The sequence below is a fragment of the Novosphingobium barchaimii LL02 genome (assembly GCF_001046635.1).
Classification (GTDB): domain Bacteria; phylum Pseudomonadota; class Alphaproteobacteria; order Sphingomonadales; family Sphingomonadaceae; genus Novosphingobium; species Novosphingobium barchaimii.
Window position 1 is genome coordinate 467805 of sequence record NZ_KQ130452.1, and the last position, 110673, is coordinate 578477.

The window sequence follows — 110673 nt, forward strand, 5'->3', positions numbered from 1 at the left end:
GGCGAGGCTATCCCTTGCCGCGTCGGGGATGCATGGTGCCCGGTGATCGACCTTGAAACGGGCGCCATTGCTGGATGGCCCGAGAACACCCTTGCTCGCATCCACTACAAGGTTTGCGATGCGGGCCGGTACGCCTTGCTCGACAATGATGGGCAGGAAGTCGCCGTCAAGGATGGCTATGTCCCCGGCATCATGTCGCCAGGCGGTCAGGGATACGGCGACTACATCATCATGAATGTCGGGCCGACCGGAGTTATCGAGAATTGGGATAGCCGCGACATTGAGGAATTTGAAGGGGCTGGGGAATGACCCACGCCCCGCACCAGAGCAGCGGCGAAAACATCGCCCGCGCAATCCGCGATGAAACTGACCGCTGGCACTGCCTGACTGGCGGCGTCGATCTGGAGGACGTTATCGTTCGTGACGACGATGACGGCGAGCCGGTAGAGGTGTCCCGGCACCCCCAAGGCGACGGCCAGATGTATTTCATCGACACTATGGACCGAGCGGTTGCGCATGTCGTCATGGATATGCTGGGCATCAAGGTTCGCGGCACCACGCCATCTGGCTCGGCCAACCTCGAAAGCATTGCGGGCGCCGTGGGGGATTCGGCTATCCGTAGCCTGCAAATTCGCAGCCCGCTCAACCGCGCGATCTATCAGGCCATTCGCAAGCACAACGTCAGCAACATGTGCGACGAAGACGGACACCCGTATCCGCTGGTAGACCTGATGTCGAACCCGGCGCCATCTGACATTGGCACTGGCGAGGATGAGATGATCGCGCTGGCCGATGAGGTTTGCTCGGCTGTCGAGGCAATCCAGACCGACCCCACCACCGCCACCAAGACCCTCCACGCCCTCGGCCTGCTGACCGATGCTGATGTGGGGCGGATTGGGAATACTTTGGCGGCGCGGGAGAGGGGGCGTCAGGGAGGGCAGGGAGCATGAAACCCAACCAGCTAGAACTGCGCGTAGACCCGGCAGACGGGCGCATATTCGCGGTCCACATCCAGCGCGGGAAGCCAGTGCGCAAGATCAAGGACCTTACGGACGAGATCAGCCTGTGCCTGTGCGCCGACCTGAGCGCCGACAACGTGAGCAAGGTTGTGGAGCGGTCGATCCAGTTCTCAGACGGCATGGTCTGCGAGATTTCCGTCCGCATGACCTCGCCGCCCGACCAGGAACTACGGACCCGCCTTGACCGCGAGTATGCGGATGGGCTGGGCAATGGGGTGGAGGTTTTGGCAGCATGACCCACGAACGCCGCGGAAAATCCGACGAGTGGTTCACGCCAAAGTACGTCTTCGACGCGCTCGGCTGCACCTTCGATCTCGATGTTGCTCACCCGCGCGATCATACTCACACCAGCGTACCGGCCCGGAGCTTCCTGTACGAAGCCGCGCTCGATAGCGATTGGTCGGGCTTCATCTGGATGAACCCGCCTTTCGGCAACGGCGACCGAGCCAAGCTTGTCTGGATGAATCGCTTTTTCGATCACGGTAACGGCATTGCCCTGACGCCCGATCGCACCAGCGCGCCTTGGTTCCAGCGGTGCTGGCAGCGGGCCGATATGGTGATGTTCGTATCGCCTAAGATAAAATTTGTCGCGCCGGATGGGTCGCTTGGCGAACAGCCGGGCAATGGAACGGTTTTGTGGGCTTCGGGGAAGACCGGCATCAATGCGCTGATCACCGCACAAGCTCGCGGACTGGGCTCGATCGCCAGGCCTATATCACAGGTGGCAGCATGACCGACAAGCAAACCCTGCTCGCCCTGGCTGCGAGGTGTGAGGCTGCAACGTGCGCAGATTACGCGCTGGATCTGGAAATCGCGGAATACGGCTACCAGAACGATGCCCTGTTCGGCGTGAACTACGATCCGCGACTGTGGATGGAGCGCAATTGCTGGGAGCCGACTGCCTCGTTGGATGCGGCGATGACGCTGGTGCCCATCGAATGCTACTGGCAGGCCGGCCATGATGGCGAGGGGCGCGATCCCTCCATGTTCGCTGCCCGCGTGTTCGACCCCATGATCATGAAGCGACCAGCGACTGCAGTTGCAGAGACCCCATCCCTCGCCCTCTGCGCCGCCTGCCTCCGCGCCCGAGCAGGAGCCATGCCATGACGGAGCAAGAACGCCTCGCAGGGTGGGAGGGCATGGACAGCGCGCCCAAGGATGGCAGCTACATTCTGGCGATCGTAGCCGAGAACGACAGCCGCCACCTTGGCTATATGGCCGGGCGTATGTTTGTGATCCGGCATGAAGGCCGCCTTGACGACTACGATCTGGGCTGGGCCGTTTTCCCCGGTTTCGGCGGCGCGCCCGATCGCTACTTCCGATGCTGGCAACCAGCCCCTCCCCCGCCACCCGCCGTTGTAGGGGAGGGGGGATGACCAGACTTCTCACCGCAGAACAGGTCTGCCAGCAATTCGGCATACCATCGACCCGCACGCTTCGCACGATGCGACAGAAGGGGCTTACCGCAGTCCGCTTGGGTAAGGCCTTCCTGTTCGACGAATCGGACGTCACCAAGTTCATTGAGAAACAGAAAACATGCCAAGACCCAACCGAGGGCCGCGTCTCCATTGGCTCCCAGATCGATCGACCTTCTACATTCTCTGGTACGAGCGTGGGAAGAAGTGCGTTCGGTCAACTGGCACGGCAGACCGCCGCGAAGCTGAAGCAGCCCTCGCGAAATTCATCGGGGCAAGTCATCAGCATCTCGGGCCGCGAGAACCCGGGCAAATAGGCGTGGCTGAGGCGCTCTCATTTTATCTGGAGCATCGGGCGCCGAAAGCTGCCGACCCCACGCGGATCGCCTACGCTGTCGAAGCCTTGCTGCCGTTTTGGGAGCACAACATGCTCGACCAGATAACGCCGCTGACATGCGAGGCTTACGGGCGTCACCGGGGCATGGCCCCCGGCACCGTGCGGCGCGAGCTGGCGACGATCACGGCGGCGCAGAATTTCCTATTCAGGGAGGGCAAGTTGACCCGCGTGGTGGCCGTTCCGCTTCCTGGCAAGCCCGATCCGAAAGACCGCTGGCTGACTGTCAGCGAGGCTGCGCTTTTGTTGAATGAGGCTCGCCAAGGTGGCCGCGATACCCGGCTTTACCTCCCGCTGTTCGTGCTGATCGCCCTTTATACCGGAGCGCGCAAAGAGGCGATCCTGTCGCTGAAATGGCCGCAGGTGGACTTGAAGGCAAAGCGCATCGCATTCTCTGTGCCGGGCCGCGCAAAGACGAAGAAGCGCCGGCCAACACTGCCTATCCCGCGCCGCCTGCTGACGTTCCTTCATCTGGCGTGGCGCAGGCGGTCGAGCGATATCGGACCCGTCATCCACATCGACGGCAGGCCGATCCTGCGAATCGACAAAGGGTTCCGGGCTGCTGTCGTCCGCACCGGCCTGAAAGACGTGACACCGCATACCCTGCGGCACACGCGCGGGACCTGGCTGGCGCAGAACGGGGTGCCCATGTGGGACATTGCTGGGTGGCTCGGACAAGACCCTGAGACGACGGCGCGCATCTACGCGCACCACTCACCAGACTTCATGGACAAGGCCCTTGAGGCCGCAGATCGGAGGCGATGATGCTGTTACCGTTTAGTTTCCGCAACCAACGTCGATTCACGTCATGTTCCGCCATTTACGACTTGCAAGAACCGCAGAAATGCGCGATTCTCAATTCGCCGTCAGTCTTCGGGAGGCAGGGGCCGGAGGTTCGAATCCTCTTTCCCCGACCATTTATTCGCAAACGGCGCGTCGCAAGATGCGCCGTTTGTCGTTTCAGGCCGGTGCAAGATAGCTCTGGACGACGGGAGAGAAGCGGCTTTCCCTTCCGCCCGCGCGCGGATAAGTTTCCGCGCATGACGACCACCATAGTCCATGCCGACAGCCTTGCCGCCACTGAAGAGCCGCACTGGGAGCGCCAGTACCTGAACCTCATGCACCGTATCTGGACGCAGGGCGACGAACGGGTCGACCGTACCGGCATCGGCACACGGTCGCTGTTCGGCGAAACGATCCGTTTCGACCTATCGGGCGGGGCGATGCCGCTGCTGACGACCAAGCGTGTCTACTGGAAGACCGCGACGCGCGAGATGCTGTGGTTCCTCACCGGTGACACTAATATCCGCGCTCTTTGCGCGCAGGGCGTGGAAATCTGGACCGACTGGCCGCTGGACCGCTATCGCCGCGAGACGGGCGACCAGATCGAGCGGAAGGATTTCTCCGCGCGAATCGTCGCCGATGAGGCGTTCGCGCGCCAATGGGGCGATCTTGGCCCGGTCTACGGTAAACAGTGGGTCGACTGGCCAACCTATGAACCGGCAGGCGAGGGCCTGTTCCGGCGCGGGCAGGGGGTCAATCAGGTCACTCAGGTGGTCGAGAGCCTGAAGACTAATCCGGGCAGCCGCCGCCACATTATCGAAGGCTGGAACGTCGCCGAACTGGACGCGATGGCGCTGCCGCCGTGCCACAAGACTTATCAGTTCCATGTTTCGCGAGGCCGGCTTTCGTGCCTGCTCTATCAGCGCAGCTGCGACCTTGGCCTGGGTTTTGCGTTCAACATGTGGTCGCTGGCGCTGCTGACCCGCATGGTCGCGCAGCAATGCAACCTTGAGCCCGGTGAGGCCGTTTGGACAGGCGGTGATGTCCACTTGTACCTCAACCATGCGTCGCTGGTCGAAGAACAGCTCGCGCGCGAACCTTACGGGGATGCCCATATGGCCATCCTGCGCCGCCCCGATTCGATGTTCGACTATCGAATTGAGGACTTCGAAGTCACCGGATATGCGCCTCAATCGCATATCGCCGCGCCGGTTGCAGTGTGAATTGACATTACCGAAACTTGAAATAATATGACCGAACCGTAGAATTTTGATACTCAAGGTTCTCGCGGCCGCACACTGGCGGGAGAGCATGATAATGGCCGAAGGCCCCGTTGAAAAAGGTATCGCGCGCGGCAATCTGCCGCCGCTGGAACTCTATGTTCCCGAGCCGAAATACCGGCCCGGCGACGTCGTCGATTATTCCCACCTGCCGGTGCCCCCCGCCGGTTTGCTGGCCCGTCCCGACGAGACCTGCCCTGCCAGCGAGACATGGCCGCTCACCCTCGACATGGTTCGCGTGCTGGACGATGACGATCATGCGGTGGGCGCGTGGAATCCCGGCCTCGATCCCGAGACCCTGCGCCGGATGCTGCGCACGATGGCGCTGACCCGTGCCTTCGATGACCGGCTCTATCGCAGCCAGCGGCAGGGCAAGACCAGCTTCTACATGAAGTGCACCGGCGAGGAGGCGATTTCGGTTGCCTGTGCGATGGCGCTGGCCGGCGATGACATGGTGTTCCCCAGCTATCGCCAGCAGGGGATCCTGATCTCGCGCGGCTATCCGCTGGTGGACATGGTCAACCAGATTTACTCGAACCGGGCCGACCCCCTGAAGGGGCGCCAGTTGCCGATCATGTATTCGGCCAAGGATTACGGGTTCTTCTCCATCTCCGGCAACCTTGCCACCCAGTTCCCGCAGGCCGTGGGCTGGGCGATGGCCAGCGCGATCAAGGGTGATACCCGCATAGCGACGGCTTTCATCGGCGAAGGATCCAGCGCGGAAGGAGATTTCCACGCGGCCATGACTTTCGCGGCGGTCTACAACGCGCCGGTCGTACTCCACGTCGTCAACAACCAGTGGGCGATCTCCAGCTTCTCCGGCTTCGCCGGCGCCGAGCGCACCACGTTTGCTGCGCGCGCGACCGGCTACGGCATTGCCGGCCTGCGGGTCGACGGCAACGATGCGCTGGCGGTCTATGCGGCGATGGAGTGGGCCGCCAACCGCGCCCGCGCCAATCAGGGCCCGACCCTGATCGAACACTTCACGTACCGTGCCGAGGGCCACTCCACCTCGGACGATCCATCCGCTTACCGCTCAGCGCAGGAGCGTGAGGAATGGCCGCTGGGCGATCCGATCATGCGCCTCAAGAAGCACCTGATCGCCCTTGGCGAATGGTCAGAGGAGCAGCAGGAAGCGATGGACCGCGAACTGGTCGAACAGGTCAAGGTCGCCACCAAGGAAGCCGAGAAGAACGGCATCCTCGGCCACGGCATGCACCACCCGTTCCACACCATGTTCGAGGACGTCTTCGAGGAACTGCCCTGGCACCTTGAGGAACAGGCCGCGCAGGCCATGCGCGAACGCGGCATAAAGTGGCCGGAATGGAAGGAGCGGGACGATGCCTGAGGAAACGATCTCCAAGGACAATCCCTTGACCGACACCGGAGCCGGGGCACCTGGGCGCCAGATGAACATGATCGAGGCGATCAACGACGCCCTCGACATCATGATGGCCCGGGATCCAGACATCGTCATTCTGGGCGAGGACGTGGGCTATTTCGGCGGCGTTTTCCGCGCGACCGCGGGCCTGCAGAAGAAGTTCGGCCGCAACCGGGTGTTCGATGCGCCGATCAACGAATGCGGCATCATCGGCGCGGCGGTGGGCATGGCCGCCTATGGCCTGCGTCCGGTGCCCGAAATCCAGTTCGCCGACTACATCTACCCCGGCCTCGACCAACTCGTTTCTGAGGCGGCGCGTATGCGCTACCGCTCGGCGGGGGAGTTCACCTCTCCGATCACGATCCGCTCGCCCTTCGGCGGCGGCATCTTCGGCGGGCAGACCCATAGCCAGAGCCCCGAGGCGATGTTCACTCACGTCGCCGGCCTGAAAACGATCATCCCGGCCACGCCCCACGACGCCAAGGGCCTGCTGATTGCCGCGATCGAAGACAATGACCCGGTCATGTTCTTCGAACCCAAGCGCATCTACAACGGCCCCTTCGGCGGCGACTACGACAAGCCGTCGCGCACCTGGAAGGGTCATCCCGGCGGCGAAGTGCCCGAGGGGTATTACAAGATCCCGCTCGGCAAGGCGCGTATCGTGCGCGAGGGCGAGGCGCTGACGGTGCTGTGCTACGGCACGATGGTCCACGTCGCCGAAGCGGTGCTGGCCGACAAGGGCGTCGATGCCGAAATCATCGACCTGCGCAGCCTCGTTCCGCTGGACATAGAGACTGTGGAAAAGTCTGTGCAGAAGACGGGCAAATGTCTGGTGATACACGAGGCGACCCGCACCTCCGGCTTCGGCGCCGAACTTGTTACGCTCGTTCAGGAGCGGTGCTTCTACCATCTCGAAGCGCCGGTGGAGCGCGTGACCGGGTTCGACACGCCTTATCCGCACAGCCTCGAGTGGGCCTATTTTCCTGGTCCCGTTCGCATTGGCGAAGCGGTCGACCGTCTGATGAAGGACTGATCCGATGGGACGTTATGTTTTCACGCTTCCCGATATCGGGGAAGGCATTGCCGAAGCCGAAATCGTCGCCTGGCACGTCAAGGTCGGCGATACCGTCGAGGAAGACGGCCGTCTTGCCGACATGATGACGGACAAGGCCACCGTCGAAATGGAAAGCCCGGTTTCCGGCGTGGTCGTCGAAGTGGCAGGAGACGCGGGCGACGTGATCGCCATAGGTTCGGCGCTGGTGGTGATCGAGGTTGAGGGTCTGGGCCAGGAGGGCGCTCATGCGCCGGCCCCGAAGGCTGCCGCGGTCGAGAAACGGATCGAGGCAGAGACGCCCGATGCAGGTGATGTCGACAGGGTCGTGGCTGCGGCGCCGGAGCCGGAGCCGGAGCCGGAGCCGGAGCCAAAGCCAAAGCATACCCCCGCTCAGGTTGAGCCTGTAGAAGCTCACACGTCCACCCCGGCGGCCAGAGTTCTCGCAAGCCCCGCCGTCCGCCAGCGCGCGAAAGACCTCGGCATAGACCTTGCTGAAGTCCGCCCGGCGGAAGACGGCCGCTTGCGTCACGCCGATCTCGACGCGTTCCTCTCGTACAACGCCAGCGGCGGTTTCCAGCCCGCCGGCCTCAAGGGCAAGGACGAGCAGGTCCGCGTCATCGGCCTGCGCCGGCGAATCGCCGAGAACATGGCGGCGTCCAAGCGCAACATCCCCCACTTCGCCTATGTCGAGGAATTCGACGTAACGGCGCTGGAGGAAACCCGCGCGCAGCTAAATGCCGGGCGCGCAGATCGCCCCAAGCTGACGATGCTGCCGTTCCTGATCTCGGCGATCTGCAAGCTGCTGCCCAAGTACCCCATGCTCAACGCGCATTATGATGATGAGGCGGGCGTTGTGGCGCGCTACGGATCGGTGCATCTGGGTATCGCGGCGCAGACGCCGGGCGGCCTGATGGTGCCGGTGATCCGTGATGCGCAGAGCCGCAACCTGTGGCAGCTTGCTGCCGAAATCACCCGGCTTGCGCAGGCTGCGCGTGACGGGTCTGCCAAGTCGTCCGAGCTTTCCGGTTCCACGATCACCGTCACCTCGCTCGGCCCGATGGGCGGCGTGGCGACGACGCCGGTTATCAACCGCCCGGAAGTCGCCATCATCGGCCCCAACCGCATCGTCGAGCGGCCGATGTTCGTGAAAGACGCCAATGGCGTCGAGCGTATCGAGAAGCGCAAGATCATGAACATCTCGATGAGCGGCGACCACCGTGTGGTCGACGGCTGGGACGCTGCAAGCTTCGCGCAGGACCTCAAAAAGCTGATCGAGGCGCCTGCGCTCATCCTCGCAGGGTAAAAGGGGCAGGACGTCGACCGGGATGCGTGCGGATGACTGCCGTATTGCTCCCGGCTCCTGTGCTGATCGAACGCGTGCTGTCCGGATCTGACTGCGAGCTGCACGATGCCTGCCACCTCTCGCGGGGAGCAATCCATTAGCCGGGATGCGCGTGTCGACGACTACATCGCCAATACGGCCGGATTAGCGCGCTTTCGTACATGCCCCGGCGAATCGGAGGTCGCGCAGAAGCTGCTGATGACGCAGGGCCGAGTCGAGACTGCGGGCGGCTCGAAAACCGGAAGCGCCTGGCAGGCCCAGGGCAGCAATCGCCATGCCGGATGATTTCGCTGCGGTTCCGCGAGCGCATGATGTCTTCGATGCCTTCCCCCCAAGGCGCAGCAGCGGGACTGTCTCGAATGGATGAGCGAGCAGGCGCATGGCGCAGTTCGCTGCATGGCTGCAAGGGGACGAAGCGCATCTTGAAGTACGAGAAGCGCTGATCTTCATCGCATGAACTCAGCCCGGGCAAGCAGGCGGCGTACTCGCTTAATCGGGGTTTACTCTGCCCGAAAGGCGCTCGTTCGGGGCCTGTTTGCGGGGCCGGCGAAAAAAGTCAAAAAGGCTCTGGCTAGGCGGTTGACAGCCCCCGGTGGCTGGCCTAGTGGCGGCGCTCCCAAGCGGACGCAACCGCCGCAAAGTACGCGGGTGTAGCTCAGTTGGTTAGAGTGCCGGCCTGTCACGCCGGAGGTCGCGGGTTCGAGCCCCGTCACTCGCGCCACTTGGGATCCTTCTTGCATGAGAAGGATATGTTCCATGCCTGTGACAAGGCAGGGAATTTTCCGGGAAGCCGGAAGTATATTCTAGGCCGAGTTGTTCTTGGTCTTTTTCATCGCTGCGCGGGTGTAGCTCAGTTGGTTAGAGTGCCGGCCTGTCACGCCGGAGGTCGCGGGTTCGAGCCCCGTCACTCGCGCCACTTCTCTTCAAGGGAGGTGGTAACCGCACAGGATGAAGACGAGGCCGGGCTTAGTCCCGGCCTTTTTCGTTTCAGCACAATCAGGACAAGTCCGGCGCGGCCCGTGCGAAGCCGCGGCTACTTCGCTGCGGAGTCCACCGGTGCGGTCCAGCGACCGGTTTCCATCCACATCAGGTATCGCCGCAAGGGCATGATCCACACGATCCCGAGCACCACATAGACGGGTGTCTGAGCCAGCGCATTCCACCCACCGATCAGCGGCGGGACAAGGCTGGCTACGGCGATTCCATAGACCATCAGCGCCAGAACCAGCGCAAGGACGCCGAATGGTATCCGCCAGGTCGGGGTTTCGCGCATCAGTTTCGCTCCAGCGGCTGCACTTGGTAGATTCGCGTGGGCGTGACCACGGCGGCCAGGGCGCGGTCGTGGCTCTCTACAGGAAGCTCGTCAGCGATTTGGCAGTCCCACGCAAGGCCGATGGCCGTTACCTGCGGGTGCGCCGCAAGCCAGCGGTCGTAATGGCCGCCGCCTTGTCCCAGACGGTGCCCGCTGGTGGTGAACGCCAGCAGCGGCACCACGACGAGGTCGGGGATTGCTGCTTCGCTATCCTTGCCCGGTTGCAATGCGCGCCAAGGGCCTGCTTCGAGCTGGCTTTCATCCCAGGGGTTTGCCCAGATGCGAAACTCCATCGGGCTGCCGCGCGAAGCGAACCAGGGCAGGGCGACCTGCCGGCCGTTCTCGGCCAGCCATCGCGCCCAGCCGAGCGCGGAGGCCTCGGAGCCGGCAGGGTGATAGACGCCCACGGTCGCGCCTTCGGCGATTATCTCCACCAGAGGAGCTGGCGGCCTGCTCAGCATGAGAGCGCGCAGACCTGCCGGCAACGCATCGACATGCTCGGCCCGGGCCTGGCGATAGGTCCGCCTGAGGGCGGCCTTCCTGTCAGCGAACTGGATAGGGCCAGAAGAAATGGGGGGTGACGGGTCCACCATGGGTCGTTTCCTAGAAATCCTCTGACGCGTTTGACGTCAGGTGGGAACCATGTGCATCGGACCAGGATCCGGGCAGGGACAGCCCCCAAAGGATTTGCTTATAGCCTCAGGGATGTTCGAACGGCACGTGCCGGGCAGATCCCGTCACGCACCTATCTAGGCGCTCGCGGCGTCACTCTCAAGGAGGGATGCAAGATTTTCGACATGCGATGCGATCCTGCCGAGCCTTTCGGTGAAATCGGGCGAGATTTCGGCCGTTTTTGGGCGCTTTCGCAGTTCGTCGAGTTCGTCGGCCATCATCAATGCGGCGAAAAGCAGCATCCGCGTCTCGGTCTGCCCCTCGGCGCCGGAGGCCGCCGCCTTGTCGTCGATCAAGCGGCCCAGGCGGGTGACATGCGTTTCCTCGCCGTCCGCGCAGGCCAGTGTGAAACTGCGGCCGCCGATCGATAGGGTGACGTTACCCATGTTACCGGGTGCCTTTACTTGCGAGCAGGTCGTCAAGCCCGGCCAGCGACTGGGCGACGCAGGCCTTCAGATCGTTGTGACGGCGGCGTAGGTCCGCGTCCTCACCGGCCTTGATGTGGTGTGCGGCGCTCTCGATACGCGCCAGTGCTTGCTCGATCCGGTCGAGCGCCAGCAGGGCAGGAGCCTCGTTCATGCAGTCTCGCTGGTCGCATAGTGGTCAACTGGCAAGCACTTGCGCGGTGTTGTTCACAATCTTGTCACTTGCATCGGCTCGATTGGTGCCTGACATGCGACAGGCCGACCATGACATGCGTTTATTATGCGGGGAGGGGGTGGAATTGGCCCAGGCCCTTTGGAATTGGGGCGGTAAACTTGACGCGCCGCCGCCTCTCCCTAAAGGGGATCGCAAGTTACGAATCGTCCCATAAACTTCGCCTACCCGGAGCAGATCCATGACCCTTTCTTCCGACCGTCTCGCGCCGATGGCCAACGCCATCAGGGCACTGTCGATGGATGCGGTCCAGGCTGCCAACAGCGGCCACCCGGGTATGCCGATGGGCATGGCCGACGTCGCCACCGTGTTGTTCGCGAAGTTCCTCAAGTTCGATCCGGCTGCCCCCAAGTGGGCGGACCGCGACCGCTTCGTGCTGTCGGCCGGTCACGGCTCGATGCTTATCTACTCGCTGCTGCACCTCACCGGCTATGCCAGCCCCACGCTGGATGATATCCGCAACTTCCGCCAGATGGGTTCGGTCTGTGCCGGTCACCCTGAGAACTTCCTGATCGAAGGCGTGGAATGCACCACTGGCCCGCTGGGCCAGGGTGTGGCGATGGCCGTCGGCATGGCGATGGCAGAGCGGCACCTCAACGCCACGTTTGGCGACGATCTGGTTGATCACAACACCTGGGTGATTGCCGGCGACGGCTGCCTGATGGAAGGCATCAACCACGAAGCTATCGGCCTCGCCGGTACGCTGAAGCTGGGCCGTCTCAAGGTTTTGTGGGACAACAACAAGATCACCATCGACGGCGACACCTCGCTGTCGACCACCGAAGACATTGCCGCCCGCTACCGCGCTTCGGGCTGGGACGTGTTCGACTGTGACGGCCACGATTTCGCCGATATCGAGCGCGCGCTGGCCGAAGCCGCCGCCTCGGACAAGCCGAGCCTCGTTTCCTGCCGCACGCTGATCGGCAAGGGCGCGCCTAACAAGCAGGGCGGCCACGACGTCCACGGCTCGCCGCTGGGCACCGCCGAGATCGAGGCTGCGCGCGAATACCTTGGCTGGACTTCCGCTCCGTTTGAAATCCCCGCCGAGATCGCCGGTGACTGGCACCTGATTGGCAAGCGCGGCACAGCCGTCCGGGCCGACTGGGAAGCGCGTCTCGCAGTGAACGACCAAGCCGCCGAATTTACCCGCCGCATGACTGGCGAACTGCCCGAAATGGACGGCATCCGCGCCGCGCTGGCCGAATGGGTTGCCGGCGATTCCAACGTCGCCACCCGCAAGGCTTCGGAAAACTGGCTCAACGTGCTGGCGCCGGCGATCCCGGAAATGGTCGGCGGTTCGGCCGATCTCACCGGTTCGAACAACACCAAGGCCAAGTGCCAGGACCCGTTCACGCCGACCGACTATGCGGGCCGCTACGTCTATTACGGCATCCGCGAATTCGGCATGGCTGCCGCGATGAACGGCATGGCACTGCACGGCGGCGTGATCCCTTACGGCGGCACCTTCCTGATCTTCTCGGACTACTGCCGCAATGCGATCCGTCTCTCGGCGCTGCAGCAGACCCGCGCGATCTATGTGCTGACCCATGACAGCATCGGCCTTGGCGAAGACGGCCCGACCCACCAGCCGGTCGAGCATGTGATGTCGATGCGCCTGATCCCCAACCTCTACGTGTTCCGCCCGGCAGATGCCGTGGAAACCGCAGAGTGCTGGACCATCGCCCTGGAATCCAGGGAAACGCCTTCGGTTCTCGCGCTGACCCGCCAGAACCTGCCGCAGCTTCGCACTTCGGGCGATATGCTGTCGGCGCGCGGTGCCTACACGCTGCGCAGCGCCGAAGGAGACCGCAAGGTCATCCTCATCGCGACCGGCTCGGAAGTCGAACTGGCGGTCAAGGTTCAGGGCGAACTGCATGCACAGGGCATCGGCGCCGATGTCGTCTCGATGCCTTGCATGGAATTGTTCGCGGCCCAGGACGAAGCCTATCAGCGCGAAGTCCTGCCCAACGATCCCTCCGTTCTGCGCGTCTCGATCGAGGCGGGCATCACGCAGGGCTGGGAACGCTACACTGCCTTCAGCCGCAATGGCGGCCTGAACATTGGCCTGGACCGCTTCGGCGCGTCCGCACCCGCCAAGGTTCTGTTCGAGCGCTTTGGCTTCACCGCCGAAGCCATCGTGCCCAAGATTCTGGAAAAGCTCAGCACCTAAGAGGAGATTAGGATTATGGCGATCAAGGTTGCGATCAACGGTTTCGGACGTATCGGGCGCAATGTCGCCCGCGCCATTCTCGAGCGTACCGACCATGACCTCGAACTGGTGTCGATCAACGATCTCGCCAGCGCCAAGGCCAACGCTCTCCTGTTCAAGCGCGACAGCGTCCACGGTGCGTTTGCGGGCACCGTCGACGTTGACGGCGACGACCTGATCGTCAACGGCAAGCGTATCAAGGTGACCGCGGAACGCGATCCCGCGAACCTGCCGCATGCCGCCAATGGCATCGACATCGCGCTGGAATGCACCGGCTTCTTCGCCGACAAGGCAAGCGCTTCGAAGCACATCGAAGCAGGCGCCAAGCGCGTGCTGATCTCGGCTCCTGCAAAGGGCGCGGATCTCACCGTCGTTTACGGCGTGAACCACGACAAGCTGACCGCCGACCACCTGGTCGTCTCGAATGCGTCGTGCACGACCAACTGCCTGGCCCCCTTCGCCAAGGTCCTGCACGAAGCCATCGGCATCGAGCGCGGCCTGATGACGACGATCCACTCGTATACCAACGACCAGAAGATCCTCGATCAGATCCACTCCGACCCGCGCCGTTCGCGCGCGGCAGCGATGAACATGATCCCGACCAGCACCGGCGCCGCCGTTGCCGTAGGCCTCGTGCTCCCGGACCTGGCCGGCAAGCTCGACGGTTCGTCGATCCGCGTTCCGACCCCGAACGTCTCGGTCGTTGACCTGACGTTCGTGCCGAGCCGCGACACCACGCTCGAGGAAGTGAACTCGCTTCTGAAGGCCGCTGCCGAAGGCGAACTGAAGGGCGTTCTCGGGTACACGGACGAACCGCTGGTTTCGATCGACTTCAACCATGACGCGCACTCCTCGACCATCGACAGCCTTGAGACTTCGGTCCTCGAAGGCAAGCTGGTGCGCGTGCTTTCGTGGTACGACAACGAGTGGGGCTTCTCCAACCGCATGGTCGACACGGCCGGCGTAATGGGCGGTCTGCTCTAAGACTTGATGGGGACGGGTCGCCTTATCGGCATCGCGCGACGGGCAAGGCCCCGAGCGCCGATGGAGGAATTGCGGTCCGTCGCCGTAACTGCCGCCGCGGGAGTCCAGGGAGACTTTCGCGGCGCGGTGCGTCCGGGCAAGAAGCCGCGCCGGCAGATTTCCCTGATGGAGATCGAAAGCTGGCGCGCGGCGCTGGGTGACCTGGAGATTTGCGGGGGGCTGTTCGGGTTCGATGAGCCGGCGTGGCATGCGCGGCGGGCGAACCTGTTGGTCGAGGGACTGCGGTGCCCGCGGGAAACCGGCTATGTCCTGGCGATCGGCCGCACTCTGCGCATCGAAGTCACGATGGAATGCGATCCGTGCAGCCGCATGGAGGAAGTGGCACAGGGCCTCAAGCATGCGCTTCTGCCGGACTGGCGGGGCGGCGTACTGGGCACCGTGCTGGATGACGGCGAGATCGCCGTGGGCGACGAGATAAGGATCGAGAGATGAGCGCTTTCAAGACCCTGGACGATCTTGGTGACGTAAATGGCAAGGTCGCGCTTGTGCGCGTCGACCTCAACCTGCCTATGCAAGACGGCGCCGTTACCGACGACACCCGCATCCGCGCCGCGCTGCCTACGATCCTCGAACTGTCGGGCAAGGGCGCCAAGGTTCTGCTGCTCGCGCACTTCGGGCGCCCCAAGGGCGAACGCTCGTCCACCATGTCGCTGTCGATGGTGGTTGGTGCGGTCGAGAAGGTGCTTGGCAAGGAAGTGATGTTCGTGCCCGAGATTACCGGGCCGGTGGTTGCACAGTCGGTAGGCATCCTGCGTGCCGGCGACATCGCCATCCTCGAAAACACGCGCTTCTGGAAGGGCGAGGAAAAGAACGACCCCGAACTGGCTCAGGCGATCGCCGCCAACGCCGACTTCTACGTCAACGATGCGTTCTCCGCCGCCCACCGTGCCCACGCCACTACCGAGGGCCTTGCCCGCGTGCTGCCCGCGTATGCCGGCCGTTCGATGCAGGCGGAACTCGAAGCGCTCGACAAGGCGCTAGGCAATCCCGAGAAGCCTGTTGCGGCCGTTGTCGGCGGCGCCAAGGTTTCCTCCAAGCTCGAAGTGCTCAAGCACCTCGTCACTATGGTCGATCACCTCATCATCGGCGGTGGCATGGCCAACACCTTCCTCGCCGCCAAGGGCGTGGACGTGGGCAAGTCGCTTTGCGAGCACGACCTGACGGATACCGCCAACGAAATCCTAGCCACGGCTGATGCCTCGGGTTGCACTGTGCACCTTCCGTACGATGTGGTCGTCTCGAAGGAATTCGCGGCGAACCCGCCGTCACTGCGCACCTGCAACGTGCATGAAGTCGAAGCTGACGAGATGATTCTCGACGCCGGCCCTGCCGCTGCTGAAACGCTTGGCGACGTGCTCAAGAACTGCCGCACCCTGGTGTGGAATGGCCCGCTCGGCGCCTTCGAGATGGCGCCTTTCGATGCCGCCACCGTGGCGCTGGCCAAGACCGCTGCGGCGCTGACGGCTGAGGGGTCGCTGGTTTCGGTTGCTGGCGGCGGCGATACCGTCGCGGCGCTCAACCACGCGGGTGCGGCTCAGGACTTCACCTATATCTCAACAGCAGGCGGCGCCTTCCTCGAATGGATGGAAGGCAAGGAACTGCCCGGCGTGGCAGTACTTTCAGCCTGATTGGCTTGCTTCGTCATTCCCGCCTACGCGGGAATGACAAGTTGTTGGTTTGAGACCTGTGCGAATGGCACGAAGAGAAGGCGAGAAAGACCTCAGTATGTGCCCGCATGACCCAGTCTGACCATGCGGGCACCGCGCCCTGGCAAGGGCGGCATATCACGCTTGACGGGATGCGCGGGATCGCCGCGCTCGCCGTGGCGCTGTTCCACTACAACATTTCGCAGGCCCCGCACGGCTATGTCGCGGTGGACTTTTTCTTTGCGCTGTCGGGCTTTGTGCTGTGCAAGACCTACTTGCCGCGGTGGCAGGCGGGGCTGACGACCTGGGCTTTCATGAAGCAGCGGGTGATCCGGCTCTATCCTCTGTTCTTCGTTGGCATCGTCGTCACCACGTTTTCCGCGATTTCGAACCATTTCACCGGGCAGGGCAATTTCTACAGCTACGAGATGATGGCGCAGGCGCTGCCGTTCAACCTGCTGATGCTGCCCTCGCCGGTGACGAACACGCTGTTCCCGCTCAACGTGCCGGCATGGTCGCTGTTCTTCGAACTGGTGGCGAACCTGGGCCTTGTGCTGCTGCTGTTCCGGCTGCCCCGGATCGGACTGCTGGCGCTGACGATGGCGGCGGCGTGGTGGTTTGCGCTGGCGGTACTGAAGAACGACGGGGGCAACCTCGGCGCGGTGTGGCACCAGCTTGGCATCTCTATGGTGCGCACGACCATGTCGTTCACTGCCGGCGTGCTGCTGGCGCGCTTCCCGATCCCGGAATTCCGCCCCGCCGGGTGGATGGGCCTCGCCTGTCTCGCTGCGATCGCGGCGATGCTGATGCTCGATATCGGCGCGGTTCCCGATGCGTATTACGACCTTGCCTGCAGCATCGTCGTCTCGCCGCTGCTGGTCTGGCTCGGCGCGCGCTGTGAGCCGCCCCGCGTCTTGGCGCCGATTGCCTGGTTTTTGGGTGAGGTGTCCTACGCGGTTTACGCGGTCCACTGGGCGCTGATGGAGCCGCTGCGCTACTTCAAGGATGATCTTGGCTACGACCCGGTGCTGATGGGGGTGGTCTACCTTGCGTGCTGCGTGGCGCTGGGCTGGGCTGGGGTGCGCTGGGTCGATGCGCCGATGCGCCGGAAGATCGGCGCCATGCTGCGCGAAAGAGCGAGCCGCGCTCCGTCGCTGAAGGGGAGCGCCGCGACGAACTAAACCCCCATAAACCCGTGCCGCAGTTGCGAAATAAGGGGTCGCAGCGTAGGCTAGAATTCAAGTGCTGAACAACTCAGGAGGAGAAACCATGCAGTATTCAGACATGACCGCCAAGATGGCAGACGGCGACGGATTTATCGCCGCGCTTGACCAAAGTGGCGGTTCCACCCCCAAGGCCCTCGCGGGTTACGGGATTCAGGAAGGTGCATGGTCGAACGAGGAGGAGATGTTCGGCCTGATCCACGAAATGCGCGCGCGGATCATTTCATCGCCCGTCTTCACCGGTGAAAAGGTCATCGGTGCCATCCTGTTCGAGCGGACCATGGACGGTCTCGTCGACGGCGTACCGACCCCGCAGGCGCTGCTCGCCAAGGGCATCGTGCCTTTCATCAAGATCGACAAGGGTCTTGAGGACGAAGTTGATGGCTGTCAGCTTATGAAGCCCAACCCCACCCTCGACGGACTGCTTTCGCGTTCGAAGAAGCTGGGCGTGTTCGGCACCAAGGAGCGTTCGGTCATCAATTCGGCCAATCAGGCTGGTATCGCTGCCGTGGTCAAGCAGCAGTTCGAGATCGGCCTGCAGGTGCTCAGCCACGAGATGATGCCGATCATCGAGCCGGAAGTGAACATCAAGAGCGACACGCGCGCCGAGTGCGACACGATCCTGCGCGATGAAATCCTGAAGAACCTGGACGCGCTGCCCGAGGGCAAGACGGTCATGCTCAAGCTCTCGCTGCCGGTGGTGCCGGGCACGTTCGATGCACTGGTCGAGCATCCGAAGGTGCTGCGCGTCGTCGCGCTGTCGGGCGGTTTTGCGCGCCCTGAGGCCTGCGTGGAACTGGCGAAGAACAAGGGCATCATCGCCAGCTTCAGCCGCGCGCTGCTGTCGGACCTGCGCTCGCAGATGAGCGATGCCGAGTTCAACGCTTCGCTTGGTGAAGCCATCGACGCGATCTACGCTGGCTCGACCCAGAAGGCGCAAGCGGCAGCCGCCGTCTGATCTTCGCATCGGTCTGAAAAAGGAAAAGGCGGTGCCGGGGGGCGCCGCCTTTTCTTTGGGTTTCAGTAACCGCCCATGAAGCGGAAACCGAAGCGGTAATCGGAAGATCTGATCGCGCCGTTGTTTGCCGCGCCGGCAACCTTGTCTGGCCTTACCTGGACAAGTTCGAGAGTGCCGTCGGCTATGGTGATCGGCTTGCCCGAAGTGATTTCGATCTCGCCGCCGCGCCCGCTGTCGATCCGCAGGCGCAAGCGAAGCTGTCCGCCCCAGACGCAGCGCGCGTTCATCGGGCAACGGCTGTCTTCCAGTACAGCCAGTGGAGTCACGCGTGGGCCGTCCACCGTCACAGTCTGGCCTAACGCGGCGAAGGTCAGCGGGGCGCCGGTTTCGGCAGCCGGCAATTCGGACGGATAGGGCTGCGAGGGCGGTTGAGCCGGGGTTGGCGCCAAAGGCTGGGCCATCGGCACGGGCTCGGGATAATTGCCTGGCCCGTTTTGGGGATAGCTTGCCGGCGCTGCCTGCGGATAAGCCTTGGGCATCCGCGAGGGGTCGGCGGCGGGGATCACGGTGCAGCCTGCAAGCGCGATGGCGAAGATGGCAGCGGTGACCACGGAGCGGAGCATGGCCGGAGACTTCAGACGCGCCGGAAAGTTACCTGACCGGGAAGAGCGAAAGTTCGGGGCGCGGGTTTTCATGGCGGCCAAGCAACACGATCGCGCCTGAATGGTTCCCGAACACGTATGGTTGCCAAGTGGCGATGTCGCCAGAACGCTTGGCGCAGGGGCTATGCAACGCTAGAGCGCGCAGATGACCGATGAAATCCCTCGCGAACCTACGCAGCTTTACCTGATCTCGCCGCTCGATGTCGGCGGGGCCTTTGCCGACCGGCTTGCCCGCGCGCTCGATGCCGGGCCGGTCGCGGCATTCCAGTTTCGCGTCAAGAACGTGGACCAGCACGAAGCCGCGCGTCTGGGCGAGCCGCTGCGCCGCATCTGCGCCGACCGCGACGTGGCCTTCATCGCCAACGATTCGGTCGCTCTTGCCAAGCGACTTGGCGCTGATGGGGTGCATCTAGGCCAGGACGACGATTCGATCGAGGAAGCTCGGGGCGCACTGGGGCGCGATGCGCAGATCGGTGTGACCTGCCACGACAGCCGCCACTTCGCTATGGAAGCCGGTGATGCCGGGGCCGACTACGTGGCATTTGGGGCATTCTACCCGACCACGACAAAGGAAACCAAACATACCGCCGGGCTGGATCTGCTGGAATGGTGGCAGGGCATCTTCGAGATTCCCTGCGTTGCCATCGGTGGGATCACGCCTGAAAACTGCGTGCCGCTGGTGCGTGCGGGCGCGGATTTTCTCGCCGTGTCAGGCGCGGTGTGGAACGGCGACGAAGAAGCCTCCGTGCGCGCCTTCAACGCAGCGATCGCGGGCGAGTTCTGAGTTTCGGGGCTCGGTGACGGCTCCATCCCGAACTGGCGCGGCAGATCACCGGTTCCGGATCGCGGTCCTAACCCGGCCTGTATTCACCGAAGACGTCAAGGAGGCGATGACCCTGGGCGGCACTTCGCGGCCTGCTTTGGCGCAGTGTCCGTCCTTATTGGCGCCGGCAGTCGGAATGGCCTCGCCGCCTTCGAGCTTGGGGGTGCGGGCGGTATCAGTGACCGCCTTTGCCATGAAGAAGGGATGCCAGGTCCCGTTCTCGGCATCCGCCAGCCTCAGGTCATGAAGCTGAATAAATGCGCAGCGTCAGCGAGATCAAATGGCTCGTCTATGTCTTTCGCAAGGCCATCAGTGATGATCGTCACTGCGCTGAGGCCCAGCGATTGCGCGGCATTACGGTGTAGTGAGGCGCTGTCGGTGCCGTAATGGAAGCGGAAGCCTGCCGCCTGGGGCAAGGGGAGCGAAAGCGCATTGGTGCCGCTTCCGTGCCGGTCGGGGGCGATGCCGACGATGCCAAGTGGAAGCTCTGCGAGCCGCGCGATGTCATTTGGCGTGATGCAGGGCAGGTCGGCGGCGATCACGATCAACCGTGAGGGCGCATCGGGCTTTCGCGCTATAACCGTTAGGGCGTGACCCAGTGCTGCATTCAGCCCGCCGCCCGGCTCCTCGATCCGATCGAGGTTTACGCTCACGCCCGAACGCTGCGGCCCTACGACTACAGTGCGCTCGACCGTCTCATTCGCTACCTGCACCACATGTTCGAACATCGCCTCGACCAGCTTGTCGCGTTGCTCCGCGCACAACTGACCTGCGAGGCGAGTCTTGCCTTGTCCTCGCGCCTTGACAGGGATCAGTGCCCAGATTGTGGCTGACAAGGCGTTCACGAGGTCGCGGATGCCTCGGTAAGACTGATGAAGCGGATGTCGGCGCTGTCGGCCTCGTTCATATTGATGAGGATAGAGGCCAGTGCCTCAGCCGCCACCACATCGTCCGGTGCGGAGCCATGGTGAAACGCCGTAACCTGCGTCTTCTTGGCCAAGCGGGAGCCGATAGTAATGTCGTGTCCGGCGGTTACCAGGCTTCCGGGGAGGCCCCTGCCGAGTGCGCCTGCGCCGTCGATCATTGCGATTGTTGCCATGTCGACTATCTCCCCCGCGAATTTTCGAACCCTGTGATTGTCGTTGCCAGCGGCGGACGTAAGGTGCGGTTTAGGAGAACACGATGAATACCGCAATTCCAGAACTTACCGTGCGGCCGCTGGCCGGATTACCCATGTTCGCTGCTGGGCAGTCCATTGCGCAAGCTATTTGCAGTGCTCTGTCGGCATCGGGGGACGGCTTGCGCAGCGGCGATATTTGCGTGATTGCGCAGAAGATCGTCTCCAAGAGCGAAGGGCGCACCGTAAATCTTGCCGCTTTGGCACTGGGCTCGGCGGCGCGGGATCTAGCCGCGCGTACCGGGCGGGAGGCGGCCATGGCGCAGGCGATCCTGGATGAGAGCGCCGAGATCATGCGTCCGCACCCCGCCGCGATCATCGCGCGGCACAAAACGGGGCATGTCCTCGCCAATGCCGGGATCGACGCCAGCAATGTCGAAGGAGGAGACGCCGGGACGGTGCTGCTCTGGCCGGTCGATCCCGATGCCTCGGCGCGGGCGATCCGCTGCGAATTGCAGGAAGCCACCGGCGTGCAGGTGGCCGTCGTCATCGCGGATTCCATGGGCCGGGCATGGCGGATCGGCACGGTGGGTACCGCGATCGGCTGCGCGGGGCTTACCGTGCTGGAGGACCGGCGGGGTAGAGCGGTGGACCTCTATGGCCGCGCCTTGCAGGCGACGGTGATCGCGGTGGCTGACTCGGTTGCCGCAATGGCGGCGCTGGCGATGGGCGAGGGCGATGAAGGCACCCCCGTCGCTCTGGTGCGCGGAGCGGCGCGGTGGACCTGCGAGGAAGACGGGCCCGGCGCGGCCTCGGGGCTGCGGCCGATCGAACAGGATATGTTTCGATGAATAAAAAGCACGTTCTGGCGCTTTCGGGCGGGGTTGGGGGCGCCAAGCTGGCAGCAGGTCTCGCGGCGGTGCTCAGCCCCGAAGACCTCACGATTGTGGTCAACACCGGCGATGATTTCGAGCATCTGGGTCTGACGATCTGTCCGGACATCGATTCTGTCACTTATGCGCTTGCGGGTCTCAACGACACCGTGCGCGGCTGGGGCGTACAGGATGAAACGTGGCAGACGATGGCCATGCTGCGCGGCCTTGGCGAGGCGGACTGGTTCAACCTTGGCGACCGCGACATGGGTATGCACATCGCCCGTTCATGGCGGCTGCGCGAGGGCGAAACGCTTTCGCAGGTTACGGCCCGTCTGACGCGCAACCTCGGTATCACGCAAGCGGTAGTTCCCATGAGCGACGCGCCTTTGCGCACGCAGGTCGGCACCGCCGAAGGGTGGCTCGACTTCCAACGCTACTTCGTGGCCGAGCAGTGCCGACCGGTCGCCACAGGGGTGCGTTTCGTCGGCGCGCCGGGGGCGGCGCCGTCTCCCGCCTTTGCAGAAGCGCTGGCGCGCGAAGACCTTGGCGCGATCATTATTTGCCCCTCGAATCCGTACCTCAGCGTCGATCCGATCCTTAGCGTGGACGGAGTGCGAGTGGCTTTGGCGCAGCGGCGGGTGCCGCTGGTCGCAGTGTCGCCACTGGTCGGTGGAACCTCGCTCAAGGGGCCGCTTGCCAAGCTGCTGGGAGAGCTTGGCAAGCCGGTCAGCAATGCTTCAATCGCCGATCACTACGGTGATCTTCTCGACCATCTGGTGATCGATGCGGGCGACGGCGCCGATGAGGGAGGCTTGCGAGCGCGGGGCCTTTGCGTCACCGTGACGCCAACAATCATGCGCGGGGCCGAGGATCGGGAGCGGCTTGCGCGCGTAGCACTGACCGCAGCCCGTATAAAAACAGGATAGCCATCCCACGGCTTGAGGCGCCCTACACCGAGGAGGAGGTGCTGATATTGCGCCCGCGTGGGAATGCCGCTTGTCGAGCGGCCGACGGTCTACCCGCGCTTCATCGCCCAAGACGGCTGGCTGCCCCCTCCGCGATTCGCCGCGCCGTGCTGCGGGGGGGGGGGGCTTTTCGCATGGCCAATTGGCGGAAATGCGCAGCAAAGCGTGGGCAGCAACCTGTGGCAGAGGACAACGCTTTGCAAAGATGTGGTTGCAGAAGATGGGCTTATTTTCGGGTATATCCCGTCACATCGCACGGATATTCTGCCACATCGGTTCGGGCATCCAGGTATATTCGATGTAGTGCCCGAACACCTTGCGGGCATCGAGGTACAGGAACTTCAGCCCGCCCTCCGGCTCTCGGGTAACGTCGCGCTCCATCGCTATGGGGAAATCCTGGGCATCGACGCGGGAGCGGAATTCCTCCCAGTCGGGGACGCGGAAGCAGATGTGATGGAAGCGCAAGGGGCCGCCGTTGGAGAGGCAGTTGGCGTAGATGCCCACTTCGTCGATCTCGTTTTCGATCAGTTCGTACTGCAGTTCGCCGATCCAGATGAAGCAGATCCGGCCCTTCTGCCGCTTCGGGCCGGAAGCAGTCAGCACCGTCTGGTCGACGGGGATGATCACCGGCTCCTTCGTCATGCCGCGGCCCCGCAGCAGGTCTATCCCCGCCTCGATATTGTCGCAAATGTAGGCGTTCTGGTAATGGATGCCTTCGAGCATTCAGCCCTCCCGCGCGATGTCGTAGCGGGAGAGGTAGCGCTCGAACATCGGTTCCAGCTCCGCCTTGGTCAGGCCGTACTGGGCCAGCTTGTATTCGTGGCGGCCGAACTTGTCCTGCGGATTGTCGTCCACCCACTTCTGCACCCCGGCTTCGGCGCCTGCGGTCCATTCGTCGCCCAGCCGGGCATAGACCTTCTTCGTCGCGCCTACCGGGTCTGCCACGAGATCGGAGTAGTGGACGTCGATGATCTTGTCCTCGCCGAACTTGTCGCGGAAATCCATGATGCGGTTGGCGTGTTCGGCTGCCTGCCAGGGGTAGTCCGCCTTGAGCCATTCGGCGTCGATGCGGCCCATGTGCGCCTGATGGCTCAGCGAGATGATCGAGCACAGCGAGCCGGTGGCGGTGAAGGGATCGCGGTGGGTCCAGATCACACGGGCGTCGGGATAGACCTTGAAGATGGTCTCAAGCCACAGCGCATGGCTGGGTTTCTTGACGTTCCAGACGCCGCCGGTGTGGTGTTGCAACACCTGCAGGAATTTCTTGTGGTAGTCATAGGCGCTGGTCATGTCGCACGAGAAGAGGAAGTCCTTGTAGGCGGGCAGCTTGCCCTTGGACTCGATCATCAGCGTCTTGAAATCGTGGGCCATGAAGAACACGCATTCGTTGGGATAGACGGCCGAGCCGCGATAATACTTGGCCATCCCGGGATTGGCTTCCAGCGCGGCCTTCTCCTGCGCCAGGCGGTCCACTGCGCGCGGATCGGTGGTAAGCAGCGCGTCGGAGGCGACCGGCGGCACGGGATCGTCGATCTCCCACGTCAGCGGCGAGCGGCGCGCAGGGTCGGCGGCCAGCAGGTTCGACATCAGCGTGGTGCCTGTGCGCGGCACGCCCATGACGAAGACGGGCCGCTCAACCGGGCGGTTCAGCACTTCGGGATTGTCGCGAAGGTACTGCGATACCTTCAGGCGGCCGCGCAGGTAGTGGAGCGTGTCGTTTCGCGCGCGGGCGATGCCGCCTTCGCTCATCCAGCCTTTGGCGATGCCTTCGTTGAAAGAGGCGGTGAAGGCGTCCAGCCCCTCGCGATAGGTATCGCTGTCGAAGGCGTCGATGCCGGTTTCGGCCATCGCCTGTTCGATGAGCGCATCGGCCACGAGTTGCTCGGTTACGGTGCTTGCCATGTGGTTGTCCTCTTCCCGGCGCGGCCGCTTGGGCAGCCGTTCATGGGCCAAGGATAGCGCGCCGGAGCCAAGGCTTGGCAATGCACATGGCCCGCCAGATCGGGACGTTATGTAGAGTTCGGGTCAAGACCCGACGCCATCACGCCAGCACCCGCCCTTGCCGCTGGCGAAAGCTGCTGGGGCTGGCCCCTACCGAGCGGCGAAACGCGAAAGTGAAGCTGGAGGGTGAGGCGAAGCCCATCGAAAAGGCGATGGTTTTCACGCTTTCGCCTTGCATCAGCAGGCGCTTGGCGGCTTCCATGCGGCGCTGTTCGACATAGTCGCCGATCGAGCAGGCGCGGCTGACCCTGAAACCCCGCGTCAACTGGCGGACGGACAGCGCGCAGAGCGCCGCCAGTTCCTCCAGCCCCGGCGCGCTGACATCGTCGGCAAGGCGCTCGTCGATCAGCCGCAGGCGCCAGCCGGAAAGGCCGCCCGTCACCGGTCGCTCCGCCACTTCGATGCAGTGACGGCCAAGTTCGATGGCCAGTTCGCACCCCAGGAATCCCAGCATCCTGTGTGCCGCAAGGCCGGGGTGGCGCACTTCGGCGGTGATGCGAAACAGCAGCGCCCGCATTTGCGCGCTGGAGATATCGAGCGCGGCGGCAAGGTGCGGATCGTCCCAGGTCAGTTCGCGCCCGACCAGTTCGTGAACCAGTCCGGCACCAATGGTGCAGATCAGCGAGGCCTGCCGTCCGCTGCCGCCCTTGACGAACAGTTCCTCACCAGGGGGCAGCACGAAGATGTCGCCCAGCCGTTCCAGCCGGTGCGGGCCCCAGCGGCGGCGATAGCCTCCGCGCGATTGGAGCGGGCGGGGGGTGAGGCACATGTTGACGTGGTAGCCCTTGCCCACGGCATGGCGGCTGTCGGTCGGTTCGGGGATGTCGAAGCGCACGATCTCGGCGCGCACGCCCTCCGTTTCGAGATGCGCGTCGATACACATCGTCGGGCGCACAGCCTCTGTTGCGATCATGCCTCCAGCCTCCCTCGGCGCGCGCCCGGTGAATGTGTCCCGGACGCCATCTTAGGGCCGGAACTCTATGCCCCCCGCGCTTGCCGGACAAGCTGCCGACGCGGAACATCGCGGCCACGAAAGCCCGGCGACAAAGCCGCGCGACTGGGATCGAGGGATAATTTGATGGCGACAGGCCTTTTCGACTGCACGGGCAAAGTGACGGTAGTGACCGGAGGCAATGGCGGCATCGGCTTCGGGTTTGCCATGGGCGTCGCCAAAATGGGCGGCGACGTGGCGATCTGGGCTCGCAACGCCGAGAAAAGCGCGAATGCGAAGGCGGAGCTTGAAGCTGCGGGCGCGGGGCGGGTGATCGCCTATCAGGTGGACGTTTCCGAGGAAGCGAACATCGTGGCGGGCTTCGTTCAGGTCATCGCGGATTTTGGCCGGGTAGACTGCGTTTTCGCCAATTCGGGGGCGTCTCCGCGCTACAACTCGGTTTTCGATATGCCGACGGAGCATTGGTACGAATTTCAGAAGACGGCGCTGCACGGCGCGTTCTTCACCCTGCGCGAAGGCGCTCGGCTGATGAAGGAGCGCGTGGAAGCGGGCGACCAAACCGGCGGCTCGCTTGTCGCCTGCGGTTCGCTCTCGCTGTTCCAGGGACTGCCGGGGAAGATGGAGTATGCCTCGTCCAAGGCGGCGGTGGCGGCGGCGATCCGCTGTTTGGCGGTCGAACTCGCGCCGCTGGGCATCCGCGCGAACGTGGTCGCCCCGGGGCTGGTCATGACGCCGATGATGGGCCAGGGGCCCCGCGCCGATGCCGTGGCCCAGCACTTCGCGCCGACGATCCCGATGAAGCGCACCGGCCGCCCGGCCGATTTCGAGGGCATCGGTGCCTACCTGTGCTCGGACGCCAGCAGTTTCATGACGGGCGAAACGATTGCGATCGACGGTGGCTACATGGTGCGGCCGTAATCGCCCCGATTGACCAGAACGTGAGAGGAGAGAAGCGATGAAGCGGCTGAACATTCACGGTGTCGGCGACGTCCGCCTCGATACATATGAACGGCCCGAGGCAGGTCCCAACGACGTGGTCGTGCGCATGAAGTCGGTCGGCATCTGCGGCAGCGACCTGTCCTATATCAAGATGGGCGGAATGCCCGCCGAGCCGGGCGGGCAGACCGCGCTGGGCCATGAAGGCGCGGGCGAAGTGCTTCAGGTCGGCTCTGGCGTCAGCGGCATTGCCGTGGGCGATGCGGTGATCGTCAATCCGATGATGACGCCCAGCAACATCGGCTCGGGCGGGCCGGAAGGCGCCTTTACCGAGGAACTGCTGGTGCGCGAGGCGCAGCTTGGCACATCAATCCTGCCGATCCCGGAAGGCGTCGATTTCGACGTAGCGGCGATGTGCGAGCCGCTGGCCGTCGCCATGCACGGCGTCAACCGCGCAGAAGTAAAGCCGGGCGACAAGGTGGTGGTGTTCGGCTGCGGTCCGATCGGCCTTGGCATGTTGCTTTGGCTGAAGGACCGCGGCGTGGACGAGGTGGTGGCGCTGGACCTCTCGGAGGAGCGGCTGGAACGTGCCCGCGCCATCGGCGTCCAGGCCGCGCTGGACCCGAGCAAGGTGGACCTGCGCGCGGAACTGGCGAGGCTGCACGGGGAAGTGCCCAGCTTCAACCGCGTGGGCGTGGGCACCGACGCCTTCATCGATGCGGCAGGCGCGCCGCACATCCTGGCGCAGGTCATCATGATGGCCAAGTTCCACGCCCGGCTGGTGATAACGGCGGCCTACATGAAGCCCATCGAATTTCCGGTCGGCCGCATGCTGACCAGCGAGATGACCATCACCACGGCGGTCGGCTATCCCACCGAAATGCCCGAGGTGATCGCTGCGATGCCGCGCCTCAAGGACCAGATCGCGGCCATGATAAGCCACAAGCTGCCATTCGGCGAAGTGCTGCACGGGCTGGAAATCGCCGCCACGCCGCAGTCGGCGAAAGTCATGATACAGTTCGAGGAAGCCTGACATGAACGCAACCAGGGAATCCGCCCCGAAGCTGGCCGACCTCGTCCGTTCGGGAGACGAGCAGGCGGAGGCTATTGCCGTCACCGATTTCATCTTCCAGGCCAACGACATCTCCAACGCCTATCTCGTCACCACCGGCGAGGGCGACGTGATGATCAACACCGGCTTCATGGATAACGCCGAGCGTACACGGCGACTGCTGGCCCCGCACCGCAAGGGGCCGCTGGCCTTCGTGATAATCACGCAAAGCCACGCCGATCATTACGGCGGCCTGCCCGAATTCGTGGAAGAGGGCACGCAGGTCATCGGCGGTCCCGGCTTCAACGAAGCGCTGGCGGACATGAACGGGCTGCAATCGTTCTTCGGGCCCAGGAGCAGGAAGCTCTGGGGTTCCACCCTGAAGCGCGGCTCCGCGCCCAAGGCGCCGCCGCATGTCGAGCCGGATATCCTCGTCGAGCGCCGCCTGACGGTGGAGGTGGGGGATCGTACCTTCGAGCTGATCTCCACCCCTGAAGGCGAAACGGTCGATGCGCTTACCGTGTGGATGCCGAAGGAGAAAATCGCCTTTACCGGCAATGTCTTCGGGCCGGTGTGGCTTTCGATGCCGTTTCTCAACACCCTGCGCGGCGACAAGCCGCGACTGGTGCGCAATTACCTGAAGTCGCTGGAGATGGTGCGTGCGCTCGGAGCCGAGATCGTCGTTACCGGCCACGGCGAGGCGATCCGGGGCAAGGAGCGCATCCGCGCCGACCTCGACAAGCTGCACGCCGCCGTCAGCCATGTGCGCGACTTTACGCTGGAAGGCATGAAGGCGGGCAAGGACGTGCACACCCTGATGCGCGAATTCGCGTGGCCGGAAGGGCTGCAGATCGGCGAATTCCACGGCAAGGGCAGCTGGGCGGTCAAGTCCATCTGGCGCGAATATGCGGGCTGGCTGCACTACGAGGACGGCACCACGGCGCTTTACGGCGTGCCGCGCAGCAGCGTCGATGCCGACCTCGCCGAGCTGGCGGGCGGCGCGGCGAAACTGGCCCAGCGCGCGCAGGCAAAGCTGGACGGCGGCGCGGCGCTGGAGGCGGTTCACCTGACCGACATCGCCCTCAATGCGGAGCCGGACAACGCGGAGGCGCTCAAGGTCCGCAAGGCCGCGCATGAAGCGCTGCTTGCGGCCAGCGGGGGCAAGAACCTCTCGGAGACGATGTGGCTGCGTTCCGAGATCGCCGCCATGGAGGCAAAGCTGGCGGAATGAATGTGCCCCGCCGCGGACATCGTCTGGGGGATGGTTCGGCAAACAACCCGCTGAGGCTCCCATCGGGTTGTGAGTGCCATCTATAGTCGGTGCAACGATACGAATGGGAGCGGATTGAATGAGCACGCCCGATATTCTGGACCTTGGCGGGCAGGTCGCCGTCGTCACCGGCGCGGGACAGAACGCGGGGCGCGGTATCGCGCTCGAACTGGCGCGGCACAATGCCGGGGGCATTGCCGTCAACGACTTCGTGCCCGAGCGGGCCGAGGCGGTGGCCGAGGAAATCCGGGCGACTGGCGTTCCCGCGCTGGCGGTGCCGTTCGACGTGGGCGATCTCGATGCGATCAAGGCGGCGAACGCGGCGATCACGGACAAGCTGGGGGCCGCGACGATCCTGGTGAACAACGCGGGCATGGCCGGGCCGGGCGGTTCGCTGCGTCGGGCGCTGAACTTCTGGGAAGAAGATCCGGCCGCCTGGGACCGTTACCTGCGCACCAATCTATACGGCGTCTACAATGCCTGCTTCGCCTTGATCCCGAACATGGTCGCGGCCAGGCGCGGGCGGATCGTCACCATCGTGTCGGATTCCGGCCGCGTGGGCGAGCCGAAGCTGGCGGTCTACGCCTCGGCCAAGGCGGGCGCGCAGGGCTTTGTGCGCTCGATCGCCAAGGAATTGGGGCGCTATAATGTAACCTCGAACGCGGTGTCGCTGTCCTCGCTGATGCCTGACATGCCCGAGGAGAAGCTGGCCGAAGTGATGGCCAGCGATCACGCCAAGGCGCAGTTGGCGCATTATACCATTCGCCGTTACGGCAAGTCCGCCGATGTCGCTGGACTGGTGGCTTTCCTGTGCTCGGACGCGGCGGGATGGATCACGGGGCAGACCTATCCGCTCAACGGCGGCTATGCGCCTTCGATGTAAGGATAGCGCTGTTCTGGCACTCGATCCGGCACGGCGCCATGATCAGAATACTCAGGCCGTCACTTCGCGCGTCTCGCCGTCCAGCCACTGGCGCACCACGAGATAGCGCCCATGCAGCGCCCCGCGATCCTGAATGCCGAAGCCGAGCAGGGTGCCTTCGCAGCCTTCGGCGGCGGGGAGCCACTTCACTTGTTCCAGACCGATGCGCACACCTTCGCGCGACAGGTCGGTAGCGCGGGCGAGCCCCTCGGCGACGAGGCGGCCAAGGTCATGGCCTTTGGCGACGGCAAGTGCCTGCTGGCGCGGTGCGCCAAGCTGAGACATCTGCGCCTGCAGGGTGGTGTTCGTGTCCGAATGCATGTCGATGTAGAACCAGCCGTCGCAGTCGTGCGCGAACGTACCGTGATACCCGCGCAGGCCAGCGGTATTCATGATGTTCGGCCCTGGCCAAGCACAGGCCGAGAGCGCCTTTGCCACCGCCGGCGCGGAGACGCCAAGGCCGAGGTAGACCACGCCGTCCGGCGCGCCTTCCAGCAGAGCGTCGACCAGCGCGGCGGCATCGTCGGCCAGGGGGGACATGCCCTCCTTCGCGACGATCTCTATGCCGAGAATGCGCGCTTCGCTTTCGAGATACTTGAGGTGCCGCGTGCCGATCGGCGAGATGTCGTAGGCTATCGCGAGACGGCGGCAGCCCAGCATCGCCATGTGCCGCGCGATGACCAGTGATTCGTCTTCATGGCTGCCGACCTGATGATGGAACATGTAGCGGCCCCGCGCACGCTCGGCCCCGGCCCAGTTGATGGTGGGGATGCGCAACTGTTCGGCCAGCGGCGTAGCCACAAGGGCATTGTCGCCGATGGCCGGCCCCACAATCAGGCTGACGCCCGCGTCGGCCAGCTGGCGATAGGCGGTCTCCACCGCCTCCGCCGTGCCCGAGGGTAGGCCCAGGCCATAGGCGTGGATGAACTCCACTTCGGCGGGGAAGCGCCCCGCATCGCGCAGGACCGCGATTTCGCGCTCCAGCCAGCCGGTGACATCGCCCGGAATCGGGGTATTATCGTCCAGATCGGAGAAGTCGGCCATATCGTTGAGAACGCCGACTTTTACGCTTTCTGGCATGAATGTCCTCCGGGCGGCCTCCGGCGCGCACGATTGCCGCCGCATACCGCGCCCGCGCCTAGCAATGAGCCAGCAGGCAAAAGGATGCACGGCGGCTGCGTGAAACGCGCCGGGCGATGGAGGTCAGCCGCGCGGCCCCCTGGCGAACAGCGTCTGCGTGCAAAGTGCATAGCTGGGATCACGTTCGCCAAGGCCCAGCAGGCCGCCACCTTCGAACGGGCGGCGCAGTTTGAAGTCGTATGTCACGACGCGTTTGGAAAACCGCCAGCGGCTATCCGGGCATCGGCGGTAATTGTCGATGTAGCGCACCGCCATGAAGTCTTCCTCGCCAGGGCCGTCGCGCGCGGGGATGAGGTGGTAGGCAAGCCCATAGACCTCGCCGCTGGCCTCGTTGCCGTCCACCGCGATCAGGTGGTTGCATACGTGGTGTCCCGAGTAGGGGATGTACGGAAATGCCCGCGCGATGAAGTCGCAGTATTCCGGCGCCGGCCCATCGAAGCTGTCGCCGTGGCTGTCGGTCGCGTCCTCGGTGTACAGGTCGCGCAGCAGGGCAATGTCCTGCCGGTCGATCGCGCGGGAATAGAGCAGTACCAGCTCGCGGATCGCATCCTTGTCGATCAGTGCCTGAAGGGCCGGTTCGGAGATGGCCATTCTCGTGGTTCTTTCCCTATGCTCGGAGCCGCGCGCCGCCGCCGAAGGGGTACACCCGCTCCCCAGTCAGCGCAGTGGCGGAGCCGCTGGTGACGATCGCAACATTGCCGCCCAGTTGAAAATTCAAGGCATGGTCCGGCCTTATGTCCAGCCGTTGACCTATGTCACGGCGCGTGCGGGGGCAAACCGCCCCCGCGATCAGCGCGTCAGTTGTGCGCGGAAAGGACGCAGCGCATCTCGCCGTCCCTACCGTCGTCCTTCACCTGGCGTAGGAAGTTGGAGGAAATGCGGTGCAGCTTCAGGCCCTTGTGCTTGCCGCCGGTCATCGTCACCCGATCGCCGACGAAGAGGTAGCTGCCGCGAATGCCGCCGGCCTTGTAGCTGGAGGAATTGACGATGCGGAATTCATATTCCGGTACCAGCTTGCCCGGGGCGCCGCCGGCGTCCCCCGGCAGTTCGCAGGTGTACGTGCCGATCGGCAGGGTCGAGATCGGGCCGCCCGGAACCGGCGGCGGCGGCGGCGCACTGGCGGCGCATCCGCTGCTCGCAAGCAGCAGCGCTGCGGCGACGAGACCTGAGGGAAGGGCGAGCGGAGTCCGGCTGGCGATGCGCATCATGGCGATTGGCTAGCATCGGCGCGAAGCAATTGCCATGCTTCGCTGCCTCGTCTAAGGGCGCAGGCTTTCCAAGGGACGTATCGTCGTCGTCAACGGCAGCGGCCCGTCCCTCAAGCTCTTTCGCATCGAAGGCACGAACCATGAAGATCAGCGGCGTCGATATCCGTCCCGGCAACATCCTTGAATACGAAAAGGGCATCTGGAAGGTCGCGAAGACGCAGCACACCCAGCCCGGCAAGGGCGGTGCCTTCATGCAGGTCGAGATGAAGAACCTGATCGATGGCCGCAAGACCAACGTGCGCTTCCGCAGCGCCGACACGGTCGAGCGCGTGCGCCTCGACACCAAGGACTTCCAGTTCCTCTACGCTGAGGGCGAGGACCTGGTGTTCATGGACACTGAGAACTACGACCAGATCTCGCTCCCCGCAGACCTTCTGGGCGAGGCTGCCGCCTTCCTCCAGGACGGTATGCAGGTGAATCTCGAAATGTGGGAAGAGCGCCCGATCTCGGTGCAGCTGCCTGAGCAGGTCGAGGCCACTATCGTCGAGGCCGACGCCGTGGTGAAGGGCCAGACCGCCTCTTCCAGCTTCAAGCCGGCGATTCTCGACAATGGCGTTCGAGTGATGGTCCCGCCGCACATCGGCAGCGGAACGCGCATCATCGTCGACGTCTACGAGAAGTCCTACGTGAAGAAGGCTGACTGATGCGCGCACTTTTCCTTGCCCTTGCCGCGACCGGACTGGTTGCCGGCGGTGTTCCTGCCCTTGCCGCACCCGCCAAGAAGGCGGCTCCTGCTAATAAGTCTGCTGCTCCGGCCGCAGGCGCGCAGGCTGCCCAGTCCGAGCACGCGGTCCTTTACCTCAAGGTACTGATCAGCGCTCTGCAGTCCGATCAGGTCAAGGAAGAGGCGAAGTCCGCACTTGTCGGCTGCCTTTACGAAAACTCGCTGGGCAAGATCAGCGAAGGCGTGGACAAGGTCATCGCCGAGAACGCCGACAAGGTTCAGCGCGACAAGCCGGCGGAGGTCTTCGCGGTCCTCACGGCGGTCTGCGGCTACAAGGGTGATCCCACCCAGCCGTCTCCGGCCAGCCCGACCACCGGTCGATAATAACAGATAGGCCGGCGCCAGCGGCGCCGGACATAGGAGCGAAGTACAGTCATGGCCGCCATTTCCGGTCTCATCCGCGTCATCGAGAAGGCCGCCCGCAAGGCCGGCAGCCGTCTGCGCCGCGATTTCGGCGAAATCGAGCACTTGCAGGTCAGCCGCAAGGGCCCTGCGGACTTCGTTTCAAAGGCCGACCAGGCTTCCGAGCGCACGATCTGGGACGAACTGCGCGCCGCGCGGCCCGACTGGGGTTATCTGTTCGAGGAAGCCGGCGAGATCGAGGGCGATCCGCGTATGCCGCGCTTCATCGTCGACCCGCTCGACGGCACCACGAACTTCCTTCACGGCATCCCGCACTTCGCGATCTCGATCGCGGTGCAGGAGCCGCGGCTCGACGGTAACGGCTGGGGCGAAGTGACGGCGGGGCTGATCTACAACCCGGTCACCGACGAGAGCTACTGGGCCGAAAAAGCCCGCGGCGCCTGGCTCCAGGACCGCAGGCTGCGCGTATCCTCGCGCCGTCACCTCGACGAAAGCGTGATCGCCACCGGCATTCCCTTCGCCGGTCACGGCGACCCGGGCCAGTGGACCAAGATCTACCATGCGCTTGCCCCGCAGGTCGCCGGTATCCGCCGCTTCGGCTCGGCCGCACTGGATCTCGCCTGGGTGGCCTCGGGCCGCTACGAAGGGTTCTGGGAAGCCGATCTCAAGCCTTGGGACACGGCCGCAGGATGCCTGCTGGTACGTGAGGCCGGCGGCTTCGTATCCGACTGGAAGGGCCGCAGCGGACCTTACCACGACACCGAAATCCTCGCCGGCAACGACGTGCTGCATTCACGCCTGCACAAGCTGGTGGTGAACGCTCTCAAATAATGCGGGGCCTGAGCCGCCCGGGTTTGTCCGGACGGCCAACTCGGATTTCCAAAACGCCGTCCAGGACAAAGTCCCGGGCGGCGTTTTCAATTCGGCGTGCGATGAACTCGCTTCATCGCACCGGGAACGCCAGTCTCTGAACTGAAACGCAACCGACGCGGTAGTTTCCGCAAGCGATGCGATGACGCTGGTCCATGGAACGCCTTGACCTCCGTCACCGTGCCCCTTGTCGATGCGCCTTGGCGCTCGCCTGTGCCGCGATGCCGGTGCCCGCTATGGCAGAGCCCCCGGCAGAAGGCGGTTTCGACCTTCGCGCTGTGAGTGGAAAATCCCTGCCCGCAGCCCGGCAAACGATTCGCTCACACGCTTTAGGCGTCAATTCCGCGCCGGCCAGGCCCGAGAAAGTGAAGCTGCGGCTGACCTATCAGCCCGACGAAGACGGACCGCGCTTCGAGATCGGAACTTTGGGTTCACGCAAGGGCGTGATGAAGTCCCGTTTGCTGCATATTGCGATGGACTGGGCTTTTTGACACGGACGGGCTTGAACCGCATCGCAGGCACGTCTAAGCGTCCCCGGCTTGTCCGTGCCCCTGTGGCGGAATGGTAGACGCGAACGACTCAAAATCGTTTGTCGAAAGGCGTGCCCGTTCGAGTCGGGCCAGGGGCACCACTTTCTTCGCCGGCTAAGGCGCTTGGAAGATCGAGACGACGTACGATGCCAGCAAGGTTCCTACTGCGATGGCGGCAAGCCATTGCACGGCCGGATAGGCAGCGATGGTCCTGACCATTGCCCATGCGATGACACCGGCAAGAACGCTTCCCAGCAGCACCCCTGCGATCAGCCCCCAGGCGGAAATCGCCCATACCAGCACCAGCGCGAACACGGCGACGGGGAAGAAACCGGCAAGCGCGGCGCGCAGGCCTCTAATGACTGCTGCAAAAGAGTGTTTGCCGGCGCGCTTTGGTAGCTGAGTCGAATATCCTTCGGCCATTCATGCCTCGCGTTATCGAACGGTCAGCAAGCTAGATCGGCGTTGCGAAAAAGGCCAGCCGCTGCCGCCGAAGCGGCCTTGGAGCAGGGCCTGCCGAAACAGGCGCCGACGACGGAGTGTGCCGGGCGCCGATGCCGTTTCGCCCGATCTAGTTAGGATAAGGATGGCGTGGCCGCTCAGTTCAGCGCGGACAGCCAATCCGCGATCATTGCGCGGCCAGCCGCCACGGCGCCAGGGCCGAGCTTGTCGTGGGCATCGCGCAGTGCGTTCGGACAGCCGCCCGCTTCTATCACGGCTTCGGGCCACTGATCCATCCAGGCATCGAAGCGCGGGTCTTCCCCCATCTCGGCGTGGAACTGGAGGGCCAGCAGATTTGCGCCGCGCCGGAACGCCTGGTGTTCGTATAGCGTGCTCGATGCCAGCAGTTCCACGCCCTCGGGCCGGGTGAAAGTGTCGCCGTGCCAGTGCAGCACGGGCACGTCGCGGACATGGCGAAGGGGCCCGTCGGCGGCGTGTCTGTGCACTTCGACTGGGTGGAAACCCACTTCCTTGGCCTGGCCGGGATAGACCTTTGCGCCTAGAGCGCTTGCCATCATCTGGGCGCCGAAACAGACGCCCAGCGTCGGCCGGTCCGCCTCGAGCCGCAGGGCAAGGCGGCGCAGCTGGCAGGTGATCCAGGGATGCCGATCCTGTTCGTAGACGCCCATCGGCCCACCCATCATGATGAGCAGGTCAGGTTGGCGCAGATCGAGCATCGCGAATTCGGGGTCGGTCACGTCGATGCGCGATACAGCGTATCCCGCATCCTCGATGGGCTGGCGATAACCGGCGACCCCTTCATGGGGAACGTGGCGGATGATGAGAGCTGTCTTCACGTAAAGACCAGTCTGACACAAGTTTGCTGAACGGGCGACATCGAGCCGGGAAGGGCGCCCGATGTCGCCCAGAGCCGTTACAGGCCGAGCCGCGACCAGAAGTCGCCGGCGTTGCGGATCGCCGCGCCTCCGCCGCCGGAGGCAGGCTCGAGGCTGCCGCGCCACGAGGGATGCGTGAAGCGCGGGGTTGCCGCAGGCCGCGCACGCAGGACGGTCGAAGTGGTGCGAGGAAGGGTATCGAGCATTTCGTATCTCCTTACGGGAGGCACGAAGCCGGCGTTGTCGCCTTGGTTTCGTGCGCTTTAGCGGTTGATGACGCGGAGCAAGCTGACAGTATCAAATGCCGCGGAAACGAAAGGCGGACCCTCCGTTCAAGAAACAATCTATGCATTTGGTAGAGAATGTCCATTCAGGCGATTCTATCGACCCTGCGAGAAAAACTTGCCCGCCTGCTTTGCTCGCGCCTTACCCGCCTTCTGTGATTGCCGGGTGGGGATGCTTGACGTAGCCTGCGGTCATGCGTGTCCCTTTGCTCACTCTCGCCAGCGCCGTGATTGGCCTTTCGCTACCCGCTCGGGCGCAGAGCGTCGCTGACAGCGTTTCGCGCGACATGCCGGGGCTGATGGAGATCTACCGCGATTTCCACGCCAACCCGGAACTCAGTTTCCAGGAAGTGCGCAGCCCCGGGATCATGGCTGATGCCGCGCGCAAGGCCGGTTTCACGGTGACCGAAAAAGTTGGCAAGACCGGCATCGTCGCTGTGTTGAAGAACGGGGCAGGGCCGACCGTCCTGATCCGTGCCGACATGGACGGCCTGCCGGTAACCGAACAGACCGGCTTGCCCTTCGCGTCCACCAAGCGCGGCATATCGCTCGCCGGGGTCGAGAGCGGAATTATGCACGCCTGCGGCCACGATACACACATGACCAGCTGGATCGAGACCGCGCGCCTGCTGGCCGCGCGCAAGGGTGAATGGTCCGGCACGCTGGTGATGATCGGCCAGCCCGCCGAGGAAGCGGGCTCGGGCGCGTTGGCGATGCTGGAGGACGGCCTGTATACCCGCTTCCCCAAGCCCGACTACACGCTGGCGTTTCATGATACGCCCGAACTGCCTGCGGGCGTCGTCGGCGCGTCGAAGGGCTGGGCGCTCGCCAATGTCGACAGCGTCGACATCGTCGTGAAGGGCGTGGGCGGACACGGCGCTTATCCGCACACCACGCGCGATCCGATCGTGCTGGGCAGCGCCATCGTCATGAAGCTGCAGACGCTGGTGAGCCGTGAGACGAACCCGGTCGACCCCGTGGTGGTCACGGTCGGCTCGTTCCATTCCGGCACCCGGCACAATATCATCTCTGACGAGGCGCGCCTGCAACTTACCGTGCGCAGTTACTCGGACGAGACGCGCGAGCGGCTGCTGGACGGTATTCGGCGGGTTGCGCGCGGCGAAGCGATCGCGTCCGGTATTGCCGAAAACCAGATGCCGGTGGTGACCGTGAAGGAACCCCACACCCGCGCCACCTGGAACACGCCCGAGTTCACTGAAGAGGCCGTAGCGGATCTCAAGGTGCAGTTAGGGGGCGATAAGGTCGTGTTCACGCCGTCGGTCATGGGAGGCGAGGATTTCGGCGAATTTCGCCGCGCGGACGAGGCGCATATCAAGTCGTTGATCCTGTGGGTGGGCGGCGCGGACCCGGCGAAGCTGGCGGCGGCGAAGGCGGGCGGAGCGCCGATGCCCTCTCTTCACAGCCCGCTCTGGGCTCCGGTAGCGGACAAGGTGATCGGATCGGCCTCGCAGGCATTGACGCTGACGGCGCTGCGGCTCATGCCAAAACGGTAAGGGCGAGTGTAAGGGGCTCCGACATCGCTTCCCGTGAGCGCCCTGTCGATAGAGGGCTGGCGTTGCGAGAGTATGCTATTGCGCTGTCAAGGTAACCGACAGTTAAAGCCTTTGCACTAGGCCGTCATGCAAGGCCGGTATTCGGCCGCGAAGGATGGCGTAAGCGACGATGATTCGTCTGTTCAAACATTACATTCCGCACGCGGTCGTCCTGCTCTGGCTGGTCGACGTGCTGCTGCTGGCGATTGCCAACGAGACATCGTGGCGCCTGCGCTCCGACCAGATCGGCATCGACCCCGGCGCCCTTGTCGACAGACTGGGAGCGCATGCGGCCTTCGCGGCGGTGATCTCGCTGTCGATGATCTCGGTCGGCGTTTACGGCGGGGAGGCCTTACGCTCCAAGCGGTTCGCCGCCGCGCGCCTGCTGGTGGCGATATCGCTGGGCGTGATCGCGCTGTCCTTTGCGGATTTCCTTGTCGGCGGGCAGAACTTCTGGCGCTCTACCCTGGCCTATTCGATGGCCTTCGCGATCGTGATGCTGATCTTCAACCGCCTGATCCTGGGCGCTTTTCTGGGAACCAGTTCATTCCGCCGCCGAGTCCTTGTGCTGGGTGCCGGGGAGCGGGCACAGCGCCTGCGGGTGCTGGGCGAACGCCCCGAGAGCGGCTTTGCCATCGTCGGCTACATCACCATGAGCGAGAGCCAGCCGGTAGTCGAAGAGGCGATTTCGCGAGGGGCGATCCACAACCTCACCCGCTACGTTGAGAACCTGGGGGTCAGCGAAGTGGTGCTTGCGCTGGAAGAGCGCCGCAACGCATTGCCGCTCAAAGACCTGCTGCGGATCAAGACCGCAGGTGTCCACGTCAACGAATTCTCCAGCTTCCTCGAGCGTGAGACCGGCCGCGTCGATCTTGATACCGTCAATCCCAGCTGGCTGATCTTCTCCGACGGTTTTTCCTCCGGCCGGGCGATTTCCAGCGCCTCCAAGCGAGTCTTCGACATCGCCGTGAGCGCGCTGCTGCTGGTCGTCACCGCGCCGGTGATCCTGCTGTTCGCGCTGCTGGTGAAGATCGATAGCAAGGGCCCCGCTTTCTACCGCCAGCCGCGCGTCGGCCTGTTTGGTGAATGCTTCGACGTCGTCAAACTGCGCTCCATGCGCACTGACGCCGAAGTGGCAGGGGCGCAGTGGGCGTCCAAGGACGACCCACGCGTGACCCGCATCGGCAGGTTCATCCGCAAGGTCCGCATCGACGAACTGCCCCAGGCCTGGACAGTCCTGAAGGGCGAGATGAGCTTCGTTGGCCCGCGCCCCGAGCGCCCGGAATTCGTCGCCGATCTGGAAGAACAGCTGCGCTACTATGCGGAGCGGCACATGGTGAAGCCGGGCATCACCGGCTGGGCGCAGATCAACTATCCCTACGGCGCCTCGATCGAGGATTCGCGGCACAAGCTCGAATACGACCTATATTACGCCAAGAACTACACGCCGTTCCTCGACCTGCTCATCATCCTGCAGACGCTGCGCGTGGTGCTGTGGAGCGAGGGCGCGCGCTGATGATCGCAGGGCCTTCAGCTGTGTGGACGACCATCGGAGTAGCTTTCGACCTGACCGGCGCGATCGCGCTGGCCAGCGTGGCGATCTGGCTGGCGACCCGCCGCGACCGGTTCGGCCGCGCGGGTACGGCCGTGGTTATCGCGCTGTTCCTTACCGCCCTGTGGAGCCTTGCAAGCGCTGCGGCGACGGCCTCGCCCGCGGTGGTTTTCGCGCCGTCGCTGGTTGAAAGCGCGCGCAACCTCGCCTGGCTGCTGGTCATCTACCGGCTTTTCGCCAGCGATGGGCGCCATGCCACCCTGGCGCCCATCCGCCCGGTGATCTTCGCCCTGGCCTTCGTCGAGATACTGCATCTGGCAGTTGACTACGGCCTGTCGCGGCTGGCGATCGACAGCGACGTCCTGCGCGTGGCGTTCGATTTCAATGTGATGTTCCGCCTGCTGGTGACGGTGGGCGGGCTGGTGCTGGTTCACAACCTCTACGCAGGCGCCCCGCGCGAATCGCGCGCGGCCCTGCGCTGGCCGGCGGTGGGACTTGCCGCGCTATGGGCTTTCGACCTCAACCTTTACACGATCGCCTACCTCGCGGGCAGCTGGCCTTACGAGATCGCTGCGCTGCGCGGTATCGCCACCGGCGCACTGGCGGCCTGCATCGCCATTGCCGCCGCTGGAAACCGTGACGATCTGCGCCTTCGCCCCTCGCGCGCGGTGACGTTTCAGACGTTTTCGCTGCTTGTCATTGGCGTATACCTTGTCGGCATGGTCGCGGTGGCGCAGTGGCTGTCCTACGCGGGCGGGAACTTCGCGCGCCTGATCGAGCTGGCCTTCCTGACGCTGGCAAGCGCGCTGGCGCTGGTGGTATTGCCCTCGCGCCGGGTTCGCGGCTGGCTGAAGGTCACGCTCGCCAAGCATTTCTTCCAGCACCGCTACGACTACCGCGAGGAGTGGCTGCGCTTCACCCGCACCATCGGCAGCGGCGGCGAAGAATCCCTGCCACTGGGTGAGCGCGTGGTGCAGTCCATCGCCGACGTGTTCGAAAGCCCCGCAGGCCTGCTTCTGACCCCCGGCGACCAAGGCGAACTGACCCTTGCCGCCCGCTGGAACTGGGCGGAGATCGAGGTTCCCTCAGTCGCCATCCCGCTGCGCGGTCTCGGCCATTTCGAGCGTACCGGCTACATCTGCGATTTGGACGAAGTACGCGGCAGCGCCGCGGGCGACAGCTCCGGCAGCGAATGGGAAAACGACGTCCCGCGCTGGCTGATCGACCATCCGCGTGCCTGGGCGATGATTCCGCTGGTTCATTACGAGCGCCTTGTGGGCATGGTGGTGCTGGCCCGCCCGCAGCTGGCGCGCAAGTTCGACTGGGAGGATTTCGACCTCCTGCGCGTCATTGGCCAGCAGGTGGCGAGCTACCTGGCGGAAAATTCAAGCCAGGTGGCCTTGGCTGAATCGGCCCGTTTCGATGACTTCCACCGCCGCATCGCCTTCGTGATGCATGACATCAAGAACCTCGCCAGTCAGTTCAGCCTGCTGGCCCGCAATGCCGAGCTCCACGCCGAAAAGCCGGCCTTCCGCGCCGACATGCTGGTGACACTGCGCAATTCCTCGGACAAGCTCAACGCGCTTCTGGCGCGCCTTTCGCGCTATGGCTCGGGCGGGGTCGACAAGCTTGAGCCGGTGCCGGCGGGGGAGGTGCTTGCGGTGGTGATGGAGCGTTTTCGCGGCACGCCGCAGGTGGTGCTGGCCGAAACGCGCGTCGCCGTCATCACCGCCAACCGCCATTCGCTGGAACAGGTGCTGATGCATCTGGTCCAGAACGCCATCGATGCCAGTCGGCCGGACAGCCCGGTTTTCGTCTCGCTGTCGATAGACGGGCTCAATGCGCGTTTCGAAGTGCTGGATTCCGGTAGCGGCATGAGCGCCGACTTCGTGCGCAACCGACTGTTCAAACCCTTCGTTTCGACCAAGACCGGCGGCTTCGGCATCGGCGCTTTCGAGGCGCGTGAACTGGTAAGGGCGATGCGCGGGCGGCTCGATGTCGAATCGCGTGAAGGGCTGGGCTCGCGCTTCGTGGTCCGCCTGCCGCTCGCCGCTGCCAGCGACATCTACCAGACTCTTGCCTCCCACGACCAGAAGGTAGCGTGATGACCGATACCGCCGCCCGCCTGCCCAAGCTGCTTATCGTCGAGGATGACGCGGGCCTTCAGGCGCAGCTCAAGTGGGCCTACGAGGATTTCGAGGTATTCGTCGCCGGGGACCGAGCCAGCGCCATCGCCCTGCTGCGTTCGGAAATGCCCGACGTGGTGACGCTCGACCTCGGCCTGCCGCCAGACCCGGACGGCACCACCGAGGGTTTCGCCGTCCTTGACGAGATCATGGCGCTCAAGCCCGATACCAAGGTTGTCGTCGCATCCGGCCACGGCGCGCGGGAAAGCGCGCTGCAAGCCATCGCGCACGGCGCCTATGACTTCTACCAGAAGCCTGTCGACATCGACACCTTGGGTCTCATCGTACGCCGCGCGCTGCAGCTGCATCGGCTCGAGGAGGAAAATCGCCGCCTCGCCGGAAAGGTGGAGAAGGACGAGAAGGTCCTCGGCCGTATGATTACCGCCGCGCCCGAGATGATCCGCGTCGCCCGCACGATTGAGCGGGTGGCAAACACCAATGTTTCGGTCATGTTGCTGGGCGCCAGCGGTACCGGCAAGGAACTTCTTGCGCGGGGCCTGCATGACGCCAGCGGCCGCGCCAAGCGGGAATTCGTGGCAATCAACTGCGCCGCGATTCCCGAAAATTTGCTTGAAAGCGAACTGTTCGGCCATGAGAAGGGCGCTTTCACCGGCGCGGTGAAGACTACGCAGGGCAAGATCGAGCAGGCGGCAGGCGGCACCCTGTTTCTCGATGAAGTGGGCGACATTCCGCTCCAGCTTCAGGTCAAGCTGCTGCGCTTCCTGCAGGAGCGCGTGATCGAGCGCGTGGGCAGCCGAGAATCGATTCCTGTCGACACCCGGATCGTCTGCGCGACCCACCAGGATCTGGAGGTCATGATCTCCGAAGGACGGTTCCGCGAGGACCTCTATTACCGCCTGGCCGAAATCGTCGTGCGTATTCCCAGCCTTGCCGAGCGGCCGGGTGACCCCACCTTGCTCGCGAAGGCTTTCCTCAACCGCTACGCCAAGGAAATGAACCCGCGCGTGCGCGGCTTCGCCGCCGACGGCCTGGCCGCGATCGACGCCTGGGGCTGGCCCGGCAACGTGCGCGAACTGGAAAACCGGGTGAAGCGCGCGGTGATCATGGCCGATGAAAAACTGGTCAGCGCCGCCGATCTCGACCTTGCCGAACCCGACGAACAGGTGGTCAACGCGCTTAACCTCAAGACCGCGCGCGAACAGTCGGACCGTAAGGTCATCCGTCATGCCCTGGCGCGGAGCGAAGGCAACATCTCCAGCACCGCCAAGATGCTGGGGATCAGCCGCCCCACGCTTTATGACCTGCTCAAGCAGTACGATCTCCAGTCCTGAACCCGCGAGGCGCGAGGGGCGCAGGGTAGCCGGGTGGCTGGGTGTTTCAGCGCTCGTCCCTTTGCTGTGCCTTCTGGCCTTGTTTACTGGCCTGAGCGCGCAGCCCGCGCACGGCGAGCGGCCCCAGCGCGACGTGCTGGTCGAGCAGGCGGGAAAAGCCTTGGCACGCGGTGACGGCATCGACGCCGAGGCAAAGCTGAAGGCTGCGCTGGTACACGGAGCGACCGGCCCCGACATCAGCGCAATGATGGGGCAGGCGCTGATGGCGCAAGGGCGACGCGACCGCGCCCGGCCATGGCTGGCGCCGGGCCGCTTCTCGCCCGCTACCGCTGCTATCGGCTGGCGGACGCTGGGCCTGCTGGAGCGGCTGGACGGCAACCTGCCGGCGTCTGGCCGCGCCTATGACAAGGCGCTGGCGATCATCCCTAAGGACGCTTCGCTCTGGGTGGAGATCGGGCATCTGCGTTATGCGGGCGGCGAGCACCGCTTGGCTATCGATGCGGCGGAACATGCCCTCGCGCTCGATCCCGGCTCCGTGCGGGCGCTGGAATTTCGCGGGCAACTGGTGCGTGACCGCTATGGGTTGCTGGCCGCGATCCCGTGGTTCGAGCAGGCGATCATGCGCGATCCCAAGGACGTGCCGGTCCTGCTGGAATACGCCGCGACACTGGGTGAACTGGGCCATGCCACCGAATGTTTGACGGTGACGCGCAGGGTCTTGCAACTCAGCCCGAAGAACCCGCGCGCTTATTATCTTCAGGCCGCGCTGGCGGCTCGCGCCGGGGATTACGATCTGGCACGGCGTCTGCTGGTGCGCACCAAGGGCAAGCTGGATAGCCAGCCCGGCGTGCAGATGCTGCGCGGCGTGGTGGAAATCGCGGCGGGCAACTTTTCCGCCGCTGCCGAGGCGCTTGAGGCGGTGTTACAGGCACGGCCTGACAACCGACATGCGCGCGATCTGCTGGCGCGCGCCATCGGCATGGGCCGCCAGTATCGCTACGCCACTCTGAGGTTTGCCGACGATATCGCCAATGGAGAGGCATCACCTTACGTCCTGACGATGGTCGCAAGGGCCTGGGAAGCGCTTGGAGACCGGCAGCGCGCGGGCGAACTGCTCGACCGGGCTGCCCGCCCTTCAGTGGCTGCATTGCACATCCTTGGTAATGCAGGGCGCATCGGTGAAATGCTAGAGCTTGGCCAGACCGGCGCGGCGCAAGGCGCGGCCGAAGCGGCGCGCAAATCCGACCCCGGCTTTTACGACGCACAGGCGATTGCCGGCGATGTCCAGCTGGCGCTCGGCCACGGCGCCGAGGCTCAGGCGCGGTATGTCGCCGCGACTGAGATCCGCATGTCCGAAAGCCTGTTCCAGCGCCGCTTCGCCGCCTACGCCATGGCGCACGATTCGCGCGGCGGGCGCGAGCTGGTCGAGGGATACCTGCGGCAGAATCCCACCAGCCGGCCCGCGCTGCGAGCCGCCGCGCAGATGTCCATCGGGGAGGGCGATCTTGGCCGCGCCCGGGCCATTCTTTCCTGGCTGCGCGACAATGGCGGGGAAGGTGACGTGGAACTGCTCTCCGACCTGGCGATGGCGCAGGCGCAGACCGGAGATCTGGAAGCCGCACGCGGCAGCGCGCTTGCGGCGTACAGGCTGCAACGCTCCAGTCCGTTAGCGACCCAGGCTCTGGGATACAGCTATGCCATGCTGGGCAGCCAGCCCGACGAGGCGCGCGCCTTGCTGGACAAGGCGCAGGCGATTGCCGGTGATACGCCGCTGATCGCGGATGCGCGCAAGCGGTTGCGGGTAAAGGGCTGACCGGCCTCGCCGGCGGTCCCGGATCACGTCCGGGACCGCCGGCATTTATTTGGGCTGGTAGGTCTGTTCGATGCCGGGGAAGCTGCGGTCGCGCACTTCGGCGGCATAGTTCGCCGCCGCTTGCGAAACGAGCGATGCCATGTCGGCATAGCGCTTAACGAACCGGGGGACGCGCTCGAACATGCCCAGCATGTCTTCGGTAACCAGCACTTGCCCGTCGCACTGCGCCGAACCGCCAATGCCGATGCTGGGGCAGGCAATAGCCTGCGTTGCCGCAATGGCGATGGGCTCGACCACGCCTTCGATGACGATGGAGAACGCGCCCGCATCGTCGAGCGCCTTGGCATCGGCGACGATCTTCGCCGCCTCGGCATCGCTGCGGCCGCGCGCGTTGTAGCCGCCCAGCACGTTCACCGCCTGCGGGGTGAGGCCGATATGGCCCATCACCGGGATCCCGCGCTCATTGAGGAAGCGCACGGTTTCCGCCATCGCTACGCCGCCTTCGAGCTTCACGCCCGCGCAGCCGGTTTCCTTGAGCAGCCGGGCGGCGTTCTCGAATGCCTGCTGCGGCGACTGTTCATAAGTGCCGAAAGGCATATCGACGATCACCGCCGCATGATAGCTGCCGCGCACGACCGCGGCGCCGTGGGCGATCATCATTTCCAGCGTTACCGGCACGCTGGAGGGTAGCCCGTAGATCACCTGGCCCAGGCTATCGCCCACCAGCAGCAGGTCGCAGTGTTCGTCCAGAAGCTGCGCCTGCCGCGCGGTATAAGCCGTGAGCATGACGATGGGATCGGCGGTGACGCCGTCCTTCTTGCGCCGGCGGATCGCCGGGACCGTCAGGCGCTTCATCGGCGCGGGCGTGGGATTGGCGCGGCTGGTCGCGGTGTCGAGTTGGAAAGTCGTGGACATGCCCGGCTTGTAGCCTCGGCCTGCGTGCCGGGCAAACCCTCATAGAGTGAACATTCCGGTCCAACCGAGGCAATATTGTTGCGAAGCTGGGGAATCTCCGGCGGTTGGCTCTTGCCAAGCGCCTGCTTGTCGTTAGCCTCCCTCCATTCGCAAATTCGGGGGTCCACGAATGTTCGGACGCGTTAAGCCGCTCGACGCCATTTTGGCGACGGCTGAAAAGAAATCACTTCACCGGTCCCTGGGCGCGTTCCAGTTGACCATGCTTGGCATTGGCGCCGTCATCGGCACCGGCATCTTCGTTCTTACCGCCGAAGCCGCGCAGAAGGCGGGGCCGGGCATGATGTTGTCCTTCGTCATCGCCGGCTTCGTATGCGCTGTGGCAGCGCTCTGTTACGCCGAGATGGCGGCCATGGTTCCGGTCTCCGGTTCCGCCTACACCTACAGCTATGCCGTGATGGGCGAAACGGTCGCCTGGATGGTAGGCTGGGCTTTGATCCTGGAATACGCCATTGCCGCAGGCGCAGTCTCGGTCGGCTGGTCGGGCTATTTCATCGGCTGGCTCAATTCGAGTTTCAATATCGACATACCGCTTGAACTGGTGCGCGGGCCGTTCGACGGCGGCATCATCAACCTCCCCGCGATGCTCATCGCAGCCTGCGTCACCGCCCTGCTGATCAAGGGCACCAAGGAAAGCGCCACGGTCAACGCGGTGCTGGTGGGCATCAAGATTCTCGCGCTCACCTTCTTCGTCTTCCTGACGATCCCGGTGATCAAGAGCGGCCAGTTCACGCCGTTCGCGCCGCTTGGCTTTGCCGGCATATCCGGCGCCGCTGCCTCTATCTTCTTCGCCTATGTCGGCTTCGACGCGGTCTCTACCGCTGCCGAAGAGACCAAGAACCCGCAGCGTAACATGCCGATTGGCCTGATCGGCAGCCTTGCCATCTGCACGATCTTCTACATGCTGGTAGCAGCTGGCGTGATCGGTACGGTGGGCGCGCAGCCCGTCTACGGACCCGGCGGAGAAGTGCTTTCGCCCGGAACGCCGGCGCTGGCGCAGGCTTGCTCTGCGATTCATGACAATGCAGTCGTCTGCTCCAAGGAAGCGCTGGCGTGGACGCTGCGGCAGATCGACTACCCGTTCGTGGGATGGCTGGTCGGCGCGGCGGCGATCATCGCGCTGCCTTCGGTCATCCTGATGATGATGTTCGGCCAGACCCGCATCTTCTTCGTGATGAGCCGTGACGGGTTGCTGCCGGAGTTCTTCTCCAAGGTTCATCCCCGCTTCCACACCCCGCACGTCATAACGCTGCTGACCGGCGTGTTCGTGGCGATTTTCGCGGCGTTCTTCCCGGTGGGCCTGCTTGCCGACGTGTCCAACTCGGGCACGCTGTTCGCCTTCGCCGCCGTGTCGATCGCGGTGATGGTGCTGCGCCGCACCGATCCCACGCGCAAGCGTCCGTTCCGCACACCTGCGGTAATGTTCACGGCGCCGCTGGCGATCGTCGGCTGTATCTACCTTTTCTTCAGCCTTTCGTTCCACACGATCGCGCTGTTCGTGGGTTGGGCGATCCTGGGCCTCATCGTCTACTATGCCTACAGCCGTAGCCGCAGCCATGTCGGTCGCGGCCTCGTCGAAGTGCACGAGGTCGACACCGACGTGCCGCCGCCGGCCCTTTGACATCGCCGGGAAGCCCGGAAAGGAAGGGGGAGCGCCGATGCGCTCCCCCTTTTTTTGTCCGCAGGATATGCCGGCCTTATCCACAGGCTTAGCGGCGCTGCCGTCAGAGCGAACCGCATGATGCGACGCTAACCGACGCTTAACTCCATGGTGAGACACTCCAGAAGAATCTACCGAGGTACAATGCCATGGCTTTCGTGAAGGCCCTGATACCGGGAGCGCTGCTGACCTGGATCGTTTCGGGCGTATTGGGTTCCAACGGATCGCGCGGCGGAATGCTGGCGATCGAGCATGTCAGTTTGCAGGGACACGGGTTCCATTGGTCCTGGTCGCTGTTCCTGGCCGCAACCGGTCTGGCCTGGGCAATTTTTGCGATGCTGGATTCCTGAAACGAATTCCGGTGCCGCGGCTTGTTCTTGCATGGCCTTTCCCCCGCTTGACCGCATCGTCCTCACAATTCTGCTTGCGGGGTGCCTGTTTGTCGCTGGCCGGGCATGGCTGCGCGACCATCCCCAATACGACCCCTGGACGCCCCTGACGCTTGATGCCGCTCCGGGCTGGGCCACGGAGCGCAAGCTGGCCGCGCTACGCGGTGACAGGGCGCAGTGCCGCGCTTTCCTGCAACGGAGCGGTATCGAGGCCTTGGCGCTGGCTCCAACGGGCGAGGGGGCGTGCCGCAGGGATGATCGCAAGGCTCTTGCTGCTCCGGCCCACCTTGACGTCGCACTGCGACCAACGGGCGCTCAGGCGACTTGCAGTATCGATGCGGGACTGGCGTGGTGGCTGCGCCAGGGCGTCCAGCCAGCCGCGCAGGAAATCTTCGGACAGGCGGTGGTGCGGATCGAGCATCTGGGCACAGCCAACTGCCGCCGGATCGGCGGCGGCGACGAAGGCAACTGGAGCGAACATGCGCGCGGGAATGCGATCGACATATCCGCTTTCGTGCTGGCCGACGGGCAGCGGGTGACGGTGTTGCGCGACTGGAAAGCCTCAGGAGCTTCGGGCGAAGAAGCGGCCGCTTTCCTTCACATGGTGCGTGACAGTGCCTGCACGAGCTTTTCGACGGTGTTATCGCCCGATTACAACGCAGCGCACGCGGATCATCTGCATCTGGATCAGGCACGCCGTACAGGTGGCTGGAGCGCCTGCAGATAAATGTTGTGTTGAAGAATTTGCGACGGCAAATAACGAGGTGAAAATGGTGACCCCTACGAGAATCGAACTCGTGCTTCAGCCGTGAGAGGGCCGCGTCCTAACCGCTAGACGAAGGGGCCATGAGCCATTTTCGGTTTACCACACCATCCATAAGAATGGTGACCCCTACGGGAATCGAACCCGTGCTTCAGCCGTGAAAGGGCCGCGTCCTAACCGCTAGACGAAGGGGCCATACCGGGTTGCGCCGGAGGCAGGACCGGCCCTCTACCGGGGGTCGGTAGAGTGGTCAATCCCTAGTTTGAGAAAAAATTCACATCGTCTTTTCAATCGCAGAAAGCAGCGTCGTCGAGGTGCAACTCCGCCTGAGGGCGGCTCCCCCAATCGTCGATCTTGGCGCGGCCTGCCAGCCACAGACGGCGCCCTTGTGACGCATGGAGGAGGGCCTGGCCCATCTCGCTTTCGGCCGAGCGGAACGCCATGGCCTTGAAACGGCCACCGTCCGGGCCGGAGACGATCAGCCGCAAGTGGTCAGCCCCCACCACATCGGCTTTCACGATGCGCACAGGGCCCACCGCAACGCGCGGGCCGGGCCAACCCATGCCGTAAGGGCCGGCGCTTTCCAGCGTTTCGATGAGCGACGGGGTCAGCCCGCCGGGATTGAGCGCAAGGTCAAGCAGCATAGACTGGCTGGTACTGGCGCGCGAGACATCTGCGGCCAGCCGCTCGTCCAGCCAGTCCGAGAGGGCATCGAGCTTGCCGGGAGCGATCGTCAGACCGGCGGCCATGGCGTGGCCGCCGCCGGCGATGAGCAGGCCCATCTCGCGCGCGGCGATGATAGCGGCGCCCAGGTCCACGCCCGAGATCGAGCGGCCCGATCCCTTGCCGTTGCCGGCCTCGTCCGCGCCCATCGCGATGACGAGCGTGGGCTTGCCGGTCTTTTCCTTGATGCGGCCCGCGACGATGCCGATCACGCCCGGATGCCAGCCTTCGCCGGCCACGACGATCACCGATCGGTTGTGCTGGCGGTCCAGCTGCATCTCGGCCATTTCCTGCACCGCCTGCTCGATGCCCCGGCGTTCGTCATTGAGGCGGGAGAGTTGAGCGGCGATGTCCTTGGCCTCGTCGGCGTCGGTGGAGGTCAGCAGACGCACGCCAAGCGTCGATTCGCCCACGCGCCCGCCCGCATTGATACGTGGGCCCAGCGCAAAGCCCAGATCGCTGCACGAAGGCGCACGGCCAAGGCGGCTGGCATCGATCAGGGCTGACATGCCGATGTTGTCGCGCTTGGCCATGACCTTGAGGCCCTGCGCCACGAACGCGCGGTTGAGGCCGTGCAGCGCGGCGACGTCCGCGACCGTGCCCAGCGCCACGAGGTCGAGCAGGGCGAACAGGTCCGGCTCGCGGCGGTTTGCGAAGAAGCCGCGCCCGCGCAAGGTGCGCACGGTCGCCACCGCGAGAAGGAAGGCGACACCGACCGCCGCGAGGTGGCCGTGGGATGCCGCCAGCTCGTCCTCGTCGAGACGGTTGGGATTGACCAGCGCGGCGGCGCGGGGGAGCTGGGGCGAGCACTTGTGATGGTCGACCACGATCACATCGACGCCGGCCTGGTGAGCCATTTCCAGTGCCTCGAACGCCATCGCACCGCAGTCCACCGTGACGATGAGGCTTGACCCTTCGCCCGCGATACGCACCAGCGCCTCGCCTGAGGGACCGTAGCCTTCGAGGAGGCGGTCGGGGATGTAGTAGCGCCCCTCCTGCCCCAGATCGCGCAGGAGCAGCAGGAGCAGGGCGGCGCTGGTGGCCCCGTCGACATCGTAGTCGCCGTAGACGGTGACCGTCTCACCGGCCATCACCGCCTGGGTAAGGCGGTCGGCGGCGGCGTCCATGTCGCGAAAAGCGGACGGGTTGGGCAGGAAGGCGCGCAAGGAGGGATTGCGATGACGCGCCAGATCGTCACGCGCGACGCCGCGGGAAAGCAGGAGCTGGGTGACGATATCGTCCTCCAACCCGCCGGGACCGTCACTCAGGTCCATGTTGCCACCGCGCCAGCGCCAGGCCTTGCCTGTCAGCGAGCGATCGATTCCGAAAACGGAAGCAGATCGTGATTCCATGGCCCGCGTTACTCTACGTGGCCCCCCGCGTGAAGGGCCGTAGCCGGCGCGCTCCCCGCATTTCGCAGCCGATCCAGAGCTGATTTCATGTCGGCCAAGGTGGCATGCCGGGTGCTATCGGTGGCATGATGGGCGCAGACAACAAGGACTGCTGATTCTTTGCTCGCGATTCTCTGGCACAGCCGTACCGGCGCCGCGCGCGCCATGGCCGAGGCGATCCACGCCGGAGCGGGCGATCACGCGCGGCTGATCGCGGCAGACCACGTCGTACCTGACGATCTGCTGGCGGCTGGCGGCTATGTCTTCGTCTGCCCGGAGAATCTTGGCTCGATGACCGGCATGATGAAAGAGATGTTCGACCAGTGTTATTATCCGCTGCTTGGCCGCATCGAAGGACGTCCTTATGCGACGGCCATTGCCGCGGGATCGGACGGGCGCGGCGCGCAGGCCCAGATCGACCGGATCGTTACTGGCTGGCGGCTGCGACGCGTGACGGAACCGCTTATCGTCAATCTGGGCGCGCAGGAGCCCGCCGCGATACTGGCGCAAAAACACGTCTCGCAAGAAAAGCTGCAGGACTGCATGGACATGGGTGCGGGGCTGGCAGAGGGGCTTGCGCTCGGCATATTCTGACGGGCAAGTCTCAGTGGTAAAGGGACTCGACGCCGCGCCGCGAATGGTGCCTATTCGGGCGCAAGAGACACTAAAGCTGGAGCATACGGCGTTGCCCAATACCTTTCAGCAGAGCGGCGCTGGGCAACTGGCCGATGCCGGAGGCGAAGGCCTGTCGCTGCTGTTCCGAGCCGGGACAAGGCCCGGAGCGCAAGACATTGCGCGGGTCATCGAATCCTCGCAGGCAGCAGGGGCGTTGGCCCGGGTCAGCCATATGCCCGAGTCTGATGAGGGCTGGCTGGAACTTCTGGCCAACGGCCTGACGTTCGACGTGCGCGGCCTTGCCCCAGCGAGTCCGGTGCCAATTACCGCGCCCGGCTACACGTTCGGCTTTGAGTTTGAGGACGCCACGCAAGGCCTATTCGAGGCCGTCGAACTCCTGCCTTCCGGCCACATCGCCGCAGGGGGCAGGCTGCAGCCGGTACTGCGCACCATGATGGGGCTGGCGGCTGACCTTGGTCTCCATTTGCCTGTGACCGGTGTCGCGTGGGGGCCCGCACAGACCTTGATGGAGCCTCGTTACTTCTCGCGCATGGTTCTGGGCTGGCTATCGGGCGGCACTTTTCCAGCGCTTGGCTTGACCGCGCTGGTGCGCGGGACCGACGGCAGCATCGCCAGCCAGGGCCTTGCCCATTTCACCGGGCAGGAAATGCAGATCGAGGGCAGGGCAGGGGAAAGCCCCGCCGATACCGTGAAGCTTGCGATCAGGGTGGTGGACCATCTGGTGCGGCAGGGACGCATCGCGGAGCCTATGCGGATCGGGACCGGTCCCGGTGCGCTCCTGCTCGAGCCGTCGCAAGTAGGCAAGCTCGTGCTGGTCTGGAGAGAGTCTCTGTAGGTTTCCCGGGGAATTAGGGGCTGAGGTCCCACTTTTCCTCGCGCGCCGTCAATCGCAATGACCAGCCGGGCTAAGACTCCGGATGGCAACCCCAGCACGTGCAGCGACGTCAATTGCTCGGCAATGGTGCTTTTTCGCGCATGTTCTCGTGCATAGGCACTTCCCATGGGCCGGCCGCTACACCGGCGCTATCTGCTCGGCTGGCGTCGACTTCACTGAACGCGGTGCGATGGTGGCTACCAGCGGGGCGCGAGCCGTGCGTTGATGGCGCCAGGCGCCCCCTGCTTCAGCCTACGGCCGCGCTTATGCCCGTGCGGGCGCGCAGTTCGTCCTTCGCCGACTGATATTGCGCAGCCATCGTCGCCACCCGATCCGCTACCGGCTCTACAGCGTGAACTGCGGCTATTCCCTGTCCGGCGCCCCAGATGTCCTTCCACGCCTTGGCGTCCATGTTGCCGCCGGATGCGAAGCTCATCTGGCTCTTGTCGCCGTTTGGAAGGTTGTCGGGGTCCATACCGGCCGCGACGATCGAGGGGCGCAGGTAATTGCCATGGACCCCGGTGAAGAGGTTGGAGTTGACGATGTCGGCTGCGCCTCCCTCGACGATGGCCTGCTTGTAGGCATCGACGGCATTGGCTTCCGGCGTGGCGATCCAGGGCGTGCCGATGTAGGCGAAGTCCGCCCCCATCGCCTGCGCCGCCAGGATCGACCGGCCGCAGGCGATCGCACCCGACAGGGCCACCGGGCCATCGAACCAGGCGCGGATTTCCTGCATCAGCGCGAAGGGCGATTGCGACCCGGCATGGCCGCCAGCTCCGGCGGCGACGGCGATGAGGCCGTCAGCGCCCTTGGCAATGGCCTTGCGGGCAAAAGTATCGTCGATGACATCGTGCAATACCTTGCCGCCCCAGCCGTGGACCGCAGCGTTTACATCCTCACGCGCGCCCAGCGAAGTGATCACCAGCGGCACCTTCCACTTTTCCAGCAGCGCAAGGTCTTCCTCCAGCCGGTTGTTGGTACGGTGGACGATCAGGTTGACGGCGAAGGGCGCGCTGCATCCCTGCGTCGCTTCAGTGATCTGGTGCAGCCATTCGTCGAGCTGGCTTGCCGGCCGGGCGTTGAGCGCGGGGAAGCTTCCGACCACACCGGCGCGAACCTGCGCGATCACCAGATCCGGGTTCGATACGATGAACATGGGGGCCGCGATCACGGGAAGGCGCAGCGACTGGAACAGCGCGGGCAGGGGCATCTCGTCTCCGTTTAATCGTTCGATTAAATCGGGGCATAATCGCGTGGGCGGCGCCTGTCGAGAGAAAGCCGGCATACCGCCACGGCGTTGAGGTGGGCCGTCAGCGCAAATGGGGGTGACCTCACCGGATCGCTGAAATAGACACCACTGTCTATTAGTGGTGACCGCACCGATGCGGCACCGTATCGGAAAGAGGATCATCCACCATGTCACAAGTGGCGCAGCAGGAGTTCGATTGCTCGGACATCGACCAGTACCTCGGTAAAGTGATCGACAGTTCCCCGATCCGCGAGCCGCTGGGCAACAACGACATCCGCCGCTGGGTACAGGCGATGCACTACCCCAACCTCGCGCACTTCGACCCGGCCTATGCGGCTGCCAGCCGCTGGGGCAAGCTGGTCGCGCCGCAGAGTTTCCCGATCGTGATGGACGACAGCCACGGCACCTCGTCCTCGTGCATGGGCCGCATCGCCGAATCGCACCTCCTTTTCGGCGGGGACGAGTTCTGGCACTACGGCCCGCGCGTGTTCGGCGGCGACGTGATCAGCAACGAGCGGATTCCTTATGACTATGCCGTGAAGCAGACCGGTTTTGGCCCCACGTGCTTCCAGCGCGGAGATAACTATTACCGGAACCAGAACGGCGAACTGATCGCCAAGCAGCGTTCGACCGCGATCCGGTACCGCGCGGCGGCGGGCGGCGATACCGTCAACACCGCCGAGTTCGACGAACCGGAATGGACCGATGCCGAACTGGCCCAGCTGGAGGAGCGCAAGTTTGCCTGGGTGCAGATGTTGCACGATCTGGGCCACGGTGAGCGCTGGTGGGACGACGTTAAGGTAGGCGACCATCTGCCGGAGCGCGTGTTCGGTCCGCATACCGTTGCCAGCTTCGCCACCGAATGGCGTTCGTACCTGTTTACCGTCTGGGGCACGCTCGACCGGCGCCAGATCGATCTTGAGGCGCTTGGTTTCACCAAGGAAATGGCGGGGCATGAGAACGATCCAGTGATGGAGCGGATCAATCCGGCCATCACTGACGGCGCTTATTACGGCCCTTCACGAGGACATCTGTTCCCCAAGTACGCCCGCAAGATCGGTATGCCGCGCGCTTATGGTTATGGCGCCTCGATGGGGGCCTGGGTTACCGATTACCTTGCCGGCTGGGCGGGAGAGTGGGGCATGGTGGTCCACTCCACCGCCAATTACCGCGGCCCTGCGCTTTCGGGCGATGTTACGATCCAGACCGCCGAAGTGGTCGACAAGATGATCGACGATGAAGGGCGACATCTCATTCAGGTCAAGCACCTCATGCAGAATCAGAAGGGCGTGAAGATGTGCCTGGGTCTAGCTGAGATAGAGCTCCCCAAGAAGCCGGGATGATCACGGAGCGGGTTGCATGAAAGCAAAAAAGGGCGCTGCGAGGTGCCCTTTTTTACGCGGAAACCCTGCGGATCAGGCGTGGTAACGAGCGATCACCTTGCGTTCGTACAGGCGAATCAAAGCCAGCGCGGCCAAGGCCACCATCACGCCCAGGATCATGTCGATCAGGTAATGCGTGCCTTCGACCGGGGTGGATAGCAGCATCGCAGCGTTCATCACTACTACCGGCCAGCGCAGCGAAGGGCAGCGCCAGCCCGCCACGATGTAGAGCACGGCTGCTGCCGTATGAAAGCTGGGCGCCGATACGATGCCGCGCAGATGCCCAAGGTCGACGATATGGACGGTATGCGCCCGCAGCGCCGGGATCAGCCCGGACTGCCAAAGCTCGCTTTCGGGCATATAATGAATCTGCTCATGCCAGAGATGCGAAAAGGGCCCGACCGCTGGCATAAGGGTGAAGGTGGCAAGGGTGATGATCGAAGCTACCCAGAACCCGGCGATAAACCGGTAGGCGCGCCCATGCTGCCCGGACCGGGCGGCGGACCACAGAAGCAGTATCGGGGTCAGGTAGATGCTGCGATAGGCGATCGTACCCAGCGCCTGTAACACGGGATGGTCGGCGACGAGGCGGTACCAGTCAAGCCATTTAAACCCAAGCGCTTCGTCGATGGCCTGCAGGGTAACGTCCGCATAGCCGTGCGTCAGCGCTGCTACGGGGTAGCTTGCAGATGCGCCCATCAGGGTGACGATCGTGAAGATCCCGAGGTATTCGCTTAGATAAGATACCTGCGCGGCATGGCGCCATGTCGTGCGCGGCAATCCGAAGCGCAGCGCCAGCGCAACAAGGCCGGCTGCGTAGAACGGCACGTTGCCTGGCGCCAGTGGATCGATGTGCAATTGCGCAAGATGGAGCAGCGTGGACAGCAGTACCAGATTGAGCAGCAGGGCGACCAGCAGGTGGCGCCGGATCGCTGGGCCAGATTGGCGTACGGCGACCAGGGCTGGCGTCAGAATTTCAGGGTGAGTTGCCTGTCCGGCAACCACGACCGTAGCTGTCGTGGCCCATGACGGCCGCATCGATGGCATTGCGTGATATCCAGAACGGTGTGTTAGACGCCGATGCGGCAGGAAAGACGACGTAGAGCCCGAATCCCGGTTAAGCGGGGATGAACGCGATAGCGGGAGGCGGGGTATCTTGTCACGCATTCCGCGCGTGCCATGATAGAGGTGTGATCGGGATCGCCGCCGTGGTCCAAAATCGGCGATTGCCGCTCGCCTGAGCATGAAAAAGGGCCCGGCTTTAAAAGGCCGAACCCTTGTTTCGATACAATTTCTTGAAGCGCGTCAGGCCGCGTTGGCGGCGCTCAGCACGGCGCGGACGCTGGCAGTGGCGACGTCCTCGTCGATGCCCACGCCCCATACCGTACGGCCGTCCGGCAGCACGCATTCGACGTAAGCGGCAGCCCGCGCATCGGTGCTCTTGCCCATCGAGTGCTCGGCGTAGTCACGCACGTCGAGGTGCACGTCAAAGCTCTCGGCAATCGTCGCCGTCACGGACGAGATCAACCCGTTGCCCTTCCCGGAAACCGACTGCTCCTTGCCGTCGACACCGATCTTGCCGGCGAAGACGCGCGAGCCGTCGGGACTGCGGCCTTCATCCCAGTCATTCAGCTGGAAACGCTGGCCATCTTCGAGGCGGTAGGCTTTCTGGAACACGTTCCAGATATCGGCGGCCTGCAGTTCGCGGCCCAGTTCGTCGGCAAGTTCCTGGACGTGCTTGGAGAAGTGCGCCTGCATCCGCTTGGGCAGCTTCAGGCCTTGATCCTGCTCGATCACCCAGGCGAACCCACCCTTGCCCGACTGCGAGTTGACGCGAATCACCGCCTCGTAGTCACGGCCCAGGTCTGCCGGGTCGATGGGCAGGTAGGGCACGGCCCACATTTCGTCGTTGCGCGTTTCCTGCGCAGCGAAGCCCTTCTTGATCGCGTCTTGGTGCGAGCCGGAGAACGCGGTGAAGACCAGTTCGCCGCCGTAAGGATGACGCTCTGCCACCTTGAGCTGGTTGCAGTATTCGACCGTCTGGATGACTTCGTCGATGTTCGAGAAGTCCAGCTCGGGATCGACGCCCTGCGTGTACATGTTCAGCGCCACGGTGACGAGGCAGCAGTTGCCGGTCCGCTCGCCGTTGCCGAACAGGCACCCTTCGACCCGGTCGGCACCCGCCATCAGGCCCAGTTCCGCTGCCGCCACGCCGGTGCCCCGGTCGTTGTGGGTGTGCAGCGAGATCACCGCGCTTTCACGGTTGGGCAGGTTGCGGCAGAAATACTCGATCTGGTCGGCGTAGATGTTGGGTGTGGCCGCTTCGACCGTAGCGGGCAGGTTGAGTATGATCGGGTTCTCCGGCGTGGGCTGAAGAATGTTCATCACCGCCTCGCAGCACTCGATCGAGAAATCGAGTTCGGCGGTAGAGAAGGTCTCGGGAGAATATTCGAAGTGCCACTTGGTCTGCGGATACCGGGCCGCCTGATCACGCATGGCCTTGGCGCCGTTCTCCGCGATCGCGCGGATTTCGTGCTGTTCCATGCCGAACACGACCGTGCGCCACAGCGGCGAAACCGCGTTGTAGAGATGGACGATCGCGGCGTGGACACCGGCCAGGCTGTCGAACGAGCGCTCGATCAGATCGGCACGCGACTGCGTCAGGACCTGGACCAGTACGTCCTCTGGAATGCGGTTATTGTCCACGAGGCCGCGGATGAAATCGAATTCGGTGGCGCCTGCACTGGGGAAACCGACTTCGATTTCCTTGAGGCCGACATTGACCAGCAGGTCGAAGAAGCGGGTTTTCTTCTCTGCGCCCATCGGGTCGATCAGGGCCTGGTTGCCGTCGCGCAGGTCAGTCGAGAGCCAGCGCGGCGCCTTCGTGATGACCTGCGAGGGCCACTGGCGGTTTTCCAGCTGGATCTGCGGGAAAGGGCGATACTTGACCGAAGGGTCTTTCAGCATAGTCATGGATTTAACTCGCTCGGATAATTCGTCTGCTATTTCAGGTGAGGTCGTCAGGTCCCTTGAGCGCCGAGCGCGTCGCAGGTCGACGCGTCACCTCACGCCCAAGGGCGGATAAGTCGCAGGGTAAGGCCGAGACGGAGAGTCATGCCGTTGCCTATGGGCATAGGCAACGGTCATGTAAAGGGGGTTTGAGGCCAGACCCGCTCAAGTGCAGCGCAGGCCCGTGATGATGCCTTTCGCATCGACGTCGATATTCAGCCGGTCCGGGCGATAGTCCATCGTCACCATCGAATCGGGCTGCAGGACGCGGACGGGCTTGTCGCCGCGCGATGCAGTGATCGCGGCGATGACGTCGTCGCTGGCCTTTCGCCCGATGTAGCCGCCTAGCTGGTCTGCGCCGCAGCTTGGCTCCATGGCGGCGGTGGGCGGAGTTGCGTTTTCGACAGGGGGCGTTTGCGCGCTGCAGGCGGCAAGAGTGCCAGCGAGCACGGCGGGCGCGATAAAGGACTTCGCAGTTCGTGACATGGGTCTCTCCTTGGCGGTCCCGTCTAAACTAGCGAAGCTGAACGCCGGTGCAATGCGGCCTACTGCGCGCAACCGCTGTAGACCGTATGTGCCTGTTCGCCATTGTGGTCGTAGATGGTGAACAGGTGAGCCTTCCGGCAATACGCAGTGTAAGCGTCCACCATGCGGACCGTGGTCTCGTTGAGAGGGGAGGACGGCAGCGGTGTCTGTGCGACTACCGTTTCCGGCCGCGCGGCGAGGATGCGCCGCACCTCACGCGCTTCGTTCAGCCCGGTCCACTCACGCCCTTCGTAGATATGCGGTGCGAAGGCGAGGGGGCTGGCCGGTTCGGCGCCGACCTTGGTGTAGAGATAGCTGAGCGCTCCCCAGACGAAAAGGCGTTTGCCGGGCGTGACTTCGCGAACGTAATCGGCCAGCGCCTGGGCGGCGGGCCGCGCGCGCCAGCGGTCGCCGAGATGGAAAGTTCCGGCCAGAACGAGGCTAAGTCCGATGATCGCGGCAATGCCGGGCCACACGGGGCGCCGATACTCGAAGTACCCGGCGCGCAGGATGGCCAGCGGAGCCAGCGCGGACTGTGCGTAGTGAACGTAAATATTCGGAAACGAGAAGATCAGCGTCAGCGCCGCCAGTGCCCAAAGCACAACGAGGCCTACCACTGCTTTCTGCTCCGTCGACCCGCTGCGCATTGCGTGGAGCCCGATGCCCGCAAAGACGAGGGGGATGCCCAGCATTCCCGCCATCGTGAAGATGCGCTTCACCCGGATTGCCGGGTCAGCATAGCCGCGCGCGAAGTTGGAGGTGACCATTGCGTTCCACAACTCGTGGAAATGGCCGTTGGTCCAATAGAACAGGCCCGTTACGAGCATGGGGAGGGCACCGGCGAGTACCAGAAGACCTGCTTTCCAGCCGACGTCGAGCGGGCCGCACCCAGCCCGCCAAAGCATCACGATCACCATAATCCCGAACAGCGCACCTTCTAGCGCGGCGGTCTGCTTGATGGCGATGGCAAGCCCGGCGCAGAAGAATCCGAGTACCAATGCAGCATCGATCCTGCCTTTGCGAAGCAGCGCGAAACGCGAGACGAGTAGCCAGGCGCTTGCGATTAGCAGCGTGTTGAAAAACACACCGGCTTCCTAGTTGTCGCCTTCGAAGCGGCTGAGCAATGCAAGATAGACAAGGCCTGCCAGCAGCGCGCTGCCCGGAGCCGCGATCAGGCCGGCGATGCGATTCGCGCCGTAGGCCCCCAGCGCGGCGCAAAGCGTCGCGGCCAGTTGATAGGCCAGCATGTTCGGCCAGAGCAGCCCGATGCCGGCGAAGATCAGATAGAGGAGCGGGCCCTTGCGGTCCCAGATGTCGACGTAGAGCAGTTCGCCATGCCGCAGCTGGTCTCCGACGAGAGCGTAGAACTGGTCGTCGATCCCGAAATTCCACTCTCCATAGGCAGGGCAACGGATGAGCGCGGCGAAGCCAAGCAAGCATGTGAACTGGGCAAGGCGGCTGATCCCGGCGCCGGGTAAGCGTTCAACCACCGATGCTCGGCCCGTCATGCATGGATCCCCAAAAACTGCGCCAGTCCATAGTCAAGGAAGTCTTACCAAATGGGAAATTGCCCGGCGCGGGTGTGGTGGAGGGGGCGCTGTACTTTATCCTAAAGCGATACGAAACTGCGCCGAACGCGGGGGAAAGAACGATCATGAGTGGAGCCTTGGCATTTGCGGCGGGGCTGGCCGCTGCGACCGCCAGCGGTGCGCAGCATCCCTATCCGGAGCTGCCCGATTGGCTGGCCGGGTGCTGGCAGAGCGAGGGCTAGGAAGAATGGACCTCGGAGTGCTGGACCCGCGCACGCAGCGGGATCATGCTCGGCACCAACCGCAGTGGCAACCGCAGGCAGGGCGATGGAACCGCTGGATGGGAAATGATGCAGATCGGCCCGGTGAGGCCGGACGCCGCACCGGCCGCGAGTGGGCTCGCCAAGCCGAAGTCGGGCTGGCGGACGCGAATCAGCCGATCCGCTGGACGTTCCAACGCCAGCAGCGCTGATACGCGAAGGGCGCCGCCGGTTTCCCGGCGACGCCCTTATTAATATCGAGAAGCCAGTTTAACCCTCGACGTGCTCGGCAAGCACGGTCAGGCCCGCATCGCCCACTTCGGCGAAACCGCCGGTGATGCGGATCTCTTCAGGCGCGCCGTTTTCGGTCTTGTAGACCTTGAGCGCGCCGTCGGCGATCGTCGACATGAAGGGCGCATGGCCCGCGAGCACGCCGAACTCGCCTTCCGTACCGGGGACGACCACCATGTGGACCTCCTCGGAACGAACCAGCTTCGCAGGCGTGACGAGTTCGAAGTGCAGGGGCATCAGATCAGGCTTCCTCAGCCAGCTTCTTGGCCTTGGCAACGGCTTCGTCGATGCCGCCGACCATGTAGAAGGCCGCTTCCGGGAGGTGGTCGTACTCGCCGTCGACGACGGCCTTGAACGACTTCACGGTGTCTTCCAGCTGCACGAACTTGCCCGAGATGCCGGTGAAGACTTCCGCGACGTGGAACGGCTGCGAAAGGAACTTCTGGATCTTGCGGGCGCGGGCGACGGTGAGCTTATCTTCTTCCGAAAGCTCGTCCATGCCCAGGATCGCGATGATGTCCTGCAGCGACTTGTACTTCTGCAGGGTTTCCTGGACGCGGCGGGCGGTCTGGTAGTGCACGTCGCCGACGACGCGCGGTTCCAGAACGCGCGAGGTCGAGTCGAGCGGGTCGACTGCCGGGTAGATGCCCAGCTCCGAGATCGCGCGGTTCAGCGTGGTCGTCGCGTCAAGGTGAGCAAACGAGGCGGCCGGTGCAGGGTCGGTAAGATCGTCTGCGGGAACGTAGATCGCCTGAACCGAGGTGATCGACCCCTTGGTGGTCGAGGTGATGCGCTCCTGCAGCTGGCCCATGTCGGTCGACAGGGTCGGCTGATAGCCCACAGCCGAAGGAATGCGGCCCAGCAGAGCCGACACTTCGGCGCCGGCCTGGGTGAAGCGGAAGATGTTGTCGACGAAGAAGAGGACGTCCTGTCCTTCCTGGTCGCGGAAGTATTCGGCCATGGTCAGACCCGAGAGAGCGACGCGCGCGCGCGCGCCCGGGGGCTCGTTCATCTGGCCGAATACCAGCGCAACCTTGGAACCTTCCGAGGTGGCGTTGCCTTCGGCGTCCTTGGCGATAACGCCGGCGTCGAGGAATTCGTGATAGAGGTCGTTGCCCTCGCGGGTACGCTCACCCACGCCTGCGAAGACCGAGACGCCGCCGTGGCCCTTGGCGATGTTGTTGATCAGTTCCTGAATGAGAACCGTCTTGCCCACGCCGGCGCCGCCGAACAGGCCGATCTTGCCGCCCTTGGCGTAAGGGGCGAGAAGGTCGATGACCTTGATGCCGGTGACCAGGATCGCAGCTTCGGTCGACTGCTCGATGAAGGGGGGAGCCTCGGCATGGATCGGAGCGAACATGTCGGCGCCGATGGGGCCACGCTCGTCAATGGGATCGCCCACGACGTTCATGATGCGGCCAAGCGTCTTGGGGCCGACCGGCACCGAGATCTGCTTGCCGGTGCTGCGCACGGCCTGGCCGCGCGTCAAGCCGTCGGTACCGTCCATGGCGATGGTGCGGACGGTGTTCTCGCCCAGGTGCTGGGCGACTTCGAGGACCAGCTTCTGGCCGTTGTTCTCGGTCTCGAGAGCCGAGAGAATGGAGGGCAGTTCGCCTTCGAAGGTCACGTCGACGACAGCGCCGATGACCTGGCTGATCTTGCCGGTAGTGGTGAGGTTGAGCACGGGTGCGGTGGCCATTTTGATGTCCTTGCCTGCGGTTTCTTAGAGCGCTTCCGCGCCCGCGGATTGGTGGTTGCTTACAGCGCTTCCGCGCCAGCAATGATTTCGACGAGTTCGGTGGTGATCGCAGCCTGACGGGTGCGGTTGTATACGATGGTCAGCTTCTTGATCAGGTCACCCGCATTGCGAGTGGCGTTGTCCATGGCCGTCATCGATGCACCCTGTTCGGATGCCGCGTTCTCCAGCAGCGCGCCGAAGAGCTGGGTCTTCAGGTAGCGCGGCAGCAGCGCGGCGAGGATTTCCTCCTCGTCGGGCTCGTATTCGGTGACGGCATCAGATGTCACCGCGACCGCCTTGGGAGCGGGCACCGGGATGATCTGCTGATCCGTGGGTTCCTGCACGAGGGCCGAGCGGAACTTCGCGTAGAACAGGTGCGCCACGTCGAACTTGCCGGCTTCGTACATCGCGACCAGTTCGTCGGCGACGCGCTCGGCTTCGTTGAAGCCAGGGTAGCGCACGTCCGAGGTGTCGAACATGTGGGCGATCTGGTCGGGGTATTCGCGCCGGATCACCGGGCGACCCTTGCGGCCGACGAGGTAGAACAGGACGGTCTTGCCCTGTGCTTCCAGTTCCTGCGCCTTGACGCGGGCTGCCTTGACGATGTTGGCGTTGAACGCGCCGCACAGGCCCTTGTCGGAGTTTGCGACGACGAGCAGGTGCACCTTGTCGCTGCCGGTTCCGGCGAGCAACTTGGGGCTGTTCTCGGAGACCGTGATCTTCGAGGCGAGCGAGGCCATCACCTGCGCCAGACGCGTCGCATAAGGGCGTGCGTCCTCGGCGGCAGCCTGTGCCTTACGCAGCTTGGCCGCGGCGACCATCTGCTTGGCCTTGGTGATCTTCTGGGTCGACTTGACCGAGTTGATGCGGCCCTTGAGTTCCTTGAGCGAAGCCACTCGTTGTTCCCCGATTACCGCCCCGGCCGTCCTGTCGGACAGGCCGGGGTATGGTTATTTACTTACGCGAACTGCTTGGCGAAGGCGTCAAGCGCGGCCTTGGCCTTGCTTTTCGCTTCGTCGCCGAAGTCCTTGGTGGTGCGGATCAGCGCCAGGACGTCGGCATGCTCGCTGTGCATGTAGGTGAGCATCTCGGCCTCGTAGGAGGTGACCTTGTCCACCGGAAGCGCGTCGAGGTAGCCGTTGGTGCCGGCGAAGATCGACAGCGTCTGCTCTTCGAAGGCGAGCGGCGAGAACTGCTTCTGCTTGAGCAGTTCAGTCAGGCGCGCGCCGCGGTTGAGCAACTTCTGGGTGGAGGCGTCGAGGTCCGAACCGAACTGCGCGAAGGCAGCCATTTCGCGGTACTGGGCCAGCTCCAGCTTGATCGAGCCGGCGACCTTCTTCATCGCCTTGGTCTGGGCTGCACCGCCGACGCGCGACACCGACAGACCGACGTTGATCGCCGGACGGATGCCCTGGTAGAACAGGCCGGTCTCAAGGAAGATCTGGCCGTCGGTGATCGAGATCACGTTGGTAGGGATGTAGGCCGAAACGTCGCCCGCCTGGGTTTCGATGATCGGCAGTGCGGTCAGCGAACCGGCGCCCTGTTCGTCGTTCATCTTTGCAGCGCGCTCGAGCAGGCGGCTGTGGAGATAGAACACGTCGCCGGGGTATGCTTCGCGGCCCGGAGGACGACGCAGCAGCAGCGACATCTGGCGGTAGGCGACGGCCTGCTTGGAAAGGTCGTCGTACACGATGACGGCGTGCATGGCGTTATCGCGGAAGAACTCGCCCATCGCGGCGCCGGTGTAGGGCGCGAGGTACTGCAGCGGCGCGGGCTCCGAAGCGGTTGCGGCGATGACGATGGAGTATTCCATCGCGCCGTTTTCTTCCAGCTGACGCACGATCTGCGCCACGGTCGAGCGCTTCTGGCCAACGGCGACGTAGATGCAGTAGAGCTTCTTGCTCTCGTCCGTGCCCTGGTTCGCTTCCTTCTGGTTGATGAAGGTGTCGATGGCGACGGCGGTCTTGCCGGTCTGACGGTCACCGATGATCAGTTCGCGCTGGCCGCGACCGACGGGAACGAGGGCATCGATGGCCTTGAGGCCGGTCTGCACGGGCTCATGCACCGACTTGCGCGGGATGATGCCGGGAGCCTTGGCTTCGACGCGGGCGCGCTTTTCAGCGACGATCGGGCCCTTGCCGTCGATCGGGTTGCCCAGTGCGTCGACGACGCGGCCCAGCAGGCCCTTGCCGACGGGAACGTCGACGATCGTGCCGGTGCGCTTGACGACGTCACCTTCCTTGATCTCGGCGTCCGAGCCGAAGATCACGACGCCGACGTTGTCGGCCTCGAGGTTGAGGGCCATGCCCTGAACGCCGTTCGAGAACTCGACCATTTCGCCGGCCTGGACGTTGTCGAGGCCGTGGATGCGGGCGATGCCGTCGCCGACCGACAGAACCGAACCAACTTCCGAAACCTGGGCCTCGGTGCCGAAGCTGGCGATCTGGTCCTTGATGACCTTCGAGATTTCTGCTGCGCGGATATCCATTGTTCTGCCTTTCTTAGCCCTTCATGGCCTGGGCGAGCGAATTGAGTCGGGTGCGGATCGAGCTGTCGATGCGCTTGGACCCGATGGTGACGACGAGACCGCCGAGGAGGTCCGGGTCGACGCTGGTCTTGATTTTGACGGTACGGCCTTCGCGCGCTTCCAGCTTGCCGCGCAGCTGTTCGACCTGTTCGTCGGTCAGTGCGTGGGCGGAAGTGACTTGCGCGGTCGACTCGCCGCGCTGGGCGGCGGCGATAGCAGCGAAAGCGCTGATGATCTGGGGCAGGGCGGAAAGGCGGCGGTTGTTGGCCAGAACGCCGACGAAGTTTTTCGTCAGCGGCGACAGGCCCAGAACGCCGGCAACGCCATCCATCGCAGCGGCGGCCGCAGTCCGGCTGACCTGCGGATTGCGAATCAGGCCCGCGAAGTCCGAGCTTTCCTTGATCGCCTGGCCGATCGCCTCGAGGTCGTTCTCGACCGCCGAGATGGCGCCGTTTTCGCTAGCAAGATCAAACAGCGCCGAAGCGTAGCGACCTTGCAAGCTGGCTTTGATGCCCCCGGAATTCTCCACGCGCGTCCTATCCTTACATCGAGTGGGCGGGCCACTTGGGGCGCATAGCAACAGCGTGCTCCCCCAGCCCGCAGACGGGGCGCGCATAGCGACGATACTGTCATGATGCAAGGTGCCCCTTGGTCTCTGGGGACAAACGGCAGGTGTCTTGTTTAAAAGCAACAGGCGGGAAGGCTCTGGAATCCGGGCGGTGCAATGAGCGTCGTGAATTCGCAGAGGAGATTTTCCGATGGCCTATCGAATCGCCGGCCTGCCGCGCGGCGCCTTCGTGAAGTATTACGGCAAGACCGCAGAAGAACTTGGGCGTATGAACGCGAGACGGGTGTTCGCCGACGCTGATCGCGGCTTTCCCTGCCGGGTCAGCCTGGAGGATGCGAGGGCGGGCGAGAGCCTGATCCTGCTGAATTTCACCAGCCACGATGTCGCCAATCCGTACCGCAGCGCCCATGCGATATATGTCCGGGAGGACACGGAGCAGGCGCAGGCTTTCGTCGATTGCCTGCCGCCGGTCTTCTCGGGGCGGGCATTGTCGCTGCGCGGGTTCGATGCGCAAGGCATGCTGCACGCGGCGAGCCTTGCTGCACCGGATGAGGCGGACGTTGCCATACGGGCCTTGCTGGCGATACCCCAGGTAGCTTGCATACACGCGCACAATGCGGCCTATGGATGCTTCGCGGCGCGCATCGAGCGCCATGGAGACGGACTGTGAAGCCCGAACCTATCGAGGTTGGTGAAAGCGTAAGCGACGAGCGGGCGTGGCAGGCCGTGCTTGCACGCGATCGCGCCTTCGATGGTCGCTTCGTCACCGGTGTGCTGTCGACGGGCATATATTGCCGCCCGTCCTGTTCGGCCCGCCATCCCCGGCGTGAGAACGTGCGCTTCTTTCATGATCCGGAGCAGGCGGAAGTAGCAGGGCTGCGCGCCTGTCTGCGTTGCCGGCCGGGCGACCTCGCGCGCGACGAGGAAGCGGTGAAGCGCGCGCTTGGCGCTCTTGCCGATGTCGAGCAAGTGCCGTCCCTGGCGCGGTTGGCGGATGAAGTAGGGTATAGCCCCGCCCATTTTCAACGCGTGTTCAAGCGCGCGGTCGGAATTTCGCCCGCCGAATACCTGCGCGCCCGCCGGGCCGAGCGGGCAGGGGAAGCGCTCAGCCAAGGCACCAGTGTTACCGAAGCGATCTACGAGGCAGGTTACGGTGCGCCCTCGCGTTTCTACGAAGCGAGCCGCGCGAGGATGGGCATGACACCGTCCGCATGGCGTGACGGCGGCAGCGGCGTGACGATCCGCTGGGCGGTCGTGCCCACCAGCCTTGGCGAAATGCTGGTCGCCGCTACGGACAAGGGCGTATGCCGGCTGTCCTTCGGGGAACGGTATCAGGACCTGGCCACGCGCTTTCCGAAGGCTGAACTGGTTGAGGGTGGGAAGGATTTTGCGGCCCTGTTAGCGGATGTCGTCGGTGCGGTGGAGAAACCGGGCACTTCCCGAATCATCCCGCTCGATGTGCAGGGCACGGCTTTTCAGGAAGCGGTGTGGCGTGAATTGCAGCGTATTCCCTCGGGCGAAACACGCAACTACGCGCAGATCGCCGCTGCCATTGGCAAGCCCGGCGCAGTACGCGCGGCAGGCTCGGCCAACGGCGCGAATAACGTGGCGGTGCTGATCCCCTGCCACCGCGTCATCCGTTCCGACGGCACCGTCGGCGGCTATGCATACGGCGAGGCGATCAAGCGCGAATTGCTGCGGCGCGAGCGAGCAGGGGAATGACGACAAACGGGGCCAGCCCGCTGCCTGCACCGGAGAAGGCGCGGCCGGGACGCCTGCGGCGGTTCACGGCGCATCCTTTGACGTTGTTGCCGCTGGGTGCCCTCCTCGTGATCCTGGGAGCAACTCTGCCTGCCATTATTCTCAAGCTGCTTCTGCCGGGCGGTGCATCCATATTTGCGGCACTGACCGGGGTGGTGACCGGCGCTTGCAGCCTCCTTGCTTACTTTGCCTTTCGTCGCTGGGTGGAGCGAGCGCCGCGCGAGCCTGCCCGGCGTATGCGCGCCGTGCACGAAATGGCCGCAGGTGCATTGGGAGGGGCGGCCCTGTTCACCCTGATAACCGGCATAGTCGCGCTGCTTGGCGGGTTTTCGGTGACGGGCCTGCGGGGTATGGGTGAATTATGGATATGGCTTGGCATCGCGTTTTCTAGCGGGATGATCGAGGAAACACTGTTTCGCGGTGTCATTCAGCGCCAGCTCGAAGCGATGTTCGGGACATGGGTGGCGCTGGCGGCGACATCGGCGTTCTTTGGACTGGCGCATCTGACGAATCCTGGCGCGACCCTGTTTGCCGCATTCGCCATCGCCTGCGAAGCAGGCATCCTGCTGGGTTCGGCCTATCTGGTGACGCGCAGGTTATGGGCGCCAATCGGGCTGCACATGGCCTGGAATTTCACCCAAGGGTGGGTCTTTTCGATCCCGGTATCTGGCGGCAAGCCTCCCGTCGGCCTGCTCGAGACGCGGTTGATGGGCCCGCAATGGCTTACCGGCGGCGCCTTCGGGTTGGAGGCTTCGGCCGTGGCGCTGGTCGCGGCGAGCAGCGCGGGCGTCGTCTTGCTGATCTACGCCCATCGCCAGGGCCGGTTCCTGCCGCCGCGCTGGAAGCGAACCGCGGCCTAGACGAACGAATAAGGGTCGATGTCGATGTTCACCCGCACCCCGCGCGGGAATTCGAGTGGGTCGAGCCATTCGCGCAAGGTCTTCTGCAATTCGGCCGAACGCCGCGCGTTGATGAGCAGGCGGAAGCGGTGGCGTCCGCGCAGCAGGGACAGGGGCGCGGGGGCCGGGCCCAGCACCAGCATGTCCGGAAGGTTCGGCGCGGTTCCGCCGATGGCGCGGGCGGCGGACAAGGCTTCCGCCTGATCCTCGGAACTGATGATGATCGCCGCCCAGCGGCCGAATGGGGGAGCGCCGGCATCGCGGCGGGCCTCGGTTTCGGCGGCATAAAAGGCGTCGCGGTCGCCATTGGCGAGGGCCTGGATCACCGAGGCGGCGGGGTGGCGGGTCTGGATCAGCACTTCGCCCGGTTTTGCCCCGCGCCCGGCGCGTCCGGCGACCTGTGCGACCTGCTGATAGGTGCGCTCCGCCGCACGCAAGTCTCCGCCTTCGAGGCCGAGATCGGCATCGACTACGCCCACCAGCGTCAGTTCGGGGAAGTGGTAGCCCTTGGTGACGAGCTGTGTGCCGATGATGATGTCGATCGCGCGCCCTTCCGCCATCGCGACGAAATCGCCGATCGCCTCGGGCGTGTTCATCGTGTCCGAGGTGACCAGCGCGGTACGGGCTTCGGGCAGGATTTCCGCCACTTCGTCAGCGATGCGCTCCACGCCGGGGCCGCACGCGACGAGGCAGTCACCGGTGCCGCATTCGGGGCAGGCCTCGGGCACGGGCACTTCATGACCGCAGTGGTGGCAGGCCAGCCGCTTGGAAAAGCGGTGCTCCACCAGCCAGGCGGTGCAGTTGGGGCACTGGAATCGAAAGCCGCAGTGGCGGCATAGCGTCAGCGGCGCATAGCCGCGCCGGTTGAGGAACAGCAGCGACTGTTCGCCCTTGGCCAGCCGGTCCTTCATCGCCTCTACCAGCCGGGGCGCCAGCCAGCGGCCGCGTTCGGGCACTTCACTGCGCAGATCCAAAATCTGGATGTCAGGCAGCTGTGCGCCGCCATACCGCCCGACGAGATCGATCTTGCGGTAGACGCCTGCCTCGGCAAGCTGCATCGATTCGAGCGCGGGAGTGGCGCTGGCGAGGACGACCGGAACCTTCTCGAACTTGGCGCGCATCACCGCCACGTCGCGGGCGTTGTAACGCACCCCGTCGTCCTGCTTGAATGAGATTTCATGCGCCTCGTCCACCACGATCAGGCCCAGATTCGCATAAGGCAGGAACAGCGCCGAGCGGGCACCTACGACGACCTGAGCGCTGCCGAGCACGACCGCGCGCCACGCCCGGCGCCGCTCGCTGGACTTGAGGGAGGAGTGCCAGAGCACCGGCTGCACGCCGAATCGGTGTTCGAAGCGGCGCAGGAAGTTTTCGGTCAGCGCGATCTCGGGCAGCAGCACCAGCACCTGGCGGCCTTCGCGGATCGCCTCGGCCACGCCTTCGAAATAGCACTCGGTCTTGCCGGAGCCGGTGACGCCGTCGAGCAGGAAGGGGGCGAATTTGCGCTCGGTAACGGCGCCGACGAAAATGTCCGCCGCCGCGCGCTGTTCGTCGTTGAGCTGAGGCACGGCGAATGCCGGCCGGGCAGCGGGGTAGGGCCGGTCGAGGTCGACCACCACCGGTTCGAGCAGCCCCGCGCCGACCATCCCGCGCAGCACGCCTTCGGAGACGCTGGCCAGCTCCGCCAGTTCGCGGATCGAGCCTTGCTCGTGCTGCAGGGCGTCGAGCGCGGCGGCGCGCTGGGGCGTGAGGCGCGCCGGTTCGGTGCCGGTCAGCCGGTATTCCGTCGTGGTGCCGCCGCCGCGCAGCGCCGCCATGCTGCCCAGCGCCATGCGGGCCACAGAGGACAGCGGCGCGCAGTAGTAATCAGCCGTCCACTCGATCAACCGCCGCAGCCGTTCGGGGATGGGCGGGGCGGGCATCACTTCCAACAAAGGTCGTAGTTTCGATTCAGGCACTTCCTTGCCGCTGAGGCGTTCAGGCTCCCAGACGATGCCTAGTACCTGCCGCGGTCCGAGCGGCGCGACGACGATCGATCCGAATTCTATCGTCATCCCTTCCGGTACGCGATAGTCGAGGACGCCGAGGGCAGCGTTGAAGACAAGGAGTCGGACACGTTTCATCTGGTGCCATATAGGCACTGGCGGATTGGCTCGTGAAGGAGTGGAAGATGCGCAATTGGGGATCGGGCGTGGATGGAATGCGGGAAGATGGTTTTATCGAAGGCCTGATGGCCCCCGTCGGCATGGCGCAGGGCGTCAACCGCAGGTCGGTGGTCGCGGGTATTCTTGCGACGGGTGCGCTGCTGGCGCTGCCCGGCTGCGCGACGATGGGCAAGCCCAGCACGACGGACGTGATCCAGCGGTTGCTGACCCTTTCCAGCCAGCGTGCCTTCGCAAGGCTAACCCAGCCTGACGGTTTCTGGGACAGCGCAGTGTCCCGAATCGACATGCCGGTGCTGTTCGGACGCTCGGGTTCGGCGGCCGCGAAAATTCTGAAGTCGCCGCTGTTCCGCGAGAAGTTGCAGCATGAACTCAACAATGTCGCCGAAGACGGTGCCCGCGTTGCGGCGCCGCTGGTCAACGACGCGGTGAGCAGGCTGACTGTCAGCGATGCTCTTGCGCTGCTGCGCGGGGGCAGCACGGCGGCGACGACTTATCTGCGCCAGTCGATGGGCCCCTCGCTTGTCAACGCGATGATCCCGGAACTGGGCCGGGTGATGAGCGTGGCTGACGATCCGATTCTGTCGCAGGCGCTTGCGGCACTGACGGGTGTGAACATCACGGACGCCGCCCATGCTCTCGCTTTGGGCGCTGACAACGCCATCTGGTACGAGATCGGCGCCCAAGAAGGGGAAATCCGTGCCAACCCGGCTGCAACCAACGATCCGGTACTGATCGCGGCCCTAAGACTGCTGTGAGTGATCGCGGGGGCTGCGACAGGTTCGCTTCCCCCGCGCTGCGGTGCGACGGTACTGGCCCCGTCGCCGGCCTTTCCCTATAGGGCGCGCAAGAATCGCCCCCTTGGCCAGCCTTACAGGACCAGCACCATGAAGTTCTTCGTCGACACCGCCGATATCGCCGACATCAAGGAGCTTGCCGACACCGGCCTGCTCGACGGCGTGACCACCAACCCCTCCATCATTGCCAAGTCGGGCCGTGATTTCATGGAAGTGACGCGCGAAATCTGCGGCATCGTCGATGGCCCGGTCAGCGCCGAAGTCGTCGCGCTAGACCACGCCGGCATGATGCGCGAGGCCGAAGTGCTGCGCAAGATCGCCGACAACGTCTGCATCAAGGTGCCGCTCACCATCGACGGCCTGAAGACCTGCAAGGCTCTCACCGGCGAAGGCACTATGGTCAACGTGACGCTGTGCTTCTCGGCCAATCAGGCGCTGCTCGCCGCCAAGGCCGGCGCGACGTTCATCTCGCCCTTCATCGGCCGTCACGACGACAATGGCTTCGATGGCATCGACCTGATCAGCGACATCCGCCTGATCTACGACAACTACGCCTATGAGACGCAGATCCTCGCCGCTTCGATCCGCCACGGCGTGCACGTCCTGCAGTGCGCCAAGATCGGGGCCGACGTGATGACCGCGCCGCCGGCCGTCATCAAGGGCCTGTTCAAGCACATCCTGACCGACAAGGGCATCGAAGGATTCATGGCCGATTGGGCCAAGACCGGCCAGTCGATCTGATCCTGATCCGTCGTCCCGGCATGGGCCGGGACGACGGAAAATGGCCTGGGACCTACCCAAAACCTCCGCCGCCATCGCATATCCATGCTCATCACACCCCGTCACCCTGAACTTGTTTCAGGGTCCACCGGGCAGCCATAACTGGAACGCGGTTTCGCCATCGGCCCTGTCGATTTTCCGATTTCGAGGGGCGGGACGGACGGCGCGATGGACCCCGAAACAAGTTCAGGGTGACGGACGTGGGATGACGAAAGCGGGCAAGTACAACGGTATCGAAACACCGTGATTTCGAAATTCCGCTCAGGCTGAGCCTGTCGAAGCCCCCCGCTAAACCACCCCCTGACACATCGCTCATTTGAGCCGCGCGCCGTCATGCGCTAGCTGGGGTGCATGTCCGACGAATCTCCCGCAGACCGCTTCAAGTCCGTCCTCACCGGCGCCTCGCGCGCCATCGCGCAGGAGACGGAGGTGGAGGTCAACTGGACGTCCGACGCGCCCAGTTCCACCGGCACCACCTTCCGCGTGCCGATGCCCGGCCGCAGCCTGCCACGCGCAGCCGCCATGCAGGCCCGTGGCTATGCCGACAGTTTCGCGCTGAAACTGCGCCACCACGACGACAAGCTGCACATGCGCAAGGCTCCTTCCGAGCCATCGGCGCGCGCTGCCTACGATGCGGTCGAGGCGGTGCGCTACGAGGCGCTGGGCGCCAACGCCTATGCCGGCATGGCCGATAACCTCGACGCGGCACTGATGGCGCGTATCGCGTCGGACCCGATTTCCCGCGCCGATACGCCTGACGCAGTGCCGATCCCGACCGCACTGGCGCTGCTGCTGCGCGAGAAGCTGACCGGCCAGCCGATCCCCGAGATTGCCGTCCCCGGTGTCGACATGGTCCGCAAATGGATCGAGCAGAAGGCCGGCAAGGACTTCGATGCGCTGGCCAGTTCGCTGGAGGACCAGCGCGCTTTCCAGTCGCTTTCGCTCGACATGCTCCAGCACCTGGAATTGACCCGCTCCGAGGAAGTCCCACAGGAACCCAACGAAGCCGACGATATGGACGGCGACGAGGAGACCGAGGAGCAGGAGGACGGCGGCGAGCAGGGTCAGGACCAGAACCCAGCCGAAATGGCCGCCGAACCCGCATCCGGCGAGGATGAAGGCGAAAGCGAATCGGAGGGCGAAACGTCCGACGACATGGAGGAAGGCGAGGAGGGACAGGAAGGGGACGAGGGGATGCTCCCCGTGCGTCCCAACCGCCCCTGGACCGACATTCCCGACAGTTTCGACTACAAGGTCTTCACCGAGGCCTTCGACGAAGTCGTCGGTGCATCGGACTTGTGCGACGAGGAAGAACTCACCCGCCTGCGCGCTTATCTCGATGCGCAGCTCAAGGGGCTGCAGGGCGTGGTGACGCGCCTTGCCAACCGCCTGCAGCGCCGCCTGATGGCACAGCAGAACCGGTCGTGGGATTTCGACCAGGAAGAAGGCCTGATCGATGCCGCCAGGCTGGCGCGCGTGGTCGTTTCGCCGGGGCAGTCGCTGTCCTACAAGGTTGAGCGCGATGTCGAGTTCAAGGACACCGTCGTCACCCTGCTGCTCGACAATTCCGGCTCGATGCGCGGACGCCCGATCTCGATCGCCGCGATCAGCGCCGACGTTCTCGCGCGCACGCTGGAGCGCTGCGGCGTCAAGGTCGAGATCCTGGGCTTCACCACCCGCGCCTGGAAGGGCGGACAGGGCCGCGAGGCCTGGCTTGCCAGCGGCAAGCCCGCGCATCCTGGCCGCCTCAACGATTTGCGCCACATCGTCTACAAGAAGGCTGACGAGCCGTGGCGCCGGGCCAAAAAGAACCTCGGCCTGATGATGCGCGAAGGCCTGCTGAAGGAAAACATCGACGGCGAGGCGCTGCTGTGGGCGCATAGCCGGATGCTCGCCCGGCAGGAGGACCGCCGCATTCTGATGGTCATCTCCGACGGCGCGCCGGTGGACGATTCCACTCTCTCGGTGAATTCCGCCGGTTACCTCGAAGCGCACCTGCGCCGGGTGATCGAATGGATCGAATCGAAGTCGCCGGTCCAGCTTGTCGCCATCGGCATCGGCCACGACGTAACCCGCTACTACCGCCGCGCCGTGACGATCATGGACGCCGAACAACTCGGCGGCACGATGATCGAACAACTGGCCGGATTGTTCGAGGAGGAGTGAGCGGCGGCGCGGCTTGACTGCGCCGCTTCGCCGCTTATGCGCCTAGGCCTATGACCGACGCATCGAACCTGACGCTGTTCAACAGCCTTACCCGCCAGCTTGAGCCGTTCCGGCCTGTTCATCAGGGCGAAGCGCGCGTCTATACCTGCGGGCCAACGGTCTACAACTATCCCCACATCGGCAACATGCGCGCCTACGTCTTCGCCGATGTGCTGGGGCGGACACTGAGCCACAAGGGCTACAAGCTCACCCACGTCATCAACATCACCGACGTCGGCCACCTGACCGACGACGCTGATGCCGGCGAGGACAAGATGGAGAAGATGGCGCGCGTGGCTGCGCAGTCGATCTGGGACATCGCGGCGCACTACACACAGGCTTACTGGGCCGACATCGCCGCGCTCAATATCCGGCAGCCTGCGAAGTGGTCAATCGCCACCGATTACGTGCCGCAGATGATCGAATTTGCCGAGAAGATCGCGCCAAACCACTGCTACGAAATCGAAAGTGGCCTTTACTTCGACGTTTCGACCGTGGCCGACTACGGCCGCCTCGCCCGCGCGGTGACGGACGAGGGCGAGGGCCGCATCGAGGCCGTCGACGGCAAGCGCAACGCCGCCGACTTCGCGATCTGGCGCAAGACGCCGCCGGGTGAGAAGCGCCAGATGGAGTGGGATTCGCCTTGGGGTGCGGGCGCTCCCGGCTGGCACCTGGAATGCTCGGTGATGAGCGGCGACCTGCTAGGCTTTCCGTTCGACATCCACACCGGCGGCATCGATCACCGCGAAATCCACCACCCCAACGAGATCGCCCAGAACCAGGCATTCTGCTGCACGAATGGATTGGATGTTCCCGCAAATTCGGGCGCCAGAGTGTGGATGCACAACAATTTTCTCGTCGAACGCTCCGGCAAGATGAGCAAGTCTTCGGGCGAGTTCCTGCGCCTGCAACTGCTGATCGACAAGGGCTATCACCCGTTGGGCTACCGCATGATGTGCCTTCAGGCGCATTACCGCAGCGAGCTGGAGTTCAGCTGGGAAGGCCTTGCCGCCGCGCTCGTGCGCCTCAAGCGCATGATTATCGTGGCCGAGCGCCTCGCCGATGTGGAAGCGGTCGATGGGTCGGCGGCGTTCGGGAATCCCAAGCTGGCGCCAATGCTCGAAACGTTCGAGAAGGCGATCGGCGAGGATCTCAACACGGCCATAGCGCTGACTGCGTTGGAGGAGGTGCTTGCCGCAAAGAAGGTTGATCCTTCGGCCAAGCGCGCGGTTGTCGAGGCGATGGACGCGGTGCTGGGCCTGGACCTGTTCAGCACTTCGCGCGCCGACCTTCGCTTGCGTCCCAAGACGGCAGCGATCGCTGAAGCGGAGATCGACGACGTGCTGGCCCGCCGCAGGCAGGCCCGTGCCGAGAAGGACTTCGCGACTTCCGATGCCCTGCGCGATGAACTTGCCGCCAAGGGCGTCGAGGCGATGGACGGCGATCCGCTCGGCTGGGAGTGGAAGCTGGGCTGAAAGTTCTCGGCGCTGCGATGCGCAGGGCGGCAACGCTGATGCAAAACCCGCTCTTGTAACCGCCGGTTACCGCGCCGAGTTTGGGTCTTTGCCGTCCAGCGGAGCTGCCCATGACCGTCGCCGTTCTCAACGCCCTTTCGCGCCCGTTGCTTGAGGGCAAGCTGCCTGAGGGCGTCGAGCCTTTGTGGTTCAGCGACACCGACGAACTCATGGCGCTGGCGCCGCGCGCGCAAGTGGCATGGCTGGACATGATAAAACCGCCAGTGGCCGCCGAGGCGATTTCGCTGATGGAAGGCCTGAAGTGGTACAATGCCATGTCCTCGGGCGTCGACTGGCTGCCGCTGCCTATTTTGCGCGCGCGCGGTGTGGCCCTCACCAACGGCGCGGGCATTCATGCGCAGACGGTTTCCGAATACGCGGTCATGGGAATGCTGACGATGGCCAAGGGCTGGCGCGAGGTCGTGCGGGCGCAGGATCGTCACGAATGGTTGATGGAACCTCCTGGCAAGCGTGAATTGCTGGATGCCGAAGTGCTGGTGATCGGCGCAGGTGAGATCGGCTCGCGCATTGCCGAAATGCTGCGGGTTTTCGGGGCCAAGGTCACCAGCGCGCGCCGCCGTCCCGGTCCCGGCGACCTTGGCCAGAACGAGTGGCAGGGCGCTCTGGGCAGGTTCGACTGGGTGATCCTGATAGTGCCCTCCACGCCGGAAACCACCGGCATGTTCGGCGCGGACCAGTTCGCCGCGATGAAGCCGGGTGCGAGCCTGCTCAACTTCGCGCGCGGCACCGTCCTCGATCAGGATGCGCTGCTGGCGGCGATCGATTCGGGACATCTGGGCGGCGCGTTCCTCGACGTCACCACGCCTGAGCCGTTGCCGTCCGACCATCCGTTGTGGTCGCGCCAGAATGTGCATATCTCGATGCACCTGTCGGGCCGCGCGCAGGATGCGCTGCTGGCGCGGGGCACGGCGCGGTTCCTCGGTAACCTCGAACGCTATTGCCGGGGTGAAGCGCTCGAACATCAAGTCGACCTTTCGCAAGGTTACTGATGCGACAATGCTGATCCCATCCGTCATTCTTCGGGTGTACGCGCGCGCCTGTTCCTATTAGTTTTGCCAGGAGGCTATCGAATTCATCAGGGAGATGCCCGAGGCAAATCGCGTATCAGCCTCGGGAGCAACCGGCCGCACGGTACAAGCCGGCAACGAAATGTGGGGAAAGCGGATTATGGCTGAAAGCGACAAGCGCAAGGCATCGGACTTGTTCATAGAATGTCTGGAGCAGGAAGGTGTCGAGTACATCTTCGGCGTTCCGGGAGAGGAAAACCTCGATTTTCTCGATTCGCTTTCCCGCTCCAAGCAGATCAAGCTGATCCTCACCCGGCATGAGCAGGGTGCCGGATTCATGGCTGCGACCTATGGGCGGCATACCGGCAAGGCGGGCGTGTGCCTTTCCACCCTGGGTCCGGGCGCGACGAACTTCGTGACGGCGGCCGCCTATGCGACGCTGGGCGGTATGCCGATGCTGATGATCACGGGCCAGAAGCCGATCAAGAAGTCCAAGCAGGGCCGTTTTCAGATCCTCGACGTGGTTTCGATGATGCAGCCGATCACGAAGTACGCGCACCAGATGGCGTCCTCGGATAACATCCCCAGCCGCGTGCGTGAGGCGTTCCGCATTGCGGAGGAAGAAAAGCCGGGCGCCACTCATATTGAACTGCCCGAGGATATCGCAGACGAACACACCGACTCGCGCCCTGTGCCGCGCTCGATCGTGCGCCGACCCACGGCGGACGTGAAGTCGATCGTTCAGGCGGTCGACGCGCTGCAGAAGGCGAAGCGGCCCGTGCTGGTCATCGGCGCCGGCGCCAACCGGAAGATGACCAGCAAGATGCTCGGCGAATTTGTCGAGAAGACCGGCATCCCGTTCCTCACCACACAGCTGGGGAAGGGCGTGATCGATGAGCGTCACCCCAAATTCCTCGGCTGCGCCGCGCTGTCGGCCGGCGATTTCGTGCACCGCGCGATCGAGGATGCCGACTGCATCGTCAATATCGGGCATGATGTGATCGAGAAGCCGCCTTTCTTCATGACCAACGACGGCACCCGCGACGACCGGACCGTCATCCACGTCTCGACCAAGACGGCCGAGGTCGATCCCGTCTACTTCCCGCATATCGAAGTGATCGGCGATATCGCCAATGCCATGTGGCAGATCAAGGAAGCCATCACCCCGTCCGAAAAGTGGAGCTTCGACGCGATGCTGCGCTACCGCCAGGCCGAGGTGGAGCACACTGCAAAGCTGGCCGCCGACGAGCGTTTCCCGATCTTCCCGCCGCATGCGGTCCAGCAGGTGCGCGATGCGCTGCCCGACGATGCGATCATCTGCCTAGACAACGGGATCTACAAGATCTGGTTCGCGCGCGGCTACAGCGCGCGCGGCCCGAACACGGTGCTGCTCGACAATGCGCTGGCGACGATGGGAGCCGGGCTGCCCTCGGCCATGGCAAGCGCGATGGTCTATCCGGGGCGCAAGGTGCTGGCGGTGTGCGGTGATGGCGGCTTCATGATGAACAGCCAGGAAGTGGAGACGGCGGTTCGCCTCGGTCTCGACCTGACGGTGTTGATCCTGAACGACAATGCCTATGGCATGATCCGCTGGAAGCAGGCGAACATGGGATTTGCCGACTTCGGCCTGTCCTACGGCAATCCCGATTTTGTGAAGTACGCCGAGGCTTACGGCGCCAACGGGTACCGCGTGGAAAGCTCGGGGCACCTGCAGGAACTGCTCGTCCATTGCCGCGATACGCCGGGCGTGCACATCATCGACTGCCCGGTCGATTATTCCGAGAACGACAGCATCCTCAATACCGAGATCAAGGAAATGTCCCGGGCCCTCTGAGAATTTGCATCGCTTGTAGAAACAAGGCCCGTCATCTGTTTGGGGATGACGGGCCTTTTTTCGTACTCGCGCCCTGATCGGCGTTTTTTCAGCAGTCTTCCAGAAGTAGCAACTGCGCCTCCACCGTCATGCGCGGTTGCGGAGAGACGTGGTGTTCCACCGCGATCACTGAGGCGTCGGCCACAATCTGGCCGGCTATGGTGAACTCATGCTCGGGCAGGGCGGCAACATAGTCCTCGCCCTGCACTATCCCATCGACGCCATGGAATTCGAGCACCACGACGTGGCGTGATCCGGTGAAGGTCGCGCTCGACCACGCTTTTTCGGTGTGGAGCAGGAACTGCGCGGACCCACCGGCCAACTGCAGCATTTCCGCCAATAGCCGCAGCCATGGGCCGCGCTGGGAGCGGGCAGGTGCGGCGGGCGTTTCGTCGCCTTGGCGCAGGTCGTGGGAAGCGGGGGTGGGAAGGGCATCACAGGGCATGGCGGTCCTCGATCGATCGGGTTTGATAGGTGTTCATGAACTGCTCGACGCGGGCGGCTGTCTGGTCGCGAGGCAGGCGGCCATTGCGCAGATCGGCCACAAAACGCGGGTCTTGGGCGGCCAGGCGACCGAACTTGGTCCAGGGCATCTTGGTTTCGCGCAGGAAGCGCTCGATCTTGCGCAGGAGCATCCTGGCAGGTCCTTTCTGTGGGATTCGTCTTTCTGTTCCCATTATGTTCCATTCGAAATCCTACTTGTCTAGGAAATTTCCTACGAGTATGGTTACAAGATGGAAATTGATCCTGCCCGCCGCCGCTTGCTGGAACTGGCTGACGAACGCCGGGTCAGCTTGACGCGGCTTTCGCAAATGCTCGGGAAAAACCCGAGCTATCTTCAACAATTTGTACGCAAGGGCAGTCCCCGGCGGTTGGAAGAGCAGGATCGTGGAATGCTCGCCCGGTTCTTCGGGGTCGGCGAAGACGAACTGGGCCGGATGAGGGATAATTCCTACGCCATTGCCGACACGTCGAGGAAATCGGACTGGATCGATGTGCCGCGCCTGGCCATCGGTGCCTCGGCTGGGCCAGGCTCTCTCGCGGAAGGGGAAGCGGCTTTCGATACCATCCGTTTCTCGAGTCGCTGGCTGCGCACGATGGGGCTCCAGCCGGGCCATCTGTCGACCATCGTCGTGAGCGGCGATTCGATGGAGCCGACCTTGCGCGACGGCGACGAGATCTTAGTGGATCGTGCGCTACGGCCTCGGCGTGACGGGATTCACGTCGTGCGTTTAGGGGAAAGTTTGCTGGTCAAGCGGCTCGACACTGCCCGTTCCGGCGTGATCGTGTTGATCAGCGACAACGCTGCTTATCCACCGGTCGAATGTGCGCCGCAGGATGTGGAGGTCATCGGCCGGGTCGTGTGGAAGGGCGGAAGAATTTAGCGTGGTTGCAATCGTGCGGAGGTACGGCCATTTTTGCCGGCATGACCCAAAACACCGATACGGCCGTCCAGCAGGCCCCCGTCCAGCAAGCCATGCGCGTGGGCATTATTCCCGTGACCCCGCTCCAGCAGAACTGCTCGCTTTTGTGGTGCACGGCTACCATGCGCGGCGCGCTTGTCGATCCGGGGGGCGATCTGCCGAAGCTGAAGCAGGCTATCGAGAAGACAGGCGTCACAATCGAGAAGATTCTCGTCACGCATGGTCATCTCGATCACTGCGGCCAGGCGGGAGTGCTCGCCAAGGAACTCGGCGTCCCGATCGAAGGGCCGCACGAGGAAGACCGATTCTGGATCGCCCAGCTGACCGATGACGGCCCCCGCTGGAATATGGAGGCGCATACTTTCGAGCCCGACCGTTGGCTGGAAGACGGCGACAAGGTGACCGTTGGCGAACTGGAACTCGACGTCGTCCACTGCCCGGGTCATACGCCGGGGCACGTCGTATTCCACCATGCGCCAAGCCGTTTCGCGATGGTCGGCGATGTCTTGTTTCGGGGCGGCATCGGCCGCTGGGATTTTCCGCGCGGGAATCTGGAAGACCTAGTCGATTCGATTACGCAGAAGCTCTGGCCGCTGGGCGATGATGTGACCTTCGTGCCCGGGCATGGCCCCGTCAGTACCTTCGGGCAGGAACGCCGGACGAATCCCTATGTCAGCGATGATGCGCTCGATGGCCGCCGACCGGGACAGGGCCTTTACGGATGACGTTTACCGGACTTCAGAAGTGCCCCAGCGCGATCAGCACGGCTATTGCCGACAGGCCGAGCAGTACCAGCACGGTAGTGATGAAGCCGATTGCGCGCAGCGGCGATTGCTCGGCCTTGTCCATCCCGAAGGCATGGGCGATGCGCGCGAGCATATAGAGCGAGCCGACGACCTCGAGCCAGGTGCCGCCTTTGCCCGTCATTTCGATCGCGGCGACAAGAATCAGCACGAAAGGCGTATTCTCCACGTAGTTCGAATGTGCGCGCATGCGCTGCAGGAGAATCGGGTTACCGCCATCGCCGTGCCATACTTTGCTGCCAATGCGGACCTTGCCGGTACGCACTGCAAGCCAGAAGTTTAGTACGGCTGCCGCTGCCGCAAGGCTCAGGGTGGTTTGAAGAATCATCTCGCGGTACTCCGGGTAGGCCTGCTGTTGGCTGGGCTCGTTCGTGGTTGTCATGAGCGAGGGAGTAACGGGTTGCAACTCGCCTGAAATGAGGTATAGGCGCGCCTTCGCAAGCCGCCATGTCCGACTTCGGCCATTGGCGGCGTTTTTTACAGAACAGCAGTTCCAGGAACAGGTGCCGAAATGGCTGTCCCTAAAAGAAAAGTTTCCCCTTCACGCCGCGGTATGCGTCGTAGCCATGACGCGCTTACGGTCGCAGCATTCCATGAATGCTCGAACTGCGGTGAACTGAAGCGTCCGCACAACCTGTGCGGTGCTTGCGGTCACTACAACGGTCGTGAAATCGTCGCGGTCGAAGTTTAAAGACACCTGACGAATTTCGGAGAGAGCCCATGAGTTTGCCGCGTATCGCCATTGACGCGATGGGCGGTGACGAGGGCGTGCGTGTCATGATCGATGGCGCCGCACTCGCGCGCCGCCGGCACGACCGCTTCAAGTTCCTGCTTGTGGGCGATGAGACGCGGATCAAATCCGCGCTCGAATCGCATCCCAACTTGCGGGCCAGCTCCGAGATCCTTCACACCGAAGGCGTCATCAGCGGCGAGGAAAAGCCGAGCCAGGCCTTGCGGCGTGCCAAGGGCACGTCGATGGGCAAGGCCATCGAAGCGGTAAAGCTCGGCCATGCCGGCGCGGCCGTCAGCGCTGGTAATACCGGCGCGTTGATGGCGATCGCAAAGCTTTCACTGCGCACGATGCCTGGCATTGATCGCCCCGCGCTTGCAGCCCTGCTGCCGACTCTGGGCGACAACGATGTCGTTATGCTCGACCTTGGTGCCAACACCGAGTGCGACAGCCGTAACCTGGTTCAGTTCGCGGTCATGGGCGCTGCCTATGCCCGCGTGGCGACCGGGCGCGAGCAGCCGCGCGTGCGTTTGCTCAACATCGGCAGTGAAGAGATCAAGGGCACTGATGAGGTGCGCGACGCCGTAGCCATTCTCAGGGGTGCAGCCAGCGATCTGTCGATGTCGTTCGACGGCTTTACCGAGGCGGACAAGATTTGCCGCGGCGAAGTCGACGTCGTCGTCACCGATGGGTTCTCCGGCAATGTCGCCCTTAAAGCGGTCGAGGGCACGGCGCGTTTTGTGGCGGACCTGCTGAAGCGCGGCTTCTCCAGTTCGCTGCGTTCAAAGATCGGCTTCCTGATCTCGAGACCGGCGACCGAACTGCTCAAGCACCATCTCGACCCCAACAATCACAACGGCGCGGTATTCCTTGGCCTCAACGGAATTGTGGTGAAGAGCCATGGCAGCGCCAACGCTGCCGGAGTGGCCAATGCCGTGGCGGTCACCGCCCGGCTCCTGGAGGAAAACGTGACCGAGCGCATCACCGCCGACCTAGCCCGCCTGGGAGGGTCGACCTTGCGTATGCCGCGTGTCCAGGAAGAAAGCGCCTGATGCTACGTTCGGTAATGATAGGGACGGGTTCGGCGCTTCCGCGCCAGGCGGTCAGCAACGCCGATCTCGCAACGCGGGTCGACACTACCGACGAGTGGATCGTCGAACGCACCGGCATCACCAACCGCTACATCGCCGCGCCGGACGAAACCACGTCCAGCCTCGCCACCGAGGCAGGCCTCAAGGCCATAGAGGCAGCGGGGATCGATGCGGCATCGATCGACCTGATCGTGCTGGCCACCGCGACACCTGATCAGACGTTCCCCGCCAGCGCCACAATCGTACAGAGCAACCTGGGCTGCCGCGCGGGCGGGATCGCTTTCGACGTTGCCGCCGTTTGCTCCGGGTTCCTCTATGCCGTCGGCGTAGCCGATTCGATGTTGCGCACGGGAATGGCCAAGCGCGCGCTGGTAATCGGCGCGGAAACCTTCAGCCGCATCCTCGATTGGGAAGATCGCACGACTTGCGTTCTTTTTGGCGACGGTGCCGGTGCGGTTGTTCTCGAAGCGCAGGACCAAGACGGTGAAAACCCCCGGGGCATCCTCGCCACCCGTCTCCATGCCGATGGCGCGCACAACCAGTTGCTCTTCGTCGACGGCGGTCCTTCGACCACCGGGACAGTCGGCAAGCTTCGCATGAAGGGCCGCGAGGTTTTTAGGCACGCTGTCGTCAACCTTGCTCAAGTTCTACGAGAAGTGCTTGATGAAGTTGGACTTTCTACCGACGACATCGACTGGCTGGTGCCGCATCAGGCCAATGCGCGCATTCTCGATGCTACCGCCAGGAAGCTCAACATGCCGGCCGAGAAGGTCGTCATGACAGTGGGGCAGCACGCCAATACCTCTGCCGCTTCGGTTCCTCTCGCTCTGGACCAGGCAGTCCGTGACGGGCGGATTAAAGCCGGCGATCTGGTCATGCTTGAGGCCATGGGTGGCGGATTTACGTGGGGTGCGAGCCTGATTCGGGTCTAATGGTTGCCTGAATTTGCCCAGTTGCGTTCAATATTGGACGCAGCATTGCTTTCTTCGTGGTTTTTCATATTATCACTGCATCAGCGCACGAAGGGGATGCGGGCTTGATGCGCTCAACAGATACTTTGACCAGGGCAGAAATCGCCGAGGCCATTCACAAGAAACTGGGCATATCCAGGGCGGAGTCGCTTGCCATGGTGGAGTCGATCCTCCAGCAGATGTGCTCGGCCCTCAGCAGCGGCGAGAACGTCAAGATCTCGGGCTTCGGGACTTTCCTGCTTCGCGATAAAGGCGAACGGGTCGGTCGCAATCCCAAGACGGGCGTGGAAGTGCCGATCACGCCAAGGCGCGTGATGACGTTCCGGGCCAGTCAAATGCTGAAGGACCGTATCGCCCAGGATTGAAGGGAGAACCCTTCGGGATAAGGCAGGTATGAGCGTTTCAGACATCAACTCCGACCCGGTTGCCCACAAGGCGATCTACGGCTCGACGCCGTTGTTCGAAGATGGCAAGGACCCGGAAGCGCTGCGCACCATTGGCGAGGTGGGCAAGGCGCTCGGAATTCGTCCTCATGTCCTGCGGTATTGGGAAGAACAGTTTCCCGCTCTGAGTCCGATCAAGCGTAGCGGTTCGCGCCGGTATTACCGGCCTGAGGACGTGGCGTTGATTGCCCAGATCGACCATCTCGTCCACCGCGAGGGCTACACGCTACGCGGCGCCGAGAAGGTGATTGCGGACCAGGTATTGCAGCCTAATGCAAGTATTTCGGAAGCAGTTCCTGAAATTGCAGCCATGTCGGGCGACGAAGAGTTCTTCGGAAAACTTGCCGCGATTCGCGCTGCTCTCGCAGCGGGGCTGGCAGCAGCCTGAGCGGCGCGCCCGTCAGCCTGTCATGCGGGCAAGTGCTGACCCGCTGCATGCCGCCATATCCAACCGACCCATTGATCTGTATGCGCCGTGGATGCCTGGGGCGGCAGGGGGTGCGGTGCGCAATAGCGCGCGGGCATCGCCGGGCCGCCTGCCGGTCCTTTCCCCGCTGGCCGGGGTCGAAAAAGAAAGTCGCTGCCGCAGTCTCATGGAAGTGAATGTTCCCACTCTCGCCGATCTTGGCTGGAAGCCGGTTTTCAGCACTCAGGTGTCGGCCGAGGAAGACCAGCAGTGCCAGCCGGTTCGCGTCATGGCCGTCCATCGCGGCATGATCGCGGTCGCGGGCGAGGGGCTGGAGGCGATGATTTCACCCCGCATTTCCAATTCTCAGGGCGAGGAAGATCGTCCGACGGTTGGCGATTGGCTGCTTATCGACCGCGATAGCCAGGAAGTGATGCGTATCCTGACCCGCGTGAACCTGTTCAAGCGTCCGGCCCCGGGGCATGGGCGCAGCATCCAGCTCATCGCTGCCAATGTCGACACGCTGTTCATCGTTGCATCCTGCAACCAGGATTTCAGTGTTCCGAGGCTGGAGCGTTATCTGGTCCTTGCGCGCGAAGTTGGGGTGACGCCGGTCGTGGTGCTCACCAAGATCGATCTTACCAACGATCCTGAAGCGTTTCGTGAGGCCGCGTGCGAATTGCAGCCGGGCCTTCAGGTCGAACTCGTCAACGCGCGCGATCCCGCCAGTGTGGCCCGCCTTGCGGGGCGCTGCGGCCTTGGCGAGACGGTTGCGCTGCTGGGCTCGTCAGGTGTGGGCAAGTCGACGCTGGTTAACACGCTGCGCGGTTCGGACAGCATTCTCACCCAGGCGGTACGCGAAATCGACGGCAAGGGGAGGCATACGACCACCGTGCGCGAGATGCACCGGCTGGATCAGGGGGGGTGGCTTATGGACACCCCCGGCATGCGCGAATTCCAGATTTCGGATGCCACCTCGGGCATTGCGGAGGTGTTCGACGATATCGTCGCCCTGACGCTGGAATGCCGCTTTACGAACTGCGGTCACGAGGCCGAGCCGGGGTGCGCCATTCAGGCCGCCATGGCGCAGGGCACGCTGACACTCACCCGCCTTGAGCGATGGCGCAAGCTGTCTGCCGAGGACATCGTCAATACCGACAGCCTGGCGGAGCGGCGCAGCCGCACGCGCGGCGCCGGAAAAAGGAAGTAACGTATGGCCGATCTATATCTCAAGGCTCTGGAATCCGAGCGCAAGAGCCTGTGGGCCGCCTGCCGCCTGAAGGGCCTAGCCAAGGGCACGCCTGAGCGGCTGAGGATCGAGGAACTGGACAAGCTGCTGGCTGAGCACAAGGCCAAGAAGGCGGGTTGATCCCCGCCTGTTCAGTCGTTCAGGTCAGGTCCCAGCGAGGCGTCCAGATCGCGCGGGCGGACCAGATGGACAAGTCGCCCGCAGTTTTCAGCCAGATCGGCCCAGTTCTCGATATCGAGCTGGATCACGGCGTAGGCGGCGGTGGGGAACTTGTCCTCCACCACGTCGCGCAGCGGGTTTGAGCCGTCATCTGGCACCAGGTCGAAGATCAGGTCTTCCAGACCCGGATTGTGGCCCACCAGCATGATGGAGCGGGGATCGCCGTCCTGCTCACGCAGCACTTCGATCAGCGTCGCCGAATTGGCGAGGTAGATGCGCCGGTCCCAGGTGATCGGCGGGGTTTCGCCTGCGGCTTCTCCGGCTAGTTCGATGGTCTGGGTCACGCGCACGGCGGGGGATGCGAGAATGCGCTTCCAGCCCACCAGGTTCTCGAGTCCATAATCGCGGATATGCTTGCCCATGACGCCCGCGCCAACCCGGCCACGCTTGTTGAGTGGCCGGTCGAAATCACGCAGGCGCGCATCGTTCCAGTCCGATTTGGCGTGGCGGAAAATGCCCAGGGTTTTCATGATTGCGAACCAGTTCCTGCAGGCGAGGGATCAGATCAGCGGCCGCGTGTCTTCGGCCGGGACCGCCGGTGACCCTGAAGCATGGGCGACCACGCGATGTAAAGCCTCCTCCAGCGAAATACGCCGGATCGGGGTGCCTTGCGGGAAGGCGAAGAGCAGGCGTGAGGGGAACGCAGGGGACAGCACCACGAAATGGCCATGGTCCTCGCGGCTGCGAATCAGACGCCCGAAGGCCTGCGCCAGCTTCGCGCGGATGAGGGAATCGTCGTATGCGCTACCTCCGTTCGCCAGTCGCCGTGCGCGGTGGAGGATCGAAGGGCGCGGCCAGGGCACCTGTTCCATAACCACCAGGCGCAGCGAATGGCCGGGCACGTCCACCCCGTCACGCAAGGCATCGGTGCCCAGCAGCGAGGCGGCGGGATCGTCGCGGAAGATGTCGACCAGCGTGCCAGTATCGATCGGGTCGACATGCTGGGCGTAAAGCGGCAATCCGCCGCGCGCGAGACGATCGGCGATGCGGCCGTGGACTGCGCGCAGGCGGCGGATCGCGGTGAACAGGCCCAGCGCGCCGCCCTGCGATGCCTCGATAAGGCGGCCGTAAGCCCCCGCTAAAGCCGGGATATCGCCCTTGGGTACATCGGTGACGATCAGCACTTCGGCCTGCGCGGCATAGTCGAACGGGCTCTGGTGCGCGGAGAGGCGCGGCGCCACGTCGATCTGCGCCGCGCCCGATTTGGCCACGGCCTTGTCCCAGTTCTCCCCGTCGCGCAGCGTGGCCGAAGTCAGCATCACGCCGTGCGCCGGTTCGAGCACGACTTTGGCGAAAGGCTTCATCGGGTCGAGCCAGCGGCGGTGGATGCCGATGTCGTATTCGCGCGCCTCGGACCGGTCCACCGCCAGCCAGTCGACGAATTCGGGATCGGCCGCGCCGCCCAGCCGGTTGAGCAGCGATTCCCACGCGGCAAGGGTATCGATGCGCCATGTCAGCGAATGGCGGGCACCTTCCAGCCGCGCGCGGCCGGGGCCGTCGAGCCAGTCCGGCGGTTCTTCCAGCAACGCTTCCAGCCTCATGCCGAGCCGGATCAGCGGTTGGCGCAGTTCCACCAGCGCCATGCGCGCGGCCTGCGATACTTCGACGAAAGCGCCCTCCAGCCCGGCCGCCTCGGTTTCCAGCGCATAGCCGGCGTCCTGACCGCCGCTTTCGTCGCGGGCGTAGACGGTGGCGCGCACCGCCGAGAGCAGTTCCTCCAGCGGGCCAGAGGCGGCGTTTTCTGCCAGACGCTGCATCCAGCCGTCTCCCGGCAGGGCTTCTGCGGCAGCGCGTGCGTCGGTAATGGCCTTGCCGCCGACCTCATCATAGCTGGCGATGTCGGCAAGGCGCGCGGCAAGGCCCCGGCGGCGGCCGCGTGCGTTCTTTTCCGGGCCGATCACCCAGCGGCGCAGTTCGATCGCCTCGGCCCCAGTGAGGGCGGCGGCAAAGGTCGAATCGGCGGCATCGAAAACGTGGTGACCCTCGTCGAAGACGATGCGGGTGGGGCGCGAGGCAGGGTCGCGGCCGCGCGCGGCATTGACCATCACCAGCGCGTGGTTGCCGATCACCAGGTCGGCGCCGATGCTGGCGCGGGTGGCGCGCTCGATGAAGCATTTGCGGTAATGCGGGCAGCCGGCATAGACGCATTCGCCGCGCTGGTCGGTGAGCGAGGCGATGCCGCGCTGGCGAAAAAGGGTGCCCAGCCAGCCCGGCAGATCGCCGCCGATCATGTCACCGTCGCGGCTATAGGCGGCCCAGCGCGCCACCAACTGCGCCAGGATCGCCGCGCGGCCCTGATAGCCGCCTTGCAGCGCATCCTCCAGATTGAGCAGGCACAGGTAATTCTCGCGCCCCTTGCGCACCACGACCGGGCGGGTGCCGTCTGCGCGGCGTTCCGGCCATGCGCGGCGGCTTTCCTGTCGGAGCTGGCGTTGCAGCGCCTTGGTATAGGTGGAAACCCATACCGTGCCGCCGGACTGCTCGGTCCACAGCGAGGTGGGGGCGAGGTAGCCCAGCGTCTTGCCGATGCCGGTTCCGGCCTGTGCCAGCAGGACATGCGGGCGGCCCGAGCGTTCGCGCGGGGCGAAGGCGTGCGCGGCTTCGGCGGCGTAGGCGCGCTGGCCAGGGCGCTGCTCGGCGCTCGATCCGGTCAATTGCGCCAGCCGGGCCAGGACGGCCTCGTCTTCCAGAACGATCTGGCGGGGCTGCGCGGGTTCTGGGGTTTCCTCCCATTCGGGCAGGCGGGTGAACAGCCAGCGCTCGGCGCGTTCGGGGCGGCGGACGCGGGCGGATAGCAGGGTTGACCACGGCCAGCGCATCTTGGTGAGCGATTGCAGTGCAGTCCATGCGCCTTCACGCTCGGGCCACTGATCGTTCTCGCACATTTCGAGCAAGGCGCCTGCTGCTTCCTGAAGCAGGCGGGGGACGTCCGGGTCTCCGGTTGGCTCGGTCAGGCCCAGCGCATGGGCGAGGCCCTTGGGTGTGGGCACCACGAAGCGCGCCGGATGGATGAAGGCGTAAAGCTCCAGCAGGTCCAGCCCGGCCAGGTCGGGATAGCCAAGCCGCGTTGCCAGCAGCGGGGCGTTCAGGATCAGCTGCGGCGTGTCCGCAGCCACCGTCACGGCCTCGCCCTTGGAGATCGTGCGCGTCGAACCGCCATCGCGCCGCCAGCAACCGCTGTGACTGGCATGAAGTGCGGGAAGGGGCAGGGCGGCCATAAAGCTGTCTTAGGGACGGTGTGGCGCCTTGGGAACGGCGGGGGCGGGGATGCTCACGCAAAAATTACAGGCCGATACATTTTTGGCTCTTGCAAGAAATCATTCTAGATATATCTTAGATCCATCATGAGAAATGTGGAACGTCAAATGAGAAATGAAGACAACACACTGGAGCGCGGCCACGGACGTGGCCGCAGGGGCCGCAGGTTCGGTCATGGCCATGGCCATGGGTTTGACAGGGAGACGCTGATGGCCGCGATGATGGCCAGGGCTGAGGAGGGCGTGGATGAAGTCCGTGCAGTGCTCGGCCGGCGCGGCAAACATGCCATGGTGCGGGGCCTGATGGGCGCCGGCGCTTTCGGCGGTCGCGGCGGGTTCGGGGAAGGTTTCCCCGGCGGGCGCGGCGGGTGGGGCATGGGGCCGGGTGGTCCCGGCGGTGGCCGCGATGGCGGCGGTCGTGGTGGCCCCGGCGGTGGACGCCGCAAGCGTCTGTTCGATCAGGCTGAACTGCAGACGCTGCTCCTTGCGCTGATCGCGGAAAGCCCGCGTCATGGCTACGACCTGATCCGCGAGATCGAGGCGCTTTCGGGCGGCGACTATGCGCCCAGCCCCGGCGTGGTCTACCCCGCGCTTACCTATATGGAGGAATCGGGCCTGATCGCGCCAGTCGCCGATGAAACCTCGCGCAAGGCGTTCGCGCTGACCGACGAGGGCCGCGCCAGGGCCGAGACGGACAGCGCCAAGGCTGCCGAACTCAAGGAGCGCCTCACCGCGCTTGCCGCCCAGCGCGACAAGGTGGACCCTGCGCCGGTGCGCCGCGCCATGCATGCGCTCAAGACCGCGATGTTCGACCGCCTCTCGCAGGACGGCGCGGACCGCGAACTGGTCCTCAAGGTGGCCGATGCCATCGACGAGGCAACTCGCAAGATCGAAAGGATCGAAGGATGAACACCATCGCAGCAAACGTGAAGACGGCCAGCGGCGGCAAGTACGTGAAGCAGCTGTGCAACCATTGGAGCCATAAGCTGGAAACGCAGATGGAGGGAGATACCGGTACGGTGACTTTCCCCACCGCCGTTGCCACCATGACCGCGGATGATAGCGGCATCGCCATCGCCATCACCGGCGAAAGCCGCGAGGATGTGGAGAAGCTGACGGGCGTGGTGGCGAACCACATCGACCGTTTCGCCTTTCGCGAGGCGCCGCTGACTTACGAGTGGTCCTGGCGCGAGGGGTGATAGGGGCAAGGGCGGGCCAGCGTGCCCGCCGGTCCCCACCTCCCAACTATACACCGCGTCATCCTGAACTTGTTTCAGGATCCATCGCGCGGTTGACGAGGAAACGTGGGTGCGCTTGCCGCGCCAACGGCTTGCTTTTTCAATCCCCGGTTGGCGGCGGGATGGACCCTGAAACAAGTTCAGGGTGACAATATCTTTGGGCGGATAGCTGCGACACCGCATTCCCGAAAACGACTCCACCCTTGCGAAAATCGCGCTTTTCGCCAATGAGCGCGGCCATGACTGAAAATGCCCTGATAGAAGCCGCACGCGTATCCAAGGCCTGGCCCTTCCAGGAGGCCCAGAAGCTGCTCAAGCGGTATCCGCAGGGCAAAACGGCCGTTGACGGTACGCCGCTGCCAGTGCTGTTCGAGACGGGCTACGGCCCCTCGGGCCTGCCGCATATCGGCACTTTCCAGGAAGTGCTGCGCACTACGCTGGTGCGCCGCGCCTATGAAGCGCTGACCGGCGGCGCGCCGACGCGGCTCGTCGCCTTCTCGGACGACATGGACGGGCTGCGCAAGGTGCCAGACAATCTTCCGAACGGCGATCTGCTGCGCGCCAACCTCGGCAAGCCGCTCAGCCGCATTCCCGATCCGTTCGGCACACATGAGAGCTTTGCGCATCACAACAATGCGATGCTGCGCGATTTCCTTGACCGTTTCGGCTTCGACTATGAATTCGTCTCGGCCAGCGATCGCTACAATTCGGGCGGTTTCGATGCCGCGATGAGCAACGTCCTGGCCCGTTACGAGGGCATCATGGGCGTCATGCTGCCGACCCTGCGCGAAGAGCGCCGCAAGACTTATTCGCCGGTCCTGCCGGTCTCGCCCACCAGCGGCGTGGTGCTTCAGGTTCCGGTCGAGGTACTCGACGCCGCCACCGGCATGATCCGCTTTACCGACGAGGACGGCACCGTCATCGAGCAAACCGCGTTCGGCGGGCAGGCCAAGCTGCAGTGGAAGGTCGACTGGGCGATGCGCTGGTACGCGCTGGGCGTCGACTATGAGATGTGCGGCAAGGATCTGACCGATTCGGTCACCCAGTCGGGCAAGATCGTCCAGATCCTTGGCGGCAAGCGCCCCGAAGGCCTGATCTACGAACTGTTCCTCGACGAGAACGGCGAGAAGATCTCCAAGTCCAAGGGCAACGGCCTGACCATCGACCAGTGGCTGACCTACGGCACCGAGGATTCGCTTGGCTTCTACCTGTTCCGCGAACCCAAGAGCGCCAAGCAGCTTCATGTCGGTGTGATCTCCAAGCCGGTCGACGAATACTGGCAGTTCCGGGGCAACCTGGCGGGCCAGGCGCTCGACAAGCAGCTCGGAAACCCGGTCTGGCACCTGCTGCGCACCAATGGCGACGAGCCGGGCGCGGGCGATACCGTGCCGGTGACCTTCGCGCTGCTGCTCAACCTTGTCGGCGTGCTGGGCGCGGATGCGACGGCGGAGCAGGTGTGGTCGTATCTCGGCAATTACGTGGCCGACGCCAATCCCGAGGCGCACCCCGCGCTGGCGGACATGGTGCGCGCCGCGCTGGCGACCAACCGCGATTTCATCGCGCCGACCCTCAAGCGCCGGGCTCCGTCCGCGAACGAGGCCGAGGCGCTGAAAGCCCTCGACACGCAGCTTGCCGCTGCCGGTGCAGATGTCACCGCCGAAGACCTGCAGAACGCCGTCTACGAGATCGGCAAGAACGAGGCTTACGGCTTCGAGAACCTGCGCGACTGGTTCAAGGCGCTTTATGAAACTCTGCTCGGTTCGCCTCAGGGGCCGCGTATGGGTAGCTTCATCGCCCTTTACGGTGTGCCCGAAACGCGCAAACTGATTGCTGAGGCACTGAGCGCCGCCTGATGGACGGCGTCTCCCGGTCCCCCGAGGAACTCTGCGAGGAACTGCTCGGCCGCAAGCTGGTCGACGTGGACAATGAGGAGCGGCGTGTGCTCGAACGCGTCGCGTCGGGCACCCTGATGGGCCCGGATGCGCAGGAGGAAGCCGCGCTTCACGCCACCTTCGCCGACAAGCTGGCGGACCGGGTGGCTGCCGTCGGCGGTTCGTGGGGCTTCATCATCGCCTTTGGCGCGGTGCTGTTCGGGTGGATGCTGATCAACAGCAGCGTCCTGGAAATGTTCGGGCTGCATGCCTTCGATGCCTACCCCTACATCTTCCTCAACCTGATGCTGTCGACGCTGGCGGCGATCCAGGCGCCGGTCATCATGATGAGCCAGAACCGCGCCTCGGACAAGGATCGCATCGCCGCCCGCCACGACTACGAAGTCAACTTGCGCACGCAGATGGAGATCATCCGGCTGCACAAGCGCATGGATCACCTGTTCGAACTTCTCGCTGACTGCTCCCCGGCAAGGGGCGGCGCGGACACGTGAGCGATCCAGCGGTCGACCACTGTTTCCAGAACCGGCAGGGGCAGCGAGCCTGATCCCAGCACGGCGGCATGGAAGCCGCGAATGTCGAAGCGGTCGCCCAGAATCGCCCGCGCCTTGGCTTGCAGGCGCTGGATGGTGAGGGCGCCGATCTTGTACGACAGCGCCTGTGCCGGCATCGCGATATAGCGATCGACTTCGGTCTCGGCATCGCTGCGGCCCATCCCTGAATTGGCCAGCATGTAGTCGATTGCCTCGGCGCGCGACCAGCCCTGCGCATGGATTCCGGTATCGACCACCAGACGCATGGCGCGCAGCATCTCGTCGTCGAGTGTGCCCCAGTGCTGCAGCGGGTCAGCATAGAGGCCCATGGGATAGCCCAGCGTCTCGGCGTAGAGCGCCCAGCCTTCAACGAAGGCGCTATTGTCGCCGTAGCGCTGGAACGGCGGCAGGTCGGCATTGGCGCGGGCCAAGGTGACCTGCAGGTGATGGCCGGGCAAGGCTTCGTGAAGGTAGAGCGTGGTCATGCCGCTGAGGAAGCGGTGCGGCAGGTCGTATGTGTTGAAGAAGAACACGCCGGGGCGACCGCGCTCGGGTGAGCCTTCGGCGTAGGAACCCCCGGCCTCGAAGCGGCCCCGGTAGGCGGGGTAGGGCTCGATCAGCAGGGGTGTGGCAGGGCCTTGCGAAAAGTATCGCGGCAGGGCGGCATCGACTTCGCGTTCGATGCGCGCGAAGCCCTGGGCCAGTTGCTCGGCTGACTTCGGGTGGAAACGGGAATCGTCGCGCATCCGGTCGAAGAAGGCGCCAAGATCGCCCGTGCCGCCCAGTTCGCGCTGCACGCCTTCCATCTCGCGGCGGATGCGTGCGACTTCGGACAGGCCGAGCCTGTGCACATCGTCCGGGTTCAGCGGCAACGTCGTCTCGCGGTGGATCAGCGTGCGGTAAAGCTGCGCGCCGCCCTTCATCTGTGACAGGCCCACACCCGGTGGCGCTGCGGGCAGGTATTCCTCGGCAAAGAAGGTGCGCAGGCGGCGGTAGGCGGGCAGGACCTCGTCATGGACGGCGGCTGTGATCGAAGTGCGCAGGGCAGCGCGCCGGCTTTCGGGCACCGCGTCCGGGAACTTGTCCAGCGACTGAAGAAACGGCGAATCTTTTCCACTGCGGACGAGGGTCGCGTCGATCTGGGCGATCATGTTCTCGACCGTCAGGCGCGGTTCGATCACCTGGCTGGTCAGCCCTTCGCGAAAACGCAAGATCGCATTGTCGATCATTTGCGGGAAGACACGGTAGAGCGCGAGGGCGCGCGCGTAGTCGTCCTCATCGGCATAGGCGATGACGCCGCCGGGGGCGATGAGCGAGGGAAACTCGACATGCAGGCCGCCAAAGTGGTTGAAAGGGCGCACGTCTGTCAGCGCGCGTACTTCCGGGCGTAGCGCGGTAAGTTCCTCGTCCTTGCGGGCGGCGAAAACATCATAGGAAATCTGAAGGTCGGCTGGCAGGTCGGCACGTTGGATTGTCGTCAGCGTGCTGCGGCTGCGGCGCGCTGACGACAGCTGGTCGCGCGCGAGGGCATCGGTATAGATGCGGGCGAGGTCGGCGACGTCACCGATATCGCCGCGATAGAGCGCGGCGAGCGGGTCGAGCGCCTCTTCCCGAGCGGCATCGTCGGCGAACAGGTCCCGCAGGAGGCTGGCCGAGGTCTGTGCGCTGGAAGGGGCCTCTGCGGCGATCTGAGGGGCAGCCGCGAGAGCAGCCGTTCCCGGTAGCGCCGCAGGGGCGCTGGCAAGGGCCAGTGCCGCGATCTTCGAACCTTTCCGCATTATCATTGCCAGGTGCGCGCCCGGAACCACTTGGTGACGACGTATTTCACGCCCCGCACCACCGGTCTGGCCGCGTGCAGCGTCCAGGGATTGGGAGCACCGCAAGGCTGTGCATTATTCCACAGCAGCAGGGTTCCTGAGCGCGGGGGGATGCTCAGTTCCATGCGGGGAAAGTCGGTCAGGCCGCCTTCGTCGACGGCGTTGAGATAGACCATTGCCGTCCAACTGCGCTGCCCGCCGCAATGCCGCTCGCGCCGCCAGTATCGCGAGTCGGTGTCGAACCAGTCACAGTGCTCGCGAAAGTACTGGCCGCATTGGTAGCGCTGGCCCTGGGCGGATTCTCCGCAGGCAGAAGCGATGCCGGTCAAGATGGAGATGCGTGTCTCCAGATCCTGCACACAAGTGTCCATCGCATCGAGGTCGCCTGAGAAGCTGGTCCGGTAGTCGGGCCAGTCTGTACCGTCAATCAGGCTGGAGGGGCAGGCGACGGCATCGATCGCCGCCATCAGGTGGATACAGGCAAGGACCGGCAGAAAGTCGTCGATGGCGTAGATTTCCGCGCGCTCATCGGGCAGGCGCCGTACGCAGGTTTCACCGGCGAGCCTTTCGCGGACGCTGGCGCCTATCCGGGCGAGGGCCTTGCGGTCGGGATGGGCGGCTATCGTCATCTACCGGGCAGAGTACCTGCGATGCCCTGCAGATCAATTGCGGGTCGTGCCGCAGCTGGTGAAAAGTAACCGGCGGCTGCTTTTCCGAGGAAACCCCCAGGCTCATCGGACCTGGGGGTCTTTCGTTTTCAGCTTTTCCTGACGCCTACCAGAAGAAGTCGTAAATAACGTCGACCACTTCGCCGCTGTAGGTATCCACCAGCACCACGTCGTCGTAGTAGCGGACCCAGCGATAGGGACCGTAAACTGCGGGCAGACGGTACTGCCACGGATCATTCACCCAGTATCGGTTCCCGTAGAACATCGAGCCCAGCGAGAAGCCGATGCCCACGCGCCGGTACGAATAGTTTTGGTAAGGCGCATAATAACGCCCGATCTGGTAGGTGGAGCGATTGCGGCTGCGATAGCTTTGCCAATCATACCGATTGTCGCGGCGCCAGCTATTTCTGTCCCAGTTGCGGTTCTGGTTGTTGCCGTTGCCGCGCCAGCGGTCGTTGTCTCCGCGCCGGTCGTTGTTGTTGCCGTTGCCGCGCCAGCGGTCATTTTCTCCGCGGCGATCGTTGTTGCCCTGCCAGCCCGAGCCACGGTCACGATTGTCATCGCGGCGGTCGTTGTTATTTTGCCATGAGGAACCGCGGTCACGGTCGCGGTTATCGCCGCGGCCGTTGTTGCGGTCACCGCCGCGATCAACGCGCACGTTGCCTTGCGGCGGGTTGGTGCGGCTTACCGGCTCGCCGTTACGGGTGCCGCCAGCCCAACCCGGCAGGTTGCGGCGGATTTCGTTGGGGCTTGCCTGCTGGCCCTGCGGCGGGCGCTGTTGCTGGCGGTCCACCTGCTGCTGGGGTCGACCAGCGTTGCCGCGCCAGTTGCCACGCTGGCCATCGTTCCCGCGTGCCTGCGGTTGGCCCTGGGGCTGAGGCTGGGGATGCGCGGCTTCGCGCTGGGCGCGTTCCCCGCGATCACCGTCGCCGCGCTGCGCGAAGGCGGGCGTGGACATCCCCGCTACCGCCAGCGCCATGGCGCCGGCCGTGAACAGTACACCTGCTTTTATCTTTATAGTTCTTGCCATTGTTCCGGTCTCCAAAACCGAATTCGCCGGACGGCGATTGCGGCTCATCGTGGAACACCTAATAAAACACCCCCGCTGTCGCGGACGTTAACCGCAGTGTTGCTCGTCGTTCATTTTCACAATTATGAAAATGAACAGCCGCCGTCCCGGTTCCGGAACGGCGGCCTGTTTCATGTGGCGGCAAGCGCGGGCTGAGCCGCGCAAGCGGTCAGCGCGTCAGCTTTTTATAGGCCAGAGCGGTCGGACGGTCGGCAGCGTCGCCCAGACGGCGGCGCTTGTCTTCCTCGTAGGCCGCGAAGTTGCCTTCAAACCATTCGACGTGGCTGTTGCCCTCGAAAGCGAGGATGTGGGTGGCGAGACGATCGAGGAAGAAGCGGTCGTGGCTAATGACCACGGCGCAGCCCGCGAAGTTCTCGATGGCTTCTTCCAGCGCGCCCAGCGTTTCCACGTCGAGATCGTTGGTCGGTTCGTCGAGCAGCAGGACGTTGCCGCCCAGCTTGAGCATCTTGGCCATGTGGACGCGGTTGCGTTCACCGCCCGAGAGCTTGCCGACGTTCTTCTGCTGGTCACCGCCCTTGAAGTTGAACGCGCCCACGTAGGCCCGCGTCGACATCTCGTGCTTGTTGACCGTCATATAGTCGGCGCCCTCGGAGATTTCCTCCCAGACGTTCTTCTTCGGGTCGAGGTGGTCGCGGCTCTGGTCGACGAAGCCGAGGTGGACGGTCGAGCCCATCTCGATCGAACCCGAATCCGGGGTTTCCTTGCCGGTGATGAGCTTGAACAGCGTGGATTTACCCGCGCCGTTCGGGCCGATCACACCGACGATGCCGCCCGGCGGCAGGATGAACGAGAGGTTCTCGAACAGGAGCTTGTCGCCGTAAGCCTTGGACACGTCCTTGACCTCGATGACCTTGCCGCCAAGGCGCTCGGGCACCTGGATGACGATCTGGGCCTTGCCGGGCTTGCGGCCGGCCTGGGCATCCTGAAGCTGCTCGAACTTGCGGATACGCGCCTTGGACTTGGTCTGGCGCGCGGCGGGGGTCTGGCGGATCCACTCGAGTTCTTCCTTGAGCGCCTTGGCGCGGCCGGATTCCTCGCGGTCTTCCTGGTCCATGCGCTTGGACTTCTTCTCGAGGTAGGTCGAGTAGTTGCCTTCGTAGGGGAAGTACTTTCCGCGATCGAGTTCGAGAATCCAGCCCACCACGTTGTCGAGGAAGTAGCGATCGTGGGTGATCATCAGCACCGCACCCGCGTATTCCTTGAGGTGGTTTTCCAGCCATTCGACAGATTCGGCGTCGAGGTGGTTGGTCGGTTCGTCGAGCAGCAGGATCGAGGGCTTCTGGATCAGCAGGCGGGTCAGCGCGACGCGGCGCTTTTCACCGCCGGAGAGGCTTTCCACCGGCCAGTCGCCCGGCGGGCAGCGCAGCGCTTCCATCGCGATTTCGAGCTGGTTGTCGAGCGTCCAGCCGTCGACGGCGTCGATCTTGCCTTGCAGGTCGCCCATTTCCTCCATCAGCGCGTCGAAATCGACGTCTTCCGGCGGATCACCCATGATGTTGGAGATCTCATTGAAACGGTCGACGAGGTCGGCGGTTTCGCGCGCGCCGTCCTTGACGTTTTCCAGAACCGACTTGGTCGGGTCCAGCTCCGGCTCCTGTTCCAGATAGCCGACGGTGATGTTCTCACCGGCCCAGGCTTCGCCGGTAAAGTCGGTGTCGATGCCGGCCATGATCTTGATAAGCGTGGATTTACCCGCGCCGTTGGGACCGACGATGCCGATCTTGGCACCCTGGTAGAACTGCAGCGAGATGTCGCTGAGTACCGGCTTGGGAGCGCCGGTGAAGGTCTTGGTCATGCCCTTCATGACGTATGCGTATTGGGCGGCCATGGGCGTCCTTTGGATGGAAGAATACGATATAGGAGTTCTTGGCAACGGCCCTTACAGGCCCGGACATGCGCCCGCAAGATGGGCGGGCATCGAGCGAGGCGCGCTTCAGGCGGGTCGGCGCAGGGCTTCGACCAGTTGGCGCGCCATGCGGGGCACGAAGGCCAGCCCAGCGGTCACCATCGGCACTGCAAGGATCGCCCAGTAGAAATTCACCGGTCGGGCGAAGCCGGCGAGCAGGACCGCGACGGCGCCGAGCCAGGGCAGGGCGATCCGCGCCAGCGGAGTGGGCGCGCCCAGAAAGCCCGTCAGTGCAAGCAACGCGACGAGATAGGACAGCGGCGGCGGCAGAAGGTTGAGGAGGGTCACGTCCACGACATCCCGCAAGGGCGCTGCGGGCCCGCGCATCCCGCCCCACCCTTGTGAAAGAGCATCGCCCGGCAGCGAGAAAGGCGTAACCGCCAGTTTGTGCAGATAGAGCGCAATGGCATAGGCAGCGAGCAGGGCGATCCAACCAGCCGCCTCGCGCTTTCTGCCGCCGCGCAGAGCCCAGAATGCCGCGATGGGCACGAAAGGCAGCGCCAGTTCGCGGATCGCCAGTGCGCAGGCGATGATGAGAAGCGCGGGAACCCACAGGCCGCGCGCCAGCAGCGCCGTCGCCAGCGCGATGAGGACGCCCGCCCACAGTTCATGGGTCACTACCAGATTGGCGCTGGCCACCATGGCGCCGCCGACGAGAACCAGCAGTGGCGCGCCCAGCCTCTCGGCGGCGCTGCCCAGCGGCCGCAACATCGCGTACCAGGCGAGGGCGGTGATCGCCAGCAGGGCGCCCAGCAGCAGGTGCGCGGCTTTCAACCCCAGCGCGGCCTCGATCCAGGCGAGGGTCGGCAAGCGGACGGTGACGAAGGGGCTGGTGGGAAAGCCGTGGGCGCGGTGAAGGCGGGTGGCGGCGTGGTAATAGCCCTCGCCGCGGCTCACGGCCTGGGCGATGTCGACGTAGAGCTTCACGTCGGAATATGTGCCGCTTCCGGTAATCGCAGTGCCGCCTGGCTCAGCGTGGATAGTGAGCGCCAGCGCCGCGAGCAGCACCAGCCCGGCAAGGACGACAAGAGCCTGAAGGCGAGAGAGCGAGGCTAACATGGCGCGGTTGTGTTCGCTGGGATGGCTTACCGCAAGTAGCCCGCGCGCCGCTTTTCCACATCGACACGGGAGGCGCCTAACCGCACCTTGGCAGGACCTTACCGCTCGGTTAGCACCTGCAACATGAGCATTGTCACCAAGCCCCGCCCGCCCATCGCTTTCGGCCTTGCGGCCGCCGCGCTGACCGTTGCCGTCCCCGCCTTTGCCGCGCCCGTTCAGGGGTCCGGTGTCGCCTGGGATATCGTCGAGGGGCTAACCACCGAGATCGGCCCGCGCCCTGCCGGTTCGTCCGCCGAGGACCGGGCGCGGGACTGGGGCGCGCAAAAGCTCAAGTCGCTCGGCTTCCAGAAGGTCGCGGTCGAGGAATTCAAGACCCGCGCCTGGACGCGCGGCCCCGAAAGCGCGGCTCTGACCGCGCCTTATGCCCAGCCGCTGGCGATCACGGCGCTGGGCTTTTCGGTGCCCACGCCAAAGGGTGGGCTGAAGGCGCAGCTGGTCTATTTCCCCACGCTCGCCGCGCTGGAGGCTGCGCCGGATGGCTCGCTAAAAGGCAAGGTCGCTTTCATCGACCACGCCATGCGGGCCGCGCAGGACGGTTCGGGTTACGGCCCTTATGGCAACGTGCGCAGGCAGGGGCCGACCATCGCCTCGCGCAAGGGAGCAGCCGGCGTCGTCATCCGTTCGGCGGGCACCGACAGCCACCGCAATCCGCATACCGGGGTCACGACTTTCGCCAGGGACGTGACGCCGATCCCCTCGGGCGCGGTCTCCAACCCAGATGCCGACCTGATCGCCCGCACCGCCGCGCGGGGCAAGCCGATGGCGATCGACCTGACGCTGATGGGCAAGCCGTTTCCCGATGCGACGTCGGGCAACGTGGTGGCAGAACTGCCGGGCCGCGATCCTTCGCTTCCGATCATCGTCGTCGCCTGCCACCTCGATTCCTGGGATCTGGGCACCGGTGCGGTGGACGATGCCTCGGGCTGCGCGATCGTGACGGCGGCTGCGCTGGCCGCCAGCAAGGACGGGCAGACCTTGCGCACCATCCGGGTGCTATGGTCCGGCAACGAGGAGATGGGCCTTTCCGGCGGCGGCGGCGAACATTACGTCAGGCTGCATGGCAGCGAGCCCCACGCGATGGCGATGGAAAGCGATTTCGGCGCCGACAAGGTGTGGCAGTTGAAGTTCAACACCGCGCCCGCCGACAAGGCGATGGCCGACAAGGTTAAGGCCGCGCTCTGGCCCATGGGCATCGTGCCTCATGAAGGCGCTGCCGACGGCGGCGAGGACGTTTCCGCGATCATCAAGGCGCAAAACCTGGCGGTGATCGACCTGGGGCAGGACGGGATGCATTACTTCGACCTGCACCACACGCCCGACGATACGCTCGACAAGGTCGATCCGCTGGCGCTTCAGCAGAATGTCGATGCCTGGGCTGCGGTGCTCAAGGTGGTGGCTAATGAGGCCGGGCCGATCGGCAAGGCCACCGCGAAGGCGGAATAGGCCAGCGTTTCGTCCGGCCTGAAGGAAGCGGGGCCGCCCGATAAGGCCGGGGCCCCGCTTTACTTCTAGTCCGCCGCAGCAATCCTCTGCGCCACGGAAACCAGCCGCTTGGCCTGTTCCAGATGTAGCAGTTCGGTCATCTTGCCATCGACGCGGATAGCGCCCTTACCCTGGTTCTCGGGCAGGGTGAATGCCTCGATCACCGTCTGCGCCCAGGCGAGGTCCACTTCTCCGGGCGAGAACACCGTGTTGCACGGATCGACCTGCGCCGGGTGGATCAGGCTCTTGCCGTCGAAGCCGAACAGCAGCCCCTGCCGGGCCTCGGCGGAGAAGATATCGAGATCGCGGAACTCGTTGCACACGCCGTCGAGCACCGCGACGCCGTGCGCGCGGGCGGCAGCGACCGCCATCGACAGGAACGGCAGGAACGGCGTTCGCTCCGGCGTCAGTTGCGCGCGCATTTCCTTGGCGAGGTCGTTGGTCCCCATGATCCACAGCGAAAGGCGGCTGGAATGGGCCATTGCCGCGATGGGCTCCAGCGCGAAGACGCTGGCGCAAGTCTCGATCATAGCCCAAAGCTGCATCGAGGCGGGCGCGGCGGACAGCGCCAGTTCGTAACGGGCGATGTCCTGCGGGCTGTCGACCTTGGGCACCAGCACCGCATCGGCCTTCGATCCGACGATGGCGGCAAGGTCCGCCGCGCCCCATTCGGTGTCGATGCCGTTGGCGCGGATGGCGACCTCGCGGTGGCCGAAGCCGCCTTCCGCGACCGCGGCGACGGCGGCTGCGCGCGCCTCTGCCTTGGCCTCAGGCGCGACCGCGTCTTCAAGGTCCAGGATGACCACGTCGCAGGGCAGCGTGCGGGCCTTGGCAATGGCCTTGGCATTGGAGGCAGGCAGATAGAGCGCGCTGCGGCGGGGACGGTCGGCTGGGGTCATGCAGGCAGGTTCCCAAGATCAAGAATGTCACCGCTTCCTTGCGGCGGCCAATAGCGACCGGTCAAGCGCAAGCGGTATGCTTGCTCCAGTATTACCGCGGCCCTCAGGGGTTCCCTCTAATCCCAAAGTCCAATTGCAAACGATTTAACGCAGCTTATGTTCAGGCTGTCGCCAGCGAGCATCGGGTACAATGGTCACGACGCGGAGAGGTTACTCTCGTTTTCTCCGCGCACACTCGCGGCAAAAGCCCTTCGTGGGTCGCACTTGTCGCCCCGTGACCCGTTCCGTCAAAGAACGGGCGCGGGGTGACGTTTGCTCAGGCGTTTACGCTTTCGAGCATTCGCTCGCTTTCCCTCCAGAGCCGCGATGCGGCCTCGTCGTCCAGCGCCTGCGGCGCGGCTTGTGCTTCCGCGAGATCGTAGAAATAGCGTCCACCATGCATGCCCGGCTCGGGCGCGGTTGCCAGCCATACGATTGTGCGGGCGGGCTGTTCGGGCATGATAAGGTTCTGCGTGGCCATGTAGGCCTTAAGCGAGGGCTCGCCGTGGCTGGAGAAATTGGACCTGACCTTGCCGGGGTGCATCCCCTGGGCAACGATACCGCGTCCCTCCACCTTGCGGTTGAGTTCGCGCGTGAACAGGAGGTTCGCGAGCTTGGCCTGACAATAGGCCGATCCCGCGGCGAAGTCCTCGCGCATCATCAGGTCATTCCAGCGCATCGCGGAGCACTGCTTGTGGGCGAGCGAGGAGACGGCGATGACGCGCACCGTACCCGGTGCGGAAGTCTCGCTGGCTTGCTCCAGCAAGGGCATGAGTTCGCGGGTCAGGAGGAATGGTGCAAGGTGGTTGGCCGCGAAAGTCCACTCGAGCCCCTCGGACGACGTGTAAAGACCATCGCGAACTCCGCCTGCGTTGTTGACGAGGACGTGGACCCGGTCCGTCAGCGCGGCGATCTCTGCGGCGATGCGGCGCACGTTGGCCATCTCGGCAAAATCGCCGCGCAGAAAATCGACACGTCCGCCGGGCGGGGAGAGAGCGCGAAGGTCAGTCTCCGCAGAGGCGCTCCGCTCGGCATCGCGGCCGGTGCCGATGACGTGCCAGCCCATGCGGGCAAACGCCTCGGCGCTGGCCTTGCCGATGCCGGAACTGGCGCCGGTGACTACGACGCAGCGTCCTACGGGGGTATTCGGATCGGGAGCGTTCATTTCAGGTATCCTCCGGTGTTTTGTTCATTCACGCATCCGTTTTCCGGATCGCGCCTGATCTCCTGCCGTCTTGGCTCTGCGCTCTTGTGGCACGAAACTTAGCGTGAAGCGCAGGCGCCTGTCGATATCGCGAGGCAAGCCAGAGCCAGTGCGTGAGCAGGGCCGCGCCTGAACGCCCTCCCGGCATCGCCGACACGGATTGTCGATCAGCAGGCGGACGGGGCACTTGCCTGGCTCGGCCAGTACGCTACCCATCGTCCAAATGCCCGGCTGCGCGAGGAAGATAACACGCGGGTCGTTTCAGAAATGTCGTAGAGGATCACCAGTACCATGGCCGTCGAAATCCTGCTCCCGAAGATCGGTTTCTCCATGCAGGAGGGCCAGGTTGCCGAATGGCTCGCCAAGGACGGCGACGCTGTGAGCGAGGGGCAGCCGCTATTCTCGCTCGAAGCCGACAAGTCGACCAACGAAGTCGAGGCGCCGGCATCGGGTACGCTCAAGATCGTCGGACAGGTCGGCGAAACCTACGAAGTCGGCACGGTACTCGGCTACATCGAGTAATCCTGCTCATTCTGCTGGACAGCGCGGCGCTGCCAGACCAGATTGCCCGGATGCTCAAGACTTTCCTTGCTCCGCTCGCCGCTGCGACTTTTCTGTTCGCGCCCGGTGTCGCCAGCGCCAGCCTTCCGGTTGGCGCGAAGGCCCCTGAATTCGCCACCAAGGGCGCGAAGGGCGGCAAGGTCATGGGCTTCGACCTTAAGCAGGCGCTCAAGCGCGGGCCCGTCGTGCTTTACTTCTATCCGAAGGCCTTCACGCAGGGCTGCACGCTGGAGGCTCACGCTTTCGCCGAGGCGTCGGACGATTTCGCCAAGGCCGGTGCGTCGGTGGTGGGCATGTCGGCGGATGACTTGCCCACCCTGCAGAAGTTCTCGACCGAGGCCTGCCGTGACAAGTTTGCTGTTGCCATCGCGACGCCCAAGATCATCAAGGACTACGACGTCGCCCTCAAGCGTGAAGGCGCCCCGGCCGGGATGACCGACCGCACCAGCTACGTCATCGCCAGGGATGGACGGATCACCATGGTCCATTCCGAACTGGACTACCGCGATCACGTCAAGCTGACGCTCGAAGCTGTGCAGAAGCTCAAGAAGTAGCAGGCTTCCTCTGCCCGGGCCCGTTCGCTGCGGGGCAGGGCGGGGCTGGCGGGACGGCGTGATGGCGCCCGCTCACTTGCGTGCTTGAACATCACCCCCATCACCGGGTAATAGCGCCGCCTTCCAGCGCGCCGATATCTTAGCGCGCTTTACATACGCCGCTCTCGCGTTATGCGCACGGCGTAGCAGTTTCGTTGGAGAATTCCCCATGCGTGCCGAAGGGCAGGCCCACATAGCGCGTATCGAGAAGGCCCTCGCGCTGGTCCGCAAGTTCCTCGACTGGGACCGCGCCCTGCGCCGGTTCGACGAGTTGAACGCGCGCGTCGAGGATCCCACTCTCTGGGACAAGCCCAAGGAGGCCGAGGCGGTCATGAAGGAGCGCCGCCGGCTGGAGGCCTCGATCGGGACCGTCAACGAGATCAGCGCCGAGATGGCTGACGCCGCCGAATTCGTCGAACTGGGCGAGATGGAAGGCGACGAGGATACCATCAAGGAAGGCCTCGCCACGCTTTCGGCGCTGGCCGACCGCGCCGATGCCGACAAGATCCAGGCGCTGCTTGGCGGCGAAGCCGACAGCAACGATACCTACCTCGAAGTCCATGCGGGCGCGGGTGGTACGGAAAGCCAGGACTGGGCTGAAATCCTCCAGCGCATGTACACCCGCTGGGCTGAGCGCCGGGGTTACAAGGTCGAACTGGTCGATTACCATTCGGGTGAATCCGCTGGCATCAAGAGCTGCACGCTGCTGATCAAGGGCGAAAACGCCTATGGCTATGCCAAGACCGAAAGCGGTGTCCACCGTCTGGTCCGCATCAGTCCGTATGACAGCGCGGCGCGCCGCCACACCAGCTTCTCGTCGGTGTGGGTATACCCGGTGATCGACGACACCTTCGAAATCGATATAAACCCGTCTGACCTGAAGATCGACACGTACCGCGCTTCGGGTGCGGGCGGTCAGCACGTCAACACCACCGATTCGGCCGTGCGCATCACCCACCAGCCGTCCGGCATCATCGTTGCCAGCCAGATTGACCGTTCACAGCACAAGAACCGCGAAATCGCCATGGGCATGCTCAAGGCGCGCATGTTCGAGGCCGAAATGCGCCGCCGCGAGGAAGCCGCCAGCGCCGAACACGCCAGCAAGAGCGACATCGGCTGGGGCCACCAGATCCGCTCCTACGTGCTGCAGCCATACCAGCAGGTGAAGGACCTGCGCACCGGCTACGTATCGACCGCGCCGGACGACGTGCTCGACGGTGAACTAGATCCGTTCATGGCCGCTGCGCTCTCGCAGCGTGTCACCGGCGAGAAGGTCGACGTCGAGGACGTGGACTGATCCAGCCTTTTATGAACCTGTTGGACGTCCCGCCGCGAGACGGGGCGCCTGGTTCATGCTGCCGCAAGGGTTTTGCCAACGTGACCTCGAGTCGCTAAGGGGCCGCATGTTTCGCGCCCGTCCTTTCGTTCCCACTGTTCTGGCTCTGGCGCTTGCCGCCTGCCAGCAGTCTGCGGTCAATGACGGCAGGGCCGAGAGCGCGCGCGCATTTCCCGCGGCCGATCGGCCTGTTTCCAAGGCCGGGGCCAATAGTTTCGCGTCGGAAGCGCAGCGCGACAGCAAGCATGAGGCGAACACCGTCATGGACCTGGCCGGCATCGCCCCGGGCATGAGCGTCGCCGATCTCGGCGCGGGCGAGGGCTATTACACCGTCCGCATGGCCCAGCGCGTGGGCAGGCACGGGCGGGTCCTGGCCGAAGATATCAGCGCGGCCGCCAACGAGCAGCTGGCAGCGCGCGTCATGCGCGAAGGGATCGACAACGTGTCGATCAAGCTGGGCAAGCCGGACGATCCGAGTTTGCCGCGCGGCAGTTTCGATCGTATATTACTGGTCCACATGTACCACGAGGTGTCCGAACCCTACGCGTTCCTGTGGCGTATGCGCCCAGCGCTGCGTCCAGGCGGGAGGATCATCGTGGTCGACGTCGACAGGCCTACCGACACGCACGGCATCGCGCCGTCGCTGCTGTTCTGTGAATTCGCCTCGGTGGGCTTTCGTTTGACTGAATTTGTTCGTAAGCCGGAACTGCAAGGATATTACGCGCAGTTCGAGGCCGTGGACACACGGCCCAAACCGGCCGACATCAAACCTTGCCGCATAGCGGGCGAGGCGCCGCCGAAAACTGACGGATCGCAGGGCTGAGCCTCGCGCTCGGGAAAGACGAAAGAGAAGATGGGTTTCAAGGGTCTAAAGCCGATTCTGTACGGCGGTCGCGAAGTGTGGCCACTGGTCGAAGGTGGCAAGGGCGTTTCCGCCAGCAATCACATGAGTTCTGGCGCCTGGGCGGCGGCGGGCGGCATCGGGACGGTCAGCGCGGTCAACGCCGACAGCTATGATGCCGAAGGCAAGATCGTGCCTCAGGTGTACAATGCGCTGACCCGCAAGGCGCGGCATGAAGAACTGATCGCCTACGCCATCGACGGGGCTGTCGAGCAGGTGCGCCGTGCCTACGAGATTTCGGGCGGCAATGGTGCGATCAACATCAACGTGCTGTGGGAAATGGGCGGCGCGCAGCCGATCCTCGAAGGCGTGCTGGCACAGACCCGTGGCATGGTCACCGGCGTCACCTGCGGCGCGGGTATGCCGTACAAGCTGTCCGAGATCGCAGCGCGCTACGATGTCAATTATCTTCCGATCGTCAGCTCGGCGCGTGCTTTTCGTGCGCTGTGGAAGCGGGCCTACCACAAGGTCCCCCATCTGCTGGGCGCGGTGGTTTACGAGGACCCCTGGCTTGCCGGCGGGCATAACGGCCTGTCGAATGCCGAAGACCCGCTCAAGCCGGAAGATCCGTATCCGCGCGTCAAGGCGCTGCGCGACACCATGCGCAACGAGGGCGTTGCCGACAGCGTGCCGATCGTCATGGCTGGCGGTGTGTGGTTCCTGCGCGACTGGGAAAACTGGATAGACAACCCGGAACTGGGCTCGATCGCGTTCCAATACGGCACCCGCCCGCTGCTGACGCACGAAAGCCCGATTCCGATGCAGTGGAAGGATGCCCTGCGCGAACTGGAGCCGGGCGATGTATTGCTGCACCGCTTCTCGCCGACTGGCTTTTATTCCTCGGCCGTGCGCAACCCGTTCCTTCGCAACCTCGAAGCGCGTTCGGAGCGCCAGATTCCTTACTCCAAGGTCGAAGCGGGGGTGCATACCGTGCGTCTCGATGTCGGGGTGAAAGGCAAGAACTTCTGGGTCGCGCCTAAGGATCTCGAACGTGCCCGCGCATGGTCGGCGCAGGGCCACACCGATGGCCTGCGCACCCCGGACGACACCATCGTCTTCGTCAGCCCGGAAGAGCGCGACGTGATCCGCAAGGACCAGGCCGACTGCATGGGCTGCCTGTCGCATTGCGGGTTCTCGTCGTGGAAGGACCATGATGATTACACCACCGGTCGCCTCGCCGATCCGCGCAGCTTCTGCATCCAGAAGACCCTGCAGGACATCGCCCACGATGGCCCGATCGACGAGAATTTGATGTTTGCAGGCCACGCAGCCTACAAGTTCAAGCAGGACCCCTTCTATTCCAACGGCTTCACGCCCACGGTGAAGGAATTGGTCGACCGCATCCTGACCGGCGACTGATCGCCACTGTCAGAACAAGGGTTCAGACGGCCGGCGCGGATTTTTCCGTGTCGGCCGTTTCCGTTTGTGTAGGCACACTTTGCGGCGCCAGGCCGAAGCGGTTTGTACCCTTTTTCCCGGGCCATGCCGCCATGGCGGCGAATACGGCAACGGAGGGGATCGTCGCCAGCCAGTCGATGTAGCTGAGTATGCCTTCGATGGCGCTGCGCACGGGCCAGCCCGCCGTCAGGCCGATGAGGTCGAGTATCAGGGTGCGACCGATCAGGACCAGCAGCGGCAGGCTCCACCAACCGCTATGCCCGAAATCGTGAAGTCGCCGCACGCCAAGCGCGAACAGCGGAGCTGAAATCACGAACGCCGCTGCAAGCATTATCGCGTCGGCAACCGGCGGGGGCGCAAACCAGCTTGCGGTCCAGTGGGCCACCACAAGCGGCAGCTGCGAGACCACCAGATAAATCAGAAACTCGCCGCGACAGGAACGAGTACGGAAATCCAGCGTCCGCAATGCGGTGCGGCCAACTTGCCGAAAATAGGCGTTCATCGCCCCATTTCTTGTGTGAAGTGACTGAGTGTCAATCGAAATCCCAGGCCCGCTCGCCGTGAGTGGTGGTATCGAGTCCCTCCCGTTCGGCATCTTCGGAGACGCGCATCGGGAAGGCCAGCGAGGACATCAACGCCAGGATCACGGTTCCCACCACCGACCACACGGTGACCACCGCAATTCCGATTGCCTGGGCCACCACTTGGGCGATCGGGTTCATATCCTCGCCGTAGCCGACCCCGCCGAGGCGCTGCGACAGGAAGACCGCGAGAAGCAGCGATCCGAGCATTCCGCTGACGCCGTGGACAGCAAAGATGCCCAGCGAATCGTCGACTTTCAGTGTCCGCCGGACGAACCGCATCGCGAAATAGGCGGCGCCGGCACCGCCGATACCGAACAGGATCGCAGCGCCCGGAGAAATGTAACCGGCCGCCGGGCTGACCGCGGCAATTCCTGCGACGGCGCCAATGGCAAAGCCGGTGCCGCTGGGCTTGCCCAGAGCCATGCGCTCGATCAGCAGCCAGGTAAGGGCTGCGGCAGCGGCGGCGATATGGGCGGTTATCATCGCGGCGGCGGCGTCGTCGGTGGCGGTCAGGGCGGAGCCGCCGCTCAGCGCCAGCGAGGCGGTCCACAGCAATGCCGCGCCGCCGATCGTCAGCGCAGGGCTATGTGCCGCCGCGCCTCTTGCCGGGGGGGCCGTCAAGGCGCCCTTGCGCTTTCCCAGCATGACCGCGACGACCAGCGCCGAGACGCCTGCGCTGGTGTGGACGACGATGCCGCCCGCCCAGTCCAGCGTGCCGACGCCCTGCGCCAGCCATCCGCCGCCCCATATCCAGTGCGCGATCGGTGCGTAGACAACAAGGCTCCACAGGCCGGCAAAAATGACGGCCCAGCCAAAGCGCGCCCGTTCGGCCCAGGCGCCTGCCACAAGAGCGGGCGCAAGGGCGGCAAAAGCCATTTGAAATAGCGCGAAGGCGCTTTCGGGCACATTGGTTCCGATGCGGACATTACCTAAGTTGATCAGCATCCAGGCATTGCCCGTACCGAGCCATCCGTTAACTACGTCCCCGAAGCCAAGGGTGTAGCCGACGATGATCCACAGGATCGACACCAGCGCGAAGATCGCCCCGGTCTGGGTCAGAACCGATACCACATTCTTGCGACGCACGCGGCCGCTGTGAAACAGCGCAAGGCCCGGCAATGCCAGCAAGGCCAGCACGGAGACGGCCAGCAGCCATGCGGTGTCTCCGGCTTCAGCCACGTCGATTCTGCCGTCCTGCGCCTGCGCGGAAGCGGGCAGCAGGGCGGTAATCATGGCGGCGAATGGCAGCAGGCGCTGCTGGATCATCGGTATCGTATCCCCTTTAAGGTCTGCGGCGAATACCTGCGAACGCTTTACGCCCGGTTAGATCAGGAAATTAACCCAAGACAAGCATTTGCCGCGCCGCACGGACCGGAATTCGAGCATCGACGTAGTCTTCAGGGTAATTCGGGCAGGACCATGTCATGGGGGCGGTGGCCGTCCACCCAGAAGCGGATGTTGGCGATGAGCCGCTCGCCCGCTGCGCCGCGCCCTTCGTAAGTGGCGCTGCCGAGGTGTGGCAGCGCGACGAGGCCGGGCAGGTCGAACAGGCGCGGGTCCACTTGCGGCTCGCGGGCGAAAACATCCAGCCCGGCGCCGGCGATCCTTTCCTCCGATAGGGCGGCGATCAGAGCCTCTTCGTCGATGAGCTGGCCGCGTCCTGTGTTCACCAGGCAGGCGCCGGGCTTCATCAAGGCGATCCGCCGCGCATCCATCAGATGCATGGTTTCCGGTCCGGCCGGGCAGTGGAGCGTGAGAATATCGGCCTCGGCGACGAGCGTGTCGAGGTCTGGTACGTGGGTGGCAGCGAACATGTTTTCGATCGCAGCAGGCAGGCGGTGGCGGTTGTGGTAGCGGATATTCATGCCGAATGCGCGAGCGCGGTGGGCCACCGCCTGCCCGATCCGGCCCATGCCCACGATCCCTAGCGTCTTGCCACCCAGTGCGTGCCCCAGCATGACCGAGGGGCCCCAGCCGGCCCACTTGCCTTCGCGCAAGGTCTGCGCGTTCTCGCTGAAGCGGCGCGAGACAAGGATGATGAGCGCCAGCGTCAGGTCGGCGGTATCGTCGGTGAAGACACCGGGGGTATTGGTCACCATGATCCGGTGGGCGTGCGCGGCGGCTACGTCGATATGCTCGGTGCCGGCGCCGAAACTGGCGATCATGCCGAGTCGGGCGCCGGGTTCACAAGCGGCGGCGATCATCGCTGCGTCGATGATGTCCGTAACTGTGGGCACCAGCACGTCGCAATCGCGCATCGCTGCTTCCAGCTCTGTACCGGTCATAGGGGTGTCTTCATGGTTCAGCACCACGTCGAAAAGCTCGGCCATCCGCGCTTCGACGGACGGCAGCAGCCGCCGCGTGACGATCACCCGGGGGCGCGGCGGGATCGGACGGAAGGTTTCGCTGTGCTGGGTCATGGACAAGGGAGCTATGCCTTCCA

At 64.3% G+C, this 110673-nt stretch carries 115 protein-coding genes and 5 tRNA genes (1 of these 120 cut by a window edge); 73 read left to right on the forward strand and 47 right to left on the reverse strand.

Annotated features, from left to right (window positions below; translation table 11 throughout):
• The 15 genes from V474_RS02390 to V474_RS02460 all read left to right on the forward strand — a co-directional run.
• Positions 1 to 309 carry the 3' portion of a hypothetical protein gene (locus tag V474_RS02390; RefSeq protein WP_059149949.1) on the forward strand. It extends 111 nt beyond the left edge of the window, so the window shows 309 of its 420 coding nt (coding positions 112-420); its start codon lies off the left edge, out of view; the stop codon is at positions 307 to 309.
• Positions 306 to 950: a hypothetical protein gene (locus V474_RS02395; protein WP_059149950.1), complete on the forward strand. Its 645-nt coding sequence runs from the start codon at positions 306 to 308 to the stop codon at positions 948 to 950. The genes V474_RS02390 and V474_RS02395 overlap by 4 nt, the downstream gene beginning before the upstream one ends.
• Positions 947 to 1255, forward strand: a complete 309-nt coding sequence (locus V474_RS02400; protein WP_059149951.1) for a hypothetical protein — start codon at positions 947 to 949, stop codon at positions 1253 to 1255. Before V474_RS02395 ends, V474_RS02400 begins: the two co-directional genes overlap by 4 nt.
• Positions 1252 to 1752 (forward strand): DNA N-6-adenine-methyltransferase, encoded by a 501-nt coding sequence (locus V474_RS02405; protein ID WP_059149952.1) that lies wholly within the window; start codon positions 1252 to 1254, stop codon positions 1750 to 1752. The genes V474_RS02400 and V474_RS02405 overlap by 4 nt, the downstream gene beginning before the upstream one ends.
• Positions 1749 to 2126, forward strand: a complete 378-nt coding sequence (locus tag V474_RS02410) for a hypothetical protein (RefSeq protein ID WP_059149953.1) — start codon at positions 1749 to 1751, stop codon at positions 2124 to 2126. Before V474_RS02405 ends, V474_RS02410 begins: the two co-directional genes overlap by 4 nt.
• On the forward strand, positions 2123 to 2395 hold the full coding sequence (locus tag V474_RS25450) for a hypothetical protein (RefSeq protein WP_059149954.1): 273 nt from the start codon (positions 2123 to 2125) through the stop codon (positions 2393 to 2395). Before V474_RS02410 ends, V474_RS25450 begins: the two co-directional genes overlap by 4 nt.
• Positions 2392 to 2751: a helix-turn-helix domain-containing protein gene (locus V474_RS02420; RefSeq protein ID WP_059149955.1), complete on the forward strand. Its 360-nt coding sequence runs from the start codon at positions 2392 to 2394 to the stop codon at positions 2749 to 2751. Before V474_RS25450 ends, V474_RS02420 begins: the two co-directional genes overlap by 4 nt.
• Positions 2752 to 2915: 164 nt before the next feature.
• Positions 2916 to 3593 (forward strand): site-specific integrase, encoded by a 678-nt coding sequence (locus tag V474_RS02425; RefSeq protein WP_169794995.1) that lies wholly within the window; start codon positions 2916 to 2918, stop codon positions 3591 to 3593.
• A 275-nt stretch (positions 3594 to 3868) separates the two neighbouring features.
• Positions 3869 to 4834, forward strand: a complete 966-nt coding sequence (locus tag V474_RS02430; protein ID WP_059149957.1) for a thymidylate synthase — start codon at positions 3869 to 3871, stop codon at positions 4832 to 4834.
• Positions 4835 to 4928: 94 nt separating this feature from the next.
• The gene (locus V474_RS02435) at positions 4929 to 6239 is read left to right on the forward strand and encodes a 3-methyl-2-oxobutanoate dehydrogenase (2-methylpropanoyl-transferring) subunit alpha (protein ID WP_059149958.1); all 1311 of its coding nucleotides are present in this window, start codon (positions 4929 to 4931) and stop codon (positions 6237 to 6239) included.
• A gap of 61 nt (positions 6240 to 6300) precedes the next feature.
• Positions 6301 to 7305 carry an alpha-ketoacid dehydrogenase subunit beta gene (locus V474_RS02440; RefSeq protein WP_059150736.1) on the forward strand — a complete coding sequence of 335 codons (1005 nt, stop codon included), beginning with the start codon at positions 6301 to 6303 and terminating at the stop codon, positions 7303 to 7305.
• Between the two features lie 4 nt (positions 7306 to 7309).
• Positions 7310 to 8629: a dihydrolipoamide acetyltransferase family protein gene (locus V474_RS02445; protein ID WP_059149959.1), complete on the forward strand. Its 1320-nt coding sequence runs from the start codon at positions 7310 to 7312 to the stop codon at positions 8627 to 8629.
• A gap of 105 nt (positions 8630 to 8734) precedes the next feature.
• A complete protein-coding gene (locus V474_RS02450) occupies positions 8735 to 8953 on the forward strand; it encodes a hypothetical protein (RefSeq protein ID WP_059149960.1) in 219 nt (72 codons plus the stop codon).
• Between the two features lie 359 nt (positions 8954 to 9312).
• Positions 9313 to 9389 (forward strand) — tRNA-Asp (locus V474_RS02455).
• Positions 9390 to 9507: 118 nt separating this feature from the next.
• Positions 9508 to 9584 (forward strand) — tRNA-Asp (locus V474_RS02460).
• Between the two features lie 117 nt (positions 9585 to 9701).
• On the opposite strand, the gene V474_RS02465 is transcribed toward V474_RS02460, so the two are convergent.
• The 4 genes from V474_RS02465 to V474_RS02480 form a co-directional block, all read right to left on the reverse strand.
• Entirely contained in the window at positions 9702 to 9941 is a 240-nt protein-coding gene (locus V474_RS02465) for a DUF2842 domain-containing protein (RefSeq protein WP_059149961.1), read from the reverse strand.
• A complete protein-coding gene (locus V474_RS02470) occupies positions 9941 to 10573 on the reverse strand; it encodes a 5-formyltetrahydrofolate cyclo-ligase (protein WP_059149962.1) in 633 nt (210 codons plus the stop codon). The genes V474_RS02465 and V474_RS02470 overlap by 1 nt, the downstream gene beginning before the upstream one ends.
• A gap of 156 nt (positions 10574 to 10729) precedes the next feature.
• Positions 10730 to 11038, reverse strand: a complete 309-nt coding sequence (locus V474_RS02475) for a cell division protein ZapA (RefSeq protein WP_059149963.1) — start codon at positions 11036 to 11038, stop codon at positions 10730 to 10732.
• A gap of 1 nt (position 11039) precedes the next feature.
• Complete coding sequence (locus tag V474_RS02480; protein WP_059149964.1) at positions 11040 to 11231, reverse strand: hypothetical protein; 192 nt, start codon at positions 11229 to 11231, stop codon at positions 11040 to 11042.
• Positions 11232 to 11490: 259 nt separating this feature from the next.
• Between V474_RS02480 and tkt the strand changes: the two genes are divergently transcribed.
• The 6 genes from tkt to V474_RS02510 all read left to right on the forward strand — a co-directional run bounded on the left by tkt (position 11491) and on the right by V474_RS02510 (position 18389).
• A complete protein-coding gene (gene tkt, locus V474_RS02485) occupies positions 11491 to 13479 on the forward strand; it encodes a transketolase (protein WP_059149965.1) in 1989 nt (662 codons plus the stop codon).
• A 15-nt stretch (positions 13480 to 13494) separates the two neighbouring features.
• Positions 13495 to 14502, forward strand: a complete 1008-nt coding sequence (gap, locus tag V474_RS02490; RefSeq protein ID WP_059149966.1) for a type I glyceraldehyde-3-phosphate dehydrogenase — start codon at positions 13495 to 13497, stop codon at positions 14500 to 14502.
• 60 nt (positions 14503 to 14562) lie between these two features.
• A complete protein-coding gene (locus V474_RS02495) occupies positions 14563 to 14994 on the forward strand; it encodes an MOSC domain-containing protein (protein WP_082699570.1) in 432 nt (143 codons plus the stop codon).
• Positions 14991 to 16190: a phosphoglycerate kinase gene (locus V474_RS02500; protein WP_059149968.1), complete on the forward strand. Its 1200-nt coding sequence runs from the start codon at positions 14991 to 14993 to the stop codon at positions 16188 to 16190. The genes V474_RS02495 and V474_RS02500 overlap by 4 nt, the downstream gene beginning before the upstream one ends.
• A gap of 107 nt (positions 16191 to 16297) precedes the next feature.
• Entirely contained in the window at positions 16298 to 17389 is a 1092-nt protein-coding gene (locus V474_RS02505; protein ID WP_059149969.1) for an acyltransferase family protein, read from the forward strand.
• 88 nt (positions 17390 to 17477) lie between these two features.
• On the forward strand, positions 17478 to 18389 hold the full coding sequence (locus V474_RS02510) for a fructose bisphosphate aldolase (protein ID WP_059149970.1): 912 nt from the start codon (positions 17478 to 17480) through the stop codon (positions 18387 to 18389).
• A gap of 62 nt (positions 18390 to 18451) precedes the next feature.
• Here the strand turns inward: V474_RS02510 and V474_RS02515 are convergent, their stop codons facing one another.
• Positions 18452 to 19012 (reverse strand): hypothetical protein, encoded by a 561-nt coding sequence (locus V474_RS02515; RefSeq protein WP_236710517.1) that lies wholly within the window; start codon positions 19010 to 19012, stop codon positions 18452 to 18454.
• Positions 19013 to 19196: 184 nt separating this feature from the next.
• Between V474_RS02515 and thiE the strand changes: the two genes are divergently transcribed.
• Positions 19197 to 19835: a thiamine phosphate synthase gene (gene thiE, locus V474_RS02520; RefSeq protein ID WP_059149971.1), complete on the forward strand. Its 639-nt coding sequence runs from the start codon at positions 19197 to 19199 to the stop codon at positions 19833 to 19835.
• Between the two features lie 275 nt (positions 19836 to 20110).
• Here the strand turns inward: thiE and cofC are convergent, their stop codons facing one another.
• A complete protein-coding gene (cofC, locus tag V474_RS02530) occupies positions 20111 to 20719 on the reverse strand; it encodes a 2-phospho-L-lactate guanylyltransferase (protein ID WP_236710519.1) in 609 nt (202 codons plus the stop codon).
• On the reverse strand, positions 20716 to 20973 hold the full coding sequence (locus V474_RS02535) for an NAD(P)-binding domain-containing protein (RefSeq protein ID WP_059149974.1): 258 nt from the start codon (positions 20971 to 20973) through the stop codon (positions 20716 to 20718). The genes cofC and V474_RS02535 overlap by 4 nt, the downstream gene beginning before the upstream one ends.
• 83 nt (positions 20974 to 21056) lie before the next feature.
• Here V474_RS02535 and cofE point away from each other — a divergent pair, with 83 nt between their 5' ends.
• Entirely contained in the window at positions 21057 to 21842 is a 786-nt protein-coding gene (gene cofE, locus V474_RS02540) for a coenzyme F420-0:L-glutamate ligase (protein WP_082699571.1), read from the forward strand.
• On the forward strand, positions 21839 to 22792 hold the full coding sequence (gene cofD, locus V474_RS02545) for a 2-phospho-L-lactate transferase (protein WP_059149975.1): 954 nt from the start codon (positions 21839 to 21841) through the stop codon (positions 22790 to 22792). Before cofE ends, cofD begins: the two co-directional genes overlap by 4 nt.
• A 285-nt stretch (positions 22793 to 23077) precedes the next feature.
• Here cofD and V474_RS02550 read toward each other — a convergent pair whose 3' ends face one another.
• From V474_RS02550 to V474_RS02560, 3 genes are all read right to left on the reverse strand, one after another.
• Positions 23078 to 23554 carry a VOC family protein gene (locus tag V474_RS02550; protein WP_059149976.1) on the reverse strand — a complete coding sequence of 159 codons (477 nt, stop codon included), beginning with the start codon at positions 23552 to 23554 and terminating at the stop codon, positions 23078 to 23080.
• The gene (locus V474_RS02555) at positions 23555 to 24733 is read right to left on the reverse strand and encodes a sulfotransferase family protein (protein WP_059149977.1); all 1179 of its coding nucleotides are present in this window, start codon (positions 24731 to 24733) and stop codon (positions 23555 to 23557) included. It lies immediately after the preceding gene.
• A 139-nt stretch (positions 24734 to 24872) separates the two neighbouring features.
• Positions 24873 to 25745, reverse strand: a complete 873-nt coding sequence (locus V474_RS02560; protein ID WP_082699572.1) for a helix-turn-helix transcriptional regulator — start codon at positions 25743 to 25745, stop codon at positions 24873 to 24875.
• Positions 25746 to 25910: 165 nt separating this feature from the next.
• Here V474_RS02560 and V474_RS02565 point away from each other — a divergent pair, with 165 nt between their 5' ends.
• From V474_RS02565 to V474_RS02580, 4 genes are all read left to right on the forward strand, one after another.
• Positions 25911 to 26702, forward strand: a complete 792-nt coding sequence (locus V474_RS02565) for an SDR family NAD(P)-dependent oxidoreductase (protein WP_059149978.1) — start codon at positions 25911 to 25913, stop codon at positions 26700 to 26702.
• Between the two features lie 37 nt (positions 26703 to 26739).
• Positions 26740 to 27753, forward strand: a complete 1014-nt coding sequence (locus tag V474_RS02570; RefSeq protein ID WP_059149979.1) for a zinc-dependent alcohol dehydrogenase — start codon at positions 26740 to 26742, stop codon at positions 27751 to 27753.
• Between the two features lies 1 nt (position 27754).
• On the forward strand, positions 27755 to 29002 hold the full coding sequence (locus tag V474_RS02575; protein ID WP_059149980.1) for an MBL fold metallo-hydrolase: 1248 nt from the start codon (positions 27755 to 27757) through the stop codon (positions 29000 to 29002).
• A 118-nt stretch (positions 29003 to 29120) separates the two neighbouring features.
• Positions 29121 to 29924 carry an SDR family NAD(P)-dependent oxidoreductase gene (locus V474_RS02580; protein ID WP_059149981.1) on the forward strand — a complete coding sequence of 268 codons (804 nt, stop codon included), beginning with the start codon at positions 29121 to 29123 and terminating at the stop codon, positions 29922 to 29924.
• Positions 29925 to 29975: 51 nt separating this feature from the next.
• Here the strand turns inward: V474_RS02580 and V474_RS02585 are convergent, their stop codons facing one another.
• From V474_RS02585 to V474_RS02595, 3 genes are all read right to left on the reverse strand, one after another.
• Positions 29976 to 31043 carry an ABC transporter substrate-binding protein gene (locus tag V474_RS02585; RefSeq protein ID WP_059149982.1) on the reverse strand — a complete coding sequence of 356 codons (1068 nt, stop codon included), beginning with the start codon at positions 31041 to 31043 and terminating at the stop codon, positions 29976 to 29978.
• Between the two features lie 123 nt (positions 31044 to 31166).
• A complete protein-coding gene (locus V474_RS02590; RefSeq protein ID WP_059149983.1) occupies positions 31167 to 31694 on the reverse strand; it encodes a nuclear transport factor 2 family protein in 528 nt (175 codons plus the stop codon).
• Positions 31695 to 31900: 206 nt separating this feature from the next.
• Positions 31901 to 32311 carry a hypothetical protein gene (locus tag V474_RS02595; protein ID WP_059149984.1) on the reverse strand — a complete coding sequence of 137 codons (411 nt, stop codon included), beginning with the start codon at positions 32309 to 32311 and terminating at the stop codon, positions 31901 to 31903.
• Between the two features lie 140 nt (positions 32312 to 32451).
• Here V474_RS02595 and efp point away from each other — a divergent pair, with 140 nt between their 5' ends.
• The 5 genes from efp (at position 32452) to V474_RS02620 (ending at position 34959) form a co-directional block, all read left to right on the forward strand.
• A complete protein-coding gene (gene efp, locus V474_RS02600; protein ID WP_043975287.1) occupies positions 32452 to 33015 on the forward strand; it encodes an elongation factor P in 564 nt (187 codons plus the stop codon).
• Positions 33015 to 33419 (forward strand): hypothetical protein, encoded by a 405-nt coding sequence (locus tag V474_RS02605; RefSeq protein WP_059149985.1) that lies wholly within the window; start codon positions 33015 to 33017, stop codon positions 33417 to 33419. Before efp ends, V474_RS02605 begins: the two co-directional genes overlap by 1 nt.
• Before the next feature lie 51 nt (positions 33420 to 33470).
• Complete coding sequence (locus V474_RS02610; RefSeq protein ID WP_043975285.1) at positions 33471 to 34289, forward strand: inositol monophosphatase family protein; 819 nt, start codon at positions 33471 to 33473, stop codon at positions 34287 to 34289.
• Between the two features lie 239 nt (positions 34290 to 34528).
• Positions 34529 to 34819 carry a hypothetical protein gene (locus tag V474_RS02615; RefSeq protein ID WP_236710522.1) on the forward strand — a complete coding sequence of 97 codons (291 nt, stop codon included), beginning with the start codon at positions 34529 to 34531 and terminating at the stop codon, positions 34817 to 34819.
• A 56-nt stretch (positions 34820 to 34875) separates the two neighbouring features.
• Positions 34876 to 34959 (forward strand) — tRNA-Leu (locus tag V474_RS02620).
• Positions 34960 to 34972: 13 nt separating this feature from the next.
• Here V474_RS02620 and V474_RS02625 read toward each other — a convergent pair.
• The 3 genes from V474_RS02625 to V474_RS26050 all read right to left on the reverse strand — a co-directional run bounded on the left by V474_RS02625 (position 34973) and on the right by V474_RS26050 (position 36401).
• Positions 34973 to 35281: a hypothetical protein gene (locus V474_RS02625; RefSeq protein ID WP_059149987.1), complete on the reverse strand. Its 309-nt coding sequence runs from the start codon at positions 35279 to 35281 to the stop codon at positions 34973 to 34975.
• 176 nt (positions 35282 to 35457) lie between these two features.
• On the reverse strand, positions 35458 to 36156 hold the full coding sequence (locus V474_RS02630) for a glutamine amidotransferase (RefSeq protein ID WP_059149988.1): 699 nt from the start codon (positions 36154 to 36156) through the stop codon (positions 35458 to 35460).
• Positions 36157 to 36233: 77 nt separating this feature from the next.
• Positions 36234 to 36401, reverse strand: a complete 168-nt coding sequence (locus tag V474_RS26050; RefSeq protein WP_169794996.1) for a hypothetical protein — start codon at positions 36399 to 36401, stop codon at positions 36234 to 36236.
• A gap of 272 nt (positions 36402 to 36673) precedes the next feature.
• Between V474_RS26050 and V474_RS02635 the strand changes: the two genes are divergently transcribed.
• The 5 genes from V474_RS02635 (at position 36674) to V474_RS02655 (ending at position 44875) form a co-directional block, all read left to right on the forward strand.
• Complete coding sequence (locus tag V474_RS02635) at positions 36674 to 37993, forward strand: amidohydrolase (RefSeq protein WP_059149989.1); 1320 nt, start codon at positions 36674 to 36676, stop codon at positions 37991 to 37993.
• Positions 37994 to 38162: 169 nt separating this feature from the next.
• The gene (locus V474_RS02640; RefSeq protein ID WP_059149990.1) at positions 38163 to 39548 is read left to right on the forward strand and encodes a TIGR03013 family XrtA/PEP-CTERM system glycosyltransferase; all 1386 of its coding nucleotides are present in this window, start codon (positions 38163 to 38165) and stop codon (positions 39546 to 39548) included.
• Positions 39548 to 41689, forward strand: a complete 2142-nt coding sequence (prsK, locus tag V474_RS02645) for an XrtA/PEP-CTERM system histidine kinase PrsK (protein ID WP_059149991.1) — start codon at positions 39548 to 39550, stop codon at positions 41687 to 41689. Before V474_RS02640 ends, prsK begins: the two co-directional genes overlap by 1 nt.
• The gene (prsR, locus tag V474_RS02650; RefSeq protein ID WP_059149992.1) at positions 41689 to 43062 is read left to right on the forward strand and encodes a PEP-CTERM-box response regulator transcription factor; all 1374 of its coding nucleotides are present in this window, start codon (positions 41689 to 41691) and stop codon (positions 43060 to 43062) included. The genes prsK and prsR overlap by 1 nt, the downstream gene beginning before the upstream one ends.
• 79 nt (positions 43063 to 43141) lie before the next feature.
• Complete coding sequence (locus V474_RS02655; RefSeq protein WP_236710525.1) at positions 43142 to 44875, forward strand: tetratricopeptide repeat protein; 1734 nt, start codon at positions 43142 to 43144, stop codon at positions 44873 to 44875.
• 45 nt (positions 44876 to 44920) lie between these two features.
• Here V474_RS02655 and panB read toward each other — a convergent pair whose 3' ends face one another.
• Positions 44921 to 45790 (reverse strand): 3-methyl-2-oxobutanoate hydroxymethyltransferase, encoded by an 870-nt coding sequence (gene panB / locus V474_RS02660; RefSeq protein ID WP_059149993.1) that lies wholly within the window; start codon positions 45788 to 45790, stop codon positions 44921 to 44923.
• A gap of 169 nt (positions 45791 to 45959) precedes the next feature.
• Between panB and V474_RS02665 the strand changes: the two genes are divergently transcribed.
• The 3 genes from V474_RS02665 (at position 45960) to V474_RS02675 (ending at position 48623) form a co-directional block, all read left to right on the forward strand.
• A complete protein-coding gene (locus V474_RS02665; protein WP_059149994.1) occupies positions 45960 to 47468 on the forward strand; it encodes an amino acid permease in 1509 nt (502 codons plus the stop codon).
• Between the two features lie 188 nt (positions 47469 to 47656).
• On the forward strand, positions 47657 to 47857 hold the full coding sequence (locus V474_RS02670; protein ID WP_059149995.1) for a hypothetical protein: 201 nt from the start codon (positions 47657 to 47659) through the stop codon (positions 47855 to 47857).
• A 31-nt stretch (positions 47858 to 47888) separates the two neighbouring features.
• A complete protein-coding gene (locus V474_RS02675; protein WP_059149996.1) occupies positions 47889 to 48623 on the forward strand; it encodes an extensin-like domain-containing protein in 735 nt (244 codons plus the stop codon).
• 44 nt (positions 48624 to 48667) lie between these two features.
• Here V474_RS02675 and V474_RS02680 read toward each other — a convergent pair.
• From V474_RS02680 to recJ, 3 genes are all read right to left on the reverse strand, one after another.
• Positions 48668 to 48742 (reverse strand) — tRNA-Glu (locus tag V474_RS02680).
• Positions 48743 to 48779: 37 nt separating this feature from the next.
• Positions 48780 to 48854: transfer RNA gene (locus V474_RS02685), tRNA-Glu, on the reverse strand.
• Positions 48855 to 48946: 92 nt separating this feature from the next.
• Positions 48947 to 50734 (reverse strand): single-stranded-DNA-specific exonuclease RecJ, encoded by a 1788-nt coding sequence (gene recJ, locus V474_RS02690; protein ID WP_059149997.1) that lies wholly within the window; start codon positions 50732 to 50734, stop codon positions 48947 to 48949.
• Between the two features lie 204 nt (positions 50735 to 50938).
• Here recJ and V474_RS02695 point away from each other — a divergent pair, with 204 nt between their 5' ends.
• Together V474_RS02695 and V474_RS02700 are read left to right on the forward strand one after the other, a co-directional pair.
• Positions 50939 to 51367 carry an NAD(P)H-dependent oxidoreductase gene (locus V474_RS02695; RefSeq protein ID WP_059150741.1) on the forward strand — a complete coding sequence of 143 codons (429 nt, stop codon included), beginning with the start codon at positions 50939 to 50941 and terminating at the stop codon, positions 51365 to 51367.
• Positions 51368 to 51458: 91 nt separating this feature from the next.
• Positions 51459 to 52244, forward strand: a complete 786-nt coding sequence (locus V474_RS02700; protein WP_059150742.1) for a hypothetical protein — start codon at positions 51459 to 51461, stop codon at positions 52242 to 52244.
• A gap of 286 nt (positions 52245 to 52530) precedes the next feature.
• On the opposite strand, the gene V474_RS02705 is transcribed toward V474_RS02700, so the two are convergent.
• Positions 52531 to 53493 (reverse strand): NAD(P)H-dependent flavin oxidoreductase, encoded by a 963-nt coding sequence (locus tag V474_RS02705; RefSeq protein WP_059149998.1) that lies wholly within the window; start codon positions 53491 to 53493, stop codon positions 52531 to 52533.
• A gap of 206 nt (positions 53494 to 53699) precedes the next feature.
• Between V474_RS02705 and V474_RS02710 the strand changes: the two genes are divergently transcribed.
• Positions 53700 to 54875: an FAS1-like dehydratase domain-containing protein gene (locus V474_RS02710; protein WP_082699574.1), complete on the forward strand. Its 1176-nt coding sequence runs from the start codon at positions 53700 to 53702 to the stop codon at positions 54873 to 54875.
• Between the two features lie 72 nt (positions 54876 to 54947).
• Here the strand turns inward: V474_RS02710 and V474_RS02715 are convergent, their stop codons facing one another.
• The 5 genes from V474_RS02715 to V474_RS26470 form a co-directional block, all read right to left on the reverse strand.
• The gene (locus V474_RS02715; protein WP_059150000.1) at positions 54948 to 55961 is read right to left on the reverse strand and encodes a phosphatase PAP2 family protein; all 1014 of its coding nucleotides are present in this window, start codon (positions 55959 to 55961) and stop codon (positions 54948 to 54950) included.
• A 258-nt stretch (positions 55962 to 56219) separates the two neighbouring features.
• Positions 56220 to 57887, reverse strand: coding sequence for a 2-isopropylmalate synthase (gene leuA, locus V474_RS02720; protein ID WP_059150001.1), 1668 nt, complete (start codon positions 57885 to 57887; stop codon positions 56220 to 56222).
• Between the two features lie 201 nt (positions 57888 to 58088).
• The gene (locus V474_RS02725) at positions 58089 to 58409 is read right to left on the reverse strand and encodes an I78 family peptidase inhibitor (RefSeq protein WP_059150002.1); all 321 of its coding nucleotides are present in this window, start codon (positions 58407 to 58409) and stop codon (positions 58089 to 58091) included.
• A gap of 59 nt (positions 58410 to 58468) precedes the next feature.
• A complete protein-coding gene (locus tag V474_RS02730; protein WP_236710528.1) occupies positions 58469 to 59533 on the reverse strand; it encodes a hypothetical protein in 1065 nt (354 codons plus the stop codon).
• 9 nt (positions 59534 to 59542) lie between these two features.
• Positions 59543 to 59956 (reverse strand): hypothetical protein, encoded by a 414-nt coding sequence (locus tag V474_RS26470; RefSeq protein WP_236710530.1) that lies wholly within the window; start codon positions 59954 to 59956, stop codon positions 59543 to 59545.
• A gap of 361 nt (positions 59957 to 60317) precedes the next feature.
• Here V474_RS26470 and V474_RS26785 point away from each other — a divergent pair, with 361 nt between their 5' ends.
• Complete coding sequence (locus tag V474_RS26785; RefSeq protein ID WP_269085125.1) at positions 60318 to 60449, forward strand: hypothetical protein; 132 nt, start codon at positions 60318 to 60320, stop codon at positions 60447 to 60449.
• A 58-nt stretch (positions 60450 to 60507) separates the two neighbouring features.
• Here V474_RS26785 and V474_RS02740 read toward each other — a convergent pair whose 3' ends face one another.
• The 5 genes from V474_RS02740 to V474_RS02760 form a co-directional block, all read right to left on the reverse strand.
• Positions 60508 to 60765, reverse strand: coding sequence for an ATP synthase F1 subunit epsilon (locus V474_RS02740; RefSeq protein WP_059150004.1), 258 nt, complete (start codon positions 60763 to 60765; stop codon positions 60508 to 60510).
• A gap of 4 nt (positions 60766 to 60769) precedes the next feature.
• The gene (atpD, locus tag V474_RS02745) at positions 60770 to 62227 is read right to left on the reverse strand and encodes a F0F1 ATP synthase subunit beta (protein WP_059150005.1); all 1458 of its coding nucleotides are present in this window, start codon (positions 62225 to 62227) and stop codon (positions 60770 to 60772) included.
• Between the two features lie 59 nt (positions 62228 to 62286).
• Positions 62287 to 63162 carry a F0F1 ATP synthase subunit gamma gene (locus tag V474_RS02750; protein WP_059150006.1) on the reverse strand — a complete coding sequence of 292 codons (876 nt, stop codon included), beginning with the start codon at positions 63160 to 63162 and terminating at the stop codon, positions 62287 to 62289.
• A 62-nt stretch (positions 63163 to 63224) separates the two neighbouring features.
• A complete protein-coding gene (gene atpA, locus V474_RS02755; protein ID WP_059150007.1) occupies positions 63225 to 64754 on the reverse strand; it encodes a F0F1 ATP synthase subunit alpha in 1530 nt (509 codons plus the stop codon).
• A 13-nt stretch (positions 64755 to 64767) separates the two neighbouring features.
• Positions 64768 to 65322, reverse strand: a complete 555-nt coding sequence (locus V474_RS02760; RefSeq protein ID WP_059150008.1) for a F0F1 ATP synthase subunit delta — start codon at positions 65320 to 65322, stop codon at positions 64768 to 64770.
• Positions 65323 to 65551: 229 nt separating this feature from the next.
• On the opposite strand from V474_RS02760, the gene V474_RS02765 reads away from it, so the two are divergent.
• Genes V474_RS02765 through V474_RS02775 form a run of 3 tightly spaced genes read left to right on the forward strand, consistent with a single transcriptional unit; the run spans position 65552 to position 67982 of the window.
• Positions 65552 to 66031, forward strand: coding sequence for a DUF1203 domain-containing protein (locus V474_RS02765; RefSeq protein ID WP_059150009.1), 480 nt, complete (start codon positions 65552 to 65554; stop codon positions 66029 to 66031).
• The gene (gene ada / locus V474_RS02770) at positions 66028 to 67083 is read left to right on the forward strand and encodes a bifunctional DNA-binding transcriptional regulator/O6-methylguanine-DNA methyltransferase Ada (protein ID WP_236710531.1); all 1056 of its coding nucleotides are present in this window, start codon (positions 66028 to 66030) and stop codon (positions 67081 to 67083) included. The genes V474_RS02765 and ada overlap by 4 nt, the downstream gene beginning before the upstream one ends.
• Entirely contained in the window at positions 67080 to 67982 is a 903-nt protein-coding gene (locus V474_RS02775) for a CPBP family intramembrane glutamic endopeptidase (RefSeq protein ID WP_059150011.1), read from the forward strand. Before ada ends, V474_RS02775 begins: the two co-directional genes overlap by 4 nt.
• Here V474_RS02775 and V474_RS02780 read toward each other — a convergent pair.
• Positions 67979 to 70144: a primosomal protein N' gene (locus V474_RS02780; RefSeq protein ID WP_059150012.1), complete on the reverse strand. Its 2166-nt coding sequence runs from the start codon at positions 70142 to 70144 to the stop codon at positions 67979 to 67981. The two genes, V474_RS02775 and V474_RS02780, sit on opposite strands and share 4 nt — an antisense overlap.
• A gap of 47 nt (positions 70145 to 70191) precedes the next feature.
• On the opposite strand from V474_RS02780, the gene V474_RS02785 reads away from it, so the two are divergent.
• The 6 genes from V474_RS02785 (at position 70192) to V474_RS02810 (ending at position 78341) form a co-directional block, all read left to right on the forward strand.
• On the forward strand, positions 70192 to 70941 hold the full coding sequence (locus V474_RS02785) for a DUF4197 domain-containing protein (RefSeq protein ID WP_082699575.1): 750 nt from the start codon (positions 70192 to 70194) through the stop codon (positions 70939 to 70941).
• A 129-nt stretch (positions 70942 to 71070) separates the two neighbouring features.
• The gene (gene fsa, locus V474_RS02790; protein ID WP_043975260.1) at positions 71071 to 71721 is read left to right on the forward strand and encodes a fructose-6-phosphate aldolase; all 651 of its coding nucleotides are present in this window, start codon (positions 71071 to 71073) and stop codon (positions 71719 to 71721) included.
• A gap of 390 nt (positions 71722 to 72111) precedes the next feature.
• Positions 72112 to 73926: a cobaltochelatase subunit CobT gene (cobT, locus tag V474_RS02795; protein WP_059150013.1), complete on the forward strand. Its 1815-nt coding sequence runs from the start codon at positions 72112 to 72114 to the stop codon at positions 73924 to 73926.
• 50 nt (positions 73927 to 73976) lie between these two features.
• Positions 73977 to 75440, forward strand: a complete 1464-nt coding sequence (cysS, locus tag V474_RS02800; protein ID WP_059150014.1) for a cysteine--tRNA ligase — start codon at positions 73977 to 73979, stop codon at positions 75438 to 75440.
• 110 nt (positions 75441 to 75550) lie between these two features.
• Positions 75551 to 76489: a D-2-hydroxyacid dehydrogenase gene (locus V474_RS02805; protein ID WP_059150015.1), complete on the forward strand. Its 939-nt coding sequence runs from the start codon at positions 75551 to 75553 to the stop codon at positions 76487 to 76489.
• Between the two features lie 178 nt (positions 76490 to 76667).
• Positions 76668 to 78341, forward strand: a complete 1674-nt coding sequence (locus V474_RS02810) for an acetolactate synthase large subunit (protein WP_059150016.1) — start codon at positions 76668 to 76670, stop codon at positions 78339 to 78341.
• 88 nt (positions 78342 to 78429) lie between these two features.
• Here the strand turns inward: V474_RS02810 and V474_RS02815 are convergent, their stop codons facing one another.
• Complete coding sequence (locus tag V474_RS02815; RefSeq protein WP_236710534.1) at positions 78430 to 78825, reverse strand: hypothetical protein; 396 nt, start codon at positions 78823 to 78825, stop codon at positions 78430 to 78432.
• A complete protein-coding gene (locus V474_RS02820) occupies positions 78815 to 79015 on the reverse strand; it encodes a hypothetical protein (protein WP_059150017.1) in 201 nt (66 codons plus the stop codon). Before V474_RS02820 ends, V474_RS02815 begins: the two co-directional genes overlap by 11 nt.
• Before the next feature lie 99 nt (positions 79016 to 79114).
• Here V474_RS02820 and V474_RS02825 point away from each other — a divergent pair, with 99 nt between their 5' ends.
• Both V474_RS02825 and V474_RS02830 read left to right on the forward strand, forming a co-directional pair.
• On the forward strand, positions 79115 to 79765 hold the full coding sequence (locus tag V474_RS02825) for a S24 family peptidase (protein ID WP_059150018.1): 651 nt from the start codon (positions 79115 to 79117) through the stop codon (positions 79763 to 79765).
• Between the two features lie 41 nt (positions 79766 to 79806).
• Positions 79807 to 80529, forward strand: a complete 723-nt coding sequence (locus V474_RS02830) for an MBL fold metallo-hydrolase (RefSeq protein WP_059150019.1) — start codon at positions 79807 to 79809, stop codon at positions 80527 to 80529.
• 13 nt (positions 80530 to 80542) lie between these two features.
• Here the strand turns inward: V474_RS02830 and V474_RS02835 are convergent, their stop codons facing one another.
• Entirely contained in the window at positions 80543 to 80935 is a 393-nt protein-coding gene (locus V474_RS02835) for an MAPEG family protein (RefSeq protein WP_059150745.1), read from the reverse strand.
• Positions 80936 to 81118: 183 nt separating this feature from the next.
• Between V474_RS02835 and rpmF the strand changes: the two genes are divergently transcribed.
• The 7 genes from rpmF to V474_RS26060 all read left to right on the forward strand — a co-directional run bounded on the left by rpmF (position 81119) and on the right by V474_RS26060 (position 85617).
• Positions 81119 to 81298, forward strand: a complete 180-nt coding sequence (gene rpmF / locus V474_RS24760) for a 50S ribosomal protein L32 (protein ID WP_082057670.1) — start codon at positions 81119 to 81121, stop codon at positions 81296 to 81298.
• A 29-nt stretch (positions 81299 to 81327) separates the two neighbouring features.
• On the forward strand, positions 81328 to 82389 hold the full coding sequence (gene plsX, locus V474_RS02840; RefSeq protein ID WP_059150020.1) for a phosphate acyltransferase PlsX: 1062 nt from the start codon (positions 81328 to 81330) through the stop codon (positions 82387 to 82389).
• Positions 82389 to 83360: a beta-ketoacyl-ACP synthase III gene (locus tag V474_RS02845; RefSeq protein ID WP_059150021.1), complete on the forward strand. Its 972-nt coding sequence runs from the start codon at positions 82389 to 82391 to the stop codon at positions 83358 to 83360. Before plsX ends, V474_RS02845 begins: the two co-directional genes overlap by 1 nt.
• A 107-nt stretch (positions 83361 to 83467) precedes the next feature.
• A complete protein-coding gene (locus V474_RS02850; RefSeq protein WP_059150022.1) occupies positions 83468 to 83764 on the forward strand; it encodes an integration host factor subunit alpha in 297 nt (98 codons plus the stop codon).
• Between the two features lie 28 nt (positions 83765 to 83792).
• Positions 83793 to 84230 carry a MerR family transcriptional regulator gene (locus V474_RS02855; RefSeq protein WP_059150023.1) on the forward strand — a complete coding sequence of 146 codons (438 nt, stop codon included), beginning with the start codon at positions 83793 to 83795 and terminating at the stop codon, positions 84228 to 84230.
• 205 nt (positions 84231 to 84435) lie between these two features.
• Complete coding sequence (rsgA, locus tag V474_RS02860; RefSeq protein WP_059150024.1) at positions 84436 to 85458, forward strand: ribosome small subunit-dependent GTPase A; 1023 nt, start codon at positions 84436 to 84438, stop codon at positions 85456 to 85458.
• 3 nt (positions 85459 to 85461) lie between these two features.
• Positions 85462 to 85617, forward strand: coding sequence for a hypothetical protein (locus tag V474_RS26060; protein WP_169794998.1), 156 nt, complete (start codon positions 85462 to 85464; stop codon positions 85615 to 85617).
• A gap of 11 nt (positions 85618 to 85628) precedes the next feature.
• Here V474_RS26060 and V474_RS02865 read toward each other — a convergent pair whose 3' ends face one another.
• Positions 85629 to 86186, reverse strand: coding sequence for a SixA phosphatase family protein (locus tag V474_RS02865; RefSeq protein WP_059150025.1), 558 nt, complete (start codon positions 86184 to 86186; stop codon positions 85629 to 85631).
• A 30-nt stretch (positions 86187 to 86216) separates the two neighbouring features.
• Positions 86217 to 88934 carry an ATP-dependent DNA helicase gene (locus V474_RS02870; protein WP_059150026.1) on the reverse strand — a complete coding sequence of 906 codons (2718 nt, stop codon included), beginning with the start codon at positions 88932 to 88934 and terminating at the stop codon, positions 86217 to 86219.
• A 258-nt stretch (positions 88935 to 89192) separates the two neighbouring features.
• Here V474_RS02870 and V474_RS02875 point away from each other — a divergent pair, with 258 nt between their 5' ends.
• From V474_RS02875 to V474_RS02890, 4 genes are all read left to right on the forward strand, one after another.
• Positions 89193 to 89882: a PadR family transcriptional regulator gene (locus V474_RS02875; protein ID WP_148649298.1), complete on the forward strand. Its 690-nt coding sequence runs from the start codon at positions 89193 to 89195 to the stop codon at positions 89880 to 89882.
• Positions 89879 to 90172: a DUF2218 domain-containing protein gene (locus V474_RS02880; RefSeq protein ID WP_059150027.1), complete on the forward strand. Its 294-nt coding sequence runs from the start codon at positions 89879 to 89881 to the stop codon at positions 90170 to 90172. The genes V474_RS02875 and V474_RS02880 overlap by 4 nt, the downstream gene beginning before the upstream one ends.
• A gap of 278 nt (positions 90173 to 90450) precedes the next feature.
• A complete protein-coding gene (locus tag V474_RS02885; RefSeq protein ID WP_059150747.1) occupies positions 90451 to 92064 on the forward strand; it encodes a lysine--tRNA ligase in 1614 nt (537 codons plus the stop codon).
• Positions 92064 to 92594: a DUF1003 domain-containing protein gene (locus V474_RS02890; RefSeq protein WP_059150028.1), complete on the forward strand. Its 531-nt coding sequence runs from the start codon at positions 92064 to 92066 to the stop codon at positions 92592 to 92594. The genes V474_RS02885 and V474_RS02890 overlap by 1 nt, the downstream gene beginning before the upstream one ends.
• Here the strand turns inward: V474_RS02890 and V474_RS02895 are convergent.
• From V474_RS02895 to V474_RS02915, 5 genes are all read right to left on the reverse strand, one after another.
• Positions 92537 to 94411, reverse strand: coding sequence for a DUF885 domain-containing protein (locus V474_RS02895; RefSeq protein ID WP_236710550.1), 1875 nt, complete (start codon positions 94409 to 94411; stop codon positions 92537 to 92539). The two genes, V474_RS02890 and V474_RS02895, sit on opposite strands and share 58 nt — an antisense overlap.
• A 2-nt stretch (positions 94412 to 94413) precedes the next feature.
• Complete coding sequence (locus V474_RS02900; protein ID WP_059150029.1) at positions 94414 to 95079, reverse strand: prolyl hydroxylase family protein; 666 nt, start codon at positions 95077 to 95079, stop codon at positions 94414 to 94416.
• 145 nt (positions 95080 to 95224) lie between these two features.
• Positions 95225 to 96148 (reverse strand): RcnB family protein, encoded by a 924-nt coding sequence (locus V474_RS24765; RefSeq protein ID WP_236710564.1) that lies wholly within the window; start codon positions 96146 to 96148, stop codon positions 95225 to 95227.
• Positions 96149 to 96356: 208 nt separating this feature from the next.
• On the reverse strand, positions 96357 to 98036 hold the full coding sequence (ettA, locus tag V474_RS02910) for an energy-dependent translational throttle protein EttA (RefSeq protein WP_043975238.1): 1680 nt from the start codon (positions 98034 to 98036) through the stop codon (positions 96357 to 96359).
• A gap of 105 nt (positions 98037 to 98141) precedes the next feature.
• Positions 98142 to 99173 carry a hypothetical protein gene (locus tag V474_RS02915; RefSeq protein ID WP_059150030.1) on the reverse strand — a complete coding sequence of 344 codons (1032 nt, stop codon included), beginning with the start codon at positions 99171 to 99173 and terminating at the stop codon, positions 98142 to 98144.
• 123 nt (positions 99174 to 99296) lie between these two features.
• Here V474_RS02915 and V474_RS02920 point away from each other — a divergent pair, with 123 nt between their 5' ends.
• Positions 99297 to 100676 carry a M28 family peptidase gene (locus V474_RS02920; RefSeq protein ID WP_059150031.1) on the forward strand — a complete coding sequence of 460 codons (1380 nt, stop codon included), beginning with the start codon at positions 99297 to 99299 and terminating at the stop codon, positions 100674 to 100676.
• Positions 100677 to 100741: 65 nt separating this feature from the next.
• Here V474_RS02920 and V474_RS02925 read toward each other — a convergent pair whose 3' ends face one another.
• Both V474_RS02925 and V474_RS02930 read right to left on the reverse strand, forming a co-directional pair.
• The gene (locus V474_RS02925; RefSeq protein ID WP_059150032.1) at positions 100742 to 101614 is read right to left on the reverse strand and encodes an HpcH/HpaI aldolase/citrate lyase family protein; all 873 of its coding nucleotides are present in this window, start codon (positions 101612 to 101614) and stop codon (positions 100742 to 100744) included.
• Positions 101615 to 101930: 316 nt separating this feature from the next.
• Entirely contained in the window at positions 101931 to 102818 is an 888-nt protein-coding gene (locus tag V474_RS02930; protein WP_059150033.1) for an SDR family NAD(P)-dependent oxidoreductase, read from the reverse strand.
• A gap of 330 nt (positions 102819 to 103148) precedes the next feature.
• On the opposite strand from V474_RS02930, the gene V474_RS02935 reads away from it, so the two are divergent.
• The 5 genes from V474_RS02935 (at position 103149) to V474_RS02955 (ending at position 107607) form a co-directional block, all read left to right on the forward strand.
• Entirely contained in the window at positions 103149 to 103379 is a 231-nt protein-coding gene (locus V474_RS02935) for a biotin/lipoyl-containing protein (protein WP_059150034.1), read from the forward strand.
• Between the two features lie 50 nt (positions 103380 to 103429).
• Positions 103430 to 103972 carry a peroxiredoxin gene (locus V474_RS02940; RefSeq protein ID WP_059150035.1) on the forward strand — a complete coding sequence of 181 codons (543 nt, stop codon included), beginning with the start codon at positions 103430 to 103432 and terminating at the stop codon, positions 103970 to 103972.
• Between the two features lie 208 nt (positions 103973 to 104180).
• Complete coding sequence (prfB, locus tag V474_RS02945; protein ID WP_059150036.1) at positions 104181 to 105308, forward strand: peptide chain release factor 2; 1128 nt, start codon at positions 104181 to 104183, stop codon at positions 105306 to 105308.
• Positions 105309 to 105414: 106 nt separating this feature from the next.
• Positions 105415 to 106170 (forward strand): class I SAM-dependent methyltransferase, encoded by a 756-nt coding sequence (locus tag V474_RS02950; protein WP_059150037.1) that lies wholly within the window; start codon positions 105415 to 105417, stop codon positions 106168 to 106170.
• Between the two features lie 30 nt (positions 106171 to 106200).
• Positions 106201 to 107607, forward strand: coding sequence for an NAD(P)H-dependent flavin oxidoreductase (locus tag V474_RS02955; protein ID WP_059150038.1), 1407 nt, complete (start codon positions 106201 to 106203; stop codon positions 107605 to 107607).
• 22 nt (positions 107608 to 107629) lie between these two features.
• On the opposite strand, the gene V474_RS02960 is transcribed toward V474_RS02955, so the two are convergent.
• From V474_RS02960 to V474_RS02970, 3 genes are all read right to left on the reverse strand, one after another.
• A complete protein-coding gene (locus tag V474_RS02960) occupies positions 107630 to 108148 on the reverse strand; it encodes a DUF805 domain-containing protein (RefSeq protein WP_059150039.1) in 519 nt (172 codons plus the stop codon).
• A 31-nt stretch (positions 108149 to 108179) separates the two neighbouring features.
• Positions 108180 to 109496, reverse strand: coding sequence for an ammonium transporter (locus V474_RS02965; protein ID WP_059150040.1), 1317 nt, complete (start codon positions 109494 to 109496; stop codon positions 108180 to 108182).
• Positions 109497 to 109627: 131 nt separating this feature from the next.
• Positions 109628 to 110650, reverse strand: coding sequence for a 2-hydroxyacid dehydrogenase (locus tag V474_RS02970; protein WP_059150041.1), 1023 nt, complete (start codon positions 110648 to 110650; stop codon positions 109628 to 109630).
• Positions 110651 to 110673 lie beyond the last annotated feature (23 nt).

Bases quoted from the DNA above. Each gene is read 5' to 3' on its own strand.
- V474_RS02395 (WP_059149950.1), top strand. From the start codon at position 306: ATGACCCACGCCCCGCACCAGAGCAGCGGCGAAAACATCGCCCGCGCA.
- V474_RS02400 (WP_059149951.1), top strand. From the start codon at position 947: ATGAAACCCAACCAGCTAGAACTGCGCGTAGACCCGGCAGACGGGCGC.
- V474_RS02405 (WP_059149952.1), top strand. From the start codon at position 1,252: ATGACCCACGAACGCCGCGGAAAATCCGACGAGTGGTTCACGCCAAAG.
- V474_RS02410 (WP_059149953.1), top strand. From the start codon at position 1,749: ATGACCGACAAGCAAACCCTGCTCGCCCTGGCTGCGAGGTGTGAGGCT.
- V474_RS25450 (WP_059149954.1), top strand. From the start codon at position 2,123: ATGACGGAGCAAGAACGCCTCGCAGGGTGGGAGGGCATGGACAGCGCG.
- V474_RS02420 (WP_059149955.1), top strand. From the start codon at position 2,392: ATGACCAGACTTCTCACCGCAGAACAGGTCTGCCAGCAATTCGGCATA.
- V474_RS02425 (WP_169794995.1), top strand. From the start codon at position 2,916: ATGGCCCCCGGCACCGTGCGGCGCGAGCTGGCGACGATCACGGCGGCG.
- V474_RS02430 (WP_059149957.1), top strand. From the start codon at position 3,869: ATGACGACCACCATAGTCCATGCCGACAGCCTTGCCGCCACTGAAGAG.
- V474_RS02435 (WP_059149958.1), top strand. From the start codon at position 4,929: ATGGCCGAAGGCCCCGTTGAAAAAGGTATCGCGCGCGGCAATCTGCCG.
- V474_RS02440 (WP_059150736.1), top strand. From the start codon at position 6,301: ATGAACATGATCGAGGCGATCAACGACGCCCTCGACATCATGATGGCC.
- V474_RS02445 (WP_059149959.1), top strand. From the start codon at position 7,310: ATGGGACGTTATGTTTTCACGCTTCCCGATATCGGGGAAGGCATTGCC.
- V474_RS02450 (WP_059149960.1), top strand. From the start codon at position 8,735: ATGCCTGCCACCTCTCGCGGGGAGCAATCCATTAGCCGGGATGCGCGT.
- V474_RS02465 (WP_059149961.1), bottom strand. From the start codon at position 9,941: ATGCGCGAAACCCCGACCTGGCGGATACCATTCGGCGTCCTTGCGCTG.
- V474_RS02470 (WP_059149962.1), bottom strand. From the start codon at position 10,573: ATGGTGGACCCGTCACCCCCCATTTCTTCTGGCCCTATCCAGTTCGCT.
- V474_RS02475 (WP_059149963.1), bottom strand. From the start codon at position 11,038: ATGGGTAACGTCACCCTATCGATCGGCGGCCGCAGTTTCACACTGGCC.
- V474_RS02480 (WP_059149964.1), bottom strand. From the start codon at position 11,231: ATGAACGAGGCTCCTGCCCTGCTGGCGCTCGACCGGATCGAGCAAGCA.
- tkt (WP_059149965.1), top strand. From the start codon at position 11,491: ATGACCCTTTCTTCCGACCGTCTCGCGCCGATGGCCAACGCCATCAGG.
- gap (WP_059149966.1), top strand. From the start codon at position 13,495: ATGGCGATCAAGGTTGCGATCAACGGTTTCGGACGTATCGGGCGCAAT.
- V474_RS02495 (WP_082699570.1), top strand. From the start codon at position 14,563: ATGGAGGAATTGCGGTCCGTCGCCGTAACTGCCGCCGCGGGAGTCCAG.
- V474_RS02500 (WP_059149968.1), top strand. From the start codon at position 14,991: ATGAGCGCTTTCAAGACCCTGGACGATCTTGGTGACGTAAATGGCAAG.
- V474_RS02505 (WP_059149969.1), top strand. From the start codon at position 16,298: ATGACCCAGTCTGACCATGCGGGCACCGCGCCCTGGCAAGGGCGGCAT.
- V474_RS02510 (WP_059149970.1), top strand. From the start codon at position 17,478: ATGCAGTATTCAGACATGACCGCCAAGATGGCAGACGGCGACGGATTT.
- V474_RS02515 (WP_236710517.1), bottom strand. From the start codon at position 19,012: ATGCTCCGCTCCGTGGTCACCGCTGCCATCTTCGCCATCGCGCTTGCA.
- thiE (WP_059149971.1), top strand. From the start codon at position 19,197: ATGACCGATGAAATCCCTCGCGAACCTACGCAGCTTTACCTGATCTCG.
- V474_RS02535 (WP_059149974.1), bottom strand. From the start codon at position 20,973: ATGGCAACAATCGCAATGATCGACGGCGCAGGCGCACTCGGCAGGGGC.
- cofE (WP_082699571.1), top strand. From the start codon at position 21,057: ATGAATACCGCAATTCCAGAACTTACCGTGCGGCCGCTGGCCGGATTA.
- cofD (WP_059149975.1), top strand. From the start codon at position 21,839: ATGAATAAAAAGCACGTTCTGGCGCTTTCGGGCGGGGTTGGGGGCGCC.
- V474_RS02550 (WP_059149976.1), bottom strand. From the start codon at position 23,554: ATGCTCGAAGGCATCCATTACCAGAACGCCTACATTTGCGACAATATC.
- V474_RS02555 (WP_059149977.1), bottom strand. From the start codon at position 24,733: ATGGCAAGCACCGTAACCGAGCAACTCGTGGCCGATGCGCTCATCGAA.
- V474_RS02560 (WP_082699572.1), bottom strand. From the start codon at position 25,745: ATGATCGCAACAGAGGCTGTGCGCCCGACGATGTGTATCGACGCGCAT.
- V474_RS02565 (WP_059149978.1), top strand. From the start codon at position 25,911: ATGGCGACAGGCCTTTTCGACTGCACGGGCAAAGTGACGGTAGTGACC.
- V474_RS02570 (WP_059149979.1), top strand. From the start codon at position 26,740: ATGAAGCGGCTGAACATTCACGGTGTCGGCGACGTCCGCCTCGATACA.
- V474_RS02575 (WP_059149980.1), top strand. From the start codon at position 27,755: ATGAACGCAACCAGGGAATCCGCCCCGAAGCTGGCCGACCTCGTCCGT.
- V474_RS02580 (WP_059149981.1), top strand. From the start codon at position 29,121: ATGAGCACGCCCGATATTCTGGACCTTGGCGGGCAGGTCGCCGTCGTC.
- V474_RS02585 (WP_059149982.1), bottom strand. From the start codon at position 31,043: ATGCCAGAAAGCGTAAAAGTCGGCGTTCTCAACGATATGGCCGACTTC.
- V474_RS02590 (WP_059149983.1), bottom strand. From the start codon at position 31,694: ATGGCCATCTCCGAACCGGCCCTTCAGGCACTGATCGACAAGGATGCG.
- V474_RS02595 (WP_059149984.1), bottom strand. From the start codon at position 32,311: ATGATGCGCATCGCCAGCCGGACTCCGCTCGCCCTTCCCTCAGGTCTC.
- efp (WP_043975287.1), top strand. From the start codon at position 32,452: ATGAAGATCAGCGGCGTCGATATCCGTCCCGGCAACATCCTTGAATAC.
- V474_RS02605 (WP_059149985.1), top strand. From the start codon at position 33,015: ATGCGCGCACTTTTCCTTGCCCTTGCCGCGACCGGACTGGTTGCCGGC.
- V474_RS02610 (WP_043975285.1), top strand. From the start codon at position 33,471: ATGGCCGCCATTTCCGGTCTCATCCGCGTCATCGAGAAGGCCGCCCGC.
- V474_RS02625 (WP_059149987.1), bottom strand. From the start codon at position 35,281: ATGGCCGAAGGATATTCGACTCAGCTACCAAAGCGCGCCGGCAAACAC.
- V474_RS26050 (WP_169794996.1), bottom strand. From the start codon at position 36,401: ATGCTCGATACCCTTCCTCGCACCACTTCGACCGTCCTGCGTGCGCGG.
- V474_RS02635 (WP_059149989.1), top strand. From the start codon at position 36,674: ATGCGTGTCCCTTTGCTCACTCTCGCCAGCGCCGTGATTGGCCTTTCG.
- V474_RS02640 (WP_059149990.1), top strand. From the start codon at position 38,163: ATGATTCGTCTGTTCAAACATTACATTCCGCACGCGGTCGTCCTGCTC.
- prsK (WP_059149991.1), top strand. From the start codon at position 39,548: ATGATCGCAGGGCCTTCAGCTGTGTGGACGACCATCGGAGTAGCTTTC.
- prsR (WP_059149992.1), top strand. From the start codon at position 41,689: ATGACCGATACCGCCGCCCGCCTGCCCAAGCTGCTTATCGTCGAGGAT.
- panB (WP_059149993.1), bottom strand. From the start codon at position 45,790: ATGTCCACGACTTTCCAACTCGACACCGCGACCAGCCGCGCCAATCCC.
- V474_RS02665 (WP_059149994.1), top strand. From the start codon at position 45,960: ATGTTCGGACGCGTTAAGCCGCTCGACGCCATTTTGGCGACGGCTGAA.
- V474_RS02670 (WP_059149995.1), top strand. From the start codon at position 47,657: ATGGCTTTCGTGAAGGCCCTGATACCGGGAGCGCTGCTGACCTGGATC.
- V474_RS02675 (WP_059149996.1), top strand. From the start codon at position 47,889: ATGGCCTTTCCCCCGCTTGACCGCATCGTCCTCACAATTCTGCTTGCG.
- recJ (WP_059149997.1), bottom strand. From the start codon at position 50,734: ATGGAATCACGATCTGCTTCCGTTTTCGGAATCGATCGCTCGCTGACA.
- V474_RS02695 (WP_059150741.1), top strand. From the start codon at position 50,939: ATGGCCGAGGCGATCCACGCCGGAGCGGGCGATCACGCGCGGCTGATC.
- V474_RS02705 (WP_059149998.1), bottom strand. From the start codon at position 53,493: ATGCCCCTGCCCGCGCTGTTCCAGTCGCTGCGCCTTCCCGTGATCGCG.
- V474_RS02710 (WP_082699574.1), top strand. From the start codon at position 53,700: ATGTCACAAGTGGCGCAGCAGGAGTTCGATTGCTCGGACATCGACCAG.
- V474_RS02715 (WP_059150000.1), bottom strand. From the start codon at position 55,961: ATGCCATCGATGCGGCCGTCATGGGCCACGACAGCTACGGTCGTGGTT.
- leuA (WP_059150001.1), bottom strand. From the start codon at position 57,887: ATGACTATGCTGAAAGACCCTTCGGTCAAGTATCGCCCTTTCCCGCAG.
- V474_RS02725 (WP_059150002.1), bottom strand. From the start codon at position 58,409: ATGTCACGAACTGCGAAGTCCTTTATCGCGCCCGCCGTGCTCGCTGGC.
- V474_RS26470 (WP_236710530.1), bottom strand. From the start codon at position 59,956: ATGACGGGCCGAGCATCGGTGGTTGAACGCTTACCCGGCGCCGGGATC.
- V474_RS26785 (WP_269085125.1), top strand. From the start codon at position 60,318: ATGGGAAATGATGCAGATCGGCCCGGTGAGGCCGGACGCCGCACCGGC.
- V474_RS02740 (WP_059150004.1), bottom strand. From the start codon at position 60,765: ATGCCCCTGCACTTCGAACTCGTCACGCCTGCGAAGCTGGTTCGTTCC.
- atpD (WP_059150005.1), bottom strand. From the start codon at position 62,227: ATGGCCACCGCACCCGTGCTCAACCTCACCACTACCGGCAAGATCAGC.
- atpA (WP_059150007.1), bottom strand. From the start codon at position 64,754: ATGGATATCCGCGCAGCAGAAATCTCGAAGGTCATCAAGGACCAGATC.
- V474_RS02765 (WP_059150009.1), top strand. From the start codon at position 65,552: ATGGCCTATCGAATCGCCGGCCTGCCGCGCGGCGCCTTCGTGAAGTAT.
- V474_RS02775 (WP_059150011.1), top strand. From the start codon at position 67,080: ATGACGACAAACGGGGCCAGCCCGCTGCCTGCACCGGAGAAGGCGCGG.
- V474_RS02780 (WP_059150012.1), bottom strand. From the start codon at position 70,144: ATGAAACGTGTCCGACTCCTTGTCTTCAACGCTGCCCTCGGCGTCCTC.
- V474_RS02785 (WP_082699575.1), top strand. From the start codon at position 70,192: ATGCGCAATTGGGGATCGGGCGTGGATGGAATGCGGGAAGATGGTTTT.
- fsa (WP_043975260.1), top strand. From the start codon at position 71,071: ATGAAGTTCTTCGTCGACACCGCCGATATCGCCGACATCAAGGAGCTT.
- cobT (WP_059150013.1), top strand. From the start codon at position 72,112: ATGTCCGACGAATCTCCCGCAGACCGCTTCAAGTCCGTCCTCACCGGC.
- cysS (WP_059150014.1), top strand. From the start codon at position 73,977: ATGACCGACGCATCGAACCTGACGCTGTTCAACAGCCTTACCCGCCAG.
- V474_RS02805 (WP_059150015.1), top strand. From the start codon at position 75,551: ATGACCGTCGCCGTTCTCAACGCCCTTTCGCGCCCGTTGCTTGAGGGC.
- V474_RS02810 (WP_059150016.1), top strand. From the start codon at position 76,668: ATGGCTGAAAGCGACAAGCGCAAGGCATCGGACTTGTTCATAGAATGT.
- V474_RS02815 (WP_236710534.1), bottom strand. From the start codon at position 78,825: ATGCCCTGTGATGCCCTTCCCACCCCCGCTTCCCACGACCTGCGCCAA.
- V474_RS02820 (WP_059150017.1), bottom strand. From the start codon at position 79,015: ATGCTCCTGCGCAAGATCGAGCGCTTCCTGCGCGAAACCAAGATGCCC.
- V474_RS02825 (WP_059150018.1), top strand. From the start codon at position 79,115: ATGGAAATTGATCCTGCCCGCCGCCGCTTGCTGGAACTGGCTGACGAA.
- V474_RS02830 (WP_059150019.1), top strand. From the start codon at position 79,807: ATGACCCAAAACACCGATACGGCCGTCCAGCAGGCCCCCGTCCAGCAA.
- V474_RS02835 (WP_059150745.1), bottom strand. From the start codon at position 80,935: ATGATTCTTCAAACCACCCTGAGCCTTGCGGCAGCGGCAGCCGTACTA.
- rpmF (WP_082057670.1), top strand. From the start codon at position 81,119: ATGGCTGTCCCTAAAAGAAAAGTTTCCCCTTCACGCCGCGGTATGCGT.
- plsX (WP_059150020.1), top strand. From the start codon at position 81,328: ATGAGTTTGCCGCGTATCGCCATTGACGCGATGGGCGGTGACGAGGGC.
- V474_RS02845 (WP_059150021.1), top strand. From the start codon at position 82,389: ATGCTACGTTCGGTAATGATAGGGACGGGTTCGGCGCTTCCGCGCCAG.
- V474_RS02850 (WP_059150022.1), top strand. From the start codon at position 83,468: ATGCGCTCAACAGATACTTTGACCAGGGCAGAAATCGCCGAGGCCATT.
- V474_RS02855 (WP_059150023.1), top strand. From the start codon at position 83,793: ATGAGCGTTTCAGACATCAACTCCGACCCGGTTGCCCACAAGGCGATC.
- rsgA (WP_059150024.1), top strand. From the start codon at position 84,436: ATGGAAGTGAATGTTCCCACTCTCGCCGATCTTGGCTGGAAGCCGGTT.
- V474_RS26060 (WP_169794998.1), top strand. From the start codon at position 85,462: ATGGCCGATCTATATCTCAAGGCTCTGGAATCCGAGCGCAAGAGCCTG.
- V474_RS02865 (WP_059150025.1), bottom strand. From the start codon at position 86,186: ATGAAAACCCTGGGCATTTTCCGCCACGCCAAATCGGACTGGAACGAT.
- V474_RS02870 (WP_059150026.1), bottom strand. From the start codon at position 88,934: ATGGCCGCCCTGCCCCTTCCCGCACTTCATGCCAGTCACAGCGGTTGC.
- V474_RS02875 (WP_148649298.1), top strand. From the start codon at position 89,193: ATGATGGCCAGGGCTGAGGAGGGCGTGGATGAAGTCCGTGCAGTGCTC.
- V474_RS02880 (WP_059150027.1), top strand. From the start codon at position 89,879: ATGAACACCATCGCAGCAAACGTGAAGACGGCCAGCGGCGGCAAGTAC.
- V474_RS02885 (WP_059150747.1), top strand. From the start codon at position 90,451: ATGACTGAAAATGCCCTGATAGAAGCCGCACGCGTATCCAAGGCCTGG.
- V474_RS02890 (WP_059150028.1), top strand. From the start codon at position 92,064: ATGGACGGCGTCTCCCGGTCCCCCGAGGAACTCTGCGAGGAACTGCTC.
- V474_RS02895 (WP_236710550.1), bottom strand. From the start codon at position 94,411: ATGCGGAAAGGTTCGAAGATCGCGGCACTGGCCCTTGCCAGCGCCCCT.
- V474_RS02900 (WP_059150029.1), bottom strand. From the start codon at position 95,079: ATGACGATAGCCGCCCATCCCGACCGCAAGGCCCTCGCCCGGATAGGC.
- V474_RS24765 (WP_236710564.1), bottom strand. From the start codon at position 96,148: ATGGCAAGAACTATAAAGATAAAAGCAGGTGTACTGTTCACGGCCGGC.
- ettA (WP_043975238.1), bottom strand. From the start codon at position 98,036: ATGGCCGCCCAATACGCATACGTCATGAAGGGCATGACCAAGACCTTC.
- V474_RS02915 (WP_059150030.1), bottom strand. From the start codon at position 99,173: ATGTTAGCCTCGCTCTCTCGCCTTCAGGCTCTTGTCGTCCTTGCCGGG.
- V474_RS02920 (WP_059150031.1), top strand. From the start codon at position 99,297: ATGAGCATTGTCACCAAGCCCCGCCCGCCCATCGCTTTCGGCCTTGCG.
- V474_RS02925 (WP_059150032.1), bottom strand. From the start codon at position 101,614: ATGACCCCAGCCGACCGTCCCCGCCGCAGCGCGCTCTATCTGCCTGCC.
- V474_RS02930 (WP_059150033.1), bottom strand. From the start codon at position 102,818: ATGAACGCTCCCGATCCGAATACCCCCGTAGGACGCTGCGTCGTAGTC.
- V474_RS02935 (WP_059150034.1), top strand. From the start codon at position 103,149: ATGGCCGTCGAAATCCTGCTCCCGAAGATCGGTTTCTCCATGCAGGAG.
- V474_RS02940 (WP_059150035.1), top strand. From the start codon at position 103,430: ATGCTCAAGACTTTCCTTGCTCCGCTCGCCGCTGCGACTTTTCTGTTC.
- prfB (WP_059150036.1), top strand. From the start codon at position 104,181: ATGCGTGCCGAAGGGCAGGCCCACATAGCGCGTATCGAGAAGGCCCTC.
- V474_RS02950 (WP_059150037.1), top strand. From the start codon at position 105,415: ATGTTTCGCGCCCGTCCTTTCGTTCCCACTGTTCTGGCTCTGGCGCTT.
- V474_RS02955 (WP_059150038.1), top strand. From the start codon at position 106,201: ATGGGTTTCAAGGGTCTAAAGCCGATTCTGTACGGCGGTCGCGAAGTG.
- V474_RS02960 (WP_059150039.1), bottom strand. From the start codon at position 108,148: ATGAACGCCTATTTTCGGCAAGTTGGCCGCACCGCATTGCGGACGCTG.
- V474_RS02965 (WP_059150040.1), bottom strand. From the start codon at position 109,496: ATGATCCAGCAGCGCCTGCTGCCATTCGCCGCCATGATTACCGCCCTG.
- V474_RS02970 (WP_059150041.1), bottom strand. From the start codon at position 110,650: ATGACCCAGCACAGCGAAACCTTCCGTCCGATCCCGCCGCGCCCCCGG.